Source organism: Candidatus Krumholzibacteriota bacterium (assembly GCA_016932415.1).
In the GTDB taxonomy this organism is placed as follows: Bacteria; Krumholzibacteriota; Krumholzibacteriia; order Krumholzibacteriales; family Krumholzibacteriaceae; genus Krumholzibacterium.
On sequence record JAFGCX010000007.1, the window covers coordinates 173015 to 288357 of the forward strand.

General features: G+C 52.1%; 81 protein-coding genes and 1 pseudogene (2 of these 82 running past the window's edge). 31 read left to right on the plus strand and 51 right to left on the minus strand.

Annotated elements, in window-relative coordinates; translation table 11 throughout:
- The 7 genes and pseudogenes from JW814_01470 to JW814_01500 all read right to left on the minus strand — a co-directional run.
- A protein-coding gene (locus JW814_01470) for an FprA family A-type flavoprotein (GenBank protein MBN2070098.1) crosses the window boundary here: on the minus strand, positions 1 to 270 show its 5' portion. The gene continues 963 nt to the left of window position 1, outside the view; only the first 270 of its 1233 coding nucleotides appear in the window; it begins with the start codon at positions 268 to 270; its stop codon lies off the left edge, out of view.
- Positions 271 to 308: 38 nt separating this feature from the next.
- Entirely contained in the window at positions 309 to 824 is a 516-nt protein-coding gene (locus JW814_01475) for a ferritin (GenBank protein MBN2070099.1), read from the minus strand.
- A 5-nt stretch (positions 825 to 829) separates the two neighbouring features.
- Positions 830 to 1207, minus strand: coding sequence for a desulfoferrodoxin (locus JW814_01480; GenBank protein ID MBN2070100.1), 378 nt, complete (start codon positions 1205 to 1207; stop codon positions 830 to 832).
- A gap of 38 nt (positions 1208 to 1245) precedes the next feature.
- Entirely contained in the window at positions 1246 to 1818 is a 573-nt protein-coding gene (locus JW814_01485; GenBank protein ID MBN2070101.1) for a rubrerythrin family protein, read from the minus strand.
- 305 nt (positions 1819 to 2123) lie between these two features.
- Positions 2124 to 3125: pseudogene (locus JW814_01490) on the minus strand (SO_0444 family Cu/Zn efflux transporter).
- Positions 3122 to 3967: a TIGR02757 family protein gene (locus tag JW814_01495; GenBank protein MBN2070102.1), complete on the minus strand. Its 846-nt coding sequence runs from the start codon at positions 3965 to 3967 to the stop codon at positions 3122 to 3124. Before JW814_01495 ends, JW814_01490 begins: the two are co-directional and overlap by 4 nt.
- 9 nt (positions 3968 to 3976) lie before the next feature.
- Positions 3977 to 4375, minus strand: coding sequence for a transcriptional repressor (locus JW814_01500; protein MBN2070103.1), 399 nt, complete (start codon positions 4373 to 4375; stop codon positions 3977 to 3979).
- 169 nt (positions 4376 to 4544) lie between these two features.
- On the opposite strand from JW814_01500, the gene JW814_01505 reads away from it, so the two are divergent.
- Positions 4545 to 7094: a glycogen/starch/alpha-glucan phosphorylase gene (locus tag JW814_01505; GenBank protein ID MBN2070104.1), complete on the plus strand. Its 2550-nt coding sequence runs from the start codon at positions 4545 to 4547 to the stop codon at positions 7092 to 7094.
- A gap of 90 nt (positions 7095 to 7184) precedes the next feature.
- Here the strand turns inward: JW814_01505 and JW814_01510 are convergent, their stop codons facing one another.
- From JW814_01510 to gdhA, 4 genes are all read right to left on the minus strand, one after another.
- Positions 7185 to 9338: an RNA-binding transcriptional accessory protein gene (locus JW814_01510; GenBank protein ID MBN2070105.1), complete on the minus strand. Its 2154-nt coding sequence runs from the start codon at positions 9336 to 9338 to the stop codon at positions 7185 to 7187.
- Positions 9335 to 10528, minus strand: coding sequence for a diaminopropionate ammonia-lyase (locus JW814_01515; GenBank protein MBN2070106.1), 1194 nt, complete (start codon positions 10526 to 10528; stop codon positions 9335 to 9337). The genes JW814_01510 and JW814_01515 overlap by 4 nt, the downstream gene beginning before the upstream one ends.
- Positions 10529 to 10555: 27 nt before the next feature.
- On the minus strand, positions 10556 to 11599 hold the full coding sequence (locus JW814_01520; protein MBN2070107.1) for a peptidylprolyl isomerase: 1044 nt from the start codon (positions 11597 to 11599) through the stop codon (positions 10556 to 10558).
- A 288-nt stretch (positions 11600 to 11887) separates the two neighbouring features.
- A complete protein-coding gene (gdhA, locus tag JW814_01525) occupies positions 11888 to 13225 on the minus strand; it encodes an NADP-specific glutamate dehydrogenase (protein ID MBN2070108.1) in 1338 nt (445 codons plus the stop codon).
- Between the two features lie 322 nt (positions 13226 to 13547).
- Here gdhA and ald point away from each other — a divergent pair, with 322 nt between their 5' ends.
- Both ald and JW814_01535 read left to right on the plus strand, forming a co-directional pair.
- Positions 13548 to 14660, plus strand: coding sequence for an alanine dehydrogenase (gene ald / locus JW814_01530; GenBank protein ID MBN2070109.1), 1113 nt, complete (start codon positions 13548 to 13550; stop codon positions 14658 to 14660).
- A 103-nt stretch (positions 14661 to 14763) separates the two neighbouring features.
- Entirely contained in the window at positions 14764 to 15045 is a 282-nt protein-coding gene (locus tag JW814_01535) for a Smr/MutS family protein (GenBank protein ID MBN2070110.1), read from the plus strand.
- An 11-nt stretch (positions 15046 to 15056) separates the two neighbouring features.
- On the opposite strand, the gene JW814_01540 is transcribed toward JW814_01535, so the two are convergent.
- Complete coding sequence (locus JW814_01540) at positions 15057 to 15551, minus strand: methylated-DNA--[protein]-cysteine S-methyltransferase (GenBank protein ID MBN2070111.1); 495 nt, start codon at positions 15549 to 15551, stop codon at positions 15057 to 15059.
- A 187-nt stretch (positions 15552 to 15738) separates the two neighbouring features.
- Here JW814_01540 and JW814_01545 point away from each other — a divergent pair, with 187 nt between their 5' ends.
- The 5 genes from JW814_01545 to JW814_01565 all read left to right on the plus strand — a co-directional run bounded on the left by JW814_01545 (position 15739) and on the right by JW814_01565 (position 20641).
- On the plus strand, positions 15739 to 16113 hold the full coding sequence (locus JW814_01545) for a GntR family transcriptional regulator (GenBank protein ID MBN2070112.1): 375 nt from the start codon (positions 15739 to 15741) through the stop codon (positions 16111 to 16113).
- A 1-nt stretch (position 16114) separates the two neighbouring features.
- Positions 16115 to 17062 carry a slipin family protein gene (locus JW814_01550; GenBank protein MBN2070113.1) on the plus strand — a complete coding sequence of 316 codons (948 nt, stop codon included), beginning with the start codon at positions 16115 to 16117 and terminating at the stop codon, positions 17060 to 17062.
- 195 nt (positions 17063 to 17257) lie between these two features.
- On the plus strand, positions 17258 to 18895 hold the full coding sequence (locus tag JW814_01555) for a glutamine--tRNA ligase/YqeY domain fusion protein (GenBank protein ID MBN2070114.1): 1638 nt from the start codon (positions 17258 to 17260) through the stop codon (positions 18893 to 18895).
- Positions 18896 to 19018: 123 nt separating this feature from the next.
- Positions 19019 to 19912 carry a ParA family protein gene (locus JW814_01560; protein ID MBN2070115.1) on the plus strand — a complete coding sequence of 298 codons (894 nt, stop codon included), beginning with the start codon at positions 19019 to 19021 and terminating at the stop codon, positions 19910 to 19912.
- A 204-nt stretch (positions 19913 to 20116) separates the two neighbouring features.
- Positions 20117 to 20641, plus strand: a complete 525-nt coding sequence (locus tag JW814_01565; protein ID MBN2070116.1) for a heme NO-binding domain-containing protein — start codon at positions 20117 to 20119, stop codon at positions 20639 to 20641.
- 36 nt (positions 20642 to 20677) lie between these two features.
- Here the strand turns inward: JW814_01565 and JW814_01570 are convergent, their stop codons facing one another.
- The 9 genes from JW814_01570 to JW814_01610 form a co-directional block, all read right to left on the minus strand.
- Positions 20678 to 21139 (minus strand): hypothetical protein, encoded by a 462-nt coding sequence (locus JW814_01570; GenBank protein MBN2070117.1) that lies wholly within the window; start codon positions 21137 to 21139, stop codon positions 20678 to 20680.
- 275 nt (positions 21140 to 21414) lie between these two features.
- Positions 21415 to 22125 (minus strand): hypothetical protein, encoded by a 711-nt coding sequence (locus JW814_01575; protein MBN2070118.1) that lies wholly within the window; start codon positions 22123 to 22125, stop codon positions 21415 to 21417.
- Positions 22126 to 22407: 282 nt separating this feature from the next.
- Positions 22408 to 24645, minus strand: coding sequence for a hypothetical protein (locus tag JW814_01580; protein MBN2070119.1), 2238 nt, complete (start codon positions 24643 to 24645; stop codon positions 22408 to 22410).
- 113 nt (positions 24646 to 24758) lie between these two features.
- On the minus strand, positions 24759 to 25571 hold the full coding sequence (locus JW814_01585) for a redoxin domain-containing protein (protein ID MBN2070120.1): 813 nt from the start codon (positions 25569 to 25571) through the stop codon (positions 24759 to 24761).
- Positions 25516 to 25767: a hypothetical protein gene (locus tag JW814_01590; protein MBN2070121.1), complete on the minus strand. Its 252-nt coding sequence runs from the start codon at positions 25765 to 25767 to the stop codon at positions 25516 to 25518. Before JW814_01590 ends, JW814_01585 begins: the two co-directional genes overlap by 56 nt.
- A 254-nt stretch (positions 25768 to 26021) precedes the next feature.
- Positions 26022 to 29636, minus strand: coding sequence for a hypothetical protein (locus JW814_01595; GenBank protein ID MBN2070122.1), 3615 nt, complete (start codon positions 29634 to 29636; stop codon positions 26022 to 26024).
- A gap of 14 nt (positions 29637 to 29650) precedes the next feature.
- Positions 29651 to 30640: an ABC transporter ATP-binding protein gene (locus JW814_01600; protein MBN2070123.1), complete on the minus strand. Its 990-nt coding sequence runs from the start codon at positions 30638 to 30640 to the stop codon at positions 29651 to 29653.
- Entirely contained in the window at positions 30556 to 31449 is an 894-nt protein-coding gene (locus JW814_01605) for a sensor domain-containing protein (GenBank protein MBN2070124.1), read from the minus strand. Before JW814_01605 ends, JW814_01600 begins: the two co-directional genes overlap by 85 nt.
- Positions 31439 to 31807: a PadR family transcriptional regulator gene (locus JW814_01610; GenBank protein ID MBN2070125.1), complete on the minus strand. Its 369-nt coding sequence runs from the start codon at positions 31805 to 31807 to the stop codon at positions 31439 to 31441. Before JW814_01610 ends, JW814_01605 begins: the two co-directional genes overlap by 11 nt.
- Before the next feature lie 382 nt (positions 31808 to 32189).
- Between JW814_01610 and JW814_01615 the strand changes: the two genes are divergently transcribed.
- Entirely contained in the window at positions 32190 to 33398 is a 1209-nt protein-coding gene (locus tag JW814_01615) for an aldo/keto reductase (protein ID MBN2070126.1), read from the plus strand.
- Between the two features lie 61 nt (positions 33399 to 33459).
- On the opposite strand, the gene JW814_01620 is transcribed toward JW814_01615, so the two are convergent.
- Together JW814_01620 and JW814_01625 are read right to left on the minus strand one after the other, a co-directional pair.
- Entirely contained in the window at positions 33460 to 34233 is a 774-nt protein-coding gene (locus tag JW814_01620) for a hypothetical protein (GenBank protein ID MBN2070127.1), read from the minus strand.
- Between the two features lie 17 nt (positions 34234 to 34250).
- Positions 34251 to 35465, minus strand: coding sequence for an aldo/keto reductase (locus JW814_01625; protein ID MBN2070128.1), 1215 nt, complete (start codon positions 35463 to 35465; stop codon positions 34251 to 34253).
- Positions 35466 to 35683: 218 nt separating this feature from the next.
- Here JW814_01625 and JW814_01630 point away from each other — a divergent pair, with 218 nt between their 5' ends.
- Positions 35684 to 38263, plus strand: coding sequence for a heparinase II/III family protein (locus JW814_01630; protein ID MBN2070129.1), 2580 nt, complete (start codon positions 35684 to 35686; stop codon positions 38261 to 38263).
- Here the strand turns inward: JW814_01630 and JW814_01635 are convergent.
- The 4 genes from JW814_01635 to JW814_01650 all read right to left on the minus strand — a co-directional run bounded on the left by JW814_01635 (position 38260) and on the right by JW814_01650 (position 43169).
- On the minus strand, positions 38260 to 39054 hold the full coding sequence (locus JW814_01635; GenBank protein MBN2070130.1) for a T9SS type A sorting domain-containing protein: 795 nt from the start codon (positions 39052 to 39054) through the stop codon (positions 38260 to 38262). The two genes, JW814_01630 and JW814_01635, sit on opposite strands and share 4 nt — an antisense overlap.
- Positions 39055 to 39117: 63 nt before the next feature.
- Positions 39118 to 40386, minus strand: coding sequence for a hypothetical protein (locus JW814_01640; GenBank protein MBN2070131.1), 1269 nt, complete (start codon positions 40384 to 40386; stop codon positions 39118 to 39120).
- A 59-nt stretch (positions 40387 to 40445) separates the two neighbouring features.
- Positions 40446 to 42575, minus strand: a complete 2130-nt coding sequence (locus JW814_01645; GenBank protein ID MBN2070132.1) for a VCBS repeat-containing protein — start codon at positions 42573 to 42575, stop codon at positions 40446 to 40448.
- Between the two features lie 243 nt (positions 42576 to 42818).
- Positions 42819 to 43169 (minus strand): hypothetical protein, encoded by a 351-nt coding sequence (locus tag JW814_01650; protein MBN2070133.1) that lies wholly within the window; start codon positions 43167 to 43169, stop codon positions 42819 to 42821.
- A gap of 282 nt (positions 43170 to 43451) precedes the next feature.
- Here JW814_01650 and JW814_01655 point away from each other — a divergent pair, with 282 nt between their 5' ends.
- On the plus strand, positions 43452 to 45791 hold the full coding sequence (locus tag JW814_01655) for a carbohydrate binding family 9 domain-containing protein (protein MBN2070134.1): 2340 nt from the start codon (positions 43452 to 43454) through the stop codon (positions 45789 to 45791).
- 275 nt (positions 45792 to 46066) lie between these two features.
- Here the strand turns inward: JW814_01655 and JW814_01660 are convergent, their stop codons facing one another.
- The 6 genes from JW814_01660 to JW814_01685 all read right to left on the minus strand — a co-directional run bounded on the left by JW814_01660 (position 46067) and on the right by JW814_01685 (position 50078).
- Complete coding sequence (locus tag JW814_01660) at positions 46067 to 46369, minus strand: hypothetical protein (protein ID MBN2070135.1); 303 nt, start codon at positions 46367 to 46369, stop codon at positions 46067 to 46069.
- A complete protein-coding gene (gene ubiE, locus JW814_01665; GenBank protein ID MBN2070136.1) occupies positions 46344 to 47078 on the minus strand; it encodes a bifunctional demethylmenaquinone methyltransferase/2-methoxy-6-polyprenyl-1,4-benzoquinol methylase UbiE in 735 nt (244 codons plus the stop codon). The genes JW814_01660 and ubiE overlap by 26 nt, the downstream gene beginning before the upstream one ends.
- A 76-nt stretch (positions 47079 to 47154) precedes the next feature.
- Positions 47155 to 47415 (minus strand): hypothetical protein, encoded by a 261-nt coding sequence (locus JW814_01670; GenBank protein MBN2070137.1) that lies wholly within the window; start codon positions 47413 to 47415, stop codon positions 47155 to 47157.
- A gap of 109 nt (positions 47416 to 47524) precedes the next feature.
- On the minus strand, positions 47525 to 48079 hold the full coding sequence (locus JW814_01675; GenBank protein MBN2070138.1) for a hypothetical protein: 555 nt from the start codon (positions 48077 to 48079) through the stop codon (positions 47525 to 47527).
- Positions 48076 to 48825, minus strand: coding sequence for a DNA alkylation repair protein (locus JW814_01680; GenBank protein ID MBN2070139.1), 750 nt, complete (start codon positions 48823 to 48825; stop codon positions 48076 to 48078). The genes JW814_01675 and JW814_01680 overlap by 4 nt, the downstream gene beginning before the upstream one ends.
- 65 nt (positions 48826 to 48890) lie before the next feature.
- Positions 48891 to 50078: a ChaN family lipoprotein gene (locus JW814_01685; GenBank protein ID MBN2070140.1), complete on the minus strand. Its 1188-nt coding sequence runs from the start codon at positions 50076 to 50078 to the stop codon at positions 48891 to 48893.
- A gap of 270 nt (positions 50079 to 50348) precedes the next feature.
- Between JW814_01685 and JW814_01690 the strand changes: the two genes are divergently transcribed.
- Together JW814_01690 and JW814_01695 are read left to right on the plus strand one after the other, a co-directional pair.
- Positions 50349 to 51683 carry a hypothetical protein gene (locus tag JW814_01690; protein MBN2070141.1) on the plus strand — a complete coding sequence of 445 codons (1335 nt, stop codon included), beginning with the start codon at positions 50349 to 50351 and terminating at the stop codon, positions 51681 to 51683.
- 310 nt (positions 51684 to 51993) lie between these two features.
- Positions 51994 to 54396: a BNR-4 repeat-containing protein gene (locus JW814_01695; protein ID MBN2070142.1), complete on the plus strand. Its 2403-nt coding sequence runs from the start codon at positions 51994 to 51996 to the stop codon at positions 54394 to 54396.
- Between the two features lie 81 nt (positions 54397 to 54477).
- On the opposite strand, the gene JW814_01700 is transcribed toward JW814_01695, so the two are convergent.
- The gene (locus JW814_01700) at positions 54478 to 55953 is read right to left on the minus strand and encodes a PD40 domain-containing protein (protein MBN2070143.1); all 1476 of its coding nucleotides are present in this window, start codon (positions 55951 to 55953) and stop codon (positions 54478 to 54480) included.
- 205 nt (positions 55954 to 56158) lie between these two features.
- Between JW814_01700 and JW814_01705 the strand changes: the two genes are divergently transcribed.
- The 3 genes from JW814_01705 (at position 56159) to cysK (ending at position 58787) form a co-directional block, all read left to right on the plus strand.
- Complete coding sequence (locus JW814_01705; protein MBN2070144.1) at positions 56159 to 56926, plus strand: MBL fold metallo-hydrolase; 768 nt, start codon at positions 56159 to 56161, stop codon at positions 56924 to 56926.
- Between the two features lie 260 nt (positions 56927 to 57186).
- Entirely contained in the window at positions 57187 to 57858 is a 672-nt protein-coding gene (gene cysE, locus JW814_01710) for a serine O-acetyltransferase (protein ID MBN2070145.1), read from the plus strand.
- Positions 57846 to 58787: a cysteine synthase A gene (gene cysK, locus JW814_01715; protein ID MBN2070146.1), complete on the plus strand. Its 942-nt coding sequence runs from the start codon at positions 57846 to 57848 to the stop codon at positions 58785 to 58787. The genes cysE and cysK overlap by 13 nt, the downstream gene beginning before the upstream one ends.
- Before the next feature lie 3 nt (positions 58788 to 58790).
- On the opposite strand, the gene JW814_01720 is transcribed toward cysK, so the two are convergent.
- Complete coding sequence (locus tag JW814_01720; protein MBN2070147.1) at positions 58791 to 61124, minus strand: protein kinase; 2334 nt, start codon at positions 61122 to 61124, stop codon at positions 58791 to 58793.
- Between the two features lie 267 nt (positions 61125 to 61391).
- Here JW814_01720 and JW814_01725 point away from each other — a divergent pair, with 267 nt between their 5' ends.
- On the plus strand, positions 61392 to 62246 hold the full coding sequence (locus JW814_01725; GenBank protein ID MBN2070148.1) for a hypothetical protein: 855 nt from the start codon (positions 61392 to 61394) through the stop codon (positions 62244 to 62246).
- A gap of 33 nt (positions 62247 to 62279) precedes the next feature.
- On the opposite strand, the gene JW814_01730 is transcribed toward JW814_01725, so the two are convergent.
- Positions 62280 to 62711: a hypothetical protein gene (locus tag JW814_01730; GenBank protein MBN2070149.1), complete on the minus strand. Its 432-nt coding sequence runs from the start codon at positions 62709 to 62711 to the stop codon at positions 62280 to 62282.
- Between the two features lie 254 nt (positions 62712 to 62965).
- Here JW814_01730 and JW814_01735 point away from each other — a divergent pair, with 254 nt between their 5' ends.
- Positions 62966 to 65245 (plus strand): carbohydrate binding family 9 domain-containing protein, encoded by a 2280-nt coding sequence (locus tag JW814_01735; GenBank protein MBN2070150.1) that lies wholly within the window; start codon positions 62966 to 62968, stop codon positions 65243 to 65245.
- 198 nt (positions 65246 to 65443) lie between these two features.
- On the opposite strand, the gene JW814_01740 is transcribed toward JW814_01735, so the two are convergent.
- The 5 genes from JW814_01740 to JW814_01760 all read right to left on the minus strand — a co-directional run bounded on the left by JW814_01740 (position 65444) and on the right by JW814_01760 (position 77091).
- Complete coding sequence (locus JW814_01740) at positions 65444 to 70291, minus strand: VCBS repeat-containing protein (GenBank protein MBN2070151.1); 4848 nt, start codon at positions 70289 to 70291, stop codon at positions 65444 to 65446.
- Positions 70292 to 70379: 88 nt separating this feature from the next.
- Entirely contained in the window at positions 70380 to 71153 is a 774-nt protein-coding gene (locus JW814_01745; protein ID MBN2070152.1) for a hypothetical protein, read from the minus strand.
- Between the two features lie 4 nt (positions 71154 to 71157).
- Complete coding sequence (locus JW814_01750) at positions 71158 to 71739, minus strand: sigma-70 family RNA polymerase sigma factor (protein ID MBN2070153.1); 582 nt, start codon at positions 71737 to 71739, stop codon at positions 71158 to 71160.
- Positions 71740 to 71754: 15 nt separating this feature from the next.
- Positions 71755 to 74643, minus strand: a complete 2889-nt coding sequence (locus JW814_01755) for a tetratricopeptide repeat protein (GenBank protein MBN2070154.1) — start codon at positions 74641 to 74643, stop codon at positions 71755 to 71757.
- A gap of 12 nt (positions 74644 to 74655) precedes the next feature.
- Positions 74656 to 77091 (minus strand): GH92 family glycosyl hydrolase, encoded by a 2436-nt coding sequence (locus JW814_01760; GenBank protein MBN2070155.1) that lies wholly within the window; start codon positions 77089 to 77091, stop codon positions 74656 to 74658.
- Positions 77092 to 77375: 284 nt separating this feature from the next.
- On the opposite strand from JW814_01760, the gene JW814_01765 reads away from it, so the two are divergent.
- Together JW814_01765 and JW814_01770 are read left to right on the plus strand one after the other, a co-directional pair.
- Entirely contained in the window at positions 77376 to 78074 is a 699-nt protein-coding gene (locus tag JW814_01765; protein ID MBN2070156.1) for a T9SS type A sorting domain-containing protein, read from the plus strand.
- A gap of 104 nt (positions 78075 to 78178) precedes the next feature.
- Complete coding sequence (locus tag JW814_01770) at positions 78179 to 80323, plus strand: hypothetical protein (protein MBN2070157.1); 2145 nt, start codon at positions 78179 to 78181, stop codon at positions 80321 to 80323.
- Positions 80324 to 80724: 401 nt separating this feature from the next.
- Here JW814_01770 and JW814_01775 read toward each other — a convergent pair whose 3' ends face one another.
- Entirely contained in the window at positions 80725 to 82944 is a 2220-nt protein-coding gene (locus JW814_01775) for a phosphotransferase (protein ID MBN2070158.1), read from the minus strand.
- Between the two features lie 265 nt (positions 82945 to 83209).
- Between JW814_01775 and JW814_01780 the strand changes: the two genes are divergently transcribed.
- A complete protein-coding gene (locus JW814_01780; protein MBN2070159.1) occupies positions 83210 to 84829 on the plus strand; it encodes a hypothetical protein in 1620 nt (539 codons plus the stop codon).
- Positions 84830 to 84879: 50 nt separating this feature from the next.
- Here the strand turns inward: JW814_01780 and JW814_01785 are convergent, their stop codons facing one another.
- The 4 genes from JW814_01785 to JW814_01800 all read right to left on the minus strand — a co-directional run bounded on the left by JW814_01785 (position 84880) and on the right by JW814_01800 (position 90980).
- Positions 84880 to 85530 (minus strand): SIMPL domain-containing protein, encoded by a 651-nt coding sequence (locus JW814_01785; protein ID MBN2070160.1) that lies wholly within the window; start codon positions 85528 to 85530, stop codon positions 84880 to 84882.
- Positions 85531 to 85581: 51 nt separating this feature from the next.
- A complete protein-coding gene (locus JW814_01790; GenBank protein ID MBN2070161.1) occupies positions 85582 to 87429 on the minus strand; it encodes a hypothetical protein in 1848 nt (615 codons plus the stop codon).
- A 163-nt stretch (positions 87430 to 87592) separates the two neighbouring features.
- Positions 87593 to 87946: a hypothetical protein gene (locus tag JW814_01795; GenBank protein MBN2070162.1), complete on the minus strand. Its 354-nt coding sequence runs from the start codon at positions 87944 to 87946 to the stop codon at positions 87593 to 87595.
- A 931-nt stretch (positions 87947 to 88877) separates the two neighbouring features.
- A complete protein-coding gene (locus JW814_01800) occupies positions 88878 to 90980 on the minus strand; it encodes a T9SS type A sorting domain-containing protein (GenBank protein ID MBN2070163.1) in 2103 nt (700 codons plus the stop codon).
- 322 nt (positions 90981 to 91302) lie between these two features.
- On the opposite strand from JW814_01800, the gene JW814_01805 reads away from it, so the two are divergent.
- Complete coding sequence (locus tag JW814_01805; protein ID MBN2070164.1) at positions 91303 to 93759, plus strand: T9SS type A sorting domain-containing protein; 2457 nt, start codon at positions 91303 to 91305, stop codon at positions 93757 to 93759.
- Between the two features lie 45 nt (positions 93760 to 93804).
- Here JW814_01805 and JW814_01810 read toward each other — a convergent pair whose 3' ends face one another.
- Both JW814_01810 and JW814_01815 read right to left on the minus strand, forming a co-directional pair.
- Positions 93805 to 94695 carry a hypothetical protein gene (locus tag JW814_01810; GenBank protein ID MBN2070165.1) on the minus strand — a complete coding sequence of 297 codons (891 nt, stop codon included), beginning with the start codon at positions 94693 to 94695 and terminating at the stop codon, positions 93805 to 93807.
- A 10-nt stretch (positions 94696 to 94705) separates the two neighbouring features.
- Positions 94706 to 95341 carry a sigma-70 family RNA polymerase sigma factor gene (locus tag JW814_01815; GenBank protein ID MBN2070166.1) on the minus strand — a complete coding sequence of 212 codons (636 nt, stop codon included), beginning with the start codon at positions 95339 to 95341 and terminating at the stop codon, positions 94706 to 94708.
- A 190-nt stretch (positions 95342 to 95531) separates the two neighbouring features.
- Between JW814_01815 and JW814_01820 the strand changes: the two genes are divergently transcribed.
- On the plus strand, positions 95532 to 98588 hold the full coding sequence (locus tag JW814_01820) for a CHAT domain-containing protein (protein ID MBN2070167.1): 3057 nt from the start codon (positions 95532 to 95534) through the stop codon (positions 98586 to 98588).
- 87 nt (positions 98589 to 98675) lie between these two features.
- Entirely contained in the window at positions 98676 to 102095 is a 3420-nt protein-coding gene (locus tag JW814_01825; protein ID MBN2070168.1) for a DNRLRE domain-containing protein, read from the plus strand.
- Positions 102096 to 102170: 75 nt separating this feature from the next.
- Here JW814_01825 and JW814_01830 read toward each other — a convergent pair whose 3' ends face one another.
- On the minus strand, positions 102171 to 102929 hold the full coding sequence (locus tag JW814_01830; GenBank protein MBN2070169.1) for a DUF4412 domain-containing protein: 759 nt from the start codon (positions 102927 to 102929) through the stop codon (positions 102171 to 102173).
- Between the two features lie 353 nt (positions 102930 to 103282).
- Between JW814_01830 and JW814_01835 the strand changes: the two genes are divergently transcribed.
- Both JW814_01835 and JW814_01840 read left to right on the plus strand, forming a co-directional pair.
- Positions 103283 to 103741 carry a YbaN family protein gene (locus tag JW814_01835; GenBank protein ID MBN2070170.1) on the plus strand — a complete coding sequence of 153 codons (459 nt, stop codon included), beginning with the start codon at positions 103283 to 103285 and terminating at the stop codon, positions 103739 to 103741.
- 79 nt (positions 103742 to 103820) lie between these two features.
- Positions 103821 to 105518, plus strand: coding sequence for a T9SS type A sorting domain-containing protein (locus tag JW814_01840; GenBank protein ID MBN2070171.1), 1698 nt, complete (start codon positions 103821 to 103823; stop codon positions 105516 to 105518).
- A gap of 102 nt (positions 105519 to 105620) precedes the next feature.
- Here JW814_01840 and JW814_01845 read toward each other — a convergent pair whose 3' ends face one another.
- Positions 105621 to 107660: a T9SS type A sorting domain-containing protein gene (locus JW814_01845; protein MBN2070172.1), complete on the minus strand. Its 2040-nt coding sequence runs from the start codon at positions 107658 to 107660 to the stop codon at positions 105621 to 105623.
- Between the two features lie 471 nt (positions 107661 to 108131).
- Here JW814_01845 and JW814_01850 point away from each other — a divergent pair, with 471 nt between their 5' ends.
- Positions 108132 to 110594 carry a T9SS type A sorting domain-containing protein gene (locus JW814_01850; GenBank protein MBN2070173.1) on the plus strand — a complete coding sequence of 821 codons (2463 nt, stop codon included), beginning with the start codon at positions 108132 to 108134 and terminating at the stop codon, positions 110592 to 110594.
- An 11-nt stretch (positions 110595 to 110605) separates the two neighbouring features.
- Positions 110606 to 111940, plus strand: a complete 1335-nt coding sequence (locus JW814_01855; GenBank protein ID MBN2070174.1) for a tetratricopeptide repeat protein — start codon at positions 110606 to 110608, stop codon at positions 111938 to 111940.
- A 37-nt stretch (positions 111941 to 111977) separates the two neighbouring features.
- Here the strand turns inward: JW814_01855 and JW814_01860 are convergent, their stop codons facing one another.
- A complete protein-coding gene (locus tag JW814_01860; protein ID MBN2070175.1) occupies positions 111978 to 112607 on the minus strand; it encodes a hypothetical protein in 630 nt (209 codons plus the stop codon).
- 214 nt (positions 112608 to 112821) lie between these two features.
- Here JW814_01860 and JW814_01865 point away from each other — a divergent pair, with 214 nt between their 5' ends.
- The 3 genes from JW814_01865 to JW814_01875 form a co-directional block, all read left to right on the plus strand.
- Complete coding sequence (locus JW814_01865) at positions 112822 to 114453, plus strand: DUF2271 domain-containing protein (protein ID MBN2070176.1); 1632 nt, start codon at positions 112822 to 112824, stop codon at positions 114451 to 114453.
- A gap of 453 nt (positions 114454 to 114906) precedes the next feature.
- Positions 114907 to 115158 carry a T9SS type A sorting domain-containing protein gene (locus JW814_01870; protein MBN2070177.1) on the plus strand — a complete coding sequence of 84 codons (252 nt, stop codon included), beginning with the start codon at positions 114907 to 114909 and terminating at the stop codon, positions 115156 to 115158.
- Between the two features lie 27 nt (positions 115159 to 115185).
- Positions 115186 to 115343, plus strand: partial view of a hypothetical protein gene (locus tag JW814_01875; protein MBN2070178.1) — the 5' portion only. Its footprint extends 127 nt past the window's final position; the window shows 158 of its 285 coding nt (coding positions 1-158); it begins with the start codon at positions 115186 to 115188; its stop codon lies beyond the right edge, outside the window.

A 115343-nucleotide genomic window follows, 5' to 3' on the forward strand; every position in this document is an offset into this window, starting at 1 on the left:
ACAGCCGGAATGATCCATTTCCGAGTGGTTGGAAACGACATAGTCGATCCTTCCCGGATCAATGACCGACGAAATCCTCGAGAGAAACTCGTTTTTAAAGGGTCCTTTCACCGTATCTATAAGGGTCACCTTCTCAGCCATGACAAGATAGGCGTTATAAGTGCTGCCCCTGTGCGTGGCATAGCCGTGAAAATTCCTTATATCCCAGTCAATCGCGCCGACCCAGTAGACGTTATCAGTCACCTGGACCGCCTTGAACGTCTCAGCCATCTTTATCCTTCCTGCCTCAAGCCAGCTTCATCGCCCGTTCAGGGTGCTACTACTGGAACCAGTGGCATTGTCCTTGTCCCAAGATCCCTGTCGATCATGAACAGGCCCTGCCCCGATTCGCCTGCCATTTCGAGCATCCTCACGTTTTTCTCCGCGTTTGCTTCTTCCTCGATCTGTTCGTCAATGAACCACTGGAGCATCGTCCTCGACGCGTAGTCGTCCTCCTCGGTGGCAAGCTTGTAAAGGTCATTGATCATTCCAGTAATAAGCCTCTCATGGTCGAGCGCCCCTTTAAAAGCTTCAAGGGGGGATTTCCAGCTCGAGGGAGGTTTCTCGATCGCCCCGAGTTCGGTCTTTCCTCCGCGTTCAACGATATGGTCAAAAAACTTCATTGCGTGTATCGTCTCTTCCATCGCCTGCGCCCGCATCCATACGCCCATTCCGTCCAGTCCCATATCGTGGAGATACCCGGCCATCGAAAGATAGAGGTAAGCGGAGTAATATTCCGCCTTGATCTGTTCATTCATTGCTTTACGGATCTTATCGTTTATCATCGGTCCTACTCCTTCTTCCAGAGCCCGTGCACATTACAGTATTCCCTTGCCGAGACCTCATCGGCGTCGGTCAGAAAGACAGCTTCAGGCGCGTCGCCCGGATTGAGAAAAGTCCTGTAGGCGTTGTCCCCATCTATAAGCTCTATCCATTCGATCCAGTGACTGTCTTCCATCGGGTGCGCTGTGCTGCCAACGACTACCTTGTAGCCGCCGTCGATCTTCTCGATCACGGGAACGTGTTTTTCCTTGGAGGCATCAGCGGTCTTTTCGTCGAATTTCTTCATCTCCGCGCCGCAGCAGACAAGCCGCCCGGCTCCGCCATGGAGTACCTCTACGATGTTTCCACACATATCACATTTATAGATCTCGAGTTTCTTTGCCATTTTCTACTCCTCCTGATCAGTTATAATGGTTCTTTTTGCTACCAGTTTTCACCGAGGATCTCGAAATGAGCCGTGGGATGCGCGCAGGCGGCGCATACCTTCGGTGCTTCCTTCCCCTCGTGAAGATAACCGCAATTGCGGCAGCGCCAGACGACAGCTTCGCCGCGCTTGAAGACACGCCCGGAATTGACATTATCGAGCAGGTCCCTGTAACGTTTTTCGTGTTGTTTTTCCGCGACCGCGATCGCCTCGAAAATAGCGGCGATCTCCGCGAAACCCTCATCCCTAGCCACTTTAGCGAAATCGGGATACATCGTTGTCCATTCGTGATTTTCTCCTCCAGCCGCCTCAGCGAGATTCTCCTCGGTCTTTCCGATCACTCCAGCAGGAAATCCCGCCGTTATTTCAACTTCGCCTCCTTCCAGTAATTTAAAAAGACGCTTCGCGTGTTCTTTTTCCTGGTTAGCAGTCTCTTCGAAGATCGACGAGATCTGGACGTATCCTTCCTTTTTTGCCTTGGAAGCAAAATAGCTGTAGCGATTTCTCGCCTGTGATTCACCCGCGAACGCCTTCAGGATGTTTTTTTCCGTTTCTGAACCCTTGATCGACACTTATAGACCTCCTTTTTTCAGAGTCACTTTTCTCTATCCTCATCCCCTCCGGAAAGAGGGTATATTTTCTGCTCCGTCACTGAATATCCTACTGATCGGACCGATTCAGCGATCCGGGTTTGATCGATATGGTCTCCTGTTATTACGGCCTCACCTCTTTTCAGATCGACCACGGCTTCCTTTACGCCGGGGATCTCCAGTAATGCTCTTTTTACGTTAAATACGCAATGTTCACATGTCATACCTTTTATACGAATGACCGCCTTTTCAGTCCCCACCGGCGCGGTCAACTCCGCCACCCGGCGCCCGGGAAGGAATGAAACAGCGATTATCACCGACAACGCGACCGCGCTGGCGACACCGATCCATCCAGGGAGCATAAAAGGCATGGCGCCGGGGCTGCCGATGAATGGAGACCTGTACACGAAGTCGAGAAGTAATCCCGCCCCTATGGCCGAGAGCGCGACTGTAGCGAGATATATCCCCGCCGATCTCCTGCCGAGTATCTTGCCGACAGTGAGGATAGTAGCGGCGTTTGTGGCCGGGCCGGTCATAAGAAAGACCAGAGCCGCGCCGGGTGAAACGCCTTTTGCCACGAGGGCTGCCGCGATCGGGACCGAAGCTGTCGCGCAGACATAGACCGGTATTCCAAGAGCGATCATCACCAGCATCGCTATTATCCCGCCTCCGAGGATGCCGGAAAGAAAATCGTCCGGTACCAAAGCTCCTATCACAGCTGCTATGAGGATTCCGATGACGAGGGCCTTGTTTATATCAGAGGGAAGCGTCCTGAAGGCGTACCTGAAGATCTGCGAGAATCTTCTCGGTCCGCTCTCGATCCCGCAAGTATCGGGACCGCAGACATGCTTCGTCGACACTTCGTTCTCCCCGTCCTTATCGAAAATATTTATCGCCGAACCGCCAATTATCCCGCTTATGAAGGCTATTACAGGTCGAAATATCGCGTAGACGGGGCCGAGCAGGCTGAGGGTCACGAATATACTGTCTATCCCCGTCTGGGGGGTGGAGATAAGAAACGAAGTCATCGCGCCTTTGCTCGCGCCATGTTTTCTGAGAGAGACTGACACCGGTATGACTCCGCATGAGCATAGCGGAAGCGGGACTCCGAAAAGGGAAGCTTTGACCACTTGGAGGAATCCGCCTCCCCCAAGGTGCCTTTCGACCGTCTCCGGTTTTATGTAGACCGACAGAAGGCCCGCGACGAAAAAACCGAATAAAAGGTACGGGGACATCTCTTTCAGAGTATCGAAGACCTCTATTATGAATTTCTGTAAAACTTCCATCAGTTCACTCCTACCCGCCTCGCGCCCGCCGACCGCGCTCCGCCGATCTTACCGTAATCATCTATGGTTATTCCGAACCTGCGAAGCAGGCCTTCCCTGTCGTCGTCGCGCCTGATCCCAAGCCTTGTAAGGGCAAAATCATATTTTACAGGGTCATCAGGGGCGAATTTTTTCATCTCTCCGGTTATCTCTCTGGCTGTCTTGAGATCAGCCTGCCTGCGGCTGGTCATTCCGAGCAGGATAGCGAACCTGTGCATATGTACATCAAGAGGCACTATCAGTTTCGAAGCAGAAATCATCTCCCATCCCCCGGGATCAACTCCGTCTGAACGGACCATCCATCTGAGGTAGAGATTCAACCTCTTGCAGGCGCTCCCGCGAGACGGCGATGGCAACAGCCTGTTGACCTTGCCTTTTCCGATGATCTCATCGACAAAGGCCGTCAGTGCTGGAACAACATCACTGTCCCGGTCGGAATATCCTGACGCAAAACATTTCTCGAGGGACCCGAATTTTCTCATGGCCGACGCCATCCCGTCAAGGAGATTAATCATCGCGTCCTGATCGGCCCAACGGTGCCTGAATATCCCTATATCTTTTTCTATCCGGGGCCTGTCAGCCTGCTCCAGGTATCGGGAAGGCGATTTTCCAGTAAGATCAAGTATCCTGGCCACGCTTCCCATTATCTGCCTGACATTCCCAAAAGCAAGGGATGACGATATCAGTCCCGCTATCTCCCGATCCCGAATATCATCATAGTCGAAGAGAAAATGAAGGGGGTCAGGTTCGACAAACTCCCTGCTGTCATATCTTTTATAAAGTTCTTCAAGGGCTGAGGCCATCATCTTCGATCACTATCCCTCCGCTGAATGATCTTCCGCCGGTCCCTGGCAATCGGGACAGAGACCTGCCAGTTCGACCTTTATCCCGATCAACCTGAACCCTGTCTCCATGACCTTTTCTTCGACTAACCCTGCCTGACAGGCATTATCAGCGATATCAGCCACGCGGCCGCATTTAACGCAGAAGATGTGACTGTGAGCATTGAGATCACCGTCATACCTCATCGGAGAGCCGGCCTTTTCTATCCTCCGTATCTCTCCCCTTCTCGACAATAGATCGAGGTTCCTGTAAACAGTCCCGAGACTTAAGCCGGGAATCCTTTTTTTTGCCGCCTCATAGAGCTGGTCCGCCGTGGGGTGCAAATTCATTCCCCTGAGTTCCTCAAGTATCACTTTTCGCTGCCTTGTCATCCTGATATCAGTAGTCACAATAATTCCTTTACTATTAGTAACTGTTACTATTATTATCTAATTTGACCTGTTTGTCAAATTAAAACATTGTTTTTTTTAATAATTCCTGCCTATCCTGATTCCGTGTTTGTCGCATATAATGATTCGCTAACCGATTTGGGGGCGTTCGATGGATAAGCGTGCTCTTTTTGAAAAATACGGGATATTCCATAAGGGAATGGACGCGAATGATATCAAGGAATGTTTCGCAAATCACCTGGAATATTCGCTGTCAAAAGACCAGTATACAGCTACGGTCAGAGATCTCTATTATTCTCTCGCCCTTACCGTCCGGGACAGGATTATCGAACAGTGGATCACCACGCAGCAGCTGTACCACAGACGTGACGCGAGGCGGGTATATTACCTCTCCGCTGAATTTCTCATGGGAAGAGCCCTTGTCAACAACCTGATAAACCTCGACCTTTACGATGAAGCAAGGAAAGCGATGGCCGGACTCGGCCTCAACTTCGATGATCTCGTCGAACAGGAACCTGACGCCGGTCTTGGAAATGGCGGACTTGGAAGGCTGGCCGCCTGTTTTCTCGATTCCATGGCCGCTCTTGAGATCCCCGCGTACGGTTATGGGATAAGGTACGAATTCGGAATATTCGAACAGGTCATAAGAGACCTCGGCCAGGTCGAACTGCCCGATTCCTGGCTCAAGTTCGGCAACCCATGGGAAATAGAAAGACCTGAGTACAATTTCACCGTCAAGTTCTACGGCAAGATAAAAAACTCTGAGTGGCCTAATGGACGCCCGAAAAAGGAATGGGTCGAGACAAGCAACGTGATCGGCATCGCCCATGACACTCCAGTATGTGGATATGATAATCATACGGTAAATACGCTGCGGCTCTGGTCTTCGAAAGCGTCCAACGAGTTCGATCTTGATTATTTCCAGCATGGGGATTATCTCAAGGCTGTCGAGGAGAAAAACCTCTCGGAAAATATCTCCAAGGTCCTCTATCCGAATGACAGCGCCATAGCGGGACGTGAACTCAGGCTCAAACAGCAGTATTTCTTCGTGTCATGTTCGATTCAGGATATTATACGCCGCTATCTCACCAATCATCTCAACTTCGACGATTTCCCCAAAAAGGTCGCGATACAGATGAACGACACTCACCCCTCCCTTTCGATTCTCGAGCTTATGAGGATCCTGGTAGACGAACAGCACCTCGAATGGGACCAGGCATGGGAAATAACTACAAAGACCTGCGCTTACACGAATCATACGATCCTTTCGGAAGCACTGGAACAGTGGCGCGTCGAGATGTTCGGCAATCTTCTGCCGAGGCATCTTGAGATCATCTATGAGATAAACAGCCGTTTCATGAGAGACGTATCGATCCGTTATCTCGGAGATGACGACAGGATGCGTAAGCTGTCGATCATCAACGAAGAGGGCAGCAAAAGGATCAGGATGGCCCACCTGGCGATAGTCGGCTCACATTCGGTAAACGGCGTCGCCGCCCTTCACACGGAACTCCTGAAAGAAGGGATCTTCAAGGAATTCGACGAACTCTTCCCCGGCAGGATAAATAACAAGACGAACGGTATCACTCCGAGAAGGTGGCTGCTTTCGGCCAATCCCGGTCTTGCCGGCCTGATAACAAAACATATCGGAAAGGGATGGATAAAGGATCTTTCGGAAATACGCAAGATCGAACCACTTGCCAGGGACGATCAGTTCCAGAAAGAGTACGACCAGGTTAAAAAGGCGAACAAGGAAGAACTTGTGGGAATCACCGACGACCTGACCGGTTATTCGATAGACGCCGATTCGATATTCGACGTCCAGATCAAAAGGATACATGAATACAAGAGACAGATGCTCAATATTCTTCACGTCATATATTGCTGGCTCAGGTTGAAGAACGAACCGGGGTTCGATATGCATCCGCGGACTTTCCTCTTCGCCGGCAAAACAGCTCCAGCCTATTATATCTCGAAGATGGTCATAAAGCTTATCTGCCACGCCGCCGAAATGATAAACCGCGATCCGAAGACCTCCGATCTCATCAAGATCGCGTTTCTTCCCAATTACCGGGTCTCTCTGGCCGAAAGAATAATCCCGGCCGCCGATCTCTCCGAACAGATATCGACGGCGGGTTATGAAGCATCGGGCACTGGAAATATGAAACTGTCGCTGAACGGAGCGTTGACTATAGGCACTCTTGACGGAGCCAATATAGAGATACTCGAAGAGGTAGGCAGGGAGAATATATTTATCTTCGGTCACACGGCGGACGAGATCAGGACTATCTCGCAATCATACGACGCGGGGAAATACTACGCCGCGGATCCGGTGCTCAAGGAAACGATCGACCTGATAACCGGTGGATTTTTCTCCGCCGGGGAGAGGGAGATGTTCAAACCTCTTATCGACAACCTTCTTCATTCCGATCATTTCCTTACTCTCGCCGATTTCGAAGCGTACCGGGATTGTCAGCTGAAAGTCGGGGAGGTCTATCGCGATCGGGCCGGATGGATCGAGAAAGCTGTACTGAATGTCGCGAGAATGGGAAAATTCTCATCCGACCGGACGATACTTGAATATAACAGGGATATATGGAAGGCCGATACATACAATATCCCTTACGAAAAACCTGAATATGAAGAAGATTGCGACTGCGATAAAAAGAGGGGACGGGAGAAAACGGCGACGAGGAAGTAACCTGACCAGTCCGGCCGGAGCGCGTTATTTCTTTTCAGTGACAGGATCGCGGTTCAGACCGGCCCGTATCTCCATAAGCGCGAGATCCCTTTACCTGCCTGCCAGTGATCTTTTCATCGAGAGGGATATCCTCTTTCTCTCGAGATCGACTTCAAGCACCGTCACTTCTACTTTCTTTCCCGCCTGGACGACTTCGAGCGGGTCTTTTACGAACCTGTCCGAAAGCTGGCTGATGTGGACAAGTCCGTCCTGATGCACACCTATATCGACAAAGGCTCCAAACGCCGTCACGTTGGTGACGATCCCGGGAAGTATCATTCCTTTTTCGACATCCTCGATCTTTTCCACTTCACTGGAAAAATTGAACCCCTCGAACTTCTCCCTGGGATCTCTGCCAGGTCTGGCAAGCTCGGCGATGATATCTTTCAGCGTCGGGATCCCCGCCTGATCAGTGACATAATCTTCAAGGACTATCCCCGCTCTTTTTTCACCGTCCGCCATAAGATCTTCAACAGTGCAGCCAACACCCCTGGCCATCGAATAGACTATATCGTAACTTTCAGGATGAACTGCGCTTGAATCGAGCAGATTAATTCCCCCGTTGATCCTGAGGAATCCTCCCGCCTGGAGAAAAGCGCTGGAACCGAATCTGGGCACTGCCATCAGATCATCCCTCGATCTGAACGGACCATTCAAGTCCCTGTACTTTACTATATTATCGGCCAGAACCGGGCCAAGCCCCGATACATAGGAGAGCAGCTGACGGCTCGCCGTATTTACATCTACTCCCACGTTGTTCACACAGCTTATGACGACGTCATCGAGCCCTTTCTTCAGGTCTGCCTGGTTTACGTCATGCTGGTACTGCCCGACTCCGATTGATTTCGGATCTATTTTTACCAGCTCAGCCAGTGGATCCATCAGTCTCCTGCCGATCGATACCGCTCCCCTCACGGTGAGATCATGATCTGGAAACTCCTCGCGCGCCGCGCTCGAAGCGGAATAGATCGAAGCTCCCGATTCATTGACCGCGACTATGACAGTCTTTTCTCCAAGTCCAAGCCCGCGGAAAAACGACTCCGTCTCCCGGCTCGCTGTTCCGTTACCAATGGCGACAGCTTCCACCTTGAATTTTTCACAAAGATCGATCGTCCTGGTCTTCGCTTCTTCCCTTTTTCCTTCTCCCGTATGTGGATAGATCGTATCGTAATGAAGAAGTTCTCCCTGCTTTCCGAGGCAGGCGAGCTTGCACCCCGTCCTGAACCCTGGATCTACACCGAGGACTCTCTTTCTTCCAAGCGGAGGGGCGAGAAGAAGTTCCCTGAGATTTTCAGAAAAGACCCTGATCGCTTCCCTGTCGGCCCGTTCCTTAAGTTCTTTCCTGATCCCGGTCGCTATCGAGACGGAGAGAAGCCTTTTCAAACCATCCTCAACAGCGATGGCGACCTGCCTTGAGGCGGGCGATCCGGAAGTGACGAAATGCCGGATCAGAAAATCGAGCGCTTCAGTCCCGGGAGGAGCAATCGAGACTTTCAGATGCTTTTCCTTTTCCCCCCGAAATATCGCCAGAACCCTGTGAGAAGGCACGTTCTTAACAGGTTCGCTCCAGTCGAAATAATCCCTGTATTTTTCCTTTTCCACACCTTCCGACTTCGCCTGCGATGAGCTTATCACCCCTCTTGAAAAATATATGTTGCGCAATCCGGCTCGCGCGTCGGCATCTTCACTGATCATTTCAGCGATTATATCCCTCGCCCCTTCGAGCGCTTCAGCGGCAGAACCGATCCCCTTTTCAGAATCTACGAAGGTCTCCGCTTCTTTCTCCGGATCTACCGGATCAGAGGCATCCTGTCTGAAAAGAAGCATGGCTAAAGGTTCGAGCCCCTTTTCTTTCGCGACAGTCGCCCGGGTCCGCCTCTTAGGCCTGAAGGGAAGGTAAATGTCCTCAAGGATCGTCATGCTCGATGCGGATTTGATCTTTTCATGGATCTCCTCGCCAAGCAGCCCCCTCTCTTCGAGAGATCTGACTATCGAAGCCTTTCGGTCATCGAGCGCTTTGAATTCCGCTTCCAGGTCACGAATCGCGGCGATCGCCACTTCATCGAGGGAACCGGTAGCTTCCTTTCTGTATCTTGCTATAAAAGGCACAGTGCCACCTTCGTCGAGCAATCTGCTCGCGGCCGACACCTGGCCGGTATCGATCTCGAGTTCCGAAGCTATTTTTTTCAGGTAAAGTTCGTTCATCTATTTTTCCCGCCTGTCGCTGTCCGGTATATGTCCGGATCGGTTATTCCCTCGGTCGATATCAAAAGGATGTTGCTCTTCGGTCCGATTCCCGTCATCTTCCCGATCCCGCCTTCGCTGCTTCCCTCTGAAAGATAAATGAGCCCCGCAAGGCCCGCGGCCCCCGATTCTCCCGAGACGATACCGTCGGAAGCAAGGATCCTCATCGCTTCGAAAGTCCATCTGTCTTCGATCGCCACGAAATACCCGATTCCCCGTCTTATCACGGGTAAGGCGCTTCTCGATACTTTTCCGCAGTTAAGTCCAGCCATAATCGTATCACCGCGCTCCCTGACCTTGACGACCCTGTTTTCTTTTACCGCCGCAAGAGCGCAAGCGGCGCTGGCCGGTTCGACTCCCAGAAGAACCGGCGTGGAAGTCTCGGACCGGTTGCTTAAATATCTCACAGCCGCTTCAGCGAGTGAACCGACCCCTATCTGCACGGCGGCAAGATCGATCGCCGGGTGTCCCGGCATGATATCGCCCTGCCGCGGCGATTCCTCCCCGGGCGGCAACAAATCAAGCTGGCATTGTATTTCGCTGAAGATCGTCGAATATCCCTCGACTATCGCTCGGGGTATATCCTCGTACCCTTCCCATGCCATATCCTGAATCAACCATTCCCTCTTCCCGGCGATCGCCGCTGCCTCTGAAACGGCATGATCATAATCTCCCTCAACTACGGTAACATCGGCTCCTTCCGATCGAATCGCTTCGATCCTGTGTCTTGATGAACCTTGCGGCATGAAGATACGCGCCTCGATTCCAAGCCACGAAGCGACTCTCGCGACGGCTCTCCCGTGGTTTCCATCGGTCGCCGTGATCAACCTGCCTGGAAGATGGCCTCTGGCAATGATCCTCAATCTGTCCAGATCGCTCCAGGCGGTATCGAGCCCGGTGATCTTTTGTTTCAGGATGCGATATACAGCCCAGGAGGCTCCGAGGATCTTGAACGAAGGAAGAGAAAGCCTGTTTGATTCATCCTTGACGAAGACCCGTGCCACTCCAAGTCTTTCCGCGGCGCGTGGAGATTCCACCAGTGGAGTGGGGATGTATCCAGGCATCTTCCTGTGAAAGGAGAGGGAGACGGATCGGCATGACCCACCTCCGGCAGATATCGAAGCTGCCTCATTGATATAGAATTCTTCCATTCCTGTCTTTAAAGATCCCCTGGCCGATCAAGGGGTCATCAGCGTCGAATCGGAATATTCTATCGCGGCAAGATCAAGAAGCGCTTCCAGGTATTTTTCAACTTCCATCTGTTTCTTCATACTATAGAGGTACTCTACCACTTCGTTACCTACATCTTCAAAAGGAGTCGTCCCGGCAGGATCCTTTTCCATCAGCTTTATGATGTGATATCCGAATCTCGTTTCGATGACATCGCTGATCTTCCCTTTTTCAAGAGCGAAGGCAGTGTCTTCAAACGGCTGGACCATCTGACCCCTGCTGAAGTATCCCAGATCCCCGCCATTCTTGCTGCTGGGACAGTCAGAATTCTCAGAAGCGACATCGGCAAAATCCTGTCCGCCTTTGACTCTGACGAGAAGATCGTCTATTTTCTTCTTCTTTTCAGCTTTTATCTCTTCCGTATCAGTTCCTTCGACCTTGACCAGAATATGGCTTGCCTTGACTCTCTCGGGCGTCTTGAACTGGTCTATATTGGAATCGTAAAAAGATCTTGCTTCTTTCAGGGTAGTCTTTTCGACATTCGCCGTCATCTTATCGATCAGTTTCTCGATTTTTATCGTATATTCTATCTCTTTCTCGAACAGCTCGGTCGTCAGACCGCTTATTTTCATCTGGTTCTGGAAGGCTTCCTCTGAAGGGAAATTGCCCTTGACCGATTCGATCTTCGCCGTTTTTTCGGCTTCCGTGAATCCTATCGCTTCCTTATCAGCAGCCTCCCTGAGAAGGACCCTCTTTACTATGTTATCAAAGGCCTGTTTTTTCATCCCGGCAGCAAGCATCTGCATCTGCGAGGGATCTACTCTGCCTGCCATCTGCTGCATAAGCATATTCTGTTCTGTCGCGACTTCGCTCTCGTTGATCTCCCTGCCATTGACGACAGCGACGACCTCACCGGTATTTAACGACGCGCTGCCCTCGGCAGCCTGATTCTCAAGGACCTGGGACTCGTCGCTCTTCCCTTTATTACCACAACCGCCGAAAAGCATCACAGTGATCAGGGCAGCAGACAATATTGTCGTAAACCTCTTCATTATTTCATCCTTTCAAAAAATTTCCCGGAGTGGACCGTTTTAACCTGATGATACACTGGCAAGGGATTCTGGAGGATCGGCCCGCAGTATATTTGTCCCGTAAATGTAACACTCCCCACGTCAATTGTCCAGTAAACAGAGACCTGTCATCTCCGGTCGGCATAAAAGACCGGCACGCCGGCTACATGAAAAAGCCGGGCGCTTTTTGGCGCCCGGCTTTTCTCTGATCCGGATCAGAGGAGGTCCGGCCTGGCCTTTCCCTCCTGCTGGCCCTGATTCGACTATCAGCTATACAAGGCCCTGATCGATCATCGAATCGGCAACCTTGATGAATCCGGCGATATTGGCTCCGTCGACATAGTTGACGAAATTGCCCTTCTTACCGTATTCGACGCACTGCTCGTGGATCGCCTTCATGATGCCGAGAAGTTTGGCGTCGACCTCTTCGCGAGTCCAGTTGTAGCGCAGGCTGTTCTGCGACATCTCGAGACCGCTTACCGATACTCCACCGGCGTTGGCAGCCTTGCCGAGACCATAGAGGATCTTCGCTCCGAGATAGACTTCGATCGCTTCCGGAGTGCTCGGCATGTTCGCGCCTTCCGATACGCAGATACATCCGTTATCGATAAGAGCTTTCGCGTCCTTACCATTGACCTCGTTCTGTGTCGCGCTTGGAAGAGCGACATCGCACTTGATGTTCCATGGACGCTTGCCTTCAAGATATTTGGCGCCGAATTTGTCGGCGTATTCCTTGATGCGGCCGCGTTTGACATTTTTCAGTTCCATGACGAAAGCGAGTTTCTCCCTGTCGATTCCTTTGGCATCGTAAACAGTTCCGCCTGAATCTGAGAATGACACGACTTTCGCGCCGAGATCGAGAGCTTTTTCAGCAGCGTACTGAGCCACGTTCCCGGAACCTGACACTGTGCAGATCTTTCCTTCCATCGAGTCGCCCCTGGTCTTGAGCATCTCTTCGGCGAAATAGACCTGCCCATATCCCGTGGCTTCCGGACGAATGAGGCTTCCGCCCCAGTTCCGGCCTTTGCCGGTAAGTACGCCGGTGAACTCGTTTCTGAGTCTCTTGTACTGTCCGAAGAGGAAACCGATCTCCCTGCCGCCGACACCGATATCACCGGCCGGGACGTCTGTGTTTGCGCCGATATGACGGAAAAGTTCACTCATAAACGACTGGCAGAAACGCATGACTTCGCCATCTGATTTTCCCTTGGGATCAAAATCTGATCCGCCTTTTCCGCCACCCATCGGGAGGGTCGTGATCGCGTTCTTGAAGACCTGTTCAAAGGCAAGGAACTTGAGGATGCCGAGGTTCACTGACGGATGGAAACGAAGTCCACCTTTATAGGGACCTATGGCGCTGTTCATCTGAATACGGAATCCGCGGTTTACCTGGATATCACCTTTGTCATCTACCCAGGGAACACGGAACATGAAAACCCTCTCAGGTTCAACGATCCTCTCCAGAATCCTTGCTTCAGCATATTTCGGATTTTTTTTGATGAAAGGCATCAGTGAAGTAGCGACTTCATGAACCGCCTGAAGGAATTCGGGCTGGTTCGGATCACGCGCTTCGACATAAGACATGAATGCAGCTACATCTTTAGCCATCTTTGCCCCCTTTATGGGATTATGGAGTTTTGCAAGTACCCTGAAGTCAGGAACCTGTAACACATTAACTACCCGGGGCCAGAGGCTCCGGGACATTTGAATATAGACTAACCATCGATTTTGTCAAGACTAAATTTCCCCCTTAACGGAGGCACCGCTATAGGTGTTTATCTCGCTTGTTATCAACGAGTTACTGAAAGATCGAATCGTCTCTTCAATTAGTCAAAATAAGTATTGAAAAATACGATATTACAGATATATTACTGTATATCAATTCTGTCGATCGATCGATAAAACATGATAACCAGTCAGAGGTGGCAAAATGATTATTGGCGTTCCAAAGGAAATAAAAAAAGACGAGTACCGCGTTGCCCTGCGCCCGGTAGGGGCTGAATCCCTTAAAAAAATGGGACACAAGGTGCTTATAGAAAAAGGGGCCGGAATCGGCAGTGGTTTTTCTGATGCCGAGTACCGCGCTGCCGGAGCGCAGATCATTCCCACAGCCAAAGCTGTCTTCGCCAAGGCTGAAATGATAATCAAGGTCAAGGAACCGCAGCCGGTAGAGATAAAGATGATCCGCAAGGGCCAGATCATTTTCACCTATTTCCATTTCGCCGCCGATCGCAGCCTCACCGAGGGGATGGCTCGCACCGGAGCGATATCGATTGCTTACGAGACGATGGAAGATTATGACGGTACTCTTCCGCTCCTCACCCCGATGAGCGAAGTCGCCGGAAGAATGGCTACCCAGGAAGGGGCCAAGTACCTTGAGCGCCCGATGGGTGGAATGGGCGTCCTCCTCGGCGGCGTCCCCGGCACATCCCCTGCCCATGTCACAGTCATCGGCGGAGGCGTAGTGGGAACGCACGCTGCGAAGATGGCAGCAGGCCTCGGCGCCAGCGTCACGATCCTCGAACTCGATCTCGAGAGGATCCGTTACCTCAATGATATTCTTCCTCCTAATATCACATGCCTTATCTCGGATCCGGAAAATATACGTAACGAAGTGATGAAAGCCGACCTCTTGATAGGCGCAGTGCTGATCAAGGGCGCGAAAGCACCGAAACTCGTTACGAAAAAGATGATAAAGACCATGAAACCAGGTTCGGTTGTAGTCGACGTGGCGGTCGACCAGGGCGGATGCATAGAGACGATCAAACCCACGACTCATACAAACCCGACTTACCTCGTCGATGGCGTCGTTCATTACGCGGTCGCCAACATGCCGGGCGCGGTCGCCAGGACATCGACGATCGCCCTTACCAACGCGACCTTCCCCTACGCGGTTGAAATCGCCAACAAGGGATACGAAAGGGCCGCGGTAGAGAACGAGACGATCTGGACGGGAATCAACATCATCGAGGGCAAGATCACTGATCCAGCCGTCGCGCAGGCTTTCAGAATGAAATATACTCCTCTTGAGGATATCATCTGAGCCTTTTTGACACAACAGATAGCATTTCAGTATCCTGGGCAGCAGGATCGGCAAGAGGGGACTCATCGAGAGTTCCCTCTTTCTCTTAAACCGGGAAACGGAGATGTCTGAAAAGGAAGAATATTTCGAATATCCGATCGACGGCACGCTCGACCTTCATACCTTCGCCGCTTCAGAGGTAAAAGGCCTTATTGATGAATATCTTCTCCAATGCCGCAAAACTGGCATCAACGAAGTCCGGATAATACACGGAAAGGGGACGGGGGCGCTAAGAGAGACTGTTCATGCTCTTCTTCGCCGCCTTGAATATGTCAGTTCGTTCCGGCTCGCAGGTGAGGAAAGGAGAGGCTGGGGAGCAACGATCGTCACGCTTAAAGATATCTGACGGGCCGTGATTCAAAGTGGAATGAACCCCGATGCTTTTTCAAGAGCGAGAAGTTGCTCCTTGATCGGAAGACCACCACCGAATCCTGTCAGCCGTCCGCTCTTTCCTATGACGCGATGACACGGGACGATCACGGCGACCGGATTTGCCCTGTTTGCCCCTCCCACCGCCCTGCAGGCTTTCGGGTTTCCCATCCTCCTTGCCTGCTCGCCATATGAGATCGTCTTCCCATATGGTATTCTCAAAAGCTCACTCCATGCCGACCGTTGAAACCCGGTCCCACGAAGGAGCAGGGGGATATCGAATCTCTTCAACTCACCGCCGAAATATGCCTCGAGCTGCGAGACAATATCCCTGAACGGTTCCCTGGCCTTTTTCCAGCCATCTCCGGGGTCGAACCTTCCCCTCTCCGCCGCGAAGGAGAGATCGCTCAGGCAGCCTTCCGTAATACCGAGAAAAAGAAGCCCGACAGGACTGTCGACGAATCTGTAAATTCTTTTTTCCATATTCCGCATAATATTTTATTCCTCTCTCAATAAAAGCTGACAGATAATTTTACCACAGATCGCGGGAAAATAAAAAAATCAAAAATCCTCCCCGCCAGGTTGACAAGAATGAAATACACAGCTATACTATTATTGTACTAGTTGTATAATACACCAAACCTATAGAGCAAAGAGGAGGTGAAACAATATGATTGAATTCCGGCTCGATCCAAAAAGCGGGGTCCCTTTCTACAGGCAGATAATAGACCAGATCAAATACGGGATAGCGACCGGGTCGCTCAGCACCGGTGAACAGCTTCCAACTGTCAGGTCGCTTGCAGTCGAGCTTAAGGTCAACCTCAACACCGTGACCAAGGCTTACAAGGAGCTTGAGATCCAGAATATCCTCGAGTCGCACCAGGGAACCGGCACTTTCATCGGAAATATCATCGTGAATATACCTGACAAGGAACGCCACGGTAAGCTGAAGAGCATCTGCAGGGAATTCCTTGGCATCGCCGTCAGTTATGGGTTCACCGCAGACGACGTGATAAAAGAGTTAAGTAGAACCAGGGAGGTGTAAAATGAATATCACAAGCAGTACGACCGAATCGAAACCGGTCAATTTCGTATCAGGGCTCGTATTCGTGTTGCTGATGGCCGCTAACGGCATCATCCATTATTTTGAACTTATCAGCATAGGCTGGTTTATCATTGGAACGATCATATCACTGGTGATCGCTTCGAGCATCAGGATCGCCAACCAATGGGAAAAGGGAGTCGTCCTGAGGATGGGCAGATTCATCGGCCTCAGGGGCCCCGGCCTGTTTTTCGTCATCCCTGTCATAGACAAGGTCTACAGCTACGTCGACCAGAGAGTCAGAGTGACCGATTTCATGGCTGAAGCGACCCTGACGAGGGACACAGTGCCCGTCAATGTCGACGCGGTAGTATACTGGACGGTCTGGGACGCGGAAAAAGCCTCTCTTGAAGTACAGAAATACGCTCAGGCGGTATCCTTCATCGCCGCTACCGGTCTCCGGGACATCATCGGCAAGCATGACCTTGCCGGTCTCCTGCAGCATCGCGAAGAGATCGCCGAGGACCTGCAGAAGCTTCTCGACGATCACACGAACCCCTGGGGGATCACCTGCCAGACTGTCGGCATCAAGGATATCATCATACCATCGGCTCTCGCCGACGCGATGAGCAAGCAGGCGCAGGCGGAACGTGAACGGCAGGCGAGAATAGTCCTCGGGACTGCCGAGACGGAGATATCTGAAAAATTCGCCCAGGCAAGCAGCAACTATCTCGATAACCCCGTCGCCCTTCAGCTCAGGGGGATGAATATGCTTTTCGAGGGACTGAAGGAAAAAGGTTCCCTCGTCATAGTACCTTCATCGGCGCTCGATTCGATGAATCTCGGAGCGATAGGCGGGTTGGCATCGCTGGCGAAACAGTACGGCGAGGCAAAGCAGAAGAAGAGCCTCCTTGACGGCGGGGATGAATCGACAGAGCAGGCTGAAGAGTAAAACGGTTTCGATTTTTCGCCTGCATATGATATTATCTGCGGCGAGGCAGGGATATCTGTTCTCGTGGAATATAATATAATACCGCAACCGGTACCCAAGGAGCGGCGCGAAGTGGATGATAAAAGAGATGAAAAAGGTAAAAGCGACAATGGACAGGGGGAAGAATCCGCGCAGGATTCCCTTGATTTCATAAGGATGATAATCGAGGCGGACAGGGAAAGCGGGAAAAACAGCGGCAGGGTCCATACGCGCTTCCCGCCTGAACCGAACGGTTATCTGCATATAGGGCACGCCAAATCGATATGCCTGAACTTCGGAATAGCGGCGCAGTATGGCGGCCTGTGCAACCTGAGGTTTGACGACACCAACCCCAGCAAGGAAGACGTCGAATATGTCGATTCGATAATGGAAGATGTCAGGTGGCTCGGATTCGACTGGCAGGACAGGTTGTTTTACGCGTCGGACTATTTCGAGCAGTTATACTCCTTCGCGCTCCAGTTGATCGAATCGGGAAAGGCGTATGTCTGTGACCTTTCTGCCGAAGAGATCAGGGAGCATCGGGGCACTTTGACGCGGCCGGGCGTCGAAAGCCCTTATCGAGGAAGACCAGTCGAAGAAAACCTCGATCTTTTCAAGCGGATGAGAGCCGGTGAATTCGAGGATGGATCCAGGACTCTGAGAGCCAGGATCGATATGTCCTCAGGCAATATCAATATGCGCGATCCGGTGATCTACAGGATACAGAGAAGTTCCCACCACAGAACAGGCAACAACTGGTGCATCTATCCGATGTATGATTTCGCGCACTGCTGCTCCGATTCTCTAGAAGGAATAACACACTCGATCTGCACTCTTGAGTTCGAGGACCACCGGCCACTCTATGACTGGTACCTCGAACAGCTTGGTATCTTTCATTCCCGTCAGATCGAATTCGCCAGACTGAATCTTACGTATACCGTGATGAGCAAAAGAAAACTCCTTCAGCTCGTCGAAAAAGGATTCGTAAGCGGATGGAACGATCCTCTTATGCCTACGATCTCGGGGCTCAGAAGACGTGGATATACCGCGGCTTCGATAAGGATGTTCTGCGATATGATCGGAGTGGCCAAGAGAGACAGCACCGTATCGATCGACCTGCTGAACCATTGCCTTAGAGAGGACCTCAACAGGAAAGCTCCGCGCGTAATGGCCGTGCTTCGCCCCCTGAAAGTGATAATAGATAACTATCCCGAAGGAAAAACCGAGCAGGTCGAAGCGGTGAACAATCCGGAAGACGAATCGATGGGAACAAGAAAGCTTACCTTTTCAAAGGAAATATATATCGAAAAGGACGATTTTATGGAAGACCCTCCTGGAAAGTTCTTTCGCCTGGCCCCCGGCCGGGAAGTCAGGCTCAAACACGCCTATTTCATAAAGTGTGAAAATGTGATCAGGGATGAGAAGACGGGAGAGATCACCGAAGTCCACTGCAGCTACGATCCGGAAACCGCCAGCGGGGAAGCTCCCGACGGCAGGAAGGTCAAGGGAACGCTTCACTGGGTCAGCGCTGAAGACGGGGTCAAAGCGACGGCAAGGCTGTATCAGCATCTTTTCAGATCTGAAGATCCCGGATCGGCCGAAGATTTCTTCTCTGATATCAATCCGGACGCGCTGGAAGAGCTGACAGGTTGCTTCGTCGAACCTATGCTGGCGAGATCCGGACCAGGAGATCATTTCCAGTTTTTAAGGAATGGCTATTTCTGCACAGACTCCGGCCCGGCCGGGCAGATCCCCGTATTCAACAGGACTGTCGGCCTGAGGGACAGCTGGGCAAAAATACAGAGAAAGAAATGACAGGCCCCCTTTCAAAAAAAACAATTGAAATATTCCCTGATATAAGAGAGTATCTGGCCTTTATTGTTCTGATCGGGCGGCAAATCTGCGGTCAATACTCAACAGGTCTGTTAAGGAGGATTCATGCACAGGACAGAAACGGCAGCATTCCTTAATCAAAAAGGCGGCGTAGGCAAGACTACGTCGGTAATAAACACCGGGGCCGGACTGGCTATCCTTGGAAAACGCGTACTCATAGTCGATCTTGATCCACAGGGACACCTGACAAGCTTTCTTGGAATCGAACCTGAAGAGATCGACAGGACTGTGATCGATCTGCTGAGAGGCAATATCGATCCGGCGCAGGCTATCATTTCCAGGCCGCTGAAAGCACGCCTCTGCATAGACGGCGATGAATCGCAGCTTTCGATCTCCATAATACCATCTTCGCCCGCCCTGTCGGGAATGGAGATCTTCCTTTCCACGTCTCCCGACGGAAAATCGGCTCTTGGTAAATCCATCTCGAAGATCAGTAATGATTTTGACTATATCCTCTTCGATTGCTCCCCCAGCCTCGGAATAGTCACTATCAACGCTCTCAACGCTTCGAACAAGGTCTATATCCCCGTACAGACTGAATTTCTAGCTCTCAAATCGCTTGAGAACCTGATCATGGAAATAGAAGAAGTGATGGTAGAGACGAACAACGACCTGGTCATCGGCGGATTGATCGCCACGCGCTTCGACGGCCGCAAGGTCCTCAGCCGAAAAGTCCTCGAAACTTTAAGGGAGCATTACGGCGCCCTGCTTCTAAATTCGATCATAAGAGAGAATATCGACCTTGCCGAATCGCCACGATTCGGAAAAGATATCTTCAGTTACAGGCCGAGGAGTTATGGCGCGCGGGATTATCTTAACCTCGCTCTCGAGATCGTCGGCCGCGTCACCGCCGCGGAGAATCTTTTCTCCGTCGAACGCGGAGTCATTACGGCGACGACGGAAGAAAACAGCTTTATTACCGATGAGATCACACTGTAGGAATCGGGCATCTCCCCGATCCGCCGTGTCAAAAAGATAAATCGATACTGGGCCGGTGGTGATTCCGGCCCTTTCCAATCAGACTCTTGCTATATTTACTTAGAAGTTATTTTACAAAAATCATTGAAACGACAGACCGGCTCTGATAGCCTTCATATGATTTAATCAAAAATGCCAAAAGGTTCAAACAGGAACTGGGGTATCATGAAAGGTATTATACTCGCCTGCATGAACGAGATGATAGAAAGTCAACATGGAAGTGAATGCTGGGAAAAGATAATCGCCGATGCCGGGTACGACAGGAGATTAAGTTATCTCGCCACGGAAAATATAGATGCCCAGAAAGTACTCACAACGATCAAATCGATATCGAGGATCCTTGGAATATCCATTAATAAGGTGTTCGACGCCTTTGGGGAATACTGGTCGACAGAATTCGCCCCCAGGATCTATTCGGCGTATTACAAAAGCCACGCTTCAGCTAAGGATTTCATTGTGGCCCTTGATTCTATTCATGAAGACACTACGGACCGGCTATCTGATTCTCATCCTCCAAGATTTGATTATGACTGGAAAGACGACAGGACTCTCAGACTTCGATATAAATCATCACGAAATCTTATCGATCTGGCAATAAGCCTTCTTCGCGGAATCGGTAAGCACTACGGCGAGACGCTGCTGATCAGAAAGCTCGATGAAGACAATCTCGAAATAATATTCAAGAATTGACTCTCGATTTTCAGGGAACTGAAACATTGCCTCTTATCAGCGCCCTTTTACCACAGCTACGCGCCTGCCTCTGCCGTGGCTGTTCCCGGTTATCCTCATCTCTTTCTCAAGGAATCGATTCCATTGGCGTTGATCCATCGCCGCGCGGACCACTCCCGGAGGAATGTTGTAGAAGCGACCTATTTGTGCCCATCTGTATCCATGACGCCTCATGCGGATCAGCTTGCGCTCCCTTATGCCGGACCAGGCGGCAAGACGGAAGGCGATCTTTCGATCCTCATAAACTGCCGGCGCGGAACGCCCTGGCCGGATCTGTCCATGATATATCCTTACGTTTCCGCGGTGCCGGTAAGAATCATTGCCTGCTCGGATCTGAATATCAGGAGTCTTCAACACCGCGTTGAATCTTACCTGCGCCGCGGTATCTTCCGCAAGGAGAGGAATAACAATAAAAAACGCTACGATCATTCCCGCTAAGCCTGTAAGCAACCTTCTCATAGGGCACCTCCTGTTTTGCCACTTTCGTGGCAGTCTCGTTGATATACCATTGCATACCGTATACCTTTTTCAGCGTATCACCATAACACAATATTTTTAAGGAAGTTAAATAGAGTTTTGCCCTGTCGGGAAAGACCGGCTTATGCCTCTCGAAAAGGAATTTTGTCTTGATTAGTGGACGATTTCAGAAAAAACAAACCCCACCGCTGAATAGCCAGCAAGACAATCCTCAAACAAGCTGGATCGTCGCATTAACTGGAGTCAATCTTTGCCAGCTATCTGTGAAGCTGCTTGATCGCTCCCCAGCTGTCCTCACCAATGCCTATTATATCCCTTGAGATCTGCAAGGTCCCGCAACAGACCGTATAAGCCTCTCCCGATGGAGCTCCGCACAGCAGAAGCGGGTAATCGGCCGGAAGATCGGCTGCATCGCCTGACCATATCCGCGCCACGTTTACCAGGACATAATCGATTATCGCGTTAGGGCATTCGTTGAAGCTGCCTGTAAAGTGCACGGTAGAGTATACCTGAACCGCCACTCCGCCTTCGAGTATGACTGTCGCCTCGACGATATAATCATCGATATCTCCCGTAAAATCCGTCGCTCCATCGCCCCATATATGGTCCTTTGAGAGCCAGAACTCTCCCCCATCGTAACAAGTCCGGTAGGTGATCCAGCCATCTCCGAACTCATCGATGCTCCTTCCAGTCTCAACGGCGCCATATTCATCGATCGCCATGCCCCAGGCTATCCATTGCGTTCCCAGAGAAACGTAATTCCACGACGCGGCGTTCTGCGTGTTCCCTGGAACGCCCCCGATGTACGGCGCGTTGCAGAAAGCTTCTGAAGCTCTTCCCGGCATGAGAGTGCCCGTGTATGTAGAATATATCCCCTCGACAGGATAGGTATCGCAATCGATCGCATGGATATGTGAAGCCGCGGCAAGAAAAAGAACACTCAGCAGGATCGTTTTCAATATCCTCATTTCCCCCTCCTATTATTGTCATAACGCATATCTTACAATCAGACGAGTGAAGCGCTAAGGACTACCTCCCTTGCCTTGCCGCTTCCCTCCCCCGACGCGCAACACCGGCAACCATAGCGAGTCTGGCGCCCTGGAGGCTTTGCGTCGAATCAAACCCGGCCTGCCATACACCGGCGTCCCAACGAAGGATCGCCTGGCACTCAGGGGGTTAATACCCAAGTATATATACCTATGAATTTGATTGTACTCTATTTCTCACGGCCTGTCAATATGTTTCCAAAGCTATCCGACCCATTTACCTGAAGCACGATCGTATCTTTTTCCCTTTTCCAAAAGCCGCAGGATCTCCCTCGCGTTTTTATTTCCCGGGTCGATCTCGAGCGATTTCCTGTAATTTTCTTTCGCGGTTTCAACCTCGCCGGCAAGAAGATATCCCTCCGCCAGACTGTCATAGACATTGGCGGAAGCGGGAAAAAGCTTTAGATTAAGTCTGAATATCTCGATCGCGGGCTTGAAATCGTCCTTCCTCAGCAACGCATACCCCGTGCCGTTGAGCCTGCTTTCAAGGTCAGGTACTTCGGCGAGATAAAGATCCCTCTGTTCGAACAGTTCTCTGACTCCGTCCTCGACCCTGCCCTCGGCGATAAGTTCCATAGGTAATTTTTGGCCTTTTTTCACCCTTGGAGCAAATGATTCCACGCCCCTCCATCGAAGCAGAATACCTTCGCGTGTCTCTTCCGAAGAACTCACTTCCGCCACACCCGGGTTTTTTCCGGCAGCCATTTTCGTACCGTTGACGTATACCAGTTCGACACCTCTGATATCTGTAGCGAAGATGCCATCACCTTCGGGATAAAGTTCCGATCTTGCGTTTCCGTAACTTCCTTCAAAGAAATCGGAAATGGCAAACTGTAGCCGCCCTTCAACACTTTCAACTTCAAGGATCTGAAACGGGCTGTACATGTACCTTCCGGCCATTGCCCGAAGATCTTCCTTCTTCACAGGCGCGATTTCCCGCCTCTCTGGAATGTAGCTCAACACAGCCTCGATCGCGGGATCACGGCCACAGAGGAAGTCATCGGCAGTATACGGTACGGCGATATCTGGTACTATCGCGTTCTCTCCATCATCGACCAGGGCGCAGCGATTGTAGTAGCTTCCTATGAGAAGTTCCATCCTCGAATTTGGCAGAACAAGAGTCCTGGGTCTGCCACAGAAAAAGGGGCCCTGCCCGGTCTCTTCTCCGACGATCACGACCCTGGTATTATACTCGAGAAGGGAAAGAAACATGACGGCCGCGGAAAAAGTCTTACGGCTTGAGAGAGCAAATAACCTTCCAGACCTGTCGACCTTGTCTTTTCCTATGATCATTCCGGCTATCGCTCTCGACACATAGGAATCCCCCCCGTCGTTTTTTCTGATATCGATTACCATTCTATCGAAATCATTATTATCTATCCAGTCGCCGAGCCGGGACACGAACTGATCGATATTCTCAATCCTCGACTCTCGCTGACAGGCATTGAACTGCAGGTACAGCGTCCCTGTATCCTCGACATATTCGAACCAGAAATTGTCTTCGCAGTCATTCGAATATACAAAGGAACTCCTGTTATCGATCTTCCTGAGGCTCGACCAGTATATCACCGGAAGAAAATGGACCGGCCTGATCTCCCTTTTAAACCTTGAACCATCGACCGTTTCAAGAGTCAAAGTGACGCGCTGCCGGTCTTTGACTATACCTTCCGATTCGAGCCATTCAGAGACGCTTATAGCATATGTGAATCTCAGCTTCCAACCATGCTCGTTTTCGGCGGCCATGCATGACCTGAGCTTTTCATAGATCAGATCGATATCGGTATCATCGATCTTTACGATATATGCACCGATCATTTCCCTGTGATCGCGCCCAGCGTCCGTTATCATCAATCCACTGTCAAAAAGCCATAAGCTGAAAGGGAGAAGATGCCAGTCGATCTTGTGCGTGAAAATATTCGGGAACGAATGGGCGTCGCCAGGCAGAGCAAGCAGCTTGTAGAATTCAGTTTTGATCGAATTCTCGCCGATGGCGGGTATCTTTTCTTCAAGCACGAGGGCCTGTGACTTAAAATCTTCCCTCTCGATCATTTCAAAAAGCCTAGGATGGAGTTCAGGGAATTTTTCGGTAAAATATTTCAGATCACCGATCCATTCTTCACTTGAAAGCCCGGTTCGATAGCTGGTGCCGGGAATGATCTTGTAATCGATCTTGATTATGATTATTAGAAGTATCATAGCCACGGCGAAAATCCCCGGAATCGCGCCGGCTATCTGAATGCACCTGATCTTTGATCTGAACATGATCAGTGAGACAGTCCCGATCAACGAAGCTGCTCCGACTGCCGTCACAAGAAGGACCGTATCGAACAGAGTACCGAATGGAATATCAGACAGACGCCACGCAAGCAGTCCTCCTAAGATGGTTATGATCGCGAAAACAGACAACGCGACTGCCTTCTGCCTGGGCTTCTTTTTTATCACGCGAACTCCTTTTCCGTTAACACCATATCATAAAAATTATTCGCATGATTTACGGATTGGACGGGTAAAAAGTTTCAGCGCGGAGCCGAGAGGCTGTCATTGCCCGCGGGATCTTATTTTTTCGGAATAAGTCCAAGCAGCCACTCTTCGCTTCCGTGCTCACTATCATCGAATCCATACCAGGCCCTGATGACCCTTCCGTCCGGGCCTATGATATAGTTCAGAGGGACAGCTGACATACCCTTTATCCTCTGGTACTGCTTCATAAAGATATCTTTTGCTTCATCCGACGAATCGAGGACGGTCAAATATGACGTCTTGTATTCGGAGAAGAAATCCTCGACTGTCTCGCGTGAATCGGCGCAGTTAAACCCGACTATCGTCAGTCCCTTCGATCCGTACTTATGGTGCATCTCTTCGAGATGAGGCATCTCTATCCTGCAGGGAGGGCATCCGACCCTCCAGAAGACGAGCCAGACGAGATTCCCCCTCTGCCTTGACAATTTGAATCTGCCACCGGAGTAAAGATCCAGTTCGAAATCGGGGGCGATCTCTCCCGCCTTGATCAATCCGTCCTCGAGAACAGGTTCCCTGTACTCATACCAGCCCTCGCCCGGCTGCCAGTCGAAAAGACGGTCATCGATATCGAGCCCTGGCTCTATATTGGACCATTTTTCAGTTGTAATATAACGCGGCACAGTCTCTATAACCTGTTCGAGCCTGACAGGGATATGGTTCTCCCTTGATATCCAGTATTTCTTTTTTCTCTGACCCAGCATGAAACTCACTTCGATCACGTCGCATTCCTCGCCGCCTGTCACCTCGGATCCAAGCCCCCTCACCGCGTCGAGATGTTCGAGCATCGGATCGTCATACCCGTGAAAGGTGCTGAACTCGAAAATCGAGACTGTCATCGCTGTTTGCATATCGGCTGTCCCCCCAGTCGTATTTACTCTCGAGATCGATCGTCTTCTCCGACCTGAACATATCGAGCATCCTGTCGTAAAGGGCGTAGGCGCCTGGCTCATCGGCAAAAACGGCTTCTCCGGCAGAAATCGCGATCGAGACGACCGGAGGGATGACTATTATAAGTACGGCAGCAAAAATATACGCTGGTCTCAACAATCGATTCAGCAGGCACCCTCCTTGAAAATACTACTTTCCTGCCCGCTCCTTTTCCCTCTCTATCGTTTTTGTTTATTCCGCGCGGGGAGAGCGAAAAGACCAAAGAGCACGCATAAGACGAAAAGGATAAAGAGATTTCTCTGGCCTGGCAAAAAGCCAAGACAACCTGTGAACCCAAGGAATCCCAAAAACCCCAGTCTGTTCATTTCCATTCCCTCCAGAATTTTCTTCCTGGCAACACTACAATTCACTCAGATCTTCGATACTTTCCTGACATTATCTCCGGGAACGCGGTCTATCAGGATGTTGCGAGGATCGATTCCGGCCCTGACAGGTTTTTCGTCCACGATCAACTCCAGATGTCCACAGCCATTTTCGATCCTGTGCTTCTTCTGGTAAAGGGGCCTGCCGAGTGATCCGCTTGTTTCAGTCTCCTCGCCATAGACACCTATTTCGATCCAGTCGCTATGATCTATCTCCGTCTCGTAACCTTTGCCGTCGGCCCGCATCTTGCGGGAAAGATATTCGACAGTGACGCTGTACCTGCCATCGTCTGTCTCGCTGAAGAAGGCTTTTTCCATACGGTTGTCATACAGCGTAATCGTCTCGAACATATCCTCGATCAGGTAAGCGTACTCTTCCGGTACTGCCGGCCTGAGCAGAGCCATGAACTCGAGGGTATTCGTGTATGGAGGTCCGGCAAAAGCAGTTCGGTTTACATAATCCCGCATGACTTTGTTCATCACTTCGGCGCCAAGGTAATCGCGCATCGCGTACATCGCCAAGGCTCCCTTGTTATAATAGATATAAGGCTGATCCTCGACAAGCATCAATGGCTTTTCTTCCTTCAGTTCGTTGGACCTGCCGCTCAGATATCGATCGAGCTCATACCGAAGAAAACTCTTCATCCTGTCCGGCCCATAGTCTTTTTCCATTACCATCAGGGCGGAGTATTGCGTCAGGCTCTCTCCTATCATCTCTGCCCCCTGGACCGGAGCAGGCGTCACCTGGTGGGCGAACCACTGGTGCGCTATCTCGTGAGCGGTTATGAAGAAGACCATATCGACCGTTGATTCATTCGTCAGGTCTTCGGTGAAATTCGCCGCTTCACTGAACGGTATCGTCGTCGAAAACGACTGCGCGAATCTCCTGTACCTTGGAAATTCGACGATCCTGAGTTCCTTGTAGGGATATGGGCTATATTCGGAAGTATAGTGCGCCAGGGATTTATTAACAGCCTCGATGATCCTCGGCACATTCATCCCATGCCGCGGATGATAATACACCTCGACTTCCGTCTCCCCGCAGATCTCCCTCGCGATCTCGTACCTGCCCGACACGAAACAGTAAAAATTCAGGATCGGCCGTTCGGCGCGGTAATGAAAATACCTTCTGCCGTGGTCTGTCCACTCCCGAACAAGTTCTCCGGGAGCGATGGCGGTCTGGTCGAGACTTGTGCTCACAGTCGCCTGGAATCGTATACGGTCAGCATCACGGACGAATGAACGCATCAATGCTTCCTGATCGTCAACAGATGGAGCTCCTTTACCTTCGGGCAATCCCGCCTCCTTCCGCCTTGCCGGATCGCTTATTTCGCGGCCGGGATTGTAGCCGAATGATGGCATGTAATGCTCGTTCGAGAAGAAAGTGCCGTTTTCCACCAGTTTTACGTTAGTCCTTCCGTTCATGAATCCTTTTTCTTCGACTTTGATCGAGAGCTTCACAAGAAGCGTATCGCCGTCAGGAAGGGGAGGATCGAGAGAATATATCCTGTAGCCGCGTTCGCGGTCATCGAGGAGCAGGGCAGCGTTGAGTCGCGCTGAACCGGTCCCTTCTATCTCAAGCCCTGCATTATCTATTTCCGGGCTGATATTAATATGAAGAGAATCAATCTCTGAACCGCTGGAATTTACGAGGGTCAGAAGACCTGCTATATCGGCCTTACGCGAGCGGGGATATATATCGACTTCGAGATCGGCGGCGACGACCTTCGGCTGCGGCAGATCCTCGTACTTTCCGTAGAGCTTTTCGTACTCCGCCTGGATGATCCGGGACTGGTCCTCGTTTGTGAATTCGTTGACGACATTGGTATTATAATAAACCCACAGGCCGGCCAGCAGAAAGACTGCAATTAAAACAGCGAGAGTGGTGGCAGGGTTTCGCGTCAATCGATTCCTGAAAAGAAGTGCTCTTACCCTGGGACTCCTGTCGTTTCCACGTATCCAGAGCAAAGTTGCAAGTAAAACGAGTATCCCGGCAAAAAGGGTCCAGTATGTCCTGAACCAGAATATCGCCTTTCCGAAATGTCCGTACCCGTTCATATCGGACCACGGCGAGCGCGGGATCTGCGCAAAGAGGTACAGGTTATGTTCAAATCCCATTTCCGGAAGGACCTCAAGAGCAATGAAAGCTATCACCATAAGGAGCGTCCCGAAATACCTGTTTCCTGAAAGGACCTGAAAAAATACCGAGAGCACGCAGAGCAGAAGCCATTCACCGAGCATAATAAGAAAGAGCCCCTTGAAATAAAGGAGAGTCTGAAAATCGAAATACCCGCTGAAAAGCTGGTAAGCGACAGCGCATGCCATCGCCGCCGTCGCCATGATAAAAAGAGTCACCGAGAGGGCGGCAAGTTTCGACGTGAGGTGGATCCAGTTCGATACTGGAAGGGAGTCGACGATTCCGTCGATCCGGACCCTTCTGTTCTTCCATACGATCTCGGCTCCATAAATGATGATCACCAGCCACGGCATGACGGCGAAGGCTCCCTCTATCGCTTCGAGCATATGTTGCGTCAGAGGATAGTTCGTCGTCCCTTCGGGGTTGATAAAGAGGGCGCTGATAAGGTTGGCCATCCCGAAGATAGTGATGATCAGAAAAGGGATCGAATGGAGGATCGATCTCGTCTCGAGAGAAATCAATTCTACAAGCTGCGCCAACCTCGAACGAAATGAAAAATCCGGAGCAGTATCGATCGAGGCTGCAAAGTCGGCGGCCCCTGGCTCGCCGGCTACGGGACCTGTCTCGGCAGGCCCGATGAGCTGGCGCTTTTTGCTACTGCTGCCGGCAGGGAGCATCATTCGAAAACGCCAGTTGGTAAGAAAGATGATCGCCGCCGCTACGGCCAACCATAGGATCCGGTTCACCAGAAGCAATCCGCCGACAGGAAGGATCATCGTATTACGCTCGGCGATCGTCCAGTATCTCGTTATGACTCTGAAAGAGGCAAGTCCGAAAGGATCGACAATGGACGCCGCGGTCTGGTGATCGAGATCGGCCATTACCGCCGCTCCCATCCCCCACAGGGCAAGGAAGGCTATGACTCCCACGTAGGCGGAAAAATTCTTCCGCGTCAGCGTGGAGATGGAAAAAAATATCGCGCCCGACAGAAGCATATTCGGAATGACGAAAACTGCCATGGCGAATATATACGGTCTGGCGTCGAAGGCGAGTATCCTCTCCGGGTCCTGGTACGGCATAACGCTCGCCAGCCATATACCAAGACAGGCCATGACCATCGCGAGGATGACCGGAATGACTGAACCGGCATACCTGCCGAAGATATAAGCGCTCTTCGTAAGCGGTTTACTGAAGAAAAGTTGCTGCACGTTCACTTCGTTATCCCTGTTCACCGAGGGAGCGACGAATATCGTTACGAAAAGAAGCCCGAAGAGACTCATCATGATGAGCATCTCGACGATCACGTAGGGAGCGTTCCTCGCGACATTACCGATCGCGCCGCCGATCATCACAGAATCGGTAGATATGGCGCCAAACGGCATAAAAAAGAAGATGATCGCGAAGACATAGAGCAGAGGCCTGCGCAACCGATACAAGATCTCGAATCTTAGTATTTCCCAAAACATCCCGCTGTCCTCCCTTAATTGACCTGTCGAAGGGTCGTGAAATAGACATCTCGCAGATCGGGGCGAGAGCTTTCAAATGCCTCGCCGGGAGACTGGTCCGAATAGACATGAATAAATGTCCTGCCTCCAGAAAGCCTTTCCCCTATCACGGCGAATTTGTCTCTTGATGACGCTAATTCACTTCTGGTGACTGCGGTTTTCCATATTTTTCCTTTTAGAGAGGCTATCGCATCGGATGGACTGCCCGCCCTCAGGAGCCGCCCTTCAGAAATGATCGCCATCGAAGAACATACTTCGCTGACATCTTCGACTATATGAGTTGAAAGGATGACAATTACATTTTCTCCTATCTCGCTGAGGATGTTGAGAAAACGGTTTCTTTCCTCAGGATCGAGACCGGCCGTCGGTTCGTCGACTATTATCAGGCGAGGATCTCCTATGAGAGCCTGGGCGACTCCGAAACGCTGTTTCATCCCTCCGGAGAAAGATCCAAGTTTCTTGTCTTTTACATTCCACAGATTCGTTTTCCGCAAAAGATGGTCTACGACCTCTCTTCTGCGCCCGTGGCCGGTTATCCCTTTCAGAGTGGCAAAATGGGTGAGCAGCATCTTCGCCGAAACATTCGAATAGACTCCGAAATCCTGTGGAAGATAACCAAGGATGCGCCTTACCGATTCGTGATCTTTCAGGACATCGATATCTCCCAGCATGATCGATCCCTCATCCACCGCCTGAAGGGTGGCGATCGATCTCATCAGCGTTGATTTGCCGGCGCCGTTCGGTCCGAGCAGACCGAACATCCCCCCTTTTTCTATAGTCAGGGAAAGATCCTCAAGCGCTTTTACTCCGTTCCCATACCTCTTCGATATATTCCTGATCTCCAGTCTGAATTCTTCTGCCACAACCGCTCCTTTTCTTTTTAGTCTCTTACGAGCATATTCTTCGCTATCCTGGCCTGCATCCTGCCGAGTCCCCTGGCCATATGAAGGGTCAGAAAAAACCATAATATTCCAAGAGCAACCGCCACCGGCATCAGATAACCGGGAGTCCAGTAACTCCAGTCATTATTCTGTATCATCGGAAGATGAAAAACGTATTCCAGTACCGGCCTGAGTATCAAAGTAAGCGATATTGAGATACTCGTGATCGTCAGTGTGAAATAGAGGATGCTCAGCGGGAGCATCATTATATTATAGACGACCGTCTTCCATACGAGAGGATCTGTGAAGAGAAAGATCAGCCTGTCGCGCCAGTTCTCAGGTCTTTTCGAGTATATAGGCCTTCGCGGCATCCGCTCGCCTAGAAGCGCCTCGATGATCCTTCCGTCGACCAGGGCGATCCCTCTCACCGACATAAGGAAAAAGCCGAAAAACGGCAGCCCGATGATCAATATCATGACTCCGATCGAGATCGAGAGCCCGCTCACCGTCCAGGTAAAATAAAAGATCCCAAGAAATAACGAAAAGAACATGTAGAAGAGAGCACCGTAGGCCCTTGGATCGGTAAAGACTCCGAAGAACCTCGCCGAAGCAGATTTTTTCACTGTCCCGGACTGGACATTCATCGCCGGACGGATTCTCGACTCTATCTCCATGTAAGCCGAAGCGATCTCCCCGGGAGGACCAAACTTTTCGATCTCTGCAGCAATCACTTCCTGCTCGCTTATGTCAGGCGACTCTTCCCTTGCCTGGTTAAGAGCGGTCCAGAAATGTTCCTCGGCGTCGGAAAGGGCATCCTGTACCGTCGCGGGGTCGCAGCCTGCCAGAGCTTTCTTAAGACTTGCCAGGTATTCATTTATCAGATCAGACATCATCTTTTCCTTTCAGAATGGAATCGACAAAATCCCTTGTCTCTATCCATGTACCGGTCCAGTCGCCGAGCGTCTCTCGCCCCGCCCCGGTGATTTGGTAGTATCGCCTCGGAGGCCCCGAGACGGAAGGTTCAACCCTGCTGCTTAGAAGGCCACTCTTCTCAAGAGACCTGAGCACCGGGTAGAGAGCCCCCTGGCCAGTACCGGAGGCTCCGGTCAGCCCCGAATCGAATTTTTTCGCTATTTCGTAGCCATAGAGCGGAACGCTCGACCTGTTGAGGATGCCCAGCAATGCCAGAGAGACAGTACCTGACTTCAGTTCCTTCCTGAATTTCTTGTTCGCCGCGTTTTCTTCACTCAATCTCATCACCTTCCATTTTCGATCTTCCGGAAAGAACCCCCTGGATACTCCCTCTTTCCAGACTGTTCGAACAACCCGTCTTTTCCCGTAACTTGCTGTAAATCATCATCTTCTACCCTAAACTCGCTATTATCAATTTACATGTGCTGCCTGCTTATTATTAGTATTAACTTAATACTAATACTAAATACGCGATAGTCAAGAAAAATGTTTCAATATCTTTTAAAAAAATCCTGGCAGGCATTTCCCGGGCGATTCTCATCCACCGCGTAGATGTTGACATCATCACAAAAGCTGATACGATGGAAAATGTTACAGGCCTGCCATCTTCCAGGCCGACCGATAAATTCCTCTCTGCTCTACCTGAAAAAAGGATGATGAGATGAATAAACAGGGACCTACAGATCGAAGGGAATTTCTCAAGACGAGCCTGGCCGGCCTTGCCGGTATAACGGTATTATCCTGTTCCTCATCGAAAACGGAAGATATATCGTCGACCGGTAAAGACCTCGTATGCAGGAAACTCGGCAAAACGGGGATAGAACTTCCGATCATCAGCATGGGAACGGGTGATACGAACGATCCGGGCCTTGTAAGGGCGGCTCTCGACGCGGGGGTCAAGCTTCTAGCTACTTCTCAGTACTACGGAAACGGCCAGAACGAGAAAATGGTCGCAGACGTCGTAAAAGAGCGTGGCAGAGACTCAGCACTTATAATGACCAGTACCAACCCGGAAAACTTCAATCACAAGGAAGGCGTATTCAATGATGGGGCGAGAGTCGAGCCGTTCATAAACAGGTTTGAGGAAAGCCTGGCGCGTATCGGCAGCCCGATCGATATATTTCTTCTACCCTTTATGGCCAAAAGAGAATCGGTATTCTACGAGCCATACCTCAACGCGATGGAGAACTTCAAAAAACAGGGCAAGACGCGGTTCATAGGGATCGCCACGCACAGCCATGAAGATGAAGCGGTAAGAGCGGCTGTCGACGCGAAGATCTACGACGTCGCTCTCGTCGCGTACAACTTCAGAAAGAACAACCGGGCTGAGATCGACGAGTCCATAGCATACGCGTCAAAGAAGGGCCTTGGTATCATAGCGATGAAGACGATGGCAGGAGCCTACTGGGACGAAAAGAGGAAGGAACCGATAAACTCCGACGCTGCGCTGAAATGGGTGCTGCAGAACGAGAATATCCACACATCTGTCCCTGGCGTGATGACTTTTGAGGAGCTCCGGAAGGATATCGCCCTGATGTCCGATCTGTCGATGAGCGAAAGCGAGAAGGCTGACCTTAAACTGAGCCTTCACGAAAACCAGGACGGCCCTTTCTGTCAGCAGTGCGGAAGTTGCGTGTCCCAGTGCAGAAAATCTCTCGATATACCGACTCTGATGCGAAGCCATATGTACGCGTACGGATATCGCAACCTTTCTCACGCCAGGCAGACTCTGGAACCGGCATTGAAAACAGCGGACCCATGCGCGGGATGCTCCGATTGTCCGGTCTCGTGCGTGATTGGTCACGATGTCAGGAGCAAGATCACCAGGATAGCCCGGCTGGGCGCCGTGCCGCTTGAATTTCTCGCTTGACGCGGAAAAAGCTTGCGCGGTTAATTTTTTGCGCGTCAGACTATCCGGCAGACCCCGAAGATCAACCTGTCTGCTGAGCCGGCCTGTTTTTCTCGAATATCGCCGGTTCGATCTCCACGTCGAAACTGATCTTGTCCCACTTCCATTCACTCGCCAGCGTGCCGTTCTGGTACTGCCTTATATGGAAAGGTACTTTCCGGCCGGAGACATCCCTGTAGTCATCCATAAGCATCTGAGTCTCCCCGCCCTGCCCTTTCTCGATCTTTCTCACCGGAAGTCTTGTTTCTTTGGAAAAATCGAACAGGATCGTATCTTCCGCGCCGAGACAGGCGACTCTCGTAAGTTCAGCCCCGGTGAAAAGCGAGTCGTCTTCGACGGCGGGGACAATATAGAAAGAATCGCAGCTTGAAAGAAAATACGCTATCCCGTCGACCTCACGCATCCTCTTTTTCATCATATCTGTATACCTCTGGTTCTGCCTGATCCCGAGGTTGACTTCGGCCCATACATCCTCCCCATTGAGGGTGTAGACGAAATAGAAAGGATGGTCGTTGGCGCTGTAATCCTGATCGAGAAGCATCTTGTCCGGTTTGCTCGTATAATGGGAACATTCGGCGGTCAGCGTCCCCCAGCCCGGCCAGATCGAGGTAAGCGTGCCTTTTTCGACCATCGTATTCCATCCGGTAAGCTTCGATTCCCCACCCATCACCTTCACCGCGTCGACAAGGACCTTTTTCGCCGGATCTTTCTCCTGCCCGGAACAGGATACGATCGCTGTCAGAATAACGGCGGCAAGAAGAACCACGCTCCACATTCCGATATAAGATCTTTTCATTTTTTCCTCCTTCGCGCCTAAACGGTGAGTTCCCTGTGCGCCATTGCCAGTTTTGATCTTATCTTCAGCCCGAAGGGACAGGCTCCCTCGCAATTTCCGGCGCAGTCGCCGCATCTCGAAGCTTTCTTTTCCTCGGGAAGCGAGGAGTAGAGATTCATCGCGTATTTTTCCCTGCCGTAATTATTGAAATACAGCCTGTAGCGGAGTATGTCATATATCGGGACATTATTAGGACAGGCGCCAACGCAGCCGTCGCATCCCGGCCTGCAATAGTCGGCGCTCAGGAGAGCGGCATACCCGTCGAGGACCTTTCGTTCTCTCACGCTTAGTTTCGGATTTCCCGAGGCGGCGATGAACTCGTCGACTTCCTCGAAACTTCTCATCGATATCGAGATCGTATCGATATTCGGCCTGGAGAGCATCCATTTTATCAGTCCCTGCCTCGCGGTCCGCCCTTCCTTCATGAACTCCGAATAGTCGATCTTTTTCGCCGCCGACATCGATTTCATAGCTACTACCGCGATATTCTTCTTTTTCGCTTTTGCCAGAACCGGTTCGAGTCCCTTAGTGAGGAGGTTCATCCCCGGCATGATAATGTCGATGTCCGTGTTGTCGATAAGCCAGTTGAACTCTTCCACCATCTTCGGACCATGGGAGCTGGCTCCCCAGAATCTTATCTTGCCCGCTTTCTTCGCTTTCTCGAAAGCCTTGATGATCTCTGGATTCTCTATCCGGTCGAGTCCGCCGAGGTTCGGATCGCCGATCGAATGGATCAGGCATCCATCCACATAATCCGTGTTAAGCCTCGTGAGGCTTTCCTCGATCGCGGTCCTGATCTGTTCCTCGGTCGTCAGGGGAGTGAACAGTTCGGGCTCAAGCTTCGTCGTCACAAAGAGTTTATCTCTCTTCTGAGGGAATATCTGTCCGATCACCTTCTCCATATCGTAATACTGGCGCGCGGTGTCGACATAGTTGATCCCTCTTTCTATCGCGTACTCTAGAAGGGAACAATCCTGCATCCCGGCGTTTCCAAATGATATGTCGGAGACGTTATAGCCGGTCCTGCCGAATTTCCTGTATTCCCTTATTGACGCCGCTTTCTCTACAACCGCGGCTTCTTCCTCGCCCGAGGCTCTCGCCGTGGCGGTCAATCCCAGGCCCGCGCCGATTATCCCGGCAGCCGACCGGCCGATAAAAGATCTTCTCGAAATATTCTTCTTTGAATCCTCCATCTCTCACCTCGCTTTTTCATACCTCAATCTCAAACCGGTTACGAGCCGGCGCGTCCTGCCTGGTGCTATCTGGTGAACTGTTCCCTTCGAGATGAAATATCAGCGCGCCTTTGTACGATTATTAGCCGAATAGAGACCGGTGGTCAAGGATTCTAAATCGATAACCGGGGAGAACCGGCTGATGTTGACATATTGATATTTGGTGTTATCATTGAACGATGAAAATATTCCATCGATATTCCGCCACGTGCCTCATTACCCTTTGCTGCCTTACCGTCAACGCTGAAGGCTCGGTAAAGAAGCGTTACTGCGACATTCTCTCTCCTCAATTCGTCATGGAGGATCTTATCGACCTCGGCAGGGAAGGATACTCGGAGGCGCTTATACTTCGCGAGAAGGGCGATTCGACGGGCTGCAGGCTCGAGATCATCAAGTCACTACTCGGCGAAAGGGCACCGCGAGGTTTCGATGTATGGCTTGTCCGCCCCGACGCCCTTCTCAGAGCGGACATGCTCCTTGACAATAATTATATTCTAGGCATTCACGGGGGGTTCAAGCTTCCCGATGACCTGCGTTGGTCGGAAGACCCCGCCGCTTCCAACAACTGGCAGTTCAACCTTCTCGCGATGGACTTCCTGGCGAACTCGACAGAAGCTTTCCGGCAGACCGGCGAGAGAAAGTACCTCGACAAAGGGAAAAAGGCCATCCTCGATTTCATGGAGGATAATCTCGATTGCGCGAACCTGCCGAGCAGATATTCATGGTACGATCACAGCGTGGCGAACAGGACGATCCACGCTATCGATTTCTGGCACGAATGGTCCGGGCTCGGAGAGCAAGACATCGCTTTCACTGCCGTTTTCCTCGAATTTATATGGCGCCACGCGAAATATCTCGAAAAGAAGAGATACTATCCATCCAAGACCAACCACGGCATCTATGCCAATATCGCCCAGCTGAGACTCGCCCTGACATTCCCGCAATTCATTGAAGCTTCTTCGTGGAGGGATACAGCTCTGGCAAGGATGGAAAAACAGCTGGATGACAACTTTACCGATGAAATGATCCACAAGGAATACTCCCCTTCGTATCATATACTGACGACGAGGCTCCTTTACAGGTTCTGCGCCGATTGTTCGGCGGCGGGCGAGCTTATGCTTTCGACTGATTTCAAGACGCGGATAGAAAAAGCCCGCGGAAACATCGCCTGGCTCTTCCATCCTGATGGCAGGCTGTCGCTGATAGGAGATTCAAGCCTCAATTCCTCTATTGAATCGCTGATAGGCCACTGGAGGAGCGAGGAACCTTTCCTTCAATGGCTCCTGACTTCTGGGGAGAAGGGAAAAACGCCAGCGGCATCCTCGATCGGATTTATCGGCGCGCAGCTGTACGTTATGAGAAGCGGATGGGGCAAGACCCGGCCTTTCGGAGAGGAAAGCTACCTGATCGCTGATTTCTGCCCCTATGGAAAAGCTCATCAACAGGATGATTTTCTTTCCTTCGAGTTCTCATCCCTGGGCGTGAGGTGGTTCACCGATCTCGGCGTATTCAATTATAACGATAACGACACTGAGAGAAAATTTGTCATCTCTGCGCTGGCGCATAACGTGATAGTCCCCATAGTCAACTCGCGGAAAATAAGCATAGGAAAGGACGACAGGGTCTCAGATGCCGGGAAGGACCCTCCTGAGACACAGCTCGAGTCGATGCTCGTCCATATAGAGACTATACCTCAGCCTTCGGCCCGAATAGAGGCGCTTCAGCAGTTAAAGGGACTTGGATCCGGCAGGATAAAAGCGCGCGTACTGCTCATGCTGGCTTTGAGTTACGAAGAACTGGGGAACAACCGGGGCAAAGCGAAAGAGTGTCTGGAAGAGATCATCGCGATGGAAAGCGAAACTGACTACGGCGAAATAGCCACGCAGCTTCTAGCCACCCTCGACACAGACATAGAAGAGATCGATTTCGAGGAAAGTCCCGAGTTGGAAGGGGCCGCCGCTGACGGGATAAAAAAAGACAGACGGGTCCTTGCCGAAAAGACGCCCGGCGCGTCGATAAGGCAAGGCGAATCGTTCGAAAAAGAGGAGAAAAAAGCGAATATAAAAGTCTCTTCAAAACCGTGGGCTGTAAATCCAGGCCACGGAGAGGCTCCGGAAGTAAACTACTGGATCGAGGATGATGACTACTGTTATCTCGAGGGAAGCTTCAGATATCACAGGGATTTTCAACACGCGAGAGCGTTTCTTTTCATAAGACCGCGCACCTTGATCCTCATCGACAGGATAAAGACCAAGGGGGATTATTCTTTCAGGCAGCTCTTTCATCTGTCTCCTGAAGTTACGGCTGAAAGGTCTGACAATGGTTACATCCTTTCGGGGCCTGCCGGTAAAAAATGCCTCTTCTCGCGCATCACATCCCCGGAAGGTACAAGCGGCGAAATCGTCAGGGGCCAGAGAAACCCGGAGCTTCAGGGCTGGTTTTCGGGAGTTTTCGACAATTTCGAACCTTCCGACGTAGTCGAGTATTCGTTCTATCCCGCGTCTCACGGTGAATACTATTTCGCGCATATTATCATGCCGGCAAAAAAAGATGAGATAGACCGTTGCTTGTTCAGGACGGGCGACGCGTCTGATAATGTGGAATGGAATCCCGGAGGGACTGAGCCTCTTAAACTCGTCATCGAAAGCCCGGAAAAGATAACTACGGTATCCTTTTCACCCTCTTCTCTTTTTTCAGAAGTACCGGCCGGCGACGAGGTTAAAACGCCAGAGATCATTGTGAAGAACGCTCCTCGCTAGCGAAGAAGGACCATTTTTTTCGTGAAGACCTTTTTCCCGGAGACGAGCCTGTAATAATAGACCCCCGATCCCACGGGATCTCCCCCGCGATCTTTCCCGTCCCACATTGCCGAATGCATGCCCGGGTCTTCGACACGATCGGCCGCGACCGCGATCAACTGTCCCCGCACGTCATAGACAGAGAGTTTCGTCGGTCCGCTTTCGGCCTTATAATAGCGGATAGTCGTTTCAGGATTGAAAGGATTCGGATAGTTCTGGAAGAGCACCGACGCCCTGGGCGGGACAGCTATGGAGACCAGTACCGAAGTGTACTCCTTTTCTCCCTCGATCACTTCGAGCCTGTAATAGAATCTTCTCCCGGGGGTCACTGTCTCATCGAGATAACTCGACCTGAACCCGGCCGAAATGGCCGTCTCGTTTACCCTGTCGAATGGACCGCCCGGATCGTCGGACCTGAAGATATTGATCTCCGCCGGACCACCCGACAAAGAGAGTTCCCAGTTCAGAAGAACAGAGTATCCCGAGAGCACGCAATCGAACGATGAAATGGTCACTTCGACGGTAGAGGTGATGAAAGCCTGGTGCCAGAAACCCGACCTGATCATATTCGATCCGTCCGCGCTGACACCTATTATTCCCTGCCCCGATGTATGATACAACCTGTGCGATCCCTCAACCTGTCCACCAGTGCTCACGAAAGTGCTGTGCAGCACCCCGTACTGTCCAAAGACGCTCGAAGCCGCGAGAAGGGCCACCGCACTCATTATAACAATTATTCCTGTTTTTTTCATCACGACTCCCGAACAGAATTATCCCAGAGACCGGACCGGTCTTTTCGCCCCGGCAGTGATACTTTATCTGGCAAGCGATTCCCTTATCACCTGGTACGACTGATGTCCTTTTCTGACCGCCGTAACAAGGTAATCGAACCGATATTCACCGATTCCCCCTCCGAGTTCGACGATCACGATCCTGCCCATACCCTTTTCGATAACGGCGAGTCCCTTTGATCCGGCCGAGAGAGGAGTAAGCTGAACTGTCATACCCTCGGAGACGATCACCTGCGAAAAATGATCGGGAAATTCCACTACTGCCCGTCCACCTTTCAGATCTGCCGTTCCCCGGATATAAGCGGCCGCCTCTGGACCCTCTATGCAGGCATAGCAGATATCGGTGCCAGGCCGGGATGGATTGGCGACCCTGAAATTCTTTATATCGGCTGTTATGACGCCCATCCCGGACGCGCCCTCGACATAGACCGCCGCTTTCTTGCTTCCGTTTTCGTCGCAGACAGAAATATATCCAGAGTCTTCAAACCCCGCCATCGCCGAGAGGGCGCAGTTAAGGTTTCCGTTCGGGCCGTACGTGTTGATGATCCCGGCGTCTTCGTCATGGACGAAGATCCTGTTCCTTATCTGCCCGAGCGTATTTGTCACCGCGATGCCATCCCTGACATCGAGCTTCGACACCGGATCTGTCGTACCGATCCCGGTGTTTCCGATCTCATCGACATAGACAGCCTGGACCGGGCTGCCGTCGACTGCGTCGAGGGAATAGACTGAAGTCAGTCCGGCATCGTCAACACCGTCCGAGAATCCCGAAGGGACATTCTTAAGCATAGACCAGTCGACAGGATTGTCCGGACCGTTTATCGATCCTGACGACGAGAGCTCATCCCGCTGGCAATAGATATCGTCATGGTTATGGGCCGAATCGGCGAAAGCGTCAGCCTGGAACCCCTCGAGAGATTCGGAGTATGCCGATCTGATACTGTACGGAAGAGCGCTCATCTGGACACGCGGCGCGAGTTCCTCCCCTCCCTCGATCGAGATCCCGAGATAATACTGCTCGTCGAACGGAAGTTCTATCGCAGTGACTGATCCCAGGATCATGCTGAATGTCGATTTGAAGACATTCACGGGCCGCGTCTCCTGCCACAGCGGGACCCCACCCTCGGCAGTATCATAAATAGCTGTCGTGATGCTGTACGTTCCGTCCGAGACCGGTTCACCCGCGCCGTCTGTCAGGACTCCCTGATAATCTATCGTTCTCGGGACCTGGGCCGAAGCTGCCTGCATCCAGACGCAGGAGATAAAGATAATTGTAAATATTCTTTTTAACACTGTCGTTTCCTCCTCTGGCAGGCTTATCGCCTCCGGAACGGGAGTGAGATAATACCTGTCTACTTAAGAAGGACCATCTTTTTCGTCTCAATATATTCACCGGCATCAAGCCTGTAATAATACACTCCGCTCGCGACGGCGAAGCCGTCGTTGCCTCGCCCGTCCCAGATCACTTCGTGGATACCTCCGGCTTTTCTCTCATCTACGAGCAGACGCACAAGCCTTCCGGCACAGTCATAGATCTTCAGAAGAACATCCCGTGGTTCCGATATCCCATAGACTATCGTTGTCAGCGGGTTGAATGGATTCGGATAATTCTGGCCGAGAAATGAGGCGGACGGAGTCTCCCCCGGCTCTGTGCCGGTAACATCATCCGGAGACAGCAGGCAGGAAAGGCTCTCGTTTCCATGAGTATCGACGACTCTGAGCTTGTAGAAGTATCCCGCGCCGTTTCTCCACTCTCCGTCGAAATAGACCGTGTCGGGAAGAAAAGCTACAAGATTCTCTTCCCCCGTTTCGAAGCTGGCATTTAATCCCCTGAAAACCGAGAAATGGTCGAAATCTGTTTCACGCTCATATTTCCACGTTATGACAAGTCCCTCGGGATCGAAACTTTCAGTCCCCTGGAGGTCCAGAGGGAAGGAAGGCGCGATATTATCGACAGAATATCCACTGTCGGGAAGGGAAGCCCAGAAGACGTCGGGAACCGCCGTATGGGCTATGACCTGAAAATAGTGGTATTCGTCGCACGCGGCAGTCGAATCAAAGAACGTCGCTACAGGCCTTCCGTACCCTTCCATATAGTACGCGTCGACCGTCTCTATAAGCTCCCAGTAATATTTTGCCGAAGATGAAAGGGCGATCCTTATCAGCTCCCTGGAATCTCCGGCGGAGAGTTCCGGAACCTGATCGGTCGACTCCGCGCCTCGCTCGATGGCTGAAATGGCGGCAAGTGGATCAATTGCTCTCCATATCGAATAATGCGTTATATCCCCCGTCATATTTATATCAGCCCGGGCGCCAGTCCATGAGAGATAGACCTTACCCCCCTGGTCGCCGGGGATGTCACGCGCCGAATATATCGCCGGCGGAGTCTGATTAAAAAAGACTGAGAGATCTCTCGACGTCCTGCAGACGACGGCAAAATCTTTCATCCTGTCGCCGTTGAGATCTGAAATGGTAACCGATCTCGGTTGGTCCGCCGCCTGGAAATCCACTGCAGTGGCGAATGTCCCATCTCCTACGCCGAAAAGGACCGAAACATCGTCAGTGGCGGAATTCGCCGTGACAAGATCACTGTGGCCGTCCCCGTCGAAATCGGCAGTCTCGATCCACCAGGGACTCCCTCCGACTGTATAGCTGACTGAGGCGGCGAATGTCCCGTCACCGTCATTGATCACGATGGCGATCGTCTCACCGGAAAAATTAGTCACGGCCAGGTCTGCGTACCCGTCATGATCGAAATCAGCCGCGCATATCCCCATCGGGCCTCCTCCCGCAGAGTAATAGACGACGGGATCCAGGGTGCCGTCTCCATTGTTCATCATCACGCCGATATTGCTTATCATATAGTTCGAAAAAGCTATATCGAGATCGCCATCGAGATCGAAATCGGCCTGGCAGATCGCGTTGGCGCCATTACCGGCTGTGTATGTCACCGCCGCGGCAAAAGCGCCGGCGCCGTCATTTATCAGGACTGAAACATCGTCAGAGATATAATTGACGACGATCAGATCGGGGCTTCCGTCACCATTGAAATCGGCCACAGCGCCTGAACGAGGATTCGTTCCAACAGGGTAGATCGCATATATATAGAAGTTGCCGCTGCCGTCGTTCTGAAGGACCATAACGTTACCATCCGTCTCGTTCACCACGAGAAGATCGTCATCACCGTCGAGATCTATATCGCTGGCGTACATCATGGTTGGACCGTCTCCGACCGCGACATCTACAGGACTGGCGTATGATCCACTTCCGTTATTCATGAATATCGAGATCAGATCTACAGAATAGAGAGCTACCGCTATATCGATATCACCATCCCCATCGAGATCCGAGGAACAGACCCCTATCGGATTCATTCCGAGATCATAATTGACCGGCGCTCCGACGATCGGCTGATCGGCGATCGATGAGCCGGGAAATGAGAAAACGATAATTACTGCAAAGACTATGGCAAACCTGTTCATACGACCTGTCTCCCTGTTAGAGTCTTGATCATTGCTACAATCTTAAACCGGCCATGGTCAATGGATGTTGATTGAAACCGGATGTACACTCTGTTTATCCACCTTGCCGACATGAAAGCTATCGTCAGTGGAGAAAGGTTTCTTAAGATAAATCGGTTGGGACAATTCAGGCTGGTAATGCCATAAAATATATCCGTACAGGTATATCGTTATTCAACAGATCGAGTAGTCGCTATGTGGATCTCATGTCATCCTGTGTGCGTCAAGAGCCTTATCGAGAGCTTTCTTGAATGCTTCAGGATCTTCCGGAGTAAGCAGGATACGTTTTACGAGTCCTTCGCTCTTGTCGATCACCACGTGCTCGACAAAATTCGCCCAATCGACTTTTATCGCCGGGCGAAATCCCTCAAGGTGAAGATCCCCCCTGAGAAGTCCCTTCACCTCTGATTCCGACACTTCGATAGATTCTATATGATCAAAGGGGATCACCATCATCCCCATATGCGTATCTATCTCGACCCTGTCAGCGTAGACGCGATATTCCTGCCATAGACTTTTGACCGTGCTTTTTGATATATAAACAGGACCTTTCATGATCAGGCACTCCTTTTTTAAAAAATTCCTTGATCGCTTTCTTGAGTACTATCTTGATATCCCTGAAATCCATTTCAACAGATAGACCGGACCCGTATTTACCGAGAATAGGCCACCTTGGTGGTATTTGCAAATGTATAAAAAGGATCCGCGTAAAATTTATGTTAAATTTTTAACATAAAATGGAACATATTAACGATTTTCTCCGTATAATACCCATACCGGCCGGTAGGCGGCCGGAGATTTAGACCCCGCATCACATTTTTGACCGGGAGTGAGTGGATGAAAAGTTTTTTCGGTTCACGTAACCACCTTGATATTATAATGTTAACCGGGTTTTTCCTTGCGGGGATATTATTATCAGGAAATGCTCAGTCAAAGACCCCAACTGACGATTACCCCCCGATCTATCATCCTGAACTGACCATCCGCAAAGCAACGGGCGCTATCAAGGTCGACGGTTTCATCGAGGATGCCGGGTGGAAGGATGCTGCAAGGATAAATAAATTCTTCGAGCATAATCCAGGCGATCAGACGAGACCTGAAGTCGACACCGAAGTCCTGGTAACATACGATGAGACAAACTTTTATGTCGCTTGGATCTGCTACGACGATCCCGACCAGGTCAGAGCTTTCATGTGCGAGAGGGACAATATATTTGAAGGCGACTATGTCATTCTGGCCATAGATACATATGGAGAAGCTTCGCTAGCATACGAGATAGCGGCCAATCCCTACGGGATTCCAGGTGATCTCCTTTACTCATCCAACTATGGAGAGGATATCAGCTACGACATGATATTCCAATCCGAGGGGCGGATAACCGATTTCGGGTGGGTCGTCGAAATGGCGATACCATTTGAGAGTATGCGCTTTCCAGATAAAGAAGAACAAATCTGGAAAATCGATTTTTGGAGAAACCGCCCAAGGGGATCGAGGTTCCAGTATTCAATCGCCGCTTACGACAGGGACGAAGCCTGCTGGCCCTGCCAGTGGGGGACGATGAAGGGGATATCCGGTATAAAACCTGGCAAGGGACTCGAACTTCTCCCATCAATCGTTGCCTACCAGTCAGGCAGTTATGACGACAAGACGGGAAAACTCGACAACATCGATCCGGATGGAGATATCGCTCTCGGCATCTCGTATGATATATCTTCAGAACTTACAGCCGAAGTGACGCTCAACCCCGACTTCAGCCAGATCGAATCGGACGCGGCGCAGATAGACGTCAACTCGACATTCGCCCTCTCCTATGCTGAACGCAGACCGTTTTTCCAGGAAGGAAGCGATCTGTTCAAGACATATTTCAGCGCCGTCTATACGCGCTCCATCAATGATCCTTTACTCGCCGGCAAGATCACGTGGCGAGAGGGGTCGAACTCCGTAGCGGTACTTTCAGCCCACGACGAACACTCCATTATCATGATCCCGTCGGAGGAGTACAGCAGAGATGTCGAGAACGGCAAGAGCTATTCCAACATCATCCGGGCAAAACATGATTTCGGCGAGCAGTGTCACCTTGGCATCGTCGCCACCGACAGGCGTTTCGAGGGAGGCGGCTCGGGGTCTCTCGCAGGACTGGACGCGAAGGTACGATTTCTCGGATCGAACAGTATCGCCATCCAGGGCCTCGTATCTCGCACCGAAGAAGTCGACAATCCCGATCTTGTCAAGAAATGGGTCGACAGTCTCGGGGTCTACGTGACCGACACTGAATATAATGAGTCGACCTTCGATGGTGGCAAGTACACCAGAGGGCTCGACGGTGAAACCTTCTGGGGGAACGCTCTTTTTACCAATATCGCCAGGGAGACAAGTAAATACTGGACTGGTGCCTCATACGTTGAACGCAACAAGACATTCAGGGCCGATAACGGATTCGAACCGCGCAACAACCGCCGCCAGGCCGAAGTCTGGCTCGGAGGGGTCAAGAGGTTTGACGAAAGCAAGATACTCGAAAATATCAACGGAACCGTCAGCCTGGACAGGGTATGGAATATGGACGGAGTGAGGAAGGATGAATGGGCCGACTTCAACGGAGAAATACATTTCCGCGCGGCGCAGACGGGGATTCACAGCCGCTACATGCGCAGCAACGAACTTTATAACGGGATCGAATACGATGATATATGGAACGCCCATACATGCTTTAATACTCACCCCACAGCGGCACTTGAATTCGGCGGTAATGTCGATTACGGCCACAGGATAGCCCGAAGGGACGACACGATGGGCAAGGAACTCAACTGGGGTTTCTGGAGCGAGATACAACCGATCGACAGGCTCTATCTTTTCGGTCAGTTCAGCTACAGCCAGAGCGACAACCTCTACAACGACGAGCGGCTTTTCGACCAGAGGATCTTCCGGTCGCGGGTGACATTCCAGTTCTCGAGGGAATTCTCCGCCAGACTTATCAGCCAGTACAATTCCAGATACGACTGCTGGGATTTCGATCCGCTGCTCGTTTACAGGCTTAACTCATTCTCGGTGTTCTACCTTGGTTCCTCATATAATTACAGCTATATGACACTTGAAAAGGGTGAGGGAAGCGAAGTCGAGGAATGGAGGCTTGCCAACAGGCAGTTCTTCCTGAAGTTCCAGTACCTGTTCCAGATCTGATCGTATATACAGCGATCGCACCGACAAAAAGGGCAGCTCCAAAGCGGGCTGCCCTTTTTGGTATTATTTTTCAGATCTTTTGTCGGGTTATTGCCTTTATCCCCGGGTTTCACCGGCCGGACAATATCATCCATCAGGATCATCTTGCGGGTCATGCTCTCCTTGCCCGCCTGGAGCCTGCAGAAATAAATCCCGCTTGCCATTCGGTTCCCCCTGGAATCTATCCCTTCCCATACGATGTTGTTTTCTCCCGCGTCGCATACGCGGTCGAGAAGCTAAACGACGCGTTTTCCCGAAACGTAGAAGATATCGAGCGACGCTTTGGTCCTGGCCGGAAGGTAAAATGTGATCTTGGTTGACGGATTGAACGGATTTGGAACATTCTGGAAAAGCCCCAAGACGCCTGAAGGGATCGAAACAGGGCCGGTCTCAAAAAGGACCCTTGCTTCATCACCTTCGACCGCCTCAACGCGGTAAATATATTCTACTCCTGGAATGACTGCCTCATCTGTAAATCCGATGCTCAGCCCTTTCTGCTCGACGAAAAGGTGGTCAGTTATCTTCGAGCACCGGGGCACCTGGCCTCATACCGCAATAGACCGTCGCGACGCCGAACGTCATAGGAAAGGATCTCAGGTCTTCAAATCCCGCCTTTTTTAATTGGCCGAGAAATTCCTCACCGGAAGGAAATCCCTCGACAGAATCAGGCAGATACGAATATGCCGACCTGTCTCTTGAGATCATCCGTCCCACCAGAGGAAGGATCTTTTTAAAGTACAGGTAGTACAGCGACGTCGCGAAGTGTGATCGGGGTTTTGACAACTCGAGGATCCAGATCCGGCCACCTGTTTTCAACACCCTCCGCGTCTCCGAAAGGCCGAGCATGAGATCATCGAAATTCCTGACTCCAAAAGCGACCATGACAGCGTCAAATTCAAGATCGCTGAATGGAAGAGCCTCGCTGTCGCCGGGGATAAGAACGATCAGGCGCCCAAGGTCTCTGCTGATGATTTTTTTCCGGGCGATCCTCAGCATCCTTTCGGCGATATCGACACCGATGATCTTTTCAGGGCCAAGCCTTCGCGCCTCGATCGCCAGGTCGCCCGTTCCTGTCGCAACGTCGAGGATTTTCCGGGGAGAGGAGCGGCGCATTTTATCGATCATCCTTTTACGCCAAAAGATATCGATACCGAGTGAAAGGAAGTGATTGAGAAAATCATACCGCCGTGAAATATCGTTGAACATATTCCGGATATGATCTTTATTTTTTTCGGCTTGCCGCTGCATCGGTCGGGTTGCTTATCTTTCTTTTCATGTGAAAAAAGCACTTTTCATCAGTCAAAAATATCCTTTCTTAACCATCTTATTTCAGTACCAGCCCGACTATCGCCGTCACAAGGGCGAGATTCATCGAGATTATATACAAATAGAACCAGAACCCAGGTTTTCCATTCTCCGCCGTAGTGATCTTTGAATATTGATGAATATATTTCATGATGAATAACCTGAAAAACAATATGCTGACCTTATGGCCCCGGTTGGAAAGATAGGCCGCCATCACAATCGCCGACACTATGCCGGTGATCAAGCTGACAAGGGCTATCCCTATAAATACGCTACTCATCAAGTACCTCCGCTTCTGTCATTATTCCTTTTATCATCCCACGCTTCGTGAAGATAATACACCCGGCGGTTTGTTCTTATTCAAAACCGGTAATGCACTGCTGACGACTCTATGAGAGATCCTTTTCCGGTCGCATCCGCCAGGCCACCGCCATACCAGTCAGTGTCCATGCCAGGATATGATAACCGGCGACGGTAAGAGCCTCTTTCAGCGGATATTCCCCTATGCCATACCTTGTCATATCGCCGAAGACAGCGAACAAAAGCCCGATACCGACAAAAAAGAGTACCTTGCGCCAGTAGCTGGACAGTACGCGCTCTGATGCCTGGGAAAGCATCGAAGCTGCGATCATCGGCGCCAGGAGAAAAAGAACAAGCCCGAAAATCATCATCCTTCCAGCCGCTTCATGTCCAAACCCGCTGTAGAGGATGCTGAATACCGGTTCACCCGGGGGAAACCCGGTCTGCGGGTTTCCGGCAGGATTACAGATATACCTGCCCGGCTCGGTTATCTCTTCCTTAAGCAGTTCGTATACCAGCCGTTCATTCTGAATCGGTCTCATATCCAACCTGCTCTTCAGCCCGAATATACCGTTAACGAGAACTGTCAAAATTATCAACGCCAGAGTCCCAAGCAGACCGGAAACTATCACTCTCTTGATCACTTCAGCCTCCTTCGATCAAAGCAATATTTGCCGTAATTTATTCGGATTTCACCCTTCAAATACCTCTGCCTCTCTTCCTCGTCAAACTTCTCGATCGCGTACCTGAGCATCGTCCGCGGCATTTTCCTGTAATGTTTTTTCAGGAATTTCCGCTCAGTGGCAATATCTCTCTTCCCCACCTCCCGGAGCATCCAGCCGACCGCTTTGTGGATCAGGTCCTCCACGTCACCGATCAATATTTCTGATATCTCCATCGTCTCATCATACCTGTCCCGTTTGATGAACCAGTATGTCGAGATGATGGCGATCCTGCGTTCCCAGATAGATCTCGATTTCGCGAGCCTGCGCAAAACAGCCTTGTCTCTCTCTTCAAGCCAGGCTCCGACTATGTGATATGCTGACAGATCGACGAGATCCCAGTTGTTTATATGCCTGGTGTTGTTCAAATAGAGCCGGTAGATCTTTTCCTGCTCGCCGGCACCAGCCCTGGAAAACCGATCGACCATAAGAAGCAGGGCGAAGAGCCGCACTTCATGATATTTCGACCGGAGAAGTCTTTCCACCAGGGAAAGTGAAGCGGACCTGTACCTTTTCGCCGCCTGGCGTACTACCGGGACCCTGATGCCCAGGAAGATATCGCCATGGCCATACTCACCCTCGCCTGTTTTGAAAAACCGCTGCGAATGGGCCGCTATCTCCGGATCGGCCAGGTCAAGCAGATGCTCCATCATCTCCTTATATGACATTCAAGTGACCTCTCTGTCTTATGGATTCGATCCTTGCTCACTATCAGGCATTCTCCCGGTTCACCCTATCGCAAACGGCCATAGAATTTTTTGTGGTCCTCCATATAACTTTTGCATCCAGCATTCAACTGTTCAACCGAGAATTCGCGCCATAGAGGATTCATCGCGACAGCATGCGCCCTTTCAAGATTACTGTCGTTTATCCAGCCTTCGATGTAGGTGACAGGTTCATACCTGCTGACCGGTTTAGTATATATATATCCGTCGCAGAAAGTCGAGAGGGTGAACGGATCATATCCATGGCCATACACGGCGTTTCCTATCGGCAGATCGCCGAGTGGCGAACCGGCAACATCGAATCCCATTTCGAACGGTCCACCCCCGCGCGACAGCATGAATGCATCGATCCGCCCGTTGGCTGGATGAACATATTCGGAATTATACCCGGCAGCGCTGCTCCATGGCGCGTGAAGAGCTACCGTCACCGCTCTCTCTCCGATCGCTTCGCGAATATGATTTCCGAAACGACCCTGGCTGAACCTCTCGAATCTGCCATCGACCACGACCGGCTGGCGAAAACCAGTGAAGGCGTGGTGAATGCCGCAATGGACGAGCACCTTTTCTCCGCTCCTGACAGCTTCAATGACCGGCAAGGCCCAGTCGGCTTCCGTCTGATCACCGGCGACCAGTTTCCATACCTCTGGATCGTTCCAGTCGGCCTCGGATTTAAAATGTTCATATTTGAGGGTATTATTCACACCTATTACCCTGAACGGAGGCCTTCCGGCGGGCCGCTCACTGTTTACCTTCCACGCAGTCCTGAAAATATCAAGATACTCGCGAAATCCCCAGGGCATAAAACCCTCAAAGAGTATCTCGCGTCCGAGATCCTCGTCCCACCTGGAAGCAAGCACAAGCGAGTCGAGGAGCGCCTGATCAGTCCGGCGCGCGAACTCCGTCGCGAGAAGATTCACTCCTTCGGCGTGAAGGCGGGGTATAAGCTTTTGAACAAAGAGCTCGTCATGCTTGAACCGGTGCATCTCTCCAAGGAGCACCACGTCGTGGTCATTGAAAAGCCCGGAGACATAATCGCCCGGCGCTCTGCCGTTCGCGGCGAACCAGTTTTCCATCTCTTTCTGAAGCTCGGCCGATATCGCCGGCGGATCTATAAGATCATCTCCCCCGCACCCGGAAAACAGCAGAACAGCAGCCAGCAGAATAGTGCCAGCAAGAAATGATTTTTCCAGAACCACGATTGCTCTCCTTCAGACCAGATGGTGGAAAGGATCGATTCCATCTTCATTCTTATTAAAACTCGGCAGCCTCCTGAAGCGTTTTACCATTTTCAGTATTTTAAGGCTGGCATGCAAGATAAAATGCCGATAATTTATCGAGGCGCTACTGGATTATCCACTATACATTCATCGAGCCAGAGCGATTCGAGGCTAAAAAGTTGAAATATCTTTTTCCCAGTGATACAATCACGCGGCGGCGCATCAGCAAGGGAATGGAGGGGCAAGCTGATGAACAGATCTGTATGGCCGGAGCACAGGACGGCGTTTCTCGTATTCCACGGTGTAGGCAACCAGTATCCACTTGCGACAATCGACCGGTTTGCCAGGTCTCTTGTCGAACTGCTCGAAAAGCGGCATCCGGGTATGATCGCCATGGAACACAAAGTCGCTGGCAGAGACGACGGAGGCCGCAGGAGATGGTATGATAATTACATAACCATAAAATACCATGATAGCGGATCGACGATCGATATATATGAATATTACTGGGCCAACCTCACTGAAAACGTCATGAAGCTGAGCGATCTCCAGCGCTGGGTCTGGCAGGTCGCGAGCGGCGCTGAAAAGTTCTACGAAAGAAACTCTGATATCGGGAAAAAATACGGTGATGAAAGCGTCTTCTTCACCAGGGATGGAAGGTTCAAAAAAGGAAACTATCGTTCCTTTCTTCTCGGCGCTGTCGGGATACTCCCGATTTATAAGGCTTTCTGGATATGGCTCTCTTCCCTCGTATCAAGGATCCCCGTCGCCGGTGGTCTTGTGAAATGGATCGTCGATCTGGCGAACAGGATGACTACCGATTCGCTGACGAACGTGATTGCCGATGTCGCTGTTTATAACTCGATAGATCCTAAATCGTCCTTTTACGCTATCCGGCGCGATATACTCGGTGGAGCGGTCGATGCGCTAAGACACCTGGTCGAACTTCCAGGCGAGATGACTTCCCGCGGAAGGAAAGAAGCCTGGTCGCCGTATTACGGAAGGATAATCCTCGCCGGACATTCCCTCGGAAGCCAGATCGCTTTCGACGCGGTCAACCGGCTGACGCAGATGATCTCGATGGGCGAGATCGATGGAGTCGCGGGCAGCGGGGAATATATAGGTCGCGATGGCGAACCATACATGATGAATTCAGGCGCAGAGCGGCATCGAAGAATACAGGAAGTCCTCTGCGGCCTCGTGACCTTCGGGAGCCCCCTTGACAAGATAGCTTTTTTCCTCAGGGAACAGGCGCCGGAAGAGCAATTCCTGAGGGGACAGATGCTTGAGAACTTTCACAGCTTCAAGCAGAAAAAGTGGTTCGACGATTCGAATGCCCCGTACCTCCTCGATTCGCCGTTCAAAAGGATCTTCGATGATATAAGATGGTACAACTTCCATGACGAGGGCGACCCGATCAGCGGGCATCTCGATTATTACGACAAAGTAAGGAATATCCGCTGCTCCTACAGGCGTAAAGGCCGAAGGTTCACTCATGGAGAATACTGGAGCGACCCGATGATGTTCGAGCTTATAGCAGATGATTTCATATATCCTGAGAGAGCGCTGAAGCATTCGGAGTGATTTTGAGCAGGAACGGGAGAACGATATTTCCGTTATTAAAAAAATAAAATGTCTTTTTATCCCACTCATTTCAGTCCTGGCGGCAATTCTGTTCTGCCCGGATACCGGGGGCGCGAACGCGACAGAGGGCATCGAATGGTGGAACAGCGACTGGAGATTCAGGATACCACTGACGATAGAGAGCTCACCGGAAGCGATCATCACCGGACATTTCGACCTGATCCTCGGAGAAGATATACTAGGCCTTAACAGGGTATCAATAGATGGCAGCGACATCCGTTTTATTTATACCGTCGGTGGCACGCACCGCGTGCTTCCCTGCTGGATAGATGACAAAAGGATCACAAATGGAGCCTGGTACGCCTGCTGCGAACTGAGCGATTGGGAACAGTATCACGGTCCGGCAGCCACTTTTTACACCAATACCAGGCCGAACGCTATCAGGTATACCGGGCTGCATGACAGGACTTATTTCGTATATGGAGATTTCGGAAGGGATCCCGCGATACAGTACTACGACCATGAGACAAAAAGACTCTCTCCCCCTGTTATCTGTGGACGGACCCGGATCCCTGACGATGCCCACGGAAACCCGTCGATCCTGATAGACGACGATGGTTATATCTACGTCTTTTTCGGTTGCCATCACCATCCGATCCAGATGGTCCGATCGGAATTTCCCGAGTCGATAGAAAGCTGGTCGCCAGGACCGCTCATTTCCGAAGAAGCTACTTATCCTGAACCATACATGCTCTCCCCGGGAAGGATCATCCTCTCTTTCAGGCAGAAGACCGCCCAGGACAGGACTGCGAGCTGGGTATATACGATATCGGAAGATCGCGGCGAGAACTGGACAGACGCGGGACAGCTCATACATGAGACAGGAAAATATATCTACGCCATAACCGAGACAGGTTCCGAAACGCCTGTGAGAAGTTTTCACATAGCGTTCAACCCATTCGACTATGGCACAAACCTCTATTCCAATATCTACTATATCTACTCCGACAACGATCTTGTCACTCTTAAACACAGGGACGGATCGATCGCCGCAGTGCCGCCCTGCGGCCTTGATGCCTGTGATCTTGTCTACGACAGCGAAAATAATTCAAGCCACGTCAGCGACATGATACTTGACGATGATAACGCTCCATATATCCTCTTCAACACGGGTCCGTGGGACAAGACAGGCGAACCGGGCGATGGAGAGTGGCGGGTGGCGAGGTTTGACGAGGAAATATGGAAAAGTTCCCGCTTGGCGCCATGCGATCACCTCTTCGACAGGGGCTGCCTGGCGCTGACCGACGACGGCGCGATACTTGCCTACCTTCCCATCGCGGATGACGGAATGGACGGAGGGGAGATCATCCTGTACCGTAGCGACAACCTGGGAATCACCTGGCAGGAATCTCGTGAAATTACTACCGGTTCTGAATATTCGCATAACTACGCTGTCAGGGTCCGGGGCGCCGATCCGGAATTTCGGGCGTTATGGAGTTATGGGTCGTCGGAGATGACATCGTGCTGCTGGATGGACAAGCCTTCCGAACTGTTTCTTCACGGTGACGGAGGTTTCATCAACGCGGGGCTCGGACAGACGATCGACATCTCGGTGAAAGTCGAAGGTGTGACCTCTGAAGGGACTCTTTATATGTACTGCGGCAATCCAGGGGCGGCTTCGGCCAGTGATCCGGGAACTTGCCTCATTAACAGCTACGCCGCTGCCAGTCAAGACCCTCCCGATCCAGAACTGCTCCTCGAGTGGCTGATCGATCCATGCGCCGATTCAGTTATAGATTATTCCGGAAACGGGAACAGCGGCTTCGGTCTCTTCGCTTCAGTTCCAGGAGGAAGCTGCCCGGGACGCCGCTATGACATGTCGATGCCTGGCAATGTCGCCCGATTCTCTCCCGGCGGTTATATTCAGCCTTCTGAATGGAACGGTCCAACGACAGCCGACAGTTTTTCAATTGAAGTATGGTTTCGATGCGAGAGCGTCGACACGATCCAGCCGCTTGCCTGCAGATGGAGCGGATCGCAAGGGTTCGGCCTCTATATAGATAACGGTACGCCGAATTTCTCAGTCGGAGCCGGCGGAATAAACGGAGGAGCTTTCGAAACAGCTCACGTCACCGGGAAAATCTGGCATCATATCGCAGCAGTATATGACGGGACAAATATCGACCTCTATCTCGATGGCCAGAAAAGCAATACAAGATATAACCAGGTCGGCCCGGTCGAGATCGATCCCGCCTCTCTTCTTCTTGGAAGTCTCGATGACGTCTCGTTCAGCGGAGATATTGACGAATTCCGTTTCTACTCAAGAGCGATGCGTGGAGACGAAGTCAGAAGTCATTACATGAAAAAGATATTCACCTCTCTCGAGTGGACGCCGGGCGATATAGAACCTTTCAATACGTGGACCGAAACAGCGAACCTCTTCATCACGAGAGTCTGGCCCAACCCGTTCTGCGAGCAGGTGAATATAGAATATCATCTCGATACAAGCGGCAGGATATCTATCGAACTGTTCGACGCCGCGGGAAGACGCGTGAGGACTCTGGCGCGCGACCTGTTCGTCAGTGACGGGTATCAGACGGCGCAATGGGATGGAAACAGCGACACTGGACAAAAGGCTGCGAGCGGAGTATATTTCTTAAGAATCAGCGGAAAAAGCGGCAAAGCTCACGCCAAGATCGTCATAATAAGATGATTGGAACCTTTCTCTTTATCCATAGATTCTCAATCACCAGCTACTTCCCGGAAGATATCCTCCGGTCGAGGCGCGTGATATTTACGGCACCTCGTAGACGTAGATATCGGAGTTACCTGTCCTGTGCCCCTTGTAGGCTATCATCGAACAATCGGGCGACCATTTCGCCTCGCTTTCGTATATCCCATGATGAGCAATAAGAGGTTGAGCGTTGGAGCCATCCGCCTCCATTACGAATATCGCCGGATATCCGTTATAGTACCTGGTGAAGACGATCCTGTTGTTCGCTCTTCCCCAGTCCGGATTGAAATCGCTCTGGCCGCGCGTAAGGACGATCGGCATAACAGTCCCTATCTGCTTCTTTCTTATCTGATAGTTATTGTCCTGATAGACGACCCATTGTCCATCTCCCGAGAAACAGCCTGCCATCCCCGCGCCGATCGAATCTGTGCCTGAAACAGAGTACATGAAGACGATCGGGACGGTAGTGCCGTCATCTTCCGGATCGTAAAACTGGGTATAGAGAAGCGAATACCCGCCATGGACTGATGGCGACCAGGCGGGGGTATTATTATTGTCGTTGTCGTTCGTAAACATCACCATCGTGCATATCGCTCCGGCCCCGCATGAGAATCCGGTGAAGATCTCGTAGTCGCCGTCAGGATTGTTACCAAGGTGATTCCGGTTGGAAACCCAGGCGACCTCTCCGCTGGAAGGGTTCACCGCAGGCATCGCGTCGAAATCGGGGCTGCTGGCAACCTGTTGCAGTACGGTACCATCGATAGAGATGCGCCAGATATCCCAGTTCCCCGTGCGAGCGGATGCGAAATAAACATACGTGCCGTCAGCGCTCCAGCACGGCTGCATCTCTTCGGCGACATTATTGGTCAACCTGATGATTCCCGAAGAGGTGACATCGACGCTGCTCTGCACTCTCCATCTGCAGTCGATCAGAAGTTCCATCGACACGATCGTCTCTTCCGGAACCAGTCCTGGCATTACGAAAGTAACAGTCGTGTCGGTCCAGTCGTTCACGACCGCGTCATATCCGAAGACCGAGACTGTGCCGGTGTTCGTTCCGAAACCAGACCCGATAGCCATTATCTCACGGCCTCCATATACAGCGTGGGGAAAGAACCCCGTTATCTCCGCTGTAATAATTCCTTTTACCACTGTGACACAGGTCCAATCAGAGATATTTCCTTCATCGTCTTTCGCGGCCATACAGACGCGGTAGTTCCCATCCTGGGCCGCGGCAGCGTCCCAAACAACTCCGTACGGCGATGTCGCGTCGGTGTCAGACCACAGGGTAACGCCACATAGATCCGTCACTTCAAAATATACCGTATCCACACCTGTACCATCAGTCGCCGTGCCTGATATATTCACTATCGAAAGGATATCCTCTCCCTCGAGAGGGGAAGTTATACTGACAAGAGGCGGATCGGTATCACCATCGCCTCCACCTCCGCCGGCCGGGCTGTCGCCGCAGCCGATCAACGCCATTGCCGACGCAAGTACGAATACGAGCATGGTAACGATCGCTACCGATCTCATGATGACACTCCTGTTTTAAATTTAAGATGTCCCTTAAGTCGCGTTTCGCTTTAACCTGGATCGTCACAGTAATATCAACTGCCACTTTTCCAAGCCACTCTGATTTTATCGGGAAACCCACCGGATTTCAAGAACGATTCATTGAGATATTACTTGCCATGGTGTAGTATCTCCCGGTCGATCGATCAGAAAGAAAGCGCTCGTGATGAAAGCTGTCTCATTACAATCGGGAAGCAACGGCAACTGCATATACGTCGAGACCGATGACCTCAGGATCCTCTTCGACGCGGGGATCAGCGGCATACAGGCGGAGCAGCGCCTCAGGTCGATCGGCCGGGATATCCGAGACGTCGACTGCGTCCTGATATCGCACGACCATTCGGACCATACCCGCTGCGCAGGTGTATTCAGCAGAAAATTCGGACATGACCTCTGGATGACCGAGAAAACGCGAGAAAAGATAGCCTCGTTCGGTTCAATTGGCAGGCTCGGCCGCGTTTGTAATTTCACCGCGGGAGAGATACTCTCTTTCAACGATACGACGATCGAGACGATCCCTACGCCCCACGACGGAGTCGACGGCGCCATCTTTATAGTCAGCGACGGGCGCGCCAGGCTCGGTATAATGACTGACCTTGGCCACCTGTTCAGCGGCCTGCACGAACTTGTCGCCAGCCTCGACGGTGTTTTCCTCGAAAGCAATTACGACGTCTCGATGCTGGAGAATGGACCATATCCCCACTTTTTGAAAAAGAGGATCAGTGGCAGCGGCGGGCATATCTCCAACATCGAGGCGGCGGAGCTTCTGGCACCGGCATTCAGGGGAAAGCTCAGGTGGGCATGCCTTTCGCATCTCTCCGAACAGAACAACACTCCCCGGGTCGCCATTGCCACGCACAGGGCGGTTCTCGGCGGTGAAGTGGATCTGACTGTCGCCAGCCGGTACCAGATTTCTTCCGTTCTATCTCTCTGAACCTGCTATTCAGAAAATACGGTAGTTGACAAAACAGCAAAACAGGAGTAGAATATTACCAGCATGAAGAGACAGAAAGGGCATTTAGACGGCTGTTGTACCCCGCTCAAATAGCGGTGGTGGTTTCCTCTGCCCTGATATAGTCTTTTCATGACTCATTCATATTTTTCAAGGCGCCACGGATTCTCAGACCACAAGAGATTCCGTGGCGTTTTTTTGTTCGGGACCCTGACGAGGCGACAAAAGGGAGATGACGCGCGATGTTCTGGTTGAATACGTTTAAAAGGATCAGAGAAGACTATTCTGTAGCTTTCAAAAGGGACCCGGCCGCGACAGGCTGGCTCGTCATCCTGTTCTGCTACCCTGGGTTACACGCCGTGTTCCATCACCGGCTCACGAACTTTCTGTGGCGAAAGGGCATGCTCTTTCCCGCCCGTTTCATCTCCCATTTTTCCCGTCTCATCACCGGAATCGAGATACATCCAGGCGCCAGGATAGGAAAAAGACTCTTTATCGATCACGGCGCCGGAGTAGTGATCGGTGAGACTGCCGAGATCGGTGACGACGTCGTCATCTACCAGGGAGTCACGCTCGGAGGAGTGAGTCTCAGCAGAGGGAAACGGCATCCGACGATCGAATCGGGAGTCGTCATAGGAGCGGGAGCAAAGATCCTCGGTCCGGTCGTCATCGGAGAAAACGCGCGGATAGGAGCGGGATCAGTAGTAGTCAAGGGCGTCCCTGGCAATTGCGTCGCAGTAGGAGTACCGGCGAAAGTGATCTCTCACAGGGACAACAGCGATGGAGATCTCAGACACGACAGAATATCCGACCCCCTGCTCGGAGTGATCAGAAGGCTTGAGGAAAGGATGTATCACCTCGAGCGGATTATCGAGGGAGAAGGAACTGAAAACGCGGGAGGATCGCCATTATGAGGAACCTCGTGGAAACGGTCGGAAAAACGCCGCTTGTCCTGACGTCAAATCTCGCGCCGGGATCGACTGCCTCAATAGCTGTAAAACTCGAGAAGTACAACCCCGGTGGCAGCATCAAGGATCGGATAGCTCTTTCAATGATAAGGGACGCGGAAAGGTCCGGCAGGCTTGAACCTGGAGGAACTATCGTCGAGGCGACCAGCGGAAACACTGGGATAGGGCTGGCTGTCATAGCTGCGGCGCTTGGATATGGCATGAAAACGGTCATGCCCGAATCGGTGAGCGCTGAACGTCGGCAGATACTTGCTTCTTTGGGAGCTGAGATCGTGCTAACAAAAAAGGATGTCGGGATGTCCGGAGCGGTGGACAGGGCGATGGAACTTGCCCACGCGACGGATAAGGCGTTTATACCGATGCAGTTTGAAAATCCGGCGAACCCGGAAGCGCACAGAAAGACGACAGGCCCGGAGATCTGGGAAGATACTGGCGGAAAGGTCGACGGGATCATCTGCGGCGTAGGTACGGGGGGAACTATAACCGGCCTCGGTGAGTTTCTCAAATCGAGAAAAAACACCATCGAGGTCTACGCTGTAGAACCGGCAGCTTCAGCGGTGCTCAGCGGAAAAGCGGCGCGGCCACATTCGATAGAAGGGATCGGAGCAGGTTTCATCCCGAAGATCCTCAACCGCGATATTATCAGCGAAGTGATCCCAGTGACGGAAGGGGAGGCGATCGCCGGAGCCAGGCTGCTCGCGTCGAGAGAAGGGATATTCTGCGGCATCTCATCCGGAGCGGCGATCGAAGCGGCGATAAGAATAGCAAAGCGAGGATCAAGCGCGGGCAAGCTATATGTCGTCATCCTGCCTGACGGCGGAGAAAAATATCTGAGTACGGGGTTGTGGGGCAACAGGCCGATCGGGATCAGGTAAAACCTAGTTGACGCAGCCGGGAAATCCAATTCTCCGGCAGAGATCACTGTAGCGCGGATCATCACGCAATGCGGCCCAGTTCTCTCCCGCATATATCTGCACAAGAAACTGGTCGCGATTTTCGTAAGCTTTTTCCAGCCAGACAAACGCGGAATCGAGATTCCCGAACTGCAGATACGTCATCGAGAGATAGCCACGGAGCATCTCATCTTCGGGAAGCTCCAACATATCTTCCAGAAGTTCTCCCGCCTTTTCGTCCTCTCCCGTCCTCGCGTAAAATATCGCCAGGCGAAAACTGTCGAGAGGAGCCGGTGAAAGAGCGATCCCTTCGTGGAGTACGCTCAGCGCCTCATCCAATCTCGACTGCTTCAAACATATCTCGCTTAGAAGATAATAGGAATGGACGAATTCGGGGAACAGGTCGATCGCTTCCCTGCATTCCTTTTCAGCCTTTTCGTTCATCCCCAGCCGGTCGTAGACCCCCGCCAGATTGAGAAGCACTCCAGGATCGTTCGGACCGAGCCTGTCTCCCAGCTCAATGAGTTTTTGCGCTTCTTCGTCGCGGCCGAGAAAAATCAGGTAATTCCCGTACCACAGAAGCCCCGTGACCGATCCCGGACTGAGTTCAAGGCAGCGCCGGTAATATTCCTCCGCTTCCACCCAATCCCACTCGTAGAGGGCTTTGACATCGGCGATCATCAGGTACGCTTCGCCGAGGGAATCATCTATCTCGAGCGCACGCTCGGCCCACTTCTTCGATTCCTGCCAACCTTCCGTCGAGCTGAGTCCATCAAGAACGATAAGATTGTTATATGCCTCGGCAATGCCGACATAAGCAAGCCCGTAATCAGGAGATCTATCTATGGTCTGCTTCATCAACTCGATCCCCCGCCTCTGATCTTTTACCGTCAACCTCCCGATGTGGTAACGGCCCCTGAGATACAGCTTCTGGATTTCCGGATCGACCGTTTCAGCGGTGGCGAGAACAGCTTCCTCCTCGGGCGTAAGAACCGCCCTGACCTGCCTTGCGACCGATATCGCCACCTCCTTCTGCAGCGACAGGACATCCCTGAATTCCCGGTCGAAATCCCTCGCCCAGAGATGGCGGTCTGTCTTCGCATCGATAAGCTGCGTGGTGATCCTTATCTTGTCGCCGACAAGTATCGCGGAACCCTCAATGACCGCGTCGACTCCGAGTTCGCGTGCGATCTGGGGAAGGGATTTTTCCGAGTCCTTGTACTGCATCACCGACGTTCTCGATATGATCCTCAGAGAACTGATCTGTGAAAGTTCGGTAATGAGAGATTCCGTCATCCCATCTGAGATATATTCCTGGTCCGGGTCTCCGGAGAGGTTCTCGAGCGGGAGAACCGCGATCGATTCTATAGAGCTTCCTCCATCGCGAGGACAGAATTTTACGATAACGAAAACTGCCGCGAAGACGACCATCAACGCTCCCCTGATGAAGCGCCTTGTCGGATTGAAAAAACCAGCTCTTCGACCGGAGGATTTTACTCCCATATCAACAGGATTCTTGCCAGAGCCCAGATCGTTGATCAGCGCGCCGAACTCCTGATAACGTTCCTCCGGATCCTTCTTCAGCGCTTTATCAACGATCGCCTCCAGTCCCGCTGGCATCTTTACGCCGTATTCAGAGAGCGGTCTTGGATTTTCATTGAGGATCGAATAGATTATCGCCTGATCGTAATCGCCGCGAAAAGGGAGTTCTCCGCATAGCATCTGGTACAGGATCACGCCGAACGCCCATATATCAGCCCTGTGATCGACCGGCGATCCATGTGTCTGTTCGGGCGACATATAGGCGACTGTACCAAGCGTCGTGCCCTCCTTTGTCAACTTCGATCCGCCCGGAGCGCTCGCGAGGCCGAAGTCCATTATCTTCACCCTTCCGCTCGCAGTGATCATTATATTTGCAGGTTTGATGTCGCGGTGTACTATCCCATGACGGTGTGCTTCTCTCAACCCTTCAGCGATCTGGCTGGCGATCTCAAGCGTATCACCTGTGGAGAGTTTTCCCTTTTTTATTCGGCTCTCGAGAGCCTCCCCCTCGAGATATTCCATTACGATAAAAGACTGGCCGTCGGCTTCCGCAATCTCATGAATCGTGCAGATATTGGGGTGATTGAGAGACGCGGCGGCCCTCGCCTCGTTCATGAACCGGGTTCTCTCGTCTTCTGTCCCAAGAGCGCGAGAGGCGAGAAACTTAAGCGCCACAACACGCTTCAGATTCATGTCCTCGGCCTTGTAGACGACGCCCATTCCTCCCTGGCCGATCTTCCCTGTGATCCTGTAATGAGATATCGTTTTGCCTATCAAGAACCTTCTCCACAATCAATATTTAAAGGGTGCCCTCTTTGTTATGCCGCCCTGCCCCGGACAATACTAACCAGATAAGATTGCAGTGTCCATCTTAATCCAAACGATCTGATCAGTGATTTTCACAGACATCAGAGCCCCTTGACATATTCATCGATTCCGATTATCATTTTATCAGCGATAACCCATCATTAATGTCATGAATCAAGCGGGTGGAACATTCACATTGGCCAGGGCTTTCGTGTGCCTGTCTGGAAGGAGTGGAATATGAGACTTGCTATTGTTTTGATCTTTATATCTGTCTTTCTCCTCCCCGGCGCGGCGGCGCAATCAGGTGGAACGATCAGTCTCTGGTCAGATACTGATCGATGCCATATGTACGCCGAGCCTTCATCTCCTTTTGAACTTTTCAGTTGCTGGATATTCATCTATCCAGACGCCGAGGGCGCAATGTGTCTCGAATTCCAGATCGACCTGCCTGACAATGTCGTTCTGATCGACTACGAACTGAATCCGATATTCGGTATCACGATCGATCCGATCACGCCATGGGTAGCGCCGGGAGCCTCATGGTGTTTTGATCCATGCCAGACAGACTGGTTCTGGACGCACAGAACAGATCTTCTGGCGATGAATTCCAATCCATCGCAGATCACCGTGATCCCGCACGGCGACACAGAGTCGATAGCGGCGACGACATGCCTTGGCGTCGAAACAGAGATGCAGGTGGATAACATGTTCTGCGTAAATCAATACTGCGGAATAATAACACCATATATACCGAGGCTTACCGGGATAGGGCTTGCTACCGGTACGATCCTTGTCGCGCGTTTCGAGCCGCTCATTGACAGCGCGGAAAACCGTTTCATCTCCGGGTATGTTCAGGCAATAGAACATCCAGAGGATATGATTGAAGTGATCGAATCAATGCCTAACCCCATTGGTGATGGATCTCTGGTTCTTACACTCGCGTCTCCCATGACAGACGCGAGGTATTACCTGCTTAACGCGAACACGTGCGGAAGGTGCGACTGCGGCCTGACAAGCAAGCCTTTCTACTTTGATGATGATATTGCCGCTGATGAATCATCGTGGGGGGCGATAAAAAAACTTGGCAGATAGAGCTGTCTGCTCAATCTTTGCCGTCAAGGAGCATCACTGTTCGGCAGCGGGCCCGACAGCGACTTTCGCCGTGGCGTCCATAACAACGTAGATCCGGTTGTTATTGCTCTTCGGGTCGATCGGTATGACGAAGAACCCCTTCTTATGCTTGTTGTACCCAAGCGACATGCCGCGTATCACTTCGCCGTCCTTAAAATCCACTTTTATCTTGATCCCATGGTATGTCGTGCTTTCGCGCTGCTCGAAGCTCTTCTTCTCCTTGTAACTTTTGTTCCCCTCGAAGGTCTTTGTAAAAAAGACCGCCTTGAGATCGGCGACCTTGATATCCCTGACGTCTGACGCCTGTCCCTCGAGTGCGACATTCAGGTGGAAAAGAGGCCTTTCGGGAAGAAAATCATGCGTGAATCCCTTAAGGACCCTTCCATCTTTGAAATGGACCACAACGTTATTGCGTTCGCCAAGCATGCCGACAGCCTTTCGATGAGCCTGTGGAACCTGTCTTTCTCCACGCCATACCCCACCCGATATATCAATCTTTGAACAAAAAGATCACATGGCGTGAGGATAGTACAACCCATTCGAAAACCGCAACTGCTTTATGCGCCTTGTGACACCGGGAATAAATCTTCGCGGCAGATACTTACATTTCGGAACCAACTCATGTACTTTTCGTATTAAATTAATAAGCAGCTAATTAACCGTCACTCGGGAGGCCCCTGTTGAAAAAAACCATCCGTTATGCCGTGGCTGTACTAATCCTGACAACAGCTTTAGCCGCGATTCCACCCTTCGGACAAGCGTACGCGCTCAACGCGGGAAAGGGAAGTCAGGACGATCCTTTCAAGGTCCCCCATAGCGCCGCAAAGATGAAGATCGATGCTGTTCTCAATGAAGCGGCCTGGAAAGACGCTCTTGAACTGATGGTCAATACGGAGGTCGAGCCGGGCGAGAATATCCCCGCGCCGGTCGACATGAAAGTCTATCTCATCTACGATGAATCGAATCTCTACGTCGCGTTCGTGGCGCTCGATCCAGATCCTTCGCAGATACGGGCCCGTTACTGCGACCGCGACGACCTTTGGGACGACGACTGGGTGGCGATATTCATCGACACTTTCAACGACGGCAGGCGCGACTACGGATACCTCGGAAATCCGTTCGGCGTGCAATGCGATATGATCGAAAGCGAGATGGGAGGAAACAACGCGTGGGACGCGATCTGGGACTCGGCCGGACGGATAACAGCCGACGGCTATATTGTGGAAATGGCAATACCGTTCAACAGCCTCAGTTTCCAGCGCACAGACTTCGACCAGGTCTGGGGCCTCGACCTTGTCCGTTCATACCCCCGCGACGTGAGACATCACATAGGCCTCTGGGCGCGCGACAGGAATAACAACTGCTATATGTGCCAGGCTCAGAAGATATCGGGATTCGCCAGGGTCAACCCCGGCAACAACATCGAGATAGCACCGACTGTTTCGGGGATATTCGCCCAGGAACGAGAGGCTCATACTTCCGGTGATTTCATTGAGAAGGAAAAATCCTTCTCCCCCGGTATAACAGCCAGATGGGGCTTTACTCCCAGCATGACGCTCAGCGCGACTGGTAACCCCGATTTTTCACAGGTGGAATCTGACGCGATGCAGCTCGATATCAATACCCAGTTCGCTCTCGATTATTCGGAAAAACGCCCCTTCTTCCTCGAAGGCGCGGATTTTTTCAACACGCATATGCGGACTGTCCATACAAGAAACTTCAGCGATCCAGACTGGGGGATCAAGCTCACAGGCAAAGAGGGCCGCGGTGCTATAGGCTTTCTCGCAGTTCAGGATAAGATTACGAACCTTACCTTTCCCGCCCAGGAATTCTCCGACGGCACCTCTCTCGACCAGAAGTCTATCGGCACAGTCCTGAGATACAGGCGAGACGTAAGATCTTCTTCGAATATCGGGTTCCTCATATCAGACCGTGAAGGCAAGGACTATTACAACCGTGTCGGCGTGGTAGACGGGAAACTTAAATTCACCAAGACTGACCAGGTCGCTATCATGTTCATGGGTTCGAGCACGAGCTACCCGGAGCAGGTCGCCACTGATTTCGGACAGCCCGTGGAAACCCTTGAGGGTGGAGCTGGCGAGATATACTACCTCCACGGTACCCGCAGCCTCGACTGGTACTCGATCACCAGGGCTTTCAGCCCTCAGTTCCGTACCGATATAGGATTCTTTCCGCGTGTAGACTACATCTATACGGAGAATGGGTGGGGGTACACATGGAATAACGATCCAGATCACTGGTGGAACATGCTCAACTTTGGCGCCTGTCACGAGACTGAACATAATTTCTCAGGGCAGAGGCTTCTTACCGGTTATTCATGGTGGGCCAACTACCGCGGAAAGAAGCAGTCGATGATCGACCTTATCGGTTTCGGACGCGTGCAGAGATACGGGAGTGAGGATTTTTATCTCAAGGGGTTGCATTATACAATGGGGTTTTATCCATTCGGAGCGATGAGCATATACTTAAACGGCATCATACGCGAAGCGATCGATTACTCAAACGAGCGGGATGGCGTCCGTATGATGCTAAATCCTGTGATCGACTACAAGATAGGAAGACACCTCGCCCTCGGCATAGACCACACCTACGAGCTGTTCAACGTCGATGAGGGCCGCCTTTATGACGCTAATATCAGCCGGGTGAACATGGTGTACCAGTTCAACCGCAGGACATTTTTCAGGTGGATCGGCCAGTACAGGCACTACAAGAGGAATGCCGGTCTCTATATCGATGATGTCGACCAGGTCACGGAGAATTTCTTCAACCAGCTTCTTTTCTCGTACAAGATCAACCCGCAGACTGTGCTTTTCCTCGGATACTCTGACACCTTCTATGGAGGGCGTGAATATGTTCCGGATCACGACCCCAGAGAGATCGATCTCACGCAGACAGACCGTACTTTCTTCATGAAGATCGGATATGCATGGACTCAATAGGGATTTACGGATAAAATAGATTCCTGTCCAAAGGGTTTCAAAAACTTACAAAAAACAGGAGGTACGGTTATCCTGATCCGCCTCCTGCTTCCCGGCAGCCTGTCCCATCGATGAAGATAAGGCAAAACCCGGCCGCCGGACCTTCTTCTGCCCGGCGCCGGGTTCACCGACCCCTTCCCCCGGATCAAAAATCGTGATCTATCGAAGCAGGATCATCTTCTTCGTGCTGGTAAAGGCGCCCGCTTCAAGCCGGTAAAAATAGACGCCGCTTGCCACATGGTTACCCAGGCGGTCCTGGCCGTTCCACATTACCGATCTGTATCCGATCTCCTGCGTCTCGTCGACGAGGACAGCCACCTTCCTGCCTGCAACGTCATAGACGCTGAGCCTTACGTGGCAACGCTCGTCGAGAGCATACTGTATCCGGGTCGCCGGGTTGAACGGATTGGGATAGTTCTGGAAAAGAGCGCTCGCTGCCGGCAACTGGTCGTCGTCACCGGTAATGCTCTCCGAACCGGTAAAGCCCCAGACAGAGAACTCTGTCACGCCGCCGCAGAATACGGAATTTTCATCGACGTCGAAATATCCGTACTGGACCTGCCACTCCGTCTCCAATTCGTCATACCTGTAGGGATGAAGAAGCGATTCATCGGCGAGTCCGGAAGCGTCGAACTCCTCCTGATCATAGAAAAGCGTGATATCCGCTTCGAACGTCGCCCCGGAAGGATAGGGCGTGATCTCGTAATACCTGTGGACCCAGTTGCTGAATCTTGGAATGTGCGGCGGGATATCGTTCATGTGAGCGACGATCCTCAGGCTGTCGAGAGTCTCTGACGCGAAGTTGATCACGGCGAGGGTGTGCGGCCCGTAGATGAACGGTATATCTATCCCCGTGGTATTGATGGGAAGTGTCACGAAATAGGTATTCTGATTGAGGAGTATCGAGACATCCCCCGAAGAGTAGTTCATTACGGCTAGGTCGAGGTCCCTGTCACCGTCAAGATCAGCGGCAAAGATACCGTACGGTCCGCTGCCGGCAGAATAATCCGCCTGGTGAGTAAAGGTGCCCGAACCATCGTTAAGATAAAGGGTGGCATCGTGAGAAGAATTATTCGAGGTAGCAAGATCGAGATCGCCGTCGCCATCGAGGTCAGCGGCTGTGACCGCTGTGGGGCCGCTTCCGGTTGGAATGGTCACCTGTGGGGCGAATGATCCGTTTCCATTGTTAAAGAGGATCGAGAGATCATTGTCCGCGCGGTTTACCGCGACAAGATCAAGATCGCTGTCATCGTCGAGATCGGCCGAGACGATAAAGCTCGGCGCGTCGCCGACGGCGAGCGTCGCCGGAGAGCTTAGAACACCATGACCGTTATTAAACAGAAGCGAGACTGTGTCGGAGTTGTAATTCGTCACGGCGATATCGAGATCGCCGTCGCCATCGAGATCTGACGCGTCGATCGAACTAGGGTAGGTCCCCGAGGGATAAGCTGCCTGCGGTCCGAACGTTCCGTTACCGTTGTTATTCAGGACCGAGACATCGACAAGGTTCGCCGTCGCCAGATCGATATCTCCGTCGCCGTCGAGATCGGCGGCAAAGACCGCAACCGGATTATTGGCTGTCGAATATGTGGCATGCGAAGCGAAGGTGCCGTTTCCGTTATTGAGCAGGACGGAGACGTTGTCCGTCCCGGTGTTCGCTGTCACAAGATCTATATCTTCGTCTCCGTCAAGATCGGCGGCGAAGATGAAGACCGGATAATCGCCGACAGGATAGAGGACCTGCGTAGCGTACGTGCCGTCGCCGTCGCCGAGCAGGACCGAGACGTTATGGGAATTCCGGTTCGCCACAGCCAGATCGATGTCGCCGTCGCCATCGAGATCAGCCCCCTGGATCGATCTTGGGGCATTGTCCAGATCATAATTGGAATCGAGAGCGAAAATCGCTGAACCGCTGCCGGCTACGGCGGTGAAAGTCCATATATAGCTGCTTTCCATGAACGCGCCTTCGGACGATTTTACCCCGGCGGTAACGCATACAGTGACCACTTCTCCATCGTCGAAATCTTCAGCGGGATAGAACGTCGCCGTTTTTGAAGGGTTGTCATAACTGACAGTTCCCGCGTGCAGTCCCGTCGATCTTGAGTTTACGATGAATGTGCCGGCGTTTATGGTAGAACCGTCCATATCGATATCGAAAGTCGCGGTAATGTCCGTGCCGAGCGCGGCATTGAGTTCGTTTCTCGATGGCGTCGTCGAAACGACATGCGGCGGGTCGACGCTCATGAGCACCGAGACCTCCCATGAAGTATGATTCGCTGTCGCAAGATCGAGCTTACCATCGCCGTTGAAATCAGCGGCACAGACAGCAAGCGGCCCTGCCCCGGTAGCGCAGGTACGCTGCAGCGAAAAAGTGCCGTTTCCATAGTTCGGCAGAATGGAGACTCTCGATCCGAGATAACTCGCCGCCACGAGGTCCTGGTCGCCGTCGCCGTCAAGATCGCCGGCGCACACGAAACTCGGCCCGTTATAAACGGGATAGACCGCGTCAGTGGCGAAAGTGCCGTCTCCGTTGTTGGTCAGAACGGAGACGTTGTCATCTGTATGGTTCGCCGTAACTATTTCCAGGTCGCCGTCGCCGTCAAGATCCGCGATGCTGAGAGAATAGGCGTTGGTACCCACCCCGTATTCCGCGTGGGATCCGTAAGTGCCATCCCCGTTGTTTAAAATCACCGATACTTCGGCGGAGGTGTTACTCAGCGTGGCAATATCGATATCCCCGTCGCGATCGAGATCACCTGCTGAAATCGCCTTCGGATAGGCCGCTACCGCGTAAACTACCTGCGCGGCGAATGTGCCGTTTCCATTATTGATCAGGATCGAGACGTCATCTGAATATTCGTTAGGGACGGCGATATCGAGATGGCCGTCACCGTCGAAATCGGAGACAAAGACCGAACTCGGCCCGGTTCCCGCCCCGTAGGAGACCTGCGATCCGAAGGCACCGCTTCCATTGTTCTTAAGGATCGATACACTGTACGAGCCATAGTTGGCCACGGCGAGATCAAGGTCGCCGTCCTCGTCGAAATCGGCGGCGCTGGCGGCGCGGGGATTGATGCCGGTGGCGTATGCCGACTGCGAACCGAAGGTGCCGCCGCCGCTGTTGAGAAGGATCGAGATATCATTTGATGTCGAGTTCACCGACGCTAAATCGTCATAACCGTCGCCGTTCAGATCAGCGGCCATGACAAAGACGGGATACTCATCAACGCCGTAATTTACAGGGGTGGCGAAAATTCCCGAACCGCCTGCCGTCTCGATCGTGAACGACCAGACGTAACCGGCCAGGGGAAACCCTTCCGAAGACTCTATTCCACCTGTAAGCGAAACGGTAACGAGCTCTCCTTCTTCAAAGCCCTCGGCCGGATTGAATGTCGCCGTCTTCGTCATACTGCTGTAGGATATAGCCCCGGAATGCTTCCCTGACGATCTTCCGTTGACGACAAAGGTCGAAGCGTTGATCGTCGAGCCGTTCATATCGACATCGAAGGTCGCCGATATATCCGTGCCGGCGGTAACATTGAGCTCGTTCAACCCCGGCGATGTTGAAATTACGCGCGGGTCGTTCTCGTTCAGCAGTATCGTCACGTCATCGGAATCGCGGTTCACCATCATCAGATCCATGTCGCCGTCGCCATCGATATCGGCGATATATATATCGAGGGGATTGTAGCCGACTGGATAATCTGCACTGGAGGTCAGCGCCCCGGACCCGTTGTTTAAAAGGATCACTATCTCGTCGCCGCCAGAGGTCGCTGTCGTCAGGTCGAGATCCCCGTCGCTGTCGATATCAGCGGCGAAGACCCTGTCGGGAGTCGATGGCGTGGTAAATGTCGTGTAGGAAGGGCCGAACGTCCCGTCACCATTATTCATCATCACCGCCGGATCGGGATGAGTCGAATACCCGACGATCATATCAAGATACCCGTCCTCGTCCAGGTCGGCCATATAGATGTCGGACAGGTAATAATCGAAATCGTACTCGATCTTCGTCGCGAAGGTACCGTTTCCGTTGTTCTTCAGAACAGCGACGTATCCGGAAGTATAATGCGATATGGCAAGATCGAGATCGCCGTCGTTATCGACATCGGCGCCGAAGACCGTCGTAATGTTGGTCCCGCTGTGGTACCAGACCTGCGAAGCGAAGGTGCCGTTGCCGTTGTTAAGCAGGACCGAGACGCCGTTACCTGTCCAGGTCCCCACCACGAGATCGTTATACCCGTCTCCGTTGAAATCGGCGATGAATATGCTGTTACCATAACTGGGAAGGGTGTAATTGACCGCGGTGGCGAAGGTGCCGTTTCCGTTGTTCATCAGGACCGAAGCGTTAATACCACCGTAATTGGCGGTCGCGATGTCGAGATCGCCGTCGTTGTCGAGGTCGGCGGCGAAAAGAGCTTTTGGATATGAACCGACGGCGTATGTCACCTGGTCGGCAAAAGTATCGTCGCCGTTATTTATCAGGACCGAGATATTGTCATCGTTATAATTCGTAGTCGCGATATCGAGATCGCCGTCGTTGTCAAAATCGGCAGCAAAAAGTTGAGTGGGATTATCCCCCACATCGAGACTTGTAGTGGCCTGGAAAGTGCCACGGCATTCTCCAGTCGCCGTAGTAAAAGACCAGACGAATTCATCCGCCATCGGGATGCCGACAGACGACTGTATCGTGGCGGCTAGGGAGACAGTCACCACTTCTCCCTCGATAAAGTCGGAGGCGGGATCGAAGGTCGCCGTCCTTGTCGAACCGTTATAGGTGATCGTCCCGGCATGCTTTCCCGTCGATCTCGCGTGGACGACGAATGAATTGCTGTTGATGGTCGAAGCGTTCATATCGATATCGAACGTCACCGATATATCACTGAAGACCATCGCGTTCAGGGCGTTCTGGCCAGGCACGACCGAAACGACGTTCGGCGCGGGCTGGGCGAGGACACCTGTGGAAACAACCATCATCAATACAATTAACAGAACGGCAACCTTTTTCATGACACTCCTCCTCGTCGTGGTTCAAGTACTGACGATATATATGACAAACGTGGAAGGTGAAAATCACAGGGAATCATTTGAGGATGAATTATTTTTGAGATTTTTTGTGAGGCACGGGTCCAAGCGCGGCAGGTGGCGAAATGGCGATCTCATCGCCATGGTCGAGAGCTTTTACCATCCAGAGAAGTTTCTCCGGCGCTCCGGAAGGAACCATCGAGTGCTCCAGAAGAAAAGTCACACCAGGTATTGCTTCGAAACAGGTTATCTCCGACAGATCGGCGTTGTAGAGGCATACCTTGTAGCTGTCAGCGCCACGCTGAGGCGACCAGGCAAGCAGAAGGCTCCCGTCCTCCATGGCGACCGGTTCGGCCAGCTCGAGGCGGCTCCCCTGCTCTTCTTCTGTCGATATGCCCCTGAGGACAGGCTGCCGACTCGTCCAGGGAGACCACCACACCAGTCCGCCGGCTATCACCACCAGGGCAGCGGTCATCCAGACAGGCCTCGCGAAGAGAGCGCCCGCCACTGCCGCGAGAAATCCACGGTCCGGGGAAGACTCCTCCTCGATGAACCTGCCCGAAACGATATCTTCATCCAGGTCTTCACCGGAAGTCTCTACGGCATCGCCTTCCGACATAGCGCCCGAAGAGACGGGATTTATATTAGAACGGATAAAGGCGCCAAGACGCTCTTCGGCCCCGGCCGGATCAGATCCCTCGGCCGGTTCCGCTTTCATAAAAGCCTGGTAAGCTACCAGGATCGAAGCGCACCGGGGACACTCGCCGAGGTGGAGGCGCCTCGGATCGTCATCAGGCAGTTCCAGAACCGATGCTATCATTTCTATATCAACGCATTTTCCAGCCATTACTTCATCCCTCCTCCAGCACGGCCCTGAGTTTCCTCCGCGCTGTCTGCAGCATCCCCCTCGCCCCCGAACTGGTCTCTATGCCAAGAAGCTTCGTTATTTCATCTACAGGCAACCGCTCATAGCATCTAAGCCAGATCGCCTTCTTTTCCATCGGCTCGAGCGCCGTATTCAGGAGGCTGAGGACCCGCGCTTCTCCCTCGCGCTCCTCCAGCTCCCTGTCCGGCCCGGCAAACCTTCCGGGAAGGTGCTCTACATCGAGTCCCTCCCCGTCGCCCAGGAGATCGACTCGCCGAACCTCGTTAAGACACCGGTTCCTCGTGATCGAAAAGAGCCAGGAAGAAAACTTCGATTTTCCCGCGAAGGAATCGAGCCCTTCAATCGCGCGCAGAAAAACGTCCTGACTTAAATCCAGCGCCTTCTCGTGGTCGCTGACGTACCTGAAGCACCACAGGTAGACAGCCTTCTGGTATCTTCCCAGCAGTTCGGCCGTTGCATCACCTCCCCGGCCTTTGTCGCGGCCGGATCTGGCGAGACCGACCAGTTCAGAGTCAGTCAGTCCACCGTATTCTTCTTCATTAGACATCTCAGATTCAGTAAATCACATTTTCCCGTTAGATTTCATGATATTTTTTCGTTTTGCCGCCGCGATGGCGATCGCGAACCCCGCCACAAGAACCATTAAAAGAACGATATATTGTAAATACCTAATCACTCCCTTCTCTTCGAGATCGACAGTGATATTCCCGTTCCCGATGACTACAAAGCCTGCCCAGTAAAAAGGGGGCTCCGTCTTTTTTCTGCCGCGGACAGTCATTTGCGAGCGCTGAAGAGCTGCGGCGACAGTCTTTCCCTTTGCCAGTTCCTTGTAGAACTCTCTCATCAGATCGGCGGTCGCGGCATCATCGACAGGCCAGAGAGTCGCCACGACGGCAGAGGCGCCGGAGCTAATAAAAGCCGCCGGTAGGCCGAACATCCCTTCACCGACAGCGATCTTCCCCCTCGCCGATTCGCATCCGGAGAGGACCACGAGACGGGCCGGTATACTTCCACCGGCAATATCCCCCGCTCTGAGATATGTGTCAGGTTCGAATTCAAGCGTCGAAGTTTCGTTGTCATTTTCCGGTCCCAGGAGAAACCCCGAGTGCCAGATCTTCTCATCATCTATCTTCACGTGAGTCGCGATATGTATCACTTCTGTAGAATTATCCATATCGAAGAATTCTTTTTCCCCTCCATCGAAAATGTCGACACCGGCAATCCTGCCGCGCAGAAAGTCGACTTCCTCTTCGGCACCTTTCAATCTCGCTCCGCCTCCAGGAGCGACAGCAAGTATCCGGGCCGGGGTGTCAATTTTCTTGCCGGTGCCGGATCTCACCCTCAGCCACTTGAGCATCGTAGCTGAGGGGATCTGCTGGTTCTCCTTTGACTCGCAAAGCTGCCGCTCTTCGCTTTCGGGATCGCCTGGATCGGAAATAATGAGTGCGCCAAACGGAACAGAGCTGAAGTAATTATCGGGCGCGATCAGGAGGCGCCTGGCTCCTCGTACAAGATCACCGACCTGGCCCAGTATCAGGTCGCCGAACTGCCGGTTCATACCGGCAAGATCGATCTCAGCTTCCCCCCGATCGCCGCTTTGCGGCCTCTTACTCACAGCTTCGCGGTAAAGACCGACCCTCGCGGCGAAATCGGATTTCCTGCCGGGAAGAACAGCCATCCTAACAGCTTTGGCCGTTACGGCGAAGAGGTACGACTCACGATCACCGACTACAAAATCGAGGAAGAGCTCACCCGGGCCAAGGACTTCATGTCGCAGTTCAGAGAGGGAGATCGGAGATATTTTCGAAAGATCAGATTGAGGGCCATCCTGCCGCCGAGGCTCTGTCAACCTCTCAGTGAGGGTTCTCGCCTTGTATCGTTGAAATATGTTGAACATCTCTTCCACACGCTCTGCTTCAAGCCGATCTGGCGGATACTCAAGGACGATTCCCGCGCAGCTTACAGTGCTCCAGTTCCCTGTTTGCACTTCCCTCCACTCGTGTGAGCCGGTCATTTCACGCCTTTCGTCGATCAGGTCAAGGGCGCGATGGAACCATTCGTAAGCTTCGGCTGGCCTGCCCGCCGCGCGGAGAGACGCGCTCAGCTCAAAAGCCGCCTCAAGCTTCTGCTGAATATCGGCGGCTTGACCGATCTGTCTTTCCATCTTCTCCAGCCTGGCGAGCGCTTCTCCGGGTCGGCCTTCCCGGCGGATGTATCCGGCGAGCATGATATTCATTTTCGTTTCGTACTCTTCGACGTACGGCGACGCGAGCCCAACCTCGAGGACTTCGATTGCGGCGGCAGTACTGTCCATTCGATTCAAAGCATCAGCCAGCCCCGTGACCGCTTCGAACCTCTGCTTGTTATTCAGCATGCTTCCCATTCCAAGGACCTGCCGGTAAAGCCGGGCCGCGGCGTTCATTCTTTTTTGAAGAACGCGTACCTCGCCGAGCCTGTTTCTCACTGTTCCGAGAAGGTCCAGATAATTCAATTCTTCGCAGGTCGTGATCGCCGATGAAAGGATATCTGCCGCATCTTCGTAATTTCCCAGGTAGGTCATCGCCAGGGCGGTGTTCGAGGCTGGTGTTATCATACCGCGCGCGTTCCCCATTGCTTCACTCAACTCAGTCGCCCTCTGGTAGTACTGGACGGCGAGGCTCATATCGCCGTAGACGTACTCGAGGGTCCCGAGGTTGTTGACAGCATGCGACTCCTGGACGAGGTCACCGAGTTCCCTGGCGGCTACAAGGACTTTCTGGTAACAATCCCTCGCCGATTCTTCATTCTGCATCGTGTTATATACCCTGCCGAGACCTATCATCGGGGTGAGACCGGCCTGTTTCATCCCTTCAGCGGTGAAGATCTCCGTCGCGAGAGTATATTCTTCGCGCGCCTGATCGAGCTTCCCCTGCTGGAGATAGACGTATCCGAGAGCCGTTCGGGCCCACGCCTCACCCGGTCGGTTACCGGTCAGTCTCGAAAGGGAGAGTTTCTTCAGGCTGAGTTCCACGCACTCGTCGTAGCGCCCCTGCCAGGTCACGGCGAAAGCCTTGAACCCGAGAGCCTCCGCCCAGTTCAGCGTGTCTGCGCATGCCTCTGAGATACGGATCGCCAGATCAAGCGACGCCATTCCATCGACGTACTTTCTCGCCGAAAGCTCCGCCCTGCCGCGTATGAGAATGAGCCTGCCGATCGCCATGGAATCATCCTCAGCTTGCGCCTGGTCGAGAACGAGCGGCACGAGCGATAGTACCGAATCGAAATTACCTGCCGAAAAAAGGGAATCTAGCACCGCGCGCTGATCACTGATCGACGCATTGCTTTGCTCGTCAAAATCATCCTGCCCCGATACAGATACGCCAGGCGCAAGGATCAGGCAGACTGCTGAAACAGCAGCGGCGAACAAAACCGCAAAGAGTCTGCTGGCAGATGGATATCGTGATAAAGCCATATCACGATTTTATCATAAATTACAGGCCTTTGCACGGGGAAACCATGGGACTCCAATCCTCTCGTTCGGAACATGAGAATCTTGATTCGACAAGTTGGTTTTCATTCGATAGTTCATTTTCCCGGCATTAATAACTTCTTGATGATTTATTGAGGATTCCAGGTATTCATTTCCATCAAGTTGGATCGACTCAATATACATTCGCTCCGAACTATAATTATTCACCTCTACTACAAACTCCCTCCCATCGCCCAGATCGATCTTCGCTCCTGCAATACATGGTGTGCCGATGATATATTCTGCTGAACCGGGGCAGACGGGGTAGAAGCCGAGGCAGCTGAGGATATACCAGGCGGACATCTGGCCGCAGTCGTCGTTGCCGCAGAGACCGTCCGGGACGGGGCGGTACATTGTGTTGACTATCTCGTGAACACGCTGCTGCGTTTTTTCAGGGGCGCCGACGTATGAACAGAGATATGCGATGTGGTGGCTCGGTTCGTTCCCGTGCACGTAATTGCCGATTATCCCGACCCTGGCGACATCTTCGCTGTGGGCGATATCATCGTCGGAGACTTTCATCACAAAGAGTGAATCGAGCCATTCGATCATGCGGGCTGGGCCGCCGACCAACTCTATCAATCCCGGAACATCATGCGGAACATAAAGCGAGTAGTTCCAGGCGTTACCTTCGATATATCCCTGCCCCGCTACGCTTAGCGGGTCGAAAGGTTCTTTCCATGAGCCGTCGGAGTTTCTTGCCCGGATGAATCCGGTCTCCTTGTCAAAGATATTTCTGTAATTCTGAGAGCGCTGGCGGAATTCCCTGGCTATCTCCTTCCTGCCAAGCGACTCCGCGAGCTGAGAGATGCACCAGTCGTCGTATGCATATTCGAGGGTCTTCGATGCCGAGTTGCTGCTTATATCCTCGGGGACATAACCGTACTTTCTGTACGCTTCGATGCCGTCGTAGGCGCCGAAGTTTGCCGACCTGACGCAGGCGGCAAGGGCGCGCTCGCCGTCGAAACCACGAATCCCTTTTATCCAGGCGTCTGCGATAACAGAGACGGCATGATATCCGATCATGCACCAGTTCTCGTCGCCATGATGCGACCATACAGGAAGGGCGCCGTGAACGCTCTGCTCGCTGTGGGCAAGTATCGACTTAACCATATCGGTCGTTCTCTCAGGTTCTATGATGGTAAGCAGTGGATGCAGCGCCCTGTAGGTGTCCCAGAGCGAGAAGATACTGTAATTTGTAAAGCCAGGGTCGCGGTGGATCTCCTGATCGAGGCCGCGGTAACTGCCATCGACATCGCAGAAGACGACCGGCGACATGCATGCATGATAAAGAGCGGTGTAGAAATTGATCTTTCGATCGCGATCTGCATCGATCCGGATCTTCGAAAGCTGCTTGTCCCAGGCGGCGCGGGCCTCGCTTCGAACGCGGGCAAAATTGAAATGAGGGAGTTCGGCGCAAAGATTCTTCAGGGCGCCGGCGGAGCTTACCGGCGAAAGGGCGAATTTCACGAGGATCTCATCGCCATCCTCGATCTCAAAATCGAAATGGGCCTTTATAGCGCGACCGGCTCGTTCGGGGAAGTTGTCGTCCTCATCGAACTTTCTCCACCATCCGTTGTAGACAATATCTTCCCCATTGTGGAGCCCGTACGAACTGATCGGCTTTGATAAGACCATCGCGAAGAAAAGGGTCCTTGTCCTTGCCCACCCTCTGGTCTGCCTCATCCCTGTCACAAGGGTATCGTTCTCGACGCGGATCGACGACCAGATGACTTTGCCGTCATAGTTGTAGATGCCGTGCGTCAGGTCGAGAATTATATGGGCAACTGAATCTTCACCATCCCCTCTCTCCTTGCCGGTACCCGCGCCAGTAAATCTATACTTGTGAAAACCTACCCTCGTAGAAGCAGTCAGTTCGACATCTATCCCGTAATCATCAAGGGTGACTGCGTAGTATCCCGGGCTTCCCGTCTCTGTCTCCTTGGTGTAGCTAGAGCGGTAGCCGGAGCCGGGGTCGCCGGCAGTGCCGGGATTCAGGTGAAGGGGGCCGGTCGTCGGCATCAGCAGAAAGTCGCCGAGGTCGGAATGGCCGGTCCCGTTAAAATGTGTATGGCTGAATCCGACGATGGTCGGATCGTCATACTGATACCCGGCGCAATACCTGTAGACATCGGGGTTGTATCCATCCCCATAGGTGAATAGAAGAGTGTCGGTGTCAGGGCTCAGCTGCACCATCCCGAACGGCACAGTCGCGCCAGGAAAGGTGTGACCCATATCGCGCGTACCGATGAAAGGATTCACATATGAGCAGAGGTCCTTTTTCTCGATGGTGGGAAGATCCGGAGCCGATTCGACAGCATTACTATATGCATCTCCGTTATTAATTATAATCGTTATCAGCACGGCAATAGCCAATCGAAGAATTTTCATTTATAAACCCCTTTATATCTCACCTGGTTTTTGGCGGCGGCGAATATCCGCCACGAACCTGCTCATCGTACAACTTTTACCCGGCAGGTACAAGACCGGGGTCCGGCCCGTCCCGTGCATCTTGATTCAACGAGATAGATGTATTATATTTAATAGGAAGAACGATCCGCCACAGCCACTTCCAATATCGACCAGTCACCATCCTCTGATTCTGCCAACCTGTACCTGCAAGACGCGTTGCTCCATCTGCTCGTTTCCACGCGAGCATAGCCTGTGGTAAGGAGGTGTCCGATGCAGCGGCTGCTTGTAGTAGAAGCCGGTATGCTTGCCGCGTGTTTCTGGCCGGGTGCGGCGCGACCGGGCTGAACGAATGCCAGATCGAAGAGGAACTGGAGATCTCTGTAAATGCCGCCTCACTTGAGTGCTACAGCCACAGCGTTCTTCGTGGAAAGGGATCGATCCGGATCGAATGGACCCTCTCAAAGAGCACCGCGGGAGCGGTCTTTTCCGTCCAGCGCGCCCCGGCTTCGAGAAGATGTTTCAGGGAGATCAGGCAGATCGAAGCAGGCCCGGAAGATCTGACCTTCATATATCTCGATATGAGCTGCCAGCCTGGAAAAACATATCGCTACCGAGTCGTATATCGTCCTTTATTCGGAAAATCATGCATCCTATTCGAGACTGGAGAGTATCTGGCAGTCGCTGTTCCGACGATCCTGCATCCGAACCACCCCAATCCTTTCAGCACCGTCACAGAACTGCGATTCTCACTCGGCGAAACGGTGGAGACCTCCATCGCCATTTACGACGTGGGGGGAAAACTGGTGCGTCTCATTGTGAATTCCATTCTCGAACCAGGATCGTACCTTGCCGCCTGGAACGGGCGCGACGACACAGGCCGGCCGGTGGCCGCAGGAGTCTACTTCTGCTACCTCCGGGCAGGCAAGGCGACCCTTTCGAGGAAATTAATCCTTATCCGGTAGCTGGAAATATGTTATAATGATCATATTCTACATGGGGAAATAGTACGCCTCGAAGCGAAACCAGGAGTTGATCAAAACAGAAATAGATCTCAAGAAAAATCTCAATGATACTTTTTAAACACGATACGACCCACTGGGGAGAGATCATGAAAAACACCATATTGCTTGCTTTAATCTGTCTGATTGTTCTGTCCGTATCGATCGCCGCTGAACCGGTGATCGTTGAAGAAGACTGGACGCTGATCCGTACAATTTCGTTCGATAATCCGATCGCGGCACATTTCAATCCCATGGACGGCTGCATATACGCGGCCCGGCGTAATTCCGACGCCGATGGACTGTATCGTATAGACGCGGCGGGATACACAGTCCAGATCGCGAGCATGGCCTATCTTGCCGGCGTGGTTGTAGACTCTCAGACGGGGAACATCTTCTTTTCCGAGAGTTACTATGGCTTTATCTACCGCTCGCCCTTTGGTACGATAAGCCATCAGACCTGGGTTGGCGGCTTTCATACCGGAGATGACGACCCGATGGGTCTGGCGATCGCGCCGATGAATTACTCGGGCGACGTTCTCTCGCCTGGTGAAGCTCTGGTAGTCGACGGTGGATATGGCGGCCCCGATGAGATATGGCTATGGTCCCCTGCCTCGTCCGAGGGAGAGGTCCTGCTGCATGCCGACGACGAGACTCTTGTGGATGCGGTGGATATAGCGATTGGAGATTCAACGGTCCACCTCGTTGACACCGGCGAGACTGCACCAGGCGTGGTCTACCTTGTCACAAGCGGGGGCGTTCTGACCCCTCTTTCGACATCCCAGCCTCTGGCCGATCCTTGCGGTATTACGTACGACCCGGAAAATGGCGACCTGCTGGTCCTGGACCAGGGCGATGACCGGGTGGTACGGATCGACCCGTTAACAGGCGATGCAAGCATCGTGTTCACGGGTATCACCGCGGACTTCGGCTGGGCCGGGATAGATATCACATCAGACGGACGACAGATGGCAGTCTCCGCCTATGACGATGACGCGATCTATCTTTTCGCCCGCTGCGACGCGAGCTCTCACCCCGAGTTCGATTGCGACGGCAACGGTATCTATGACGGCTGCGATATCGCCGGTGGGGCTTCCGACTGCAATCGCAACGGACTTCCGGATGAATGCGACCTTGTGGATAACGACTGCAATCTAGACGGCATCCCGGATGATTGCCCCAATTGCCCTCCGGTCGAGATCATATTTATCCTGGACACTTCAACCTCCATGGACGACGAAGCGGCTGTTCTCTGCAACAACATGAGCCATGTAATTACAATTCTCGAGGGTGTCGATCTCGATGTAATGCCCCTCTTGCTTGGAATCTGCGACCTGCCAGGCGGAGCGTACAGCTGCCTGGAAGACCACATAACCAACCTGCTCGGCACCACAGTTCCAGGATCACCACCACCCGGCCTGGAATTGCTTGGTGACTGCACCGGTTATCTGGAAGGGTGTCAGGAAGACTGGGGGCTTGCGGCCGCTGTTGTCTCCGGCTCTTATTCCTGGCTGCCCGAGGGAGAATCGGTACGATTGATCATTCCAGTCGCCGATGAAGGCCCCGGCTGCGGCGACCCGGTCGACTCTTTCGATGAGGCGACTATAGCTCACGCGATCTCCGTAGCGCAATCTGCCGGCGTCATCGTCTCTCCGATCACCGGGACCGGCTCTTCAACCACCGTAAAATCATTGGCCCAGGCTCTCGCCGATTCTACCGGCGGCATGCATTTCAACTCGACCGAACCGGCGCTTGACATCGCCGACGCTATAGTCGATCTCGTATTGACCGCCTGCTCGAGTTACACCGACTGTAACGGAAATGGCATCCTTGACGAATGCGATATCACAAGCGGTACAAGCGAAGATGATAACAGCAACGGCATACCGGACGAGTGCGAGGATATAACAGACGTGGGCCCGTTGCCAGAAAGCAAGGTTTTGCTGCTGGAACAGAACAGGCCCAACCCGTTCAACCCTTCGACTACTATCTCGTTTATACTTCCACATGACTCGCATGTTGAACTGACGATATTCACCCCTGGCGGCCGGCGCGTGGCCACGATCGCGAGTCGGTGGTTCGCCGCGGGCCGAAATGAAGTCTTCTGGAACGGCCTCGATGACGCTGGCAAACCGGTCGCTTCAGGCGTCTACTTCTACCGTCTTGAAGCAGGCGAATTATCACAGACGAAGAAGATGGTGCTGCTTCGCTGATATGGATCCGGCTATCGATCCGCAACGAGTTGACCCTCACAAAAGTGCCGCAGGAACGGTCTTTTCCATCCAGCGCGCCCCGGCTTCGAGAATATGTTTCAGAGAGCCGAAAAAGATCGAAGCGGGCCCGGAAGATCTGCCCTTCATATATCTCGACATGAGCTGCCAGCCTGGGAAGACGTATCGCTACCGCGTTGTATATCGGCCGGCGTTCGGGGCCGCGTGCATCCTCTCCGAGACCGGAGAGCATCTGGCAGTCGCTGTCCCGACGACCCTGCGCTCGAACCACCCGAATCCCTTCAGTACAGTCACAGCGCTGCGATTCTCAGTGGATAATTTAGAGGAAATTGATTTTGATTCGATATGTTGTGGTGATTACCGTTACTGTACTATTCTACAAATTAAATACTAAGTTTGCTGGAATCTCCTGGAGGAATAAAAACTTCTTGTATTTTCTCACATTTTCGATCCTTACCTATACATTCAACTAATGATTGAAGCAAATAAATACCCTGCAAATATAGTATGAGTGATTTTATTGGTGATGGAGACTTTGATGCAATGAAAATAAGACGATCTGCCAGATAATAGGAAAAACGTCTGATTCCAGAATGTTTTTCATGAAACTCCAATTCTTCCTTCATTCCATTAATTAAAATATCCCACACAACGGATAACCCCCTCCTCCTTTCAGGATATAAAATATTAAATTCCCCCAATCCCTCTTTTAATCCAAATTGTTCTATAAACCATGTTAGTTCTTCATTACTATATTGTTCGAGATTCATCGAGATACAAACATGCGCAACGAGATGGGAATAGTCGATCAAATAGTCATCGACATGAATATTCCCAATATCAATAAATCGAGATGACGTACCATCGTTATTAATCATTATATTGTTCCCATGGCAGTCTCCATGCACAATAACATTTCTTGATTTATCTTCAGGATATCTCCCGGTCAACGGAATATTATGATACATATTCAATAATTTGACTATATTATAGCGGGCGGTATTTATCCTGATTTTCCTGCCGTCTATCTTTATGAAGATTCCTCTGTTGATAGCTACGTCTAAGTATGATTGCTTTCTGGCTAAACCATCAAGTCTCTCTAAAAGTTTTCCAATTCTATATTCGAATGCAGGTGGTTCTTTAACATCTCTAATAGATTTCGGAGTAATTGAATGTAGTCTTTTTATAAGCGATAACGAGGCTTTCGAATACATAACAAGCTTTTGATTCTGTGATGCCTGAGTACCATCGCTGGGGAGGCAATTTTTTACCAGCGATGCATACTCATCATATTCCTCAAGATATTCTATTACTCCATAACCTTGTTCTCCGGATCCTATTGTTCCAGCATTAATCTTTTGATCATGAAATGCTACAAGTTTTTTCCCTTCTTCTGGAAGGGTATCATAAATAACTGAGGATCGTTTTAATACTTCCGGCGGTCCAATTTTAATAATATATTTTGATTTGGTTCTCGATATATTTTCTAATGTTAAAGGAGCATGTATTTTTGCATTTACGCTATATACATGTGCTGAACTCCACCCACCAGTCAGCCTCCTTACATCATCGAGTTCAACATTTGTAGAATTTCTCAGAACATCTTCAAGCATGTTCATTTCGCTTGCTGATATATTCGAATTATCGATTCTTTTCTCTATTAATGCAGAAACCCCACAATTCATAAATCGAACAAAAAATTCTTCTTTATCAATTGCCAATATCAGTTTTAAAAACAACCCCGCGTGATAACCGTCAAAATTGCCGATTAAATGCTTTGCGCAAATTGACAACCAATTCAGAAAATGCTCTTGTTCTTTAACTTTACGCCCGCGTTTGCGCTCAATAAAATATAGGAATATATGAGGATAAACAATTCTTGAAAAATCGCCTTGATGGTATTTCTGCAATCTTTCAATAGTCGCAATGGAAACAATGCGTCCTTCCAGATAATTCAAATGCCTTTCCAGCGATTGATTTCTTTGATACCCGTCGTAATATCCACTAAGGAAGAGCAGCCACATAGCGTAGCTAAAGTCTCTAGGTATTATGTTTTTTCTTTCTCTCCGATTTATTATTAAATGCCAATGACTTTCGAGAAATAGTTTGTGCAGTCTATCCGCATCTTTAATGATTTTAATATTTTTAGGAAAATTTTCAGGTAATTTATCTTTTTTAGCATAATGAACCAAAGTGCCCATAAAATCAGTGTAAGCCAATCTGACAAGTGTCTTGTCATCAAGATAATCGCTATAATGTTCAATAAGATAAACTATTGAATTCTCAAAACTATCAAAATCAAATTCGGAAATTTGAAGTAATGACCTTAAACGGCTTGGATGAGCATACATTTGCACTTGATCAAGTGCCGTCTGACTTTGAAGATATTCAGAAAGACCTTTAAGCCGTTCTTTTATTATCGGTAATATGCGCAGCCAGGAACAAATTTCTATTAATTGAGCTGAAGCTCTTGCTATATCGCCAGATTTTATTTTATTGGCAGTTTCGATTTCGAAGAACTTGTTATTCGATGACTCTGCAGAACTTAGAAGTTTTGTGAACAGAGTGATCGAATCCCGCATTAAAGTTTCTGATATTTTCATTATTATACCAACCCCAAAGTAAATGAGGAAAAAACATAACATATAATTCAACAATAATCAATATATTCATATATTATTGATTCATGCGAGTTTATCATAGCAGACACTGATAAAGCAGCCTATCCCGGGCAACCTGTCCGGAGCCTCCTTGCCAAAACAGGCTATTTTGTGCTATCATACGTCCGTTTTATTACCTGACTCCCGGGCTTATCCCCGGAGTTGTTGATTCGGCGGTTGGTCCCACCCCGGCAGAAAGGTAACATCGATGCGTAACGCCTTGCTTTCGATTTCAGTCATTTCATTACTGCTTATTTCTTTATTCGTTATCTTCAATTGCGGCGGCGACAGCGGCACTTCCGTGACTACGCCCTCCGCGGAAATAGGGCCGGAAGGCGGCACAGTTACTGATAAAGGAGGCGCCTCGGTATATATACCACCTGGAGCGTTGAATGCGGTGACCACGATATCGGTGGAAACAGTCGCAAGTGATGACGATCTCCCCTCTGATCTTGACTTTTTCTTCATGGAATGCAGCGGGGGAGGAATCTTCGAGCCGCACGGGCTGGTCTTCAACGACTCGGTCACGATCACCCTGCCCCTTGTCACATCGTTGCCGCCAGGTGATACGCTCACCCTCTTCACCTGGTCCGAGGCCGATACAGCGTGGGACTGCTCACAGTTTCCAGCGATAGTCGATCCCGGCGGCCTGAGCGTCAGCGCGAAGGTGACGCACTTCTCCTATTTCGTTGTGGATATATCGTTCGGCAACGCGGACATGTTCGACCTGCTCAACTCCGAGACTTCTCCCGAGAACGCGTTCAGCAATTTCTGCAGTGATTTCCAGAATGAATTTTACGGCGTGGGAACAAGAAGCCTCCCTCCCCAAGTCGGATGTTGTTTCGAGGCGAAGTACATCGAGTTCTACATGGAATACTGCGACGGAGAGGCTGTCAGTACGTTCAACCATACTGCAGGCATTCCCACTTCCTGCCCGAGGCACGAGCGCATCACGGCGACGAAAGCAGGCGCGGCAGCTGGCGCCTATACGACACTCAGCGTTGTCATTCATCTCGATTACTGTGTTCCGACACTACACATCTCTAATTATGACAACTTCCTGGACCTCGACAAAGGAGAGACAGGCACGATGATATCGGGCACATTCAACTGTTCCGACAAGTTTCCGAATACCGGCGGGACTATTGAATTCTCGGTGGAAGGCCCGGGATCAGTCGCTCCAAACAGGATAATGACGAACGATACCTGGCAAGTGCATTTTGAATCGACAGAAGAGGGCACAGCAGTGGTAACCGCGACTCTGGCGTCGTGCATGAACCCATCAGGAAGAGTCACTGATAACGTGATGATTCATTGCGCAAAGAAAGGCGACTGGGCTGCCGTGATCGAGATAGATTTCACTCACTCCGGCGAGGGCGTTGACTGGACCTTCCAGGATCATGTGGGGATACTGGCCGACCTTACCATAGACGATGAAGCAGACTCGGCGATAACAGGGACCACTATCTCGGGATCTCAGGAAATGGACGTCGCACCGGAGAGCTGCGACCTGACCGCGGTGCTGGCTCCGGAATTCGCCGGAGGATACCTCAAGGGAACAAAGATCGGCGAGGTGATCCAGTTCCGATACGCACCAGATCCGGGTTCATTCTTCGTGATGTTCGGCCTTCACTGCGAGCGCGAACCGGACCCCCCGTTCGATATAATGATCACCGCCTATACCAACATGCTGGCCACGATCATCGGCGATATCATTTTCACTACACCATTGGTCGAAGCATTCCCGGTCACCGTAAGCGGCTCGCAGTCTTTCGGCAGCGACCCTCCAATCGAGTATACATATACGCTGACGATGGCGAGAAGGTGAGGGAGGGAGACAGGTTCTGACAATATTGTGTCAGAGATCTCATTGCATTTTCAATCAACTATCTCCCAGACGACCTCAACATTGTCTGTCTTTTCGATATCTTCAGGCTCAAAATCAGGCTGAGCTTCGATATCGACCATAGCCTCGCAGCAGAGATTTTCCGTCATTCGACTGTGAAAATGAACTTCGCTCCAGCTGTAATTTATCCTGAGGATCTTTCCCAGTTTCACGCCGGCAGCTTTTGTCATCAGATCCGCTTTTCGCCTTGCGTTTTTGACCGCATCCTCGACAAGTCTGTCCTTCAGCGCCTGAGGGTCGGAAACGGTGAAGTAGATATCGAAATCGGCGCTCGACACCTTTTCGGCAATCGCCTTGAGAAGTCTGTTCGACTTTTCAGTATCCCTCGGAAACTCCAGCTTCAGCTTGTGAGTAGCGATATATCCGTTGAAATTATATTCTTCCGTTTTCTTGTCATAAACCGTATCGGCTTTGATCCTGAACGAGGTGGTTTTAAGCGCTTTTCTGTCCACCCCCGCCTCCTCAACGGCCAGACGCACCTCTTCGACCTTCCTGTTGAGCGATTTAAGCGAATCGGTGTAATCCATTTCATGGCCCCTGACATCGAAACTTATTCCGAAAACATCCGGCGACTGGCTGACAGTTCCGCTTCCCTTGACGACAATGGTCCTTGTATCTGCCATGGAGACTCCCCTCATGATCGAATGAATATGTTATGGATTACCAAAATCATCTCAAAAGAGAAAGTAGTAAGCCATATAAAAACCTTTCGGGTCATGCTGTATTGGATTTATACCATCGCCTGAGAGAAGCGGCAGCGTCTCACCATTCGCAACGGCTTCAAGATCGACAGATTTGCCAAAAATATAACCGACCTCGAAACGATGGTACCTCTTATCGTTCCTGGTATAAAATTCACGTGATGTTATTCCTATACCCATTTTTATTAACCAACCGTCAATTTCAGTTTCATATGTCGTTGTTTCCATACCGTCATACATCGAAAAAGATTCATAACGAGAATAGTGAACAGCTCCAGTTACTGCATGGAGCCGCCATCCATATTTCCAGAACTGCAAACGTATCGGGATCTGATATCTGACCTCAAGAGAATACCTATCCGGCCTGATATCACCAGATTCTTCAAAAGTGATTCCGGGCCCCTTCACCAGGTCATCAAAGCCATAACTTATCGGTGACCATATTAGATCCAAAGAAGTCTCTTTTGTAAGGTTGTACGAACCAAGAACTCCAATGGAAAAAGATGAATAATCCCCTATTACAATATCCGAATTAGCACCAAGCCGCCAATTTCTGCCCATTCGAACTGGCTCTTTTTCCAGTTTTCGCTGCCAGCGAAATGTTCCTGTAAGCCACGTTTTGCCATCATTCTTTAATGAAATATAGGATTTCACAACAGCGGAATCCGCAACACCTCTTTTTAGGGCAATATCGATGATCTGATCCGCTTTCTCAGACTTGCCGTTGGCTACAAGATTATCAGCCTCAAGCAGATAAGGTTCTTTCCACAAGCTGTCTATAGCGATGGCTTTGTTAATATGTTTCGACGCTCTCTCGTCACGCTCTTTCTGAACTGCATTTTCCCGGTCCGTACCAATATGGAGTATTCTTTTTTCGCCCAGGAGATATTCCTCTGCACGGCTTAGATGGTAAGAAGCCATGGAAAAATGATACATTCTTTCAGCATCACGCTCACTGATATCATATTTCTTTTCTTCTCCTTCATTCATAATATTCTCATAGGCTTTAGCAGTGCTTTTCCATTCTGTTTCGAGGCGAAATCCTGTAGGTGTTGGAGCCATATAATTGTCGAGCGGGTAATATGTCCTGCATAAAAAGAACACTTTCCCATCAAGGTCATAAAGATGTCCAGGCAGGACAGGAGGATTGATTGCGTACTGAGACTTTTTTATACGCAGATCTTCGTCAATGCTATTATCGAGGAATCCTTCCAGGATATTCTGCTTTTTTTTGAATAATGCAGTATCGATTTCGGGAATAGTCCCTTTAAGTAAATCGTCCCCACTATCTAGAGCAGACCGTTTCTTTGTCATATGAACGACCAGCAATTTATTCCCTTTATAATCGATCACATCTCCAGAAAGATTTGCGCTGAAGACATATACTTGTTTCGATTTTGGCAGGGTTCCCTTAAAAGCAAACAAAACATCGGTTTTATTGAAGCTGATACTAGCATTAGCCTTGGTTGTCGTCGTATACGTCCCCCCGGATGGGAGTGTATAAGTATTAACGCTATAATACCCTTCGTAATATTCCGGTTCAGCAAGCGCCAATACGGTATATTCCTGATTATTTTCAGCTGTATAAGCTTTAAAATACCCCTCGATGTTCAATGTGTCCCTGATGATCACAGACGAGCTGTCATACCGGAGCACCCTCTTCATCATCTCGACTTCTTTAGAAATATCACTATTTGGCAGGTTTCCATCATAACTTTGGCAACCGGAGTTTATGAGTGACACAAAGCCAAATAAAATAAATGATAATACCGGGAACAGGTTGTGCTTAACAAAACGCTCTTTCCATTTAATATGCTTCATGCATATAACCACCTTTTACAACATTATCTATCCCATCTGGAAAAAACCGCACAATACAAGGATAGAATATAATTTAGTTTTCAAAAGACACACGTACTAGATGTATGTGCTAATATAAATCTCAACAAATGACCCTCACTACATTTAACACTCCTAGCATATCTTAGAATATATCATCCAAGTATTTTGCCCTTAACAACACGTCCTTTTTTACATAAACCGGACTCTGTGGTGACTTGTTTTTATCCTCTATAGGGATTTTTTTGATTCTTTTAGCCTTTCCTTTAAAATACACAATATATTTCCCTGTATTTTTGTAGGGTTTAATATCCTGAATCTTGGCCATATGCGTAACAGCACTTACCGGCGAAGTCTGGTAGGCGGCAATATACTTTATCCGTTCCTTCATTGCTGCTCCGATCCTGATCTCGTACCAACAATCCTCTCCCAGGAATGTTTCCTTAAAACCATCCTCTCTTGCAGGTACGATTATTGTATCAGATTCAACCCTTCTCATTTGCCGCTTTTTCCGCCTTTCCCTTTGCTTGATTTTATCACCTTTCGGAATCTCGCCATAATCTTCTCCCACATCATACAGCGTATCATATTGATAAATCAGCGACCCTTTTGACGACATATATGCTTTTAGTTCAAGGACTGAAATATTCGCATTGATCTTTGCAAGCACATTGTGCAGTTCTGATCTGGCCTCGTCAATTAGCACAATCGCCTTAAATGGTTTATAGATGGCACTGTCGAGATAGTTGTCAATGTTTCTACTGGCCGAATTTGCCTGACCCGTTCTAAGCTTTTTCAACATTTCAGGATTTTTTGTTATCTTTTCCATAAGAAAATTTCGGATCGAATATTTTCCTTCCTCAAAATTTGTTGCAAATTTTAGAAGCTGGATCCCGACATGCTTAAAAGGATCATGTGATACTATCTCATTTTCAATAACGTAAAACTGTGGATCAGACGGTAAGGTCAGATCGATCAAATATGCATCAGGAATCGTTATAATATCATTTCCTCTAACTTGTTTTTTCACGTCGACATATATTGTAGCAGGACCGAATATTTTATCCGCCAAGTGTTTTACAGCTTTTTCGAATTCACCCTCATTTACAAACTGCAGATAACTGAATATTTCATCCTTTAACGAAATAAGCATGATTTACTCCCTGCTTCCTCAAATATGTTTTTCCAAACGTGGCGTTCGCACCTTAATGATATCCCATTGAAGGAATATTTATTAAGGCCATTTTTGCAGTAATAAGTTATCTCCGAAGTTATGCTTTGGTGGAAATGCAGCGAGACAGCCGGCAGACTATACCACGAGCCCATGGCGGATTTCAACAATTGTTTCGAAGTTAGCTGTCAACAAACAGTTAGAATCCCGGGGCTACTTCAGATTCATCGGCATAAACACCCGAACAAACCAGCCCCCATCACCTCATCAGCACCATCTTCTTCGAAATGGAGACCTTCCCCGCATCGAGGCGGCAGTAATAGACTCCCGAAGCGACGGCGTTGCCGCTGCTGTCCGTTCCGTTCCAGACTACGGACCTATCGCCCCGGTCCTCGCCCCTGTCGACGAGTCGGGTGACGCGCCTGCCTGAACTGTCGAAGATATCGATCGTGACGATCGACTTTTCGGGCAGGTAGTATCTTATCGTCGTGGCGGGATTGAAGGGGTTGGGGTAATTCCATACGAGCGCCGTCGCGCCCGGGCCCCCGTTCTCCGCGTCCGTTACTTCCGAAAGCGGGTATTTCCAGACGCCTCCCGCTGTCAGACCGGCGTATAGGTATGAGCCGGCGACATGAAGCGCGAGCACAGGCATCCCTGATTGTCTCTGGCCGATGACGATCCAGTTCGCTCCATGGTCGTAACTTACGAATATCCCCCCTGAGCCTGAACCCGCGTAGACAACAGAACCCGCGGCGGCAAGGCATCTTATGTCAGGATGGCCATCAAGTCCGTACAGCGCGCGCGACCATGAATCACCGCCGTCAGCGGATCTGTACAGGCCGCCCGAGGCCGTACCCGCGAGAAGGAATCCATCCGAGAAGAGAAGGGTGTTGATCGCGCCTTCCGGCAGGCCGCTACCAGCCAGTGTCCAGGAAGTGCCTTTGCCATCAAGCGACACGTAAACCCCTCCATCGGCAGTACCGGCGAAAACACTCGCGCCGTCGCTTGCCAGGGCGCTTACGTCGGCGCTTCCAATGCCGGGACCCGCTGCCGACCAGCTTGCGCCATCATCAGACGAGATGAAGACCCCTTCGCCCCGGCTGCCGGCGAATATCAATCCTGCGCATCTTGCGAAAGCCTGGACCCACATGCAGGTGAGACCGGTGTTGGACTGTGAGAAGCTGGCACCGCTGTTTACCGACCTGTATATCCCGAGCATATCGGTGCCGGCAAGAACCAGCGGACCGTCGGAGAAGACCGAGCGGATCTCGACAGTGTGAATCGTACTCGCCCTGGTCCAGCTGTCGCCGCCATTTATCGTCGTATAGAGGCCCGACCCGTGAGTGGCGGCGATAACAGTCGCTCCGCAGTCGGTGATCGATCCGGCCGAAGCCTTGAAGGTGTTCCCGGAGCTCAGCGACCAGCTAACGCCGCGATCCGTAGACCTGTAGACACGCCCGCTTCCCACCCCGGCGAAGAGGACCGAGTCCCCCGTCCCGACCGCCCAGAGGTCTTTCTCGTTAAGTCCCGAACCGGACGCTGTCCATGTGAGCCCCGAATCGCTCGACGCGTAGATACCGCTTCCGAATGACCCCGCGTAAAGATCGCTATCGAGACTGGTGAACCCTTTTACCATTGGGATGTTCGTTACCAGCGGCGCCCAGAGGCTGCCGCCGGTCGAGATGAAAACACCATTATAGAGCGTACTGGCGAAGATCTTACCGCCGAAAGGATATATCGACATGATGTTCGGTCCGCTGATCCCGGTGCCGGAGAGGCTCCAGCTCTCGCCGGAGTCCTGGCTCCTGTACATCCCGTCGAGATAGGTCCCCGCGAAGAGGTTGACGCCGTCCGTATCAAGCCAGTATACGTATTCGGCCGAGATGCCGCTGCTCGATTCTTCCCATGTCTCTCCCGCGTCTTCCGAGCGATATATGCCGCCCTGGTAAGTCCCGGCAAAAAGCACGCCATCCTTCGAGGTGAGAGTCTTGACGTATGTCCTGTACAGCAGGTCGCCCGCCCTCTCCCAGTTTATCCCGTGATCGCCCGAGCGGAAGACCCCTTCGTCGGTAGATACGAACAGATACCCCGCCATCACGCAGAGCGACTTGCAGTCGCAGCTGACCAGCCCGTCGTTTCGAAATTCCCAGGACGTTCCGAGATCATTGCTCGCGAGAACGCCCCCTCCCGTGGCGGCGAAGATCGCCGTCCCGTCGTAGGCGAACGACCTGACAAACCTTCCCATCGGCCCGCTGGTCTCCTCCCACTGCGCCATGAGTAAAGCCGGAAGGACTGATATAAGTGAAACGGCCAGGGCCAGCGCCCTGGCTGATATCCTGGAGAATGTCAATAAGCGATGCATCCGTCGCCAATCCTTTTCGGAAAGAAAAGCTGTCCGGCAACCATAAGGACAGCACGCGTCATTCAATAGCTCCATATTACCATATATTGCCTGCATTTGACAGGATCGATTCTTCCTGACCCCGGACACTCTCCTGTGCCGAAGAGAGGTCAGTTGGCTTCCTCCTCCGAAATCCTCCAAAAACTGTCGGAAATATGCTACAATATTATGTCATATAGAGATAAAGACAGTCTAACCTGTCAGAGCCTCGTAAAAATATTTAACGCGGGCTGATTTTCAGCCGCCTGTTGATCAAAAATTTCAGGAAGGAAATCCCATGAGCATGACAGCGAAAGTATCATCCCTTCTCCTTCTTCTTTCTCTCGTCATCGCCGCGCCTTCTCTGCAGGCGTTCTGGTGCGAGGACGGAGTCCCTGTATGCGCTGCTGTGGGAATACAGGACTGCCTCGATACCGCTTACGGCTATGCAGGTCATATGCTGCTCGCGTGGCAGGATTATCGAAACCTGTCCGACGCTGATATCTATGTACAGCGGATCGATGAGATCGGATCAGCCCAATGGACCACGGACGGCCTTGCAATATGCACAACTTCCGGAGACCAGGAAAATCCGCAGATCATCAATGACGGAGGAGGAGGCGCGATCGTCGCCTGGCAGGATAATCGTTCCGGTGATTACAATATCTATGCCCAACGGATAAAATCCGGGGGAACGATCCAATGGTCAGCTGGCGGAATACGCATATGCAAGGCGATCGGAACCCAGGAGTATCCCCGGATCGTGACAGATACTGCCGGTGGCGCGATCGTTGTATGGATAGATGAACGAAGCGGCGACGATGAGATCTACGCGCAGAGGATAAATTCAGAGGGAACCCCCCAGTGGACCACCGATGGCGTCCTGGTATGCGCGGCAAGCGATACCAAGTCATCGATGCAGGTTATTCCAGATGGCGCGGGTGGAGCGATCCTGACATGGCGCAACTATGACGGGGCCCCTTCCATGGCCGACATCTGTGCCCAGCGGATTGACGACTCGGGATCGATTCTCTGGACTGCGGGCGGAGTATCCATCTGCAACGCGTCATTCCACCAGAACGATCCTCAGCTCGTCACGGACGGAGCGGAGGGAGCGATCATTACATGGGCGGACAATCGAAGCGAAGTCTCGAATATCTATGCCCAGCGGATCAATCCCGCGGGGACTGCGCAATGGACTACCAATGGGGTGCTTGTCTGCCCTGAGTATTTTCCCAAGTACTCCCCTCAGATCTGTTCTGATAGTACGGGCGGAGCGGTTATAACATGGTCTGAGACACGCCACTACGATACCGGTTATGATGTCTACGCGCAGCGGATAAACAGCGCGGGCATCATCCTTTGGGATTTCGACGCCATCAATGTTACTCCCGTGGAAGAAGGCCAGGGGTATCCTCAGATCGTAAATGACGGAACAGGCGGAGTGATAATAACCTGGGTAGACGATCGTGAAGGCTCTTCCAGAATCTATTCGCAGAAGCTTGACGGTTCGGGGATATTCCAGTGGAGAACAGGCGGAGCCCCTTTGTGCCTTACAACGTCAGGCATGGAATGCCTCCAGATCACTGAGGATGGGACCGGAGGCGCCGTCGCAGCCTGGGTGGACTACCGCCTGACGATGGATCGTAACATCTACGCCCAGTGGGTCGACACCGGAGGGATGCCAGGTTACAGGCCGACTATCATCGCCTCGATCAGCGACATCCCCGGCGACGAGGGCGGCTGGGTCCGGCTGACGATAGAGAAGCATTCATACGACGACGAGGGGTGGTTCAGATACCCGATCTATATGTACAACATCTGGCGGCGTGTTGATGACCCCGTCATGCTCTCTGCCATTGATAGGGCGGCGCCAGGCCATTCCCTGGAGGAAACGTCTCTTTCTGACTGGCCAGTCGTCGAACTCGACGGCCGGCGATTCCTCGTCTCGACCGAGCTTCTTCCAGTGCAGGATTTTCCTCCCGGCACATGGGAAGTCCTCGGCTGCTTCAACGCCTTCCGGCAGGATCAGTATCTCTATGTCGCCAGCACTCCGGCAGATTCGACCGGAAGCAGCGTTCCGATGCCGGTCTTCTGCGTAAGCGCTCATACTCTCAATCCATCTCTCTGGTACGTCAGCGCGCCAGACAGTGGATATTCAGTCGACAACCTCGCCCCGGCACCTCCGAGCGGCCTTGCCGGAGAGGCTGCCGAAGGCCCTCCCGGTGTCCTTCTTGAATGGGATCAGAATATCGAAAGCGACTTTTCATATTATATCGTCCACAGGGGCTCTTATGCCGGGTTCATCCCGTCGAGGTTCTCAAAGCTTGGAGAGACCGTTGCCCCGGAGTTCACCGACGAATATCCTCTCTGGTACGATTCGTATTACAAGATCTGCTCCGTCGACCGCCACGGGAACGCCAGTATATACGCGGTGCTCGGCCCCGGCGATCTGACAGGGGACGATCCCGCCACCACTCCGGCGGTGACATACCTGTCGCGGAACTACCCCAACCCGTTCAACCCGTCGACGACGATCAAGTTCGGGTTGAGCGAGGCGGGGCCTGTTACGCTGAAAGTATATGATCCTTCGGGCAGACTGGTCAGGGTAGTCGCCGATGAGCCCCGTCCAGCCGGGCACTACGCCGAGCAGTGGGACGGCTTCACCACGAGCGGCCAGAGAGCCGCCAGCGGAGTCTATTTCTACAAGCTGTCTGCCGGCGAGTTTACCGAGACAAAAAAGATGGTGCTTCTGAAGTAGGGAACCGGGGTGAAAGTCTAAAATCGATATTCTTTGATGAGATCGTCACTCGACGGCCAGGCTTGAAGAAAATATGACGCTGCCCTCGGGGTCAATGACGCGGACTCTATATTCTCCCGGCTCGAGAGTCCCGCCCTGAAGAAAAAGACACAGGGTATAGTTATAGCTGAAAGCTCCGCCGCTGATCGATTTGGCGTAAACAGGTTCGGAGCCGCCTCCACCGATGATACGGACCTCGTACTGATCGTCGTCCGAAAGCTCTATATCAGGTCCGGTCAGCTCCAGCAGGAGAAATCCGGCAACTTCGGCCTCTATCGTCGTGACTCCCGGACTGGAACCGGCGCCGCGGACGACACCTGCCTCATCGGACAGGACCGATACTCCTCCGAGGACGCCGATCGCGTCGCTGGAACGGTCAACCCTGGAAATGAGCAGTCCGATCGCCGCGACGGCGACGATAAGATAAACGGCCGCCGCGGCCGGTCTCAGGACCAGACTCGAAAAGATCTCCCTCCACCTGCTCAATCGACTCGTCGCCTCTGCCGATCGGCTGGACGCGCTTCCGGACCTGGCCAACGAACCGTCATCTGCCCCGGCAGCAAGGTCGACGGCATGAAGCATTTCTATCTCGGCACGGCATTCGGAACACGCCTCGATATGCGTCTCGACTATCGCCCGCGCCGACGGCGTCATGATAGCGGGATCTTCGGCGAACTGAACAAGCGTTTCGGGATCGGGATGCCCGGAAAACGCCTCGACGAGGGTCTCGTGAAAACCGATGACAAACCCGAGAAGTTCCGCGCAGGAGGCGCACTCTGCCGCATGCCCCTCGACAAGACTCTTCTCTTCATCCGTAAGGGCCCGGGTCGGATACCAGACGGCAAGCTGCTCGCACTTTCGGCACTGCCCGGGTCTTTTATCATTTCCACTATTCATAACGCCTCAGTTACAGATCGCCGTTCATCAACGGACCTCTCAACAACTCCCGCGCGTTCTCGACGCAACGGAACAACCTCACGCGTGCCGCTTCCTCCGATATTCCAAGCCAGTCTCCGATCTCTTTCCGGCTGAAGCCCTCGACGTACGCGCGGAGGATCATCTCCCTGCACACCTGGTTGAGCCGATCAAGCATCCGCTCGAGCATTACGCGGCTTTCGATCCTTTCACCGTCATCCTGTTTCGACACCGGGTCGGAAACGCTGTCGAAGGAGACATGGTCTCCGCGGGACTTGAGTCTGCGATAGCTTGTTATACACATGTTTTTCGCGACTCTCCGTACGTAAGCCCGGAGGTCTCCTCCTTTGAAGCAGCCGTCCCGCAGGTTCTGGACTACGGCGAGGAGCGTCGCCTGGACTATATCTTCGGCTGTCTCGAAACCCCAGACATGGTGCTCGGCGACGTATCTCGCCCACGATTCCACCCGCCGCACGTGTTCGGGATGTCCCTCGATGAAGCCCTGAACGATCATGTCGGTGACGTCGTCGGATAACACGGACTTATATTCCGGGCTCCCCGATCCCGAACTCTTCCGGGCACCTGCCGGAATCCCGCCGGTCTTTCCCGCTCGATCCTGAGGAAACAACAGCCGCTCTCCCTTTCTAAACCCGGGAGAATGGTACTTTGCAGTTTCACTTCGAGTCAAGCAGTAACGCCCCGTCAGTATCTTCGCGCGTCAAGGGCTTCCGGTATTACAATCGTTCTACTGGACTAAACGTTACATCATCCACAAAACCGGTTGATAGATGCTTTAAAGCGGTATATGCTCTTTTATCGTGAAAGCATCCGTTGATAAATACTTCATACTGTTCGTCATCGCGTCGCTGGGATTTCTTGTATCCACCACAACGAGCCTGCTCTCGATGACCGCCGCGGTGGAAGAGACATCAAACGCGAGGGCGCTTTTCGATCTTGCCACCCGTCTTATCAGCGAAGACAGCCTCGAGGATGCCGACCGGATCCTCCTCCGCGCCGCCACACTTACCGAAAATGATACAATGAACAGCAGAAAGCTGTTGGCAGATATCCATACAGCCCGAGGCCGGATCGCCCTGCGCCTTGGCCGTCACGCCGAGGCCCGACCCCTGTTCGAAAAGGCTTTGCGTGTCGAAACGCCTGGCCGGGGCGCCGATCACGCGGAATATGTCCCTGCCATAAGCGGGCTTGCCGCGCTCGAATTGATCGAAGGTGATTTCAAGAGATCGGAAGACCTCTTCCGGCGCGCCCTGGAGATAGCCCGCCCGGCGTACGGCGACGCCGACCCTGTCATGATCGACGCCGTGATCGGGTACGCGACGGTCCTCGGCTACAAGGGAGAGTATATCGCGGCCGAGGAGATCCTTCGTCCACACTTCGAGACGGTCACGAACGAATACGGAGACACGGACGACCGGTCGATCCGCCTGATGCTATCACGCGCCGAGGTCCTCTCTACGCTTGGCAGAGACGTCGAATCGACGCTCCTCTATCGCCGGGCGGCCGCTGCTGCGGAAAAGGTCTACAAAGCCGATCACGCGACTAGGGCCCTTGCTCTCTCCGGCCTCGCTCACACGTACAGGAGAGCGGGACAGGGGCAGGAGGCTCGCTCGCTTTACCGGCAGTGCATCGAGATCGTGGTGAGAAAACATGGTTCCCCTCATCCGGATCTTGTCCATTACCGTAGCCGCCTGGGAATGTCGCTTTTCGAAGGCAATCGTTGGTCGGAGGAAGCTCTTGCCTCGATCGATCTCGCGATCTCTGAAGCAACACAGCTTTACGGCGAGGACAGCTACCAGGTCGCGATCGAGAAACGGCAGATGGTGCTCATTCGGATGGGACGGCTCGAATGGACGATGGCCGCCACCGTTTTCGAATCGTGCCTGCCGACTCTCACGCGTTACTTTGGCGCGGACCATCCGTTCCTGAGCAAGATACTCAAGGGAATCGCCTGGACCTATTTCAATATGGGCCGGTCAAACGCCGCGATTGCCAGTATCGGCAAGGCCGTATCACTGCATGAAACGACGAAAGGCGGCGACAGATTCGAACTCGCATATCTTCTCAGTATAAAGGCATCGATTGAAATAGACGCTGGAAGATACGACAGCGCTTTTGCCTCGGCCAGGCGTTCAGTCGAAACGGCGATCGGAGTCCAGGAGGAAAACCTTCAGATATCATCGTCGAGCGAAGTTATCCACTACGCTGTCCGACCGTACACCTCGGCGCGGGGACTCGTCACGGCCGCGGCGGCTCACCCCGCCCTTACCAGGGAAGATTGGGGAATAGCGTTCGCTCTGGTCGCCAGGACGCATGGCAGCGTACTCGACTGGCAAGCCGAGCGGCACCGGCTTCTCCGATCGTCCCAACGAGCCCGGCGGTCGAACGAGGCGGTCGAAAAAGCCTCTCAATATCTGGCAAATCTCGTTGTAAACGGGCCCGGGGTCGATACGGCGGCGTATCACGATGAACTCGAGCGGGCAGGCCGGAATGTCGAAGAGGCAGACCGGGCGGCTTCGGCAGCAACGGAGGAATTACGCGCGGGAAGCGATTTCACTCCGCTTCATCAACGGGTCTCGCTCTCGACGCTCTGCGGAGCGCTTGATCCCGGCGTAACTCTGATCCATTTCCTCACCTATGGGAAAATCGTCGGAAGACCGTCGGAAAAACCATCATGGCGTCTTCCATTCTACGCGGCTTTCAGGCTCTCGAAGGGAGACGAAGGGATCCCCGATCTCAGTTTTATCGACCTCGGATCGGTGAACTCCATCGATTCCCTCGTTGACGGATACCGGGACTCGATCGAGGCCATGGAGGCCGGAAGGCGTCCGTCGGCGCGCGACGAAGCTGAATACCGCAGGTACGCTCTCGCTCTGTATGAGCGGCTATGGGCGCCTCTGTTTTCTGATGAAGACGAAAGACCTGGTTCCGACCTGGCAGAGGCCGGGGCGCCGCTCATTCTCATAGTACCAGATTCCAGGCTACATGAGGTCGATTTCAATACCCTCCTCTCCCCCGGCGGGACGCTTGTGATCGAAAAATGGAAGACGCACATCCTCTCTTCGGCTGTAGATCTTTTAAAAACGCCAGTTACATACGAACGGGGCAGTGACCTGCTCGCCGTGGGAAATCCCGCCAGGGACACAACAGATCCCCTGACGATGGCACCGCCCGATCAGGACGCGGACCAGACGGACCGGTTGTTCTGCATGGATGCGGCGTCAGTCGCCACGCCTCTACCAGGGGCCGAAAGGGAGGCTGCCGCCGTGGCAAAACTCTTCTCCCGGGAGACTGGAGAATCGACAGTCCTGCTCTCTGGAGCCGAGGCTACCGAAAGCCGGGTTAAAAGGGAGATCGCGGGAAAACGGATAGTCCACTTTGCCACCCACGGATTTGTCTGCGACGAAGACGCGATGCGCGAACGAATGGCCGGTGAGACGCCGATCGATCCTCTCCTGATGTCAGGCCTCGTCCTGGCCCCCGGACACGAATCGGACGACGGCCTTCTTACTGCGCAGGAAGTGACCTGCCTCGATCTCAGGACGGTCGACTGGGTCGTCCTCTGCTCGTGCGGATCCGGCCTCGGCCGGGTAGTCAGCGGGGAAGGAATGTTCGGACTCCGCCGCGCGTTCGAGATCGCTGGCGCCCGGACGGTCATCATGGCGCTATGGAGGCTCGACGATAACGGCACGCGCCTGCTCACCGAGGAGATCTACGCCCGGAGAATCGCAGGCGCCTCGACCGTCGATGCCATCCGCGAGACCGAGCTGGCCCGCGTCGAAGAAAGCCGCCGCCGCTTCAACCGCATCCACCCTTCTCTCTGGGGCGGTATCATCTCTGAAGGCGACTGGCGCTGACCCCCTCTTTTTTTTCGATCCATCTGTAACGTTTTACCTGTTAAAGCGATGATCAGGGTAGAAACAACTTTTCAGGGGGAGACCGTAATGAAAACCTTTTTTTGCCTGATTTTTTCAATCGTTGCACTAATGAATTCCGGTACGCTTAACGCGGCGAAGGTCCAGATCGATGCGTCCGAAGACTCATATGTCCTGAGTACCACGCCGACTACGTCCTATGGCAGCGCATCTACGCTGCTGGTCAAACACGACGTGTCGCCTTCGGAGGTACTCGCCAGGGCTTTTATAAAATTCGATCTGTCGTCCATCCCCGCCGACGCGACTATACAGGCTGCCCTGTTATGCCTGTATGACCAGACAGCTGCTGGCGGAAACAGACTTCCCGTATACGCCGTCAGCTCTGGATGGTCGGAGATAGATATAAACTGGGACAACCAGCCCTCCTTCGACCCGGCCGAGATAGGAACACTACCCGGCTTCGCCGGAGCGCAGTGGTTCAGCGTCGATGTGACCTCTGTCGTTGAAGAGTGGCGGGGAGGTACCCGTTCGAACCACGGCCTTCTGGTCAAGGAGGGAAGCGGATACTGCCTTGCCGCAAGCCCCGAACCATTCGGACCGCGGACTTTCAGAAGCAGTGAATATTTCGGGTTCAAACCATATCTCATGGTGATCTATGGAGCCGAAACTCTGGAAATAACATCGGTGGCTGACGCGCATGTCAAGTCGGCAACACCGGACGTCAACTACGGTTCGAGCGAAGCGTTGCAGGTCATCAACACGGGATGCTGGAGTTACCTGAGATTTGACACTGGAAGTCTTCCCCTGGGAACATCGATCGAGTACGCCCGTATTCGTCTATACCAGTACTCCTTTGGCGGATTAGTGGGAGGTTCTTTCCCGATCAGCGCTCACAATGTCAACTCGTCATGGACCGAAGGAGCGATCACGTGGACGACGAAACCGGCATTCAATACCGTACCGGAATCGTTCTGTTTCGGAATCGCCGGGTCCTCACATGTCGGGTGGGTCGATCTCGACGTGACGGAGTCTTTGCAGGGATGGCTCGCCGGCGGCGATAATTACGGTATCGTTGTTAAAAATCCCTTTGAAATCACTTTTTCCATGCCCCAGGCAGGTAATTTCCGCAGCAGGGAATATGCGGGGACCGAATACCGGCCACAGATAGAAGTGTTCTACTCGTCGGAGCCGGAAAATCAGTTCATCCCCTCCCAGAGCCTCACCGGCGTCTATATGGGAGACGATTGCTGGGGTGATATAGACGGCGACGGCGACCTCGACCTGATCGTATGCGGCGACACGGGGTTCGGTGCGGTCACCAGCATCTATTTCAACTTTTCCGGGACGTTGACGGAATCATTCTCATCTTCCATTCCGGATATCCTCTGCAGCGCGAGCAGCGACAATATCGACCTGGGAGATTATGACAATGACGGCGACCTCGATCTCGCCATAGCAGGCGAGGCGTCTGCCGTCCCGATCACCGGGATCTATAAAAATAATGGCAGCGGAACCTTCACCCTCGACACAAGACAGTCGCTCACCCAGCTAAAGAACACCTCCCTTGCCTGGGGAGACTACGACGGCGACGGTGACCTTGATCTGTACGTCCAGGGATACACGGGGTCGGTTGTCAACTCGACGCTGTACAGAAACGATGGTACCGGACTCCTCTCTCCCGCTACAACCTCGCTGACCGGTCTGTTCGCTGGATCAGCAGACTGGATCGATTTCGATGGCGACGGCGATCTCGACCTCGCTGTCACCGGGTCTACGACCCTGGCAAGAATGACAATCTTTTACGAAAACATCGGAGGCACGCTTACTTCACTTGGAGATAAGGGACTCCCAGGCCTTGCCTATTCGGATATGGCATGGGGAGATTACGATAACGACGGCGACATGGACCTGGCTCTTACCGGTGAATCGTACAATCCCAACATCGAGTATGCCCGCGTCTACAACAACGACGGCGGTGGCGGCCTGACGCTCGCCTGGCAGACATCAGGCCTTCGGATGAGCTCCTGCGCGTGGGGCGACTTCACCAACGACGGGAAACTCGATCTGGCGTTCTGCGGAGACGACGCCATCGTCGGCCAGCAGACTTACCTTTTCTACAACGATGGTACCAATGATTTCGCGCGCCTGACGCAACCTGCCGTCGCAGACGTCTACCGCGGAACGGTGAGCTGGGCCGATGTCGACAATGACGCGGACCTCGACCTCTTCCTGACCGGAGACCCCACTTATTCCGGAACTCCCATCGCCATACTCTACGATAACACTTCCGGGCCGGCCAACACCCCCCCATCTCCTCCAAACCTGTTCGGCACGGTGCGTAAATCTGGATTTACGCCTTTCACCGCCGACACTCTCATCATGCGCTGGGACGGCGCTCAGGACGCTGAGACGTCGGAGCGGGGCCTCTACTACTGCGTGCGGGTGGGGACTGAAAGGTGGGGAGAGGATATCTTCTCGGGGACATATGGATCGCCTCTCATGGGAAACGTCCAGGCATCGAACGAGCTGAGAGTGACAATCCCTCCGTCGGGGCCCGACAACCACTTCTACTGGAGCGTAAAGGCTGTCGACGCGGGTCTTATGGCCTCCGGCTGGTCGGTGCAGCAGTGCAGCTGGGATCCCGACAGCCTATGGTCGTACGATGACGACCCGGTCGACGACGCGTTCGTCGATAACGCGTTACCCAATACTCCCTTGGGATCTACGCAAGAGCTTAACCTCATCGTCGGCGACGCGTGGAATTCAGGCAATATCGCCCGGACATATATCAAGTTCAATCCTCCCATCTCTCCCGAACCCGGCGCGGAGATCTCGCGGGCCGAGCTCCACGTGTACTGCCGGAGCGTCATATCGCCTGTTTCATACTACATATCAGCCTGGGATGAAAGTGATGATTTCTGGGATGAGTCTACCATAACATGGAATAACGCTCCCACTTGGCTCTATTACTACCCACGGGACGTAATCAGAGTCACTCCCGGATGGAATGTGTGGGACGTCACGAAGAGTCTGACCGCGATGGTGGACAATGAGGTCACATTCGTTCTTCGCGGATCGACTCCCCTCGAAGGGACATCAGGAGTATGGGCCGAATTTGACAGCAAGGAATTCGAGAACGCGCCATTTCTCAGGATCCATTACGTCTCGCTGGTCGGGGATGATGAAAACGGCGCTACTCCCGGATGCGTAGAACTCTCACAGAATATTCCAAACCCTTTCAACCCGGCAACGCGGATCAGCTTCACTATCCCCGGCCGATCGGAAAACGAACATGTGACGCTCAGGATCTACGATGTGGCAGGGAGGCTGATGCGAACGCTTCTCGACGAGTCCAGAAGCGCTGGGCTTCACACCGTCATCTGGGACGGAAAGGACCGGAACGGTTCACCGGTCGCCAGCGGTATCTATTTTTACCGTCTCCAGTGGAACGGAAAGACGCGGTCGAGAAAAATGGTACTGCTTCGCTAAAACAAGATTCAGGCGGGTACGGAGGGGGCAAGTGGCCCGGAGCGTATCGCTCCGGGCCTTCTCCGGAGATCCTCGTTATTTCGATTTCTTGTAATCTTTCGGAATATCATACGTCCCTGACGGCGCGGCCTTTTCAGAGATCTCGACGATCTCGATGGTCGATCTGACCTCGGCCCCCATCGCCTCGGATTTCGCCTCCTGGTACACTATTATCCCCTTCACCTTCTTCATTTCTTTCATGACCTCGGCGAATCCGTCATAATTCGCCATCATCGCGTTTGAGGCGGACCAGTAGAGCCCGGGGTCCACATTGATATCCTCCGTGGCCCAGGCTTCGGCGGTCGATTTTCCCATCGGCATCGCGAGGGTTATTATATATTTCCGGCAGTCCCAGTCCTTGATCTTTTTCGTCTCGGATGTCTCGGTGACCGAAGCATCGAACTTCATCATCGCGCCTGCCATCCCCTTCATCTTCTCAGCCATCGCTTTCGCGTCCTCATCGCCAGCAGTCTCATCTTCTACAGCCTTGTCTATCGCCTTATTCAAATCCATTGAAGTCTCGGCATATGTCTTTTCGGCGTGATTGAGGAAATAAAGAATATCTTTGGATGGAATGACGATCACGGAAGAACCATCGGCAAGATCGATCCTCGCGTGGTCCTTGCCTATCCATGTTACCGATGTCTCGTCTTTCGCCGGCTGAGTCTGCCCCATGATAGTGAACCCGTCAGTATGGCTGACCTGCTTCATCCAGGTGTCGGCATGGGACGATCCGCAGATGAAAAGAAGCGAAAGAACTGCAATAACGACCACTCGCGCGGTGCTGTTTCTCATTACTATCTCCTTCCTTGTTGAAACTGTTAATTGATATTCAGAATCGGATTATACATCCCCCCCGATCGTTATTGTCAAGCCGAAACAATGAAGGGAAATTTTTTCGCACGGACCGTATATCGCAATGTCATATAACAAGTTACAGGGCGCCATATCCCCCGGTGGGTCAGGCATTTGTCCCTCAAATCCGCAACACACCTTGATGCCCCGTGTGCTGCCAGCAATAAAGGGTTGCGCTCTTCCATCATTCAGGTGATTTTGACGTAGACATCTTTATTTTCACGGTCTCATTGAAGGCTCTTATGGGTTTTTTGATAAAATACAGTAATACTTCGAAAGCATTTCCAGCCAGGATGTGCCGGTGGTTGCTGATAGTTGCCGGCGTCCTGTCTGTCGGGTTAGCCACAGCAGGCATTTTCCTTCCGCTTTTGCCGACCACTCCTTTTCTGCTGCTGGCTGCCGCCTGTTTTTTCAGGGCATCAGACAGGCTCTATCAGTGGCTTATAGATCACAGATGGCTTGGCCCATACATCAAAAACTACCGTGAGCACAGGGCCATTACCAGGCGCGCAAGGATAGTTATCCTGCTGATGCTCTGGTGTACCCTTGGTTATGCCGCTTTAACGGCGACCCATTCCCTGGCGATACGGATTCTATTATCACTGATCGGTATCGGTGTCACAGTGCATGTTATGAGTATCAGGACTCTGCCCCTGGAGATCTTCTCCGATAAGGTCACAACCACAACGGAGGATGTTAATGAACAAGAGATGCATGAAGCAACAGCGCGTAATCGCTCGAAATCCACTTGAAAAAGACCCGCAGGCGTGATACAATTTCTCAAGCGGTAATTCGGTCATTAAAAACAAATATCACGATTGGGGGAAAAGGATGCGCGGTAGATCTCGCCAGCCGGTTCTTTTCGGTCTTTTGATCCTTTTCTGTTTCTCGCTATCCATTCAGGCGGCCTGGGAAGAAGACGGGACTCTTGTCGAGCCAGCTCCTGAATCTCCGGTGGAGGTTATTTTCAGGGATCTTAGAATGGCAGACAATGGTATGTGTGGCATCGGTCTCGGATGGTTCATCGCCGGATCAAGTAAATATTATTACCAGGGGCTGAATTGGGAGGGCAGTCTACTCTGGCCCTCTGATCCTGTCTCGTGGATCCTGCCGGGGGGATATTTAGCTGGAATTCCCCGGATCGCGTCTGACAATACAGGCGGGATGTACCTGACAAGTTCCGGGAGCACTCCCGATTTGCGCCATGCCTTTATCACAGCACGCCTTTATGCCGCCGCAGATACTGTAACTGATATCGATTTTTTTGACGGGTACTTGGGAGAAAAATCACTGCTCTACCCCTCCATAGTATCAGACGGATATACGGGAGCAATAGTCTGCTGGGGCGAGTATCCTGAAATCTTACCCTCGTACGGAATTATTAAAGCACAGAGAATAATGAACGATAACACTGTTCTGTGGGAAACGAACGGTACAGTGCTATGTAATATGGCAGGAACCCGCTATTCACCGGTGGCGGCTGCCGACGGATCGGGCGGAGCTATCATAGTCTGGATTGATTGCAGGGATCCCGGAAGGGAGATCTATGCGCAGCGGATCGATTTCGCGGGGGTCACCAAATGGACAACCAACGGGATACCTGTCTGCGCGGCGGGAGGAGAGCCGTCCAATTACGATATCTTCGCCCAGCCGCCCGGGGGCGCTATTGCCACCTGGGTCGACCAGCGCAATGGCGGCAAGGATATCTACATCCAGCACCTCGCCAGCGACGGATCGCTACTCTGGGCCGCTGAAGGAGCGCCTGTCTGTCTCGCCCCCGGCACCCAGGATTATCCGTTCGCCGTGACTGACGGAATCGGTGGAGCTCTCGTCATCTGGAAAGATTTTCGCTCGGGTGACTCTGATATTTATGCTCAGAGGATCAGCTCTCTCGGCGAAGCGCTCTGGGCAGAAAACGGAGTCCCCGTTGCCTGCGGTCCCGGCGACCAGAGGTGCCCGCGGATCTGCTCCAGTGGCGACGGCGGGGCGATAATCGCCTGGGTGGACGACTCGACCGGTGAATCAGATATCTATTGTCAGGCTGTGGACAGCGATGGTTCTTTCTGCTGGGGACCTGGCTTCGTTCCTGTCTGCACAGCCGCTGGCGACCAGGACGAAGTCGTGATCCAGAAGCACTGCCTCGGCGGCGCGTTCATTGCCTGGGTAGATTTCAGAAGCTCATCTTATGGGGAGATCCGCGCGACGCATATCCTGCCCACTACTACCGATGCCGATACGCCTGTCATGGGAGAGGAATTGATCCTCGGACAGAATTATCCCAACCCGTTCAATCCGGCGACGACGATTTCTTTCGACATGAAAAAAGCTGCCGGGATCACCCTGAAGATCTACGACCCGGCGGGACGCCTGGTAAGAACACTTGTAGATGAATATCGCGGGAGCGGTTCGTACAACGAGATATGGGACGGCCTGAGTGATACGGGAATGAAAGTCTCGAGCGGAACATATTTTTACCAGGTCACAAGCGGAACGGAAAAACGCTCCAGGAAGATGGTGCTTCTGCGCTGATATTTTGCCCTGATCGGAAAGCGCCCGAAATGAGAATCCGGCTGCCTGACAGGCCATCTGCCCGGCAGCCGGATTTTTTGCGCTTTTTTGACACCCCCCGCTCTATCTCAGGAGCAGAAGCTTTCCAGTCGCCTCTTTCCCTCCTACAGAGATCCGGTAGAAATAGACGCCGCTGGCGGCGATCTCGCCGTCCCGGGTGAGGCCGTTCCAGTATTTCTTGTGCCCTCCGGGGCCGAGATGCCCCTTGAAGACGGTCTTCTGGAAACGCCCGCTCACGTCGAAGATATCTATCCTTGTCATACCTCCCGGGGCCGGTATCACCATCTGGAAGGTCACTGCCGGATTGAAGGGGTTCGGGAAGACCTGGTGCTCTATCTCCGATGGAAGCGGCGTGTCGGTCCCCACTCCTATCGTGTCACCGACAGTGACCCTTACCGTATCGAAATCGACAGTCCCCGTGTCGATGATCGACCGGAATTCGTAGTAGATGGCGTTTTCCATCCCCTCATACGCCTCTCCGGGGATAACCGCCTGGGTCAGAAACACCGAATCGTCGGATGATTCAAGAAAGATCGTGTCGAGCGAGGTGATAATCTCCCACCCGAGGGAATCCTCCACCGTAACGATCCCGCTGTCGGCAAGCTCGCTCACATTCATAAGGAGCGACCAGACCTCTGTAGTATCGCCGGGAAAATCGTTCTCGATGTCGTACCATACAAGGCTGTTCTGCCTCAGCATATTCGTATCCTGGATCGCCACGTAGGTCATTTCGCTGTAGTTGACCATCGGATCGGTCAATGAAACGACATTTATCGAGACATGAACCGTGTCAACGTCTGGAACAGCCCATGGAGGTATATCCAGCGTGACCGTCACGATCGTATCCATCGGATCGATGGCGCTAAGCGCTACGGTGGCGTCGGAGACGACCTGTGGCCAACCGTGAGAATTGGCGACATTGATAGTGTATGTATCATCGACGTTCCCCATATTGGCTACTAGGAACTTTACTTCCACCGGCATTTTCGGATATCCCGTGCCGGAGGCAGAGACCGTAGCCGCAACGTCGTAGATCGGCCCGGAAGGCGCCATCAGCACCGGCCCAGGCCCGCATATACTCTCTATCATCGTCCCCGGATCGAGCAGGATATTATCGGCCAGAAGTTCGATCGGACCGTTGCATATGATGACCGGCCATCCCGGAGGGTTGTTTCTCATATCGATCGTCCCGCCGGGACCCGTACCGACCTTGCAGTAGAGCTGAGCGTCTATCGCCCAGGGGCTTGCCCTGAAATCGATCGTCGATCCGCTCATCCCGGTGATCCTGCAATCGTTGGATTTCTCAGCCGGTCTTCCATCGGTCTTTTCGCGAGTCGCGTGGATCGTGTCTATCTTGTCTTTCGTGTTAAGTTCTCCCTCGATCGAGCCGGTCGAATCGAGGACGGTGACACGGGCGTATTTCTTGATCGTCTTCGCCTTTATAGTCCCGCCAATATAAAGGGAGTCAGCTCTTATAACGACCTCGTTCGCCGCGATTACCGAATCTCCCTTTCCAATATATACGTCGCCGGCGGTTTTCGTCCGGCCGCCATTGATCTCCACATCCCCTTTTCGCGACTGGATCTTGCAATAGATCTTCGTCGGCTTGCCGGCTCCGGACTGGACCTTGACAGTCTTGTCCCCGGCGATTATCCCGTTTCCGGTCAGATTTACAGATCCTGTATTCGACAAAACCTGCGTCTCTTCCCCTATCGAATTGACCTTACCGGAGATCGTGACGTTTTTTTGCGCTGACAGCGAAACGCTGCCATTAGTCCCTTCAACCGTCCCATGAACGCCGATCGAATCCTTGGTAGAGAAAAGATGGATCGGCAGTTTTTTCACCTTGCCCCCCGCTTTAGGCGAGACACCCCCGATCACGCCTCCGGTTCCTACCATGATCGGTCCTTCAGTAGTAATTTGTATCGGTGTTTTAGCGCTTTTTGCCCTCAGTGTCCCGTTGACGATCAACTCCCCGAGGACCATCCATCCCTTGATCTCGTTCGTTCCATGTCCCTGAAAATCTACTGCTTTATTTGGCGGTATCTCAGCCTTGTCCTTGCGGCCCTTGACAGCTCCCGGCCACATGAATTTCCCATCCACACCCTGTGGATTCCACGTGGGAGGTCACTTCCAGTCATCCTCCCCCCCCGTGTTCTTCGTCTTCCAATGGTCTGACAGAGCGTTGGAAAATCCAAGGGTCAGGAAAAGGACGAGCACTGCCGCCACACCATAACGAGCTTTCATACGATCACCCCCGGCAATTATTATTAATCGGCCTGGAATCGCTGATGCCTTTCGGCAGGATTTATATATGAGATTGAGATGAATTTTATCAGAAAAATGCCGTTTCGGCAAGACAATCTTCAGAGATAAGGCATTAATTATTTACATGTCGAACTCTCTGTGATATACTGCGTGATCATCAATTATCTTGAAGCTATACGGGAAAATAGCAGCCGCTTATCACCTTGCGCATCTCACCGCTGCGGAATCCCTTTAAATAGATGCGAATCGATCAGAAGAGCTGTTATAAAGCAAAGAACTCAATTTGGCATAAAAAGGGGGCATAAGTTGAAAAAACTGCAGTTGTTGGAACGAATCGGCGGCCTTGATTGGTGGGAAAAAACGATCGCGTATTTTTTGGCCGTCTTTCTTCTGGCCGGCATCTTTTATACCGCACCGATCGCTGCTGACGATCTCGGCTGGGCATCAGGCGGAACAACGGACGACAGCGGCGGCTGCGATGCCGATGCCGATATTACAACGAACACTTTTTATACAAATCACAACGGCAACATAACGCTATATGTCGACTGGGACGCGTATGCAGTCGAATACGCCAAAGTCCGGTTCAGATGGTACAATGGAGATGTAGCAATAGTATCTCCTACTGACTGCATTTGCAACAGCGACTGCTTCAGATCGTTTCAGGAATCATACTCTTTCTACGTGGCGAGCGGGTCAAAGACTTACGACATGGGACTAGGTATCTTCGTCGATACAAGCGAGGGAGACGATTTCGATTGCCCCGCCAACATGATCCATCGCGAAAATATCACCATCACCCGGCCAAAATGCACATACGCGATCTATATGAATTCGATAAGCAACAAGACGATACTAGACACCTGGGTGACTGTATCGGGAAACGTTACCGACACCGATTGCTACGCGCCGATAACGGACACCGCCGGAAATCCCGTCCAGGTCATCATGTACAGACCGATAGGTTCGCCGGTGACTGCGAATACGACATTGAACAACGGCTCATATTCTGTCGTCTTAAACCTCGGGGGAAACACCGAGATAGGAACTTACACCGTCATGGCGACATATACTCCCAACTCGCCCCCACACCCTCTGACTCCGGCCAGCGCGAGCACAAGCAGGTCTTTCAGGCGGTATGTCGTCTCGCCGGTCGCCATAGATATTCCATCGAGGAAGACATTTCAGGACAATTTCCCTGGCCTGGCATACGATATCGAAAGCTTTATCCGGGCAGACATGGCAGGGGATGTTAATCCTCCATCGAGCTCGCTGATCATCCCGGGAGATTCGACGACTGTGAGCATCACTCCTCTTGAAGCCCCGCAGCTCGCCACTACTATGGACGGGCGCCCGAAAGCCTTCATGCATGTCAACTGTACATATATCGGCCCCGATTACAAGCCGCCCCTGGTCGGCCCTTCCCTTCAGGGAACTTACGGCACCTTCTACAGTGACGACGGCGACTGGACAGTGATCCAGGGAGATTCGGCCTGTATCGGATCTAACCCTCCCGTTCCCAACGAATATATGTTTGATCTGAATGATTCCCTTTTCACCAGGGGATACCGCATCGAGTATTACTTCGAGGCCGAGGACAGCTGGGGCAATGTAGTAAGATGCCCCGGCGGCACAGGCCCTGGAGACGAATATCTCGAATGGACATGTCTGCCGACATTCAACAGCGGTATTCTGTTTGTTGACGACTGTGATGGGATCTTGAACTTCGAGGAAGAGAACTATATGCAGCAGACGTTCGAAGCTGTCATCCCTTCCAGTAATATGCCTGACAGGTTCGATATCAACGCCGGCGATCAGGCATCGAACGGCCTGTCGAGCAGGGCGCACCTGGAACACCTCAAGAGCGTTTACCGGACTATAATCTGGGATTCAGGGAACCTTCGCGAGAACACGATTTCCGACAATCTATCCGAAGGTGAAAAGGATGACGATTGCGCCCTTCTGAAAAACTGGCTCGATACGTCAGACCGGGATGTACGCCTGCTTGTCATGGGATCGAATGTCGCTACTGATATCATGCATTCCCAAAGCGGGCAGGAACTGCTCCTCTCCTGCGGAGTCGAACTCGTCGACAGCAGCTACTACGAGATGACATCAGAAGCCGGCGGTATCGCGATTCCTTACGTTGAATCGTATTACGGCAGCTGTATGGGAGGTTATACTTTCTATCTATATCCTTCGTTCGGCTCGATCAACTGGTTCGACGTCCTTGACGCCGACTATTCAATAGGTTTTCCCGCGATTATTTATCCGGAATTTTATGGAAATTACTACTCCGCCGGTGTTCAAAGCCTCGGCCAAAACAGTCATGGTTACGACAAAAGGACGATGTGGCTCGGTTTCAGCCTCTCACAGGCAATCGAACCATGGCCCGACGGTAGAGTCGTCAGAAATAATATTCTGGGCGATATACTCCAGTATTTCGGAGAATGCGTTAATGCCGATATGACTGGTAACGAAGAGACCCCCCTGGCGAACCGGCTATCGCAATGCTACCCGAACCCTTTCAATCCCGCTACGACACTCGAATTCTCAATCGCGGAAAAAGGTCCCGTAACACTGTCAGTCTTCAATGTCGCCGGCCAGCTCGTAAAAACACTGGTCAACGACATCAGGGAAGCTGGCAGCCACAGGGTCATGTGGGATGGAAAGAATGAAGCGGGACGAGACGTGGCAAGCGGGATCTTCTTCTGCAAAATAGAGACCGCCGGTTTCAGTGACACGAAGAAGATGGTCCTTTTAAGATGACTGGCGTGACTTTGGCTGCAAAAACGATACGATTTACAGCAAATGTTTTTCTTGCTGTCACATTTTTCGCTTCGTCCGTCTGCATGGCCGGCCAGGCAGGGAGCGCCGAAAGTGAGAATGCCTCGGCAAGAGAGATCGAGCGGCTCTCCGAGGAGACAACCGCTTATTACGACGAGGGGATGTATGGCAAAGCTCTTGCGAGCGCCAGCCAGGCATTTTCGCTATCGGAAGAGCTTTATGGCCGCCGCCATATCGTGACGGCGCAATCACTCAACAATCTCGGACAGGTCCACGCCGCTCTTGGAAACAGCGCTGAAGCGGAGAGGATGCTTGTTGAATCTATCGATATCACCGAGGATCTTCGGGGCCGCGACAACCCTGAGATATCCCCCGCGCTGAAAAATCTCGCTGTTCTCTACACTGCTTCTTCGAGATTTTCCGAGGCTGAGAGAGCGTACAGGCGGCTGATTAAGATCGTGGAGCGCTCGGACGACAACGAAGATGCCGCGATGCCAGGCCTGCTCGAATCCCTTTCCAACGTTCTCGCGGCGACAGAGAGATTCGAGGAAGCGATAGAGCTGCGCGAACGAGCGCTCGGGATCAGGGAAAAGGCCGGAGCCGCGAAAAACTTATACAAACCTGGAGATAAGGGCCTCGCCGCGGCCCGCGAATCGCTTGCCGTGCTGAGAGATAACCATGCCGCCTTCCTCAACAACCGGGCGATCTCGCTTATCAGGGAAAACCGGTTCGACGAAGCGGAAGATGATCTTAAAAAAGCTCTGATCGTTAGAGAGAAATATCACGGCCCCGATGATCAACGGACTCTCTCCACCATGAAAAACCTGTCGATCCTGTACACCCGGCAGGAAAAATACAGCGAAGCGGAACCGCTTTGCGCGCGGCTGCTGAAGGTATCCGAAGATTCTCTCGGCGCGGGAAACGCCGCGCTGGCTCCTGAATATCTGAAAATGGTAAGGCTCTTTCAGAAACTCGGGCGTTCGACTGACGCGGCGGCGATGTACGAAAGGGTCATAAGGTCGATGGAAAACGACCGCCAGGTCAACGCCGGCGCCCTTGTGAGGCAGATCAACAACCTCGCGGCGCTTTATGTCGGGATGGAAAAACCTGATAAAGCTGCTCCTCTTTATTCAAAAGCCGTCTCGTTAATTACAGGTGGCGGTATCGCGGAAGAGCCGGAATCGGCAGTAATACTGAATAACGCCCTTCAATTTTTCAGAGAGACGGGCGATGAAGAACAGACAGCCAGGATCGAGAAACTACTCGGAATCGAACCTGGTCCCGAGGTGAAAAACAAAAACACCGATGATAACACTGGTACCAATTGAACCGATCCGCAGTATCTCCACCAAAAAGAAATCAATTTCAATCGGAAGCGGATCCTCCGCCGCGCGCGCCGACGACTTCATAAGAGATCGCCACGATAGTAACGACGGAAAGGTACTTTTTCTTCGACTTGCCAAGCCTCTCCCGCAATTTTTGCGAATCAACGAGTGATAGGGAATCGGCCTTTCCCGCCGCTTTCTGCTTTTCCACCCATTCCACCTGCAGGCACGGTTCGTGATCTATCGAACAGACGAGAGATCGATTTCTCTCTATCGCTTCGATATATCGCTCATCGATCCGTTTCTCATCGACCACACCTTTGACTCTTATTCTTTTCTGATAGAGGGAATCGGCGAAAGATTCCCCACATTCACCGGGCAGGATCCTGATCGTCTCTCCGCCATCTGTCCGAAACTTCAGCTTCTTTCCTCCAGCGCTGCACACATGGGTTATTTCCCCCTCGGTCTCTACTATCCTGCCGACGTAGTCGGCGCAGTACTTGACAAGGCTATCGGCGTCGACAAAAATCACATCGCCGTGGTTTTCCTTACTGCCGGCTACCTGGCCGGCAAAAGATTCGGGGGAAAGATAAAGCCCGCCGGTGGCGAAACACACAATAACCGCGGCGATGACAACAAGGCGGATCTTTCTTTCGCCTCTCGACCTCATTTTTTCTCCTTCCGATGCACGTAAACAGGAACCCCGCGATCCAGGGTCACTTTCGTGATATTCTTGATGGTCCACCAGTTATATGCCTGTCCGGTGAAAAAATCCCGATAAAAATGTGGAGACCCGGTCATGAAACTTCCTTTGCCAGAAATCGTATCTGTGATGTAGAATCAGGCAATCTGATATTTCAATTATATTTCAGAAAGGATCCGGGATGAAAAAGATCTCTATCGCCGCGTTGTTGATGGTTTTCGCATTTATATCGAACGCGCTCCTCGCGGAATCGGTCGATGAATATATCAGCAAAGCAAAGGAACTGCAGAAAACAGGACAATTCGATGAAGCGCTTGCTCTTCTTGAGAGAGGACATGCCGAATTTCCAGGCAACTCAGACCTCTATGCCTATTCAGGGCTCTACACCGGGATGAAAGCGGGACAGGCCGCAAATTTCTCGGAAGCGGGCCTTTTAAGCGCCAAATCCTTTGAACTTCTCGACAAGGCGGTTTCACTTGATCCTGCCAATCCGGTCGCCCTTCTGTTCAGGGGGCTTATGTCGGTCAAGGTGCCGGAGTTCCTCGGCAAGCTCGACGGCGGGATCACCGACCTCGAGATGACAACTGATATAATCGGTAAGTTTCCCGGGGCTTTGCCGGTTGAAAGCCAGATCCTCGCCTGGAACCTGCTCGGAGAAGGATACTCAAAGAAAAAAGCGGGGAATAAGGCCGCGGCGGCGTGGAAAAATATAATCAGGCTTGCCCCCGGATCGGATCAGGCGGCAAAGGCTGAAGAGAATATCAAAAATCTGGATATCCCCGCCGGTGGCGCCGCTGAACCGGTCAAAGCGAAGGCCGCGGCAGGGTCGGATAAACCGGCCGGCGACTCCAGCGCCCTTGAATCGAAAGGCAAAAAAGCCTTCGATATGGGAGAATTTCAAAAAGCGAGGGAACTCTTCGAAAAGGCTGTCGAGGTGAACCCGCAGAGCGCCTTCGCCTACAAATGGCTCGGCCTGTCGATCGCGAAGCTGGGAGAAGTCGGTTATGACGACCGGATCGCCACGAACACGGATCTCAGGACAAACCTCGTTTTCGCTTCGCTTAAAGCGCTCGACAGAGCGGTGGAACTTGCCCCCGGCGATATGGAACTGAGATTCATGCGAGGTTCGCTGGGAGTCTACTTTCCATTCTTTGCAGGCAAGCTCGAACAATCTATAGTCGATCTCGATATGGTGCTCAATAGTGAAGCGCCGGACTCACTGAAAGCCGAGGCGAAATATATGCTCGGCTACGCCTATCAGAAAAAAGGGATGAGCTACTGGATCGATGTGGCCGTCAGGCATTCGGAATCGGAGGCGGCGCGGACGGTCTACAAGTCGGAACGTCCCGAGATCAAAAGGCTGGATGAGGAAAAATGCGAAAAACCCTGCCTTGTCATCGATTTCGTCCTCGGATTCAGGGATGAACTCGCGCCCCAGACCGCAGTCTGGATCGAGGATGAAGAAGGCCGCTATATAAGCACTGTTTATGTTTCCGGATTCAGCGGATATGTAAAAGAAAAACAGGTCGTGCTCCCGATCTGGGCCGCTACGTCAGAGTTCAAGGATACCGACGCCGTTACGAGCGCGAGCATAGATATCGGCCATCATCTCTATATCTGGGACCTGAAAGACCTCGAGGGGAAAAAGATTAAAAAAGGCGATTATATAGTAAATGTCGAAGTGTCATACTGGCCAAGCATGAAATATCAGATGGTAAGGACGGAGATCTCAATCGGCGGGAAAGACGACAGGAAAGTGGTCGAAGAGGGCGACTTCATCCCCTATCTTGAGACCAGATTCCTTAAAGACTAGCGCGTATCGCCTGACAGCTTGAACTTCTATACCGTTTTAATACTTTATGTTGCGGCTGATCACCCCTCTCCGGCCAGCGATACCATCGCGCCGGTCACATAGTGGGATATACCTGTTTTTCCAATTGAAAATCTGTCTGATTTATGTTACACTTCTTGAGAGCGTTAATAAACTTACAGATCTAAATCGTACACCTTCGAGAAACTGATTCAATCAGACGGGGTTTCTTTACCCCTGAAAGCCTGTCAATCGGACAGAGAACATTCGATCTGGCTGGAGGGAATATGACATTCTTTTCAGTAGAAAAAAGATCCGGTCTAAAGATGAAACGCGCACCTCTTTTTTCTATCATGGTCATCCTCATACTGCTGACCGCCCCGGCGGCGGGCGCGCAGGATCCTGTTGAAGATTTTATTATAAAGGCAGATTCAATATCGAGGGCTTCGGGAGAGGGTGACAAGAATAAGGTTCACAATCCCCGAGACCAGTCATGTCGATCTGGTCATATACGATGTCGCCGGCCGCAGGGTCAAAAAACTGATTGACCGGCGCCTGGCGGCGGATCACTATGAAGTGCTATGGGACGGGACAAAGACCAACGGCAACAGGGTAGCCAGCGGAGTATATTTTTACCGGATAAAAGCGGGAAAATACGAGAAAACGCGCAAGATGGTATTGCTGCGAGAAATAAATAAATTAAAATAATCCGATGTTATATAAGGTTCAACCATAATGAACAAACAGATCAGACCGGTCGCCGTTTCATTGCTGATCGGCTTGCTTATGTGCTCGTACCTCATCGCGACCGAGATCGACCTGCTCAGCCCCTCGCAGATGGGGACACAGGCTGAAAAAGTCGTCAGGGGCAAAGTGGAGAGGATCGAATCGTT

Excerpts from the sequence above, each read along its gene's own strand:
- JW814_01475 (MBN2070099.1), bottom strand. The coding sequence starts at position 824 with ATGATAAACGATAAGATCCGTAAAGCAATGAATGAACAGATCAAGGCG.
- JW814_01480 (MBN2070100.1), bottom strand. The coding sequence starts at position 1,207 with ATGGCAAAGAAACTCGAGATCTATAAATGTGATATGTGTGGAAACATC.
- JW814_01495 (MBN2070102.1), bottom strand. The coding sequence starts at position 3,967 with ATGATGGCCTCAGCCCTTGAAGAACTTTATAAAAGATATGACAGCAGG.
- JW814_01500 (MBN2070103.1), bottom strand. The coding sequence starts at position 4,375 with ATGACAAGGCAGCGAAAAGTGATACTTGAGGAACTCAGGGGAATGAAT.
- JW814_01505 (MBN2070104.1), top strand. The coding sequence starts at position 4,545 with ATGGATAAGCGTGCTCTTTTTGAAAAATACGGGATATTCCATAAGGGA.
- JW814_01510 (MBN2070105.1), bottom strand. The coding sequence starts at position 9,338 with ATGAACGAACTTTACCTGAAAAAAATAGCTTCGGAACTCGAGATCGAT.
- JW814_01515 (MBN2070106.1), bottom strand. The coding sequence starts at position 10,528 with ATGGAAGAATTCTATATCAATGAGGCAGCTTCGATATCTGCCGGAGGT.
- JW814_01520 (MBN2070107.1), bottom strand. The coding sequence starts at position 11,599 with ATGAAGAGGTTTACGACAATATTGTCTGCTGCCCTGATCACTGTGATG.
- gdhA (MBN2070108.1), bottom strand. The coding sequence starts at position 13,225 with ATGGCTAAAGATGTAGCTGCATTCATGTCTTATGTCGAAGCGCGTGAT.
- ald (MBN2070109.1), top strand. The coding sequence starts at position 13,548 with ATGATTATTGGCGTTCCAAAGGAAATAAAAAAAGACGAGTACCGCGTT.
- JW814_01535 (MBN2070110.1), top strand. The coding sequence starts at position 14,764 with ATGTCTGAAAAGGAAGAATATTTCGAATATCCGATCGACGGCACGCTC.
- JW814_01540 (MBN2070111.1), bottom strand. The coding sequence starts at position 15,551 with ATGGAAAAAAGAATTTACAGATTCGTCGACAGTCCTGTCGGGCTTCTT.
- JW814_01545 (MBN2070112.1), top strand. The coding sequence starts at position 15,739 with ATGATTGAATTCCGGCTCGATCCAAAAAGCGGGGTCCCTTTCTACAGG.
- JW814_01550 (MBN2070113.1), top strand. The coding sequence starts at position 16,115 with ATGAATATCACAAGCAGTACGACCGAATCGAAACCGGTCAATTTCGTA.
- JW814_01555 (MBN2070114.1), top strand. The coding sequence starts at position 17,258 with ATGATAATCGAGGCGGACAGGGAAAGCGGGAAAAACAGCGGCAGGGTC.
- JW814_01560 (MBN2070115.1), top strand. The coding sequence starts at position 19,019 with ATGCACAGGACAGAAACGGCAGCATTCCTTAATCAAAAAGGCGGCGTA.
- JW814_01565 (MBN2070116.1), top strand. The coding sequence starts at position 20,117 with ATGAAAGGTATTATACTCGCCTGCATGAACGAGATGATAGAAAGTCAA.
- JW814_01570 (MBN2070117.1), bottom strand. The coding sequence starts at position 21,139 with ATGAGAAGGTTGCTTACAGGCTTAGCGGGAATGATCGTAGCGTTTTTT.
- JW814_01575 (MBN2070118.1), bottom strand. The coding sequence starts at position 22,125 with ATGAGGATATTGAAAACGATCCTGCTGAGTGTTCTTTTTCTTGCCGCG.
- JW814_01585 (MBN2070120.1), bottom strand. The coding sequence starts at position 25,571 with ATGCAAACAGCGATGACAGTCTCGATTTTCGAGTTCAGCACCTTTCAC.
- JW814_01595 (MBN2070122.1), bottom strand. The coding sequence starts at position 29,636 with ATGTTTTGGGAAATACTAAGATTCGAGATCTTGTATCGGTTGCGCAGG.
- JW814_01600 (MBN2070123.1), bottom strand. The coding sequence starts at position 30,640 with ATGGTTTTTTCTGACCCTTCATATGGCCAGGGGACTCGGCAGGATGCA.
- JW814_01605 (MBN2070124.1), bottom strand. The coding sequence starts at position 31,449 with ATGATGTCTGATCTGATAAATGAATACCTGGCAAGTCTTAAGAAAGCT.
- JW814_01615 (MBN2070126.1), top strand. The coding sequence starts at position 32,190 with ATGAATAAACAGGGACCTACAGATCGAAGGGAATTTCTCAAGACGAGC.
- JW814_01620 (MBN2070127.1), bottom strand. The coding sequence starts at position 34,233 with ATGAAAAGATCTTATATCGGAATGTGGAGCGTGGTTCTTCTTGCCGCC.
- JW814_01625 (MBN2070128.1), bottom strand. The coding sequence starts at position 35,465 with ATGGAGGATTCAAAGAAGAATATTTCGAGAAGATCTTTTATCGGCCGG.
- JW814_01630 (MBN2070129.1), top strand. The coding sequence starts at position 35,684 with ATGAAAATATTCCATCGATATTCCGCCACGTGCCTCATTACCCTTTGC.
- JW814_01635 (MBN2070130.1), bottom strand. The coding sequence starts at position 39,054 with ATGAAAAAAACAGGAATAATTGTTATAATGAGTGCGGTGGCCCTTCTC.
- JW814_01645 (MBN2070132.1), bottom strand. The coding sequence starts at position 42,575 with ATGAACAGGTTTGCCATAGTCTTTGCAGTAATTATCGTTTTCTCATTT.
- JW814_01650 (MBN2070133.1), bottom strand. The coding sequence starts at position 43,169 with ATGAAAGGTCCTGTTTATATATCAAAAAGCACGGTCAAAAGTCTATGG.
- JW814_01655 (MBN2070134.1), top strand. The coding sequence starts at position 43,452 with ATGAAAAGTTTTTTCGGTTCACGTAACCACCTTGATATTATAATGTTA.
- ubiE (MBN2070136.1), bottom strand. The coding sequence starts at position 47,078 with ATGCAGCGGCAAGCCGAAAAAAATAAAGATCATATCCGGAATATGTTC.
- JW814_01670 (MBN2070137.1), bottom strand. The coding sequence starts at position 47,415 with ATGAGTAGCGTATTTATAGGGATAGCCCTTGTCAGCTTGATCACCGGC.
- JW814_01680 (MBN2070139.1), bottom strand. The coding sequence starts at position 48,825 with ATGTCATATAAGGAGATGATGGAGCATCTGCTTGACCTGGCCGATCCG.
- JW814_01690 (MBN2070141.1), top strand. The coding sequence starts at position 50,349 with ATGAACAGATCTGTATGGCCGGAGCACAGGACGGCGTTTCTCGTATTC.
- JW814_01700 (MBN2070143.1), bottom strand. The coding sequence starts at position 55,953 with ATGAGATCGGTAGCGATCGTTACCATGCTCGTATTCGTACTTGCGTCG.
- JW814_01705 (MBN2070144.1), top strand. The coding sequence starts at position 56,159 with ATGAAAGCTGTCTCATTACAATCGGGAAGCAACGGCAACTGCATATAC.
- cysE (MBN2070145.1), top strand. The coding sequence starts at position 57,187 with ATGTTCTGGTTGAATACGTTTAAAAGGATCAGAGAAGACTATTCTGTA.
- JW814_01725 (MBN2070148.1), top strand. The coding sequence starts at position 61,392 with ATGAGACTTGCTATTGTTTTGATCTTTATATCTGTCTTTCTCCTCCCC.
- JW814_01730 (MBN2070149.1), bottom strand. The coding sequence starts at position 62,711 with ATGCTTGGCGAACGCAATAACGTTGTGGTCCATTTCAAAGATGGAAGG.
- JW814_01740 (MBN2070151.1), bottom strand. The coding sequence starts at position 70,291 with ATGAAAAAGGTTGCCGTTCTGTTAATTGTATTGATGATGGTTGTTTCC.
- JW814_01745 (MBN2070152.1), bottom strand. The coding sequence starts at position 71,153 with ATGGCTGGAAAATGCGTTGATATAGAAATGATAGCATCGGTTCTGGAA.
- JW814_01750 (MBN2070153.1), bottom strand. The coding sequence starts at position 71,739 with ATGTCTAATGAAGAAGAATACGGTGGACTGACTGACTCTGAACTGGTC.
- JW814_01755 (MBN2070154.1), bottom strand. The coding sequence starts at position 74,643 with ATGGCTTTATCACGATATCCATCTGCCAGCAGACTCTTTGCGGTTTTG.
- JW814_01760 (MBN2070155.1), bottom strand. The coding sequence starts at position 77,091 with ATGAAAATTCTTCGATTGGCTATTGCCGTGCTGATAACGATTATAATT.
- JW814_01770 (MBN2070157.1), top strand. The coding sequence starts at position 78,179 with ATGATACTTTTTAAACACGATACGACCCACTGGGGAGAGATCATGAAA.
- JW814_01775 (MBN2070158.1), bottom strand. The coding sequence starts at position 82,944 with ATGAAAATATCAGAAACTTTAATGCGGGATTCGATCACTCTGTTCACA.
- JW814_01780 (MBN2070159.1), top strand. The coding sequence starts at position 83,210 with ATGCGTAACGCCTTGCTTTCGATTTCAGTCATTTCATTACTGCTTATT.
- JW814_01785 (MBN2070160.1), bottom strand. The coding sequence starts at position 85,530 with ATGGCAGATACAAGGACCATTGTCGTCAAGGGAAGCGGAACTGTCAGC.
- JW814_01790 (MBN2070161.1), bottom strand. The coding sequence starts at position 87,429 with ATGAAGCATATTAAATGGAAAGAGCGTTTTGTTAAGCACAACCTGTTC.
- JW814_01795 (MBN2070162.1), bottom strand. The coding sequence starts at position 87,946 with ATGAGAAGGGTTGAATCTGATACAATAATCGTACCTGCAAGAGAGGAT.
- JW814_01800 (MBN2070163.1), bottom strand. The coding sequence starts at position 90,980 with ATGCATCGCTTATTGACATTCTCCAGGATATCAGCCAGGGCGCTGGCC.
- JW814_01805 (MBN2070164.1), top strand. The coding sequence starts at position 91,303 with ATGACAGCGAAAGTATCATCCCTTCTCCTTCTTCTTTCTCTCGTCATC.
- JW814_01810 (MBN2070165.1), bottom strand. The coding sequence starts at position 94,695 with ATGAATAGTGGAAATGATAAAAGACCCGGGCAGTGCCGAAAGTGCGAG.
- JW814_01825 (MBN2070168.1), top strand. The coding sequence starts at position 98,676 with ATGAAAACCTTTTTTTGCCTGATTTTTTCAATCGTTGCACTAATGAAT.
- JW814_01830 (MBN2070169.1), bottom strand. The coding sequence starts at position 102,929 with ATGAGAAACAGCACCGCGCGAGTGGTCGTTATTGCAGTTCTTTCGCTT.
- JW814_01835 (MBN2070170.1), top strand. The coding sequence starts at position 103,283 with ATGTGCCGGTGGTTGCTGATAGTTGCCGGCGTCCTGTCTGTCGGGTTA.
- JW814_01840 (MBN2070171.1), top strand. The coding sequence starts at position 103,821 with ATGCGCGGTAGATCTCGCCAGCCGGTTCTTTTCGGTCTTTTGATCCTT.
- JW814_01860 (MBN2070175.1), bottom strand. The coding sequence starts at position 112,607 with ATGAGGTCGAGAGGCGAAAGAAAGATCCGCCTTGTTGTCATCGCCGCG.
- JW814_01865 (MBN2070176.1), top strand. The coding sequence starts at position 112,822 with ATGAAAAAGATCTCTATCGCCGCGTTGTTGATGGTTTTCGCATTTATA.